The sequence below is a fragment of the Neohoeflea coraliihabitans genome (assembly GCF_019334345.1).
GTDB classification, from domain to species: domain Bacteria; phylum Pseudomonadota; class Alphaproteobacteria; order Rhizobiales; family Rhizobiaceae; genus Pseudohoeflea; species Pseudohoeflea coraliihabitans.
On the sequence record NZ_JAHWQX010000001.1, the window covers coordinates 110,370 to 225,712 of the forward strand.

A 115,343-nucleotide genomic window follows, 5' to 3' on the forward strand; every position below is an offset into this window, starting at 1 on the left:
TGAAGGTCAACACCACCTGCGGCCTGTCCAACATCTCGTTCGGCCTGCCGAACCGCCACGGAATCAATGCCGGTTTCATTCCCATGGTCATTGGCGCCGGGATGACCAGCGCCATCATGAACCCGTGCCGGCCCGCAGAAATGCAGGCGGTGCGCGCCGCAAATGTGCTCAACGGCACCGACCCGGATTGCACCAACTGGATCCGCACCTACCGCGATTACGCACCGACCGCCGCCGGCGAAAGCGCCGCCGCACCGACCGCAGCGGCACCGGCCTCGCGCCGCCGTGGCGGTCGCGCCGCACGGCGCGGCGCCTGAAACCGCGCTTCAACCGCAGGACCGACACCCGATGAACGCTTCCGCATCCGATCCGCTTGTCCTGTTCATGCCGTCCGGCAAGCGCGGCCGCTTCGCCAAAGGCACGCCGGTGCTCGACGCGGCGCGGCAACTCGGCGTGTATGTCGAAAGCGTCTGCGGCGGCCGCGCCACCTGTGGTCGCTGCCAGATCGAGGTGCAGACCGGCCGCTTTGCCAAGCACAACATCACCTCGCTCGACACCAACATTTCACCGAAAGGGCCGAAGGAAGAGCGCTTTGAGCGGGTGCGCACCCTGCCCGAAGGCCGCCGCCTGTCCTGTTCGGCGACCATTGAGGGCGATCTCGTCGTCGACGTGCCGCAGGATGCCATCGTCAACGCCCAGACCGTCCGCAAGGATGCCGATGACCGGCTGATCGAACGCAATCCGGCGGTGCACATGTGCTTTGTCGAGGTTGAACCGCCCGACATGGAGAAACCGCTTGGCGACCTCGACCGGTTGCGTGTGGCACTTGCCGACCAGTGGGGCATGCATGGGGTGCAAATCGACCCCTGGCTGCTTCCCATCGCCCAGCAGGTCCTGCGTGACGGGGCCTGGCAGGTAACCGCCGCCGTGCATCACGATTGCGAGCGCGCCCTGCCCCGCCTGATCGCGCTTTATCCCGGCCTCAAGAACGAGGCGTATGGCATCGCCTGCGACATCGGCTCGACCACCGTCGCCCTGCATCTCTCATCGCTTCTGTCCGGGCGCACCATCGCCTCCGCCGGCGCCTCCAATCCGCAGATCCGCTTTGGCGAGGATCTGATGAGCCGCGTCTCCTATGTGATGATGAACCCGGAAGGCCGCGCCGCCATGACGGATGCGGTGCGCGCTGCCATCAGCAAGCTGATCGACGAGGTTTGCGAAAAGGGCGAGATCGAGCGGCGCGACATCCTCGATTCGGTTTTCGTCGGCAATCCGGTGATGCACCATCTCTTTCTCGGCATCGACCCGACGCCACTGGGGGGCGCACCCTTCGCGCTCGCCGTCTCAGGTGCCCTGACCCTGCCCGCCCGCGACCTTGGCCTCGACCTCAATCCCGGCGCCCGCACCTATATCCTGCCCTGCATTGCCGGCCATGTCGGCGCCGATGCCGCCGCCGCGACCCTGTGCGAGGGCCCGCATCGCCAGGAGGAGATGATGCTGCTGGTCGATGTCGGCACCAATGCTGAGATTGTCCTCGGCAATGCCAGGCGCACCCTCGCCGCCTCCTCGCCGACCGGACCAGCCTTTGAAGGCGCTGAAATCTCCTGTGGTCAGCGCGCCGCCCCCGGCGCGATCGAACGTGTGCGCATCGACCGCCAGACGCTGGAGCCGCGCTTTCGCGTCATCGGTTCCGAGCTCTGGTCGGATGAGCCCGGCTTTGCGGAAGCGGTGGCCAGGACCGGTGTGACCGGCGTGTGCGGCTCGGGCATCATCGAGGTCATCGCCGAGATGTACCTCTCCGGCATCATCACCGAGGACGGCGTCATCGACGGCGCACTGGCGGAGCGCTCGCCGCGCATCGTCGCGGAAAACCGCACATTCTCCTATGTGCTGAAGGACCAGGGACCGCGCCTGACCATCAACCAGACCGACGTGCGCGCCATTCAGCTCGCCAAGGCGGCACTCTATGCCGGCATCAAGCTTTTGATGGACAAGCACCAGATCGATACCGTCGATCGCATCGGACTGGCGGGCGCCTTTGGCAGCTTCATCGACCCGCAATACGCCATGGTCCTCGGGTTGATTCCCGATTGCGATCTCGATGCGGTCAAGGCAGTTGGCAACGCCGCCGGCACCGGAGCGCGCATGGCCTTGCTCAACAGGGGGCACCGGCGCGAGATCGAGGACACGGTGACGCGCATCGAAAAGATCGAAACGGCGGTTGAAGCGAAATTCCAGGAGCACTTCGTCAACGCCATGGCGCTGCCCAACAAGGTCGACGCCTTTCCCCGCCTCGCCGCAACGCTCACCCTGCCGCCACGTCAGGCTGACCAGAGCGACGCGAGCGGCGCATCAACTGCCCCACGCCGCCGCGGCGGGCGGCGCAACCGTCGCTGAACGCGAGGCAGGGAAATTGCCGCTGAACGCGAGGCAGGAAATTTGTCGCTAACGGCGCTGCGCAGCGGCTAGCAACCGAAACTGCCCGTCTCGCGAAAATGCTCGAACACCGAGCGCATATGATCGGCCAGTGCACGCGTCGGCGCCGCAGCGCCATCTGCGACATGCAGCATCAGACCGTAATTGCCGATGTCGGGAAGGCCGCTCTCCGGCCCGAGGATCTGCAGGTCGGCGCCGGTGAATTTGCGCCCCATCGGCGCCACGGCCAGATCCGACAGAATTGCCGCGCGCTGCCCCGACATGTGCGCCGTCATGAAGGCCACCCGATAGTGCCGTCCGACCTTTTCAAGATGGGTCAGGGCCGCCTGCCGCCAGGCGCAGTTCTCATCCCAGAGTGACACCGGCAGCGGATCGCAGAGATAGGCCTGCCCGCCCTTGGCGCCGACCCAGACGATGTCGTCCGTCATCATCAGTTCGCCGCCACTGTTCTCTCCGAGCATACCGCAACTGGTCACCGCGAGATCGATCTGACCGGCGGCAAAGCGGCTGCGCAATTCCGACGACTGGTCGATCACCACATCGACCACCACCTGCGGGTGGCTGGCGGCGAACCGCTTCAGCACTTTCGGCAAAATGACCTCGCCATAGTCGCTTGGCGCCCCGATCTTGACGATACCGCTGACCGACGGGCTGACGAAGCGCGACATGGTCTCGCGGTTGAGCGCCAGCAGGCGTCGCGCATAGCCGAGCAGGACCTCGCCGTCCGGCGTCAACGTCACATTCCGCGCATCCCGCGCGAACACCGCAACACCCAGCACCTCTTCCAGCCGCTTGATCTGCATCGAGACCGCTGACGGCGTGCGATGCACCCGTTCCGCCGCACTGGCAAAGCGCCCGGTTTCGGCAATGGCAACGAAACTGCGCAGGAGCTCCGGATCAAGCGTCGGCACAGTCGGAAGCAGGGGCGCATTCATCATCAATTTCCTTGATCGAACTACTCAATTCATTTCGTTTGATTCATTCTTGTCGCTGTCGCATCTTGTTGTCAACCGCTGGAGCCAAATTCTCGCGGCAGCCCTTGGAAAGGAGAATGTCATGTCTGCACGCAATCTGTTCGGCCAGATCGGGCCCAGAGTCATCACCCACTGGAAGCAGCGTCGCCTCGAGCGGCTGATGGAGGGCCTGAGCCCGGAAATCCGCAAGGATGTCGGCTGGCCCACGGCAGCAGCGACCGACGGTTCCATCGACCCGCGCCACAGCTACGGCTTTCGCCGTTGATCACCACGGCAACGCAACGGCTCGATCCTGCAGGATCAGGACCTTGAAGGCGGCGGCGCCATTCCGGCCCGCCGCCTTGCTTCGGCAGCATTCTTCCGCAGCGGCAGGTTTTTGGCCGCGCCCTCGCCGGCGCAGCGAGAAAAGCGGTGACAACGGCGATGATCTATGTCCTGATTGCGACGTCCCGACTCCACCGGTTTTTGCAGGGTGCGCCATGTTTTCGGCTCGAAGTGTCAAACGCTCGTCATTCGTGTTCTTTCTCGTCCCCGAGTTTTCGATGATCGCCTTTTCTATGGCCATTGAGCCGCTGCGGCTGGCCAACCGCATGCTCGGCGAGGAATTTTACACCTGGCGCCTGGCTTCCGTCGACGGGCAGCCGGTGCAGGCCTCCAACAGTGTCGCAATCGCCGTTGACGGCTCGCTCGCCGATGAACGGCAGAAACTGTCGGGCGCGGCGCGGCCGGACATGGTGCTGGTCTGCTCCGGCATCAATGTCGAGACCTACGACATCAAATCTGTTCTCGGCTGGCTGCGCGAGGAGCACAAGCGCGGCGTCGCCATCGGCGGGCTGTGCACCGGCGCGCATATTCTCGCCCTCGCCGGCTTGCTGGCCAACCGCCGCTGCGCCATTCACTGGGAAAACATCCCCGGCTTTTCCGAGCGCTTCCCGCTCGCCGAAGCCTTTGCCGATCTCTACGAGATTGATGGTGACATCTACACCTGCGCCGGCGGCACCGCGGCCCTCGACATGATGCTGCATCTGATCGGCGAACACCATGATGCCAGCCTCGTCAATCGTATTTGCGAGATGGCCCTGACCGATCGCGTCCGCAATTCGCAGGACCGCCAGCGCCGGCCGCTGCGTGCCCGCCTGGGCATCCAGAATACCAAGGTCCTGGCGATTATCGAGGCGATGGAAGCCAACCTGGCCGAGCCGGTTTCGCTGATTGACATCGCCGCACAGGTCGGCCTGTCACGGCGACAGATCGAGCGGCTGTTCCGGCAGGAAATGGGGCGCTCGCCGGCCCGCTACTATCTCGAGATACGACTGGACCGGGCGCGCCATCTGCTGCTGCAGTCTTCACTTCCGGTGGTCGAGGTGGCGGTGGCCTGCGGCTTTGTTTCCGCCTCGCATTTTTCCAAGTGCTACCGCGAACTCTACCATCGCTCACCGCAGCAGGAACGGGCCAGCCGCAAGCAATTGCTGTCCGCCGCATAGGCCTTCTGACGCCAAGGGCTACGCTCCTCAACCTCAGGCAACCGCGGTGCAACTGTCGTCTTCGCCTTCGCAGATGACCTGGCTTCGTCCCTGGTGTTTGGCGATATACAGCAACCGGTCGGCGGCGTTGAGATTCCGGTCGAACATCGCCACGCCGTCAATCTTCGCCAGACCGATCGACACCGTCACCGTCAGGGCGCCGCACTCGGTGGCGATGGGGATTTCCGCAAAGCTTTGGCAGATCGCGTCGCAAAATGTCCGCGCCTCCTGCAGCGGAAGACCGGAAAGGAGCATGCCGAATTCCTCGCCGCCGAGGCGGGCCACGAGGTGGGTGGTGCCGGCCTGTTGCTTCAGGCGCGATGCCACTTCGCGCAGCACCTGATCGCCCAGATCATGCCCATAGCTGTCATTCAGCCGTTTGAAGTGATCGAGATCGATCAGGGCCAGCGCCAGGGGAATTGGCGGAACTGCCGCATGTGCGGCGGCCACCCGGCGCGGCCCCTCATCGAAGAAATGCCGGCGATTGTACAGACCGGTGAGAAAATCGCGCTCTGCCAGGTCGCGCAGGCAACGCGTCTGCTGTGCCGTCCGCACATGGCGGTTAAGCCGCAGGTCAAATTCCTCCGGCGTGAATGGCTCGACGATGACCTCGTCGGCACCCGCCTTCAACCCGGCTATCGCCTGATCCTTCGTCCCGGCAGCCCCAAGGCCGATTATGCGCAAGGTTTGCAATTTGGAGCGCTCGCGGATCTGCCCCAGCAAGGCCGCACCGCCGTCCTCGCTATGGGCGAGATCGAGGACCATCACGCCGATGCGCGCGTCGGCGTCCAGATGCGCCATGGCTTCGGATGCGCTTTCCGCCGTCGCGATGGGATGCATCTGGTGGCCGAGGCGGATGGCCAGCCGGCTACACGCCGCTGATTTCTCTCCAACGAGCAGGATGCCGACCTCACGATTGTCGAGAAGACGGAGAATGGCTGAAAACACGTCTTCACACGCGTAGGATCCGGCCTTCTCGACAATTCCGGCGAGCGCCTGACAGGCGAGGAAATCGCGCATCTCCTTACGGATGGCATCGGCGACGAAAAGTGTCGGCAACCCATGCGCTGACAACAGTCCGCATACTTCTTCGACAGCGACGCGGGGCTGGTCGAGATCAACCACAGCCAGGACGTAGCGTTTTGCTTCGTCCGACAATACGGCCGCGAGCCCCTCTGCATCGGCACAGTGCGAAACCGAAACGCCTCGCTCCCGTCCCAGGCGGTAAGCCAGAAATGCAGCGCTGCTGTCACACCGGTCCACCAGGACAATGTCGACGCCGGAAGCTCGCCGACTTGGCTTTTCTTTGCGTTTTGTTCGTCGTGCCATCACGGTCGCCGCCCCCCTGTCAAAGTGAATTTTCGCAGGTCAAAAATTATGGGGCAGACGTTTAAATTTTCATAATTCGCACGCCGTCTGGCAAGTATACACAACTAAAGTTGAAAATATCCAAGAAATACCATGGACTGGCGCGACGAAGTTAACTTGCTTTTCCCACAAAGTTTTGGGGGTTACTTGCGTCAATGCCGAACGGGCCTCGGTCTACTGGCCGTCAAACATCCATTGCCGTTGCTGCCAGCGCTTCTCACCCAGCTCGCAATCAACACCATCGCCATCGTCGCGCGCCAGCTGAACCGGCCGCTTCCCGGGGCTTGTCCCGCCGATCTCCTGAACCAGCTTGCGCCGCACGGCCACCGGAAACTGCGTCCAACTGGTCACCGGCACCAGAAAACTGCCCGGACCGCCAATCACGCAGTCATGATAATAGGCATCGAGATTTGCAATGTCGAAACTGGTATAGGGGCCGCCGCGCGTCATCAGCGGCAGGCCATTGATGACGATACCGCGGTCAAGCGCCGCCTGCCGCGCTGAAAGCACCGGATCGCCCTGATTGTTCGGCCCGTCGCCGGATACATCAATCACCTTGCGCAACGCCGGGTGGGGCGAGGCTTCGAGCAGCATCACGCCATGCTGGAGCGCGCCGGAAATCGAGGTCCGGCTGCGCGGGATACTTGCAGAAGCGAGGATCAGATCAGCCAGGCTCTCTGCATCCTCGCGCGTTTCGAGCACACGCCAGGAGAAGATTTCCTGCTGGCTGAAATCCGCTGCCCAGGCAAACATGGCGATCGCAATGCGCTGATGGGCGCCCTGGCGCACTGCCGCCAGCACCTCCGGCGAGCGGATTGCCTCGGCATAGCCCTGGCGCTGCAACCGCAGCTCCTCGTTCGACATTGACCGCGACACATCGACGGCCAGCACCAATGCCACATCCACCGGCTCGGCTGGGTCCTCGGCTGCTGCCATCGGTACCGGCACCAGGGCGGCGGCCAGCACCACCCCCGGCTTGATCAGTCGGCACGCCAGATACCAGAACCAGTTCATGGCACCTACGATAGCACGTCCTGCGCGGCTGCAATATCGGCCAGACCGAAGTTCCGGTCCCTCAGCTGCGCAGCGCCGTGTTTTCCGCATCGAACGGGCTTTCGGCGATGATCTCGGCAGGGTGGTTCTTTCCGAGAATGCGGATGGTCAGACGCGTGCCGAGCGCGGCGAACTGCGGCCTGACCATGGCCAGAGCCAGGGATTTTCCGGTGCGAAAACCATAAGCGCCATGTGTTGCCCGGCCGACCAGTTGCCCTTCGCCATCGTAGATTGGCTCGTTGCCACGTGGATCGGCGTCGCTGACCTCGCCGACCTCAAGGGTCACGAAATTCCAGTTCAATCCCTTCTCGCGCGCCGCCAGCAGCGCGTTGCGCCCGATGAAGTCGCCCTTGTCGAGCTTGACGAAACGGTCGAGACCGGATTCGAACGCATTGTACTCGATCGAAAGTTCGCGCGGGATCAGCCGATAGCTCTTCTCGATCGCCATCGTTGTCATGGCGCGGATGCCGAACGGCTTGATCCCGAACTCGGCGCCGGCCTGCATCAGCGTATCGAACAAAACGGTCTGCTGCTCGATCGGATGGTGCAACTCCCAGCCCAGTTCTCCGACGAAATTCACCCGCAGGGCATGCGCCGTCGTGCGTCCGACCGAGATTTTCTGGCCCGAAAGCCAGGGAAAGCTCTTGTTGTCGAGCGCCGACCGCGTCACCTTTTGCAGGACATCGCGGGCCCGTGGCCCGGCCAGCACCAATACGCCCCATTGCGCCGTGATCGCGTTCATGCGCACCGATCCGTCAGCCGGCAGCAGCTTCTTCAGCACATCGTGGTCATGCGCTTCATACGCGCCCGCCGAGACGAGATAAAATCCGCTCGGCTGGCGGTAGACGGTGAATTCCGAACGCACCCCGCCATGCGGGGTCAGAAGGTGACACAGGCCGATGCGGCCGACCTTCTGCGGCAGGCGGTTGGCAAAAATCCCTTCGAGCCAGTTTTCAGCGCCCGGCCCATCAATCCAGCATTTGGCAAAGGCGCTCATGTCGAGCAATCCGACATTGTCGTGAACGTTGCGCACCTCGTTGCCGACATGCTCGAAATGGTTCGAGCGGCGGAACGACCAGCGCTCGACAATGCGGCCATCCTCAAGCGGCGGCGCGTGATTGTGCCGCGTCAACACGTCAGCCCCCACACCCAGCTCGGCAACCGGCACCTGATAGCCGGCCGGCGCGAACCAGTTCGGCCGCTCCCAGCCATACACAGAGCCGAACACGGCTCCGAGATCCTTCATGCGGCCATAGCACGGCGCCGTTTTCAAGGGTCGACCGGCTGAACGCTCCTCGTCGGGATAGTGCACGGTGAAGACGTTGGCATAGGCCTCCTCGTTCTTCTCGCGCAGATAGCCCTCCGTGGCATACGGCCCGAAGCGGCGCGGATCGACGCCCATCATGTCGATTGTCGGCTCGCCCTCGACAATCCACTCGGCCAGCTGCCAGCCGGCCCCGCCGGCCGCCGTGATCCCGAAGGAATGCCCCTCATTGAGCCAGAAATTCTTCAGCCCCGGCGCCGGCCCGATGATCGGCGAGCCATCGGGCGTGTAGGCAATCGCGCCGTTGTAGATCTTCTTGATGCCCACCTCGCCGAAGGCCGGGACCCGGGCCATGGCCGTTTCGACATGCGGCATCAGCCGTTCCATGTCTTCCTGGAACAGTTCGTATTCACTGTCTTCGGACGGTCCGTCGACATAGCAGCATGGAGCACCATGCTCGTAAGGCCCGAGCAGCAGCCCGCCATTCTCCTCGCGCATGTACCACGAGGAATCGCTCTCGCGCAGCACCCCCATCTCCGGCAGGCCCTGCGCCTTGCGCGCCACGATCGCCGGATGCGGTTCGGTGACGATATACTGGTGTTCGACCGGGATTACCGGCACGTCGAGACCCACCATCCGGCCGGTCTGCCGCGCGAAATTTCCCGTCGCCGAAACAACGTGATCGGCCACCACATCGCCCTTGTCGGTTGACACCAGCCACTTGCCGTCATCGCGCTGGCTGATCGCCGTGACAGCCGTCTTCAAGTGAATGGCGGCGCCCAGCGCGCGGGCGCCCCTGGCCAGGGCCTGGGTCAGATCCGCCGGCTGAATATAGCCATCCTCAGGATGCTGAATGGCGCCGATCAGACCCTCCGTCTCGCACAGGGGCCAGATTTCCTTGACCTGCTCGGGCGTCAGGATGTTGACGGTGATGCCGAGTGTTTCGGCGACGCCGGCGTAATACATGTACTCGTCCCAGCGGTCCTGGGTGCGCGCCAGGCGAATATTGCTGACCTGGGAAAAACCGACATTCTGTCCGGTTTCCGCCTCCAGCTGGCGGTAGAGCTGCACGGAATATTTGTGGATCTGCCCGACCGAGTAGCTCATGTTGAACAGCGGCAGAAGCCCGGCGGCATGCCAGGTCGAGCCGGATGTCAGGTCCTTGCGCTCGATCAGCATGCAATCCGTCCAGCCTTTGCGGGCCAGATGAAACAGGGTGGAAACGCCGACGACACCGCCGCCGATCACCACTGCCCGCGCTTCGCTCCGCATCTCCGCCATATCTTCGTCCCGCATCACCCATCGCCGGCGATTGCCGCCACGCGCACCTTACCGCAAACTATGCATCGCCATGACAGGCCCCTGCCGCCTGTTTGCGACATGACGCTGAAAGAGCGCGACACGGCCGCGCGCCACAATGGCGGCGCCGGGCAAGGTCTATTGTGATCAGCAGACAAAAAACGGCCCGCCGGGTTACGACGGGCCGGCAAATGCCACCGCCCGGCCAGGAGAGAGCGGCCAAGCGATGGTCGAAGCACTGGCGATACGCGAAGCTCAGTCGATGACGGCGACACCGCCGAGAATGTCGACGCTCTCGCTGCCGAGAAAGGTCTCGCGATCTCCCAACGGCATGGTGACGAAACAGCCCGCCGGGCAGATGTCGACGCTCTGGCCGGCATCGATCGTCACTTCGCGTGGCGTGCCGTCCTCGGTGACCACGATCACCTGCGTCTCGCTGTCCTTGTTGGTAAAGGTCGCCGCGAACGCCCCGCCGCCGGAGACGGCGAGAACCATGAGAGAAAGCAATACCCTGATCATAACTGGTCCTTTCACCGCCGACCGGACTGGCTTGGTGTCGCAGCAAGGCCTAGCACCGGCAAACTGAATGCAGACTGAACGAGACCGACGCGCAGCATCACGAATCCGCCTCGCCATCCTCCGGCGCATCGCGCCGCGGCTGACCTCCTGAGCTCTTGGCCGCATCCGGCCCGTCCTGCTCGTCGCTGTCCTTTGCACCCGTGGCGCCGGCAGATTTCGCCAATTGCTGCAGCAACTCGTCCGGGACGTTCTTGAGCGTGAAATTGACGTCGCTCTTGGGGAACGGGATTTCGATGCCCTCGGCCTTGAACCGCTTGTAGATCGCCACGCGCAGATCGTTCTTGACCGCCATCTGCGACAGCACGTCCGCAAGAAACACCTTGACCACAAAATCGAGCGAAGAGGCGCCGAAATCGACAAAATGCACCACCGGCGGCGGATTGCGCAGAACCAGCGGATGCGCCAGAGCAATTTCTTCGAGGATGCGCAATACCTCCTCCGGATCGGCATCATAGCCGGCGCCCACCATCACATCGGCGCGACCAAGGCTGTTGCGGTGGTTCCAGTTGCCCACGGTGCCGTTGATCAGCTCCGAATTCGGCACGATGATCGACTGTTTCTCGAAGGTCTCGATCTCCGTGGCGCGCACCGAGATACGCTTGACGAACCCTTCCGTCGAGCCAGTCTGCACCCAGTCGCCGGCCTTGAACGGACGCTCGGCCAGCAGGATCAGTCCGGAGACGAAATTCGAGACGATATTCTGCAACCCGAAGCCGATGCCGAGCGACAGGGCACCGGCGACAATCGCCAGACTGGACAGGTCGATGCCGGCGGCAAGCACGCCAAACAGGGCCGCAATCACCACACCGAGATAGCCGATGCTGGTCCGGATCGAATTGCGCACGCCCGGATCCATCTGGCTGCGCGCCATCACCGTGCTGTCCAGCCAGCGCTGGAACAGCCGTGTCACGACCACCAGGCCGATGAACAGGACAAGTCCGATCAGGATGCCCGACAGCGAGATCGAGATACCGCCGATCTGGATATTGGTGACGGCTCTGTAGAGCAGCAGCTGAATGTCCTGAATGCGAAAACCCCACTGCAGCAGGATCAGTGGTATCCCGATGATCAGCACCAGCACATCGATGACAAGACCCGCCGCCAGACCGATCTGATCCATGCGCACAGCGCTCGGATTGAAGCGGCGGCTTATTTTCGCCCCCAGCCGGGTTTGCGCGAAATTGCCCGGCTCCATCACCGCATGGCCGGACTGGAAGCCGATATAGATCAGCGCCAGGATCGTGCCGGTCAAAAGGATCTGTTCGGAAATGAACTTCGAAAGACCGACATAACCGCCGAGCGACAGCACCACCATGCCGACGCCGGATACGGTCAGGGCGACCTGCACCCATCGCGGCCATGCGTGACCGGGTGCGGTGATATCGCCGGCCGCGCCGACCATCGGCTTGACCCGCGATGCGCCCACCAGAATGAGGCCGATCAGGATGGTCGCCACCAGGCTGTTGACGACGGTGACGATCACCGGAGACCCGAGAATGCTGCTGATCTTGCCGAGCAGAAAGTCCGCTGCATTGATGAGCGTCATCGCCAGGATGAGGTGATAGATGCGGCGCGCGCCGCGGTTCGTGAACCGGATCAGACGCCAATTCGGCTTGCGTGGCGCCAGGATGCCCTTGGCAACACGCGCGATCAGCACCAGGCCGATGATGGCCGCGGAAAACGCCGACAGCAAAGCCGTGATGTCGTCGCGCAGCACCGAGAAGGCGCTCATCAGGGCAAGGACCGCGAGAAACGCCGCCGCAACGGCAGCCGTGGGCAGGATGGCCGACCAGAAGGCAACCGTCAGGCGCTGCAGGTAGCTCGGCGCCTCATTCGCCGGATCACGGTTGATGAACCGCCCGATAAACCGCGACCCCACCATGCTGATGAAGAGCCCGGTCAGCAGCGACAAGAACACCGAAGCCATCAGGGCTTCGAACTTGAATGTCCAGACAAAGCTGACCCAGCTGCCAACAATGCTCTTGAAGCTGCGCATTTCGCTCGACAGGGCCGATGCCGCCTGGTCGAACAACGCGCCATTGATCGGCGTGCGCTGCGTCAGGGTATCGGCGAACAGAGCCTTGCGCCGCTCGTTGATCATGTCGCCCAGACGGTTGGCGCGTATCGACACCGCTTCTGCCCGCCCGGTCAGCGCATTGATCTGGGCGCGCTCCTTGGCGAGCGCTTCGCGTGCTGCAACGGTCTCGGGCGCTTCCGCCGGCGCGCCTTCCGCCGGCGGGTCGCCGAGGACTGTTGAACGCGCCTTGATCTCGGAAAGGACAGGCCGAAGGCTGACGCCAATCTCCAGCATCTGCTGCGCCAGATCATCAAGTTCGACTTTCAGTTCGACCAGCTGCGCCTCATCCACAGCATCGTCCTCGACCGCCTCGCTCAAGGTCGAAAGACGCGTCTCGGACCGTGCCAGCGCCGTTTCGGCGGCCGCCACAGCGGGCGGCTGGTCGCTTGCCGTGACTGCGTCCTGCGCGATCGCAAGGCCAGGCAATTGCAACAGTGCGAAAAGCAGAAGAAATCCGGCCAGCCGGCGCGCGAAACTGAAAACCATTGTTACCGTCCGTCTTGCTGTTCCGGCCGGGAAAGCCCCGGATGCCGCCGGACAAGATCCATCAGGATGTGCCGCTGCGGCGAACGCGCGGTGGCATCGAACTTAAAATCCTGCACCCGGTTGCGCCAGATAGTCCTCTTCCGCCGGCGTGTTTTCACGCCCCAATATCGCATTGCGATGCGGAAAGCGGCCATGCGTGTCGATCACTTCATAGTGGCTTTTCGCATAGCTGAGATAATTTTCATTGCCGAGCGCCTCGAACAGTTCGACCGAACGCTTCTGATCTTCGATTCGCTCCGAATGTTCGAACGGCATGTAGAAAAATGCGCGGCGGTTGGCATCGACGGATTGGTCGAGCCCGGTCGCCACCGCAACGCGCGCCTCTTTCAGCGCCAGTCCATCCGTGGCGAAGGCGTGCGGACTGTCGCGGAAAAGATTGCGCGGAAACTGGTCGAAGACGAGGATCAGCGCCAGCCTCGCATCGGCATCGGCGCGCCATTCGGCGGAAACCTCGCGCGACAAGGCAAGATGCAGGTCGAGAAATTTGTCACGGATGTCCTGATCGACCGCTTCGTTTTTCATGAACCAGTCCTTCGGCGTCAGCGTCTCGAACCAGTAATCCAGCACCATGCGCGGGGTTTGCGCCATTCCGTCACTCCTTTGCTCCTCGTCCTCAGGGGTGGACCCCTAGCACGAAAGAACGACGTTCAATACCGCCAGCTTCGCCATGACCATTGCCCTGACCATTGCCATGACCACGGCCGGTCACCCCGCATCGGCCGCGCCGGTGAGCATGATCAGAACCGCGCCGTCGCTGACCTGGTCATCGGCCGAGACGAGAACCTCCGCGATCTCCCCGTCGCGCGGTGCCGTGAGTGTCATCTCCATTTTCATCGCTTCCATGATCACCAGCGGCTCGTCCGCAACCACTGCCTGGCCGGCGCTTGCCAGTACCTGCTTGACCACGCCCGGCATCGGAGCCGTGATCTGATCGCCGCCGGCGGCCGCGAGATCGCTGCGCACGGCTTTCGGCAGCATCCGCTCGTGGCTGGCGCCCTCGGCAAAACCGGTCACGCTGCCCGCAAGGCGAATGATCCGCATGCGCCGGCGCACACCATCGATGACCGCGCTCCAGCTCTGCCCGTTGTCGCCGATCTCGAGCTGCGACAGGGTGATGCCATCCGCAAGCCCCTCGCCGCTCACTGTCCACTGGCTGGCGCCGGGCCGGCAGACCACATAGGCACAGATCTCGCCGCCCCGTTCGAGCCGCACCGTGCGCCGTGGCGCTACCCAGTGGGCCCACGGGCCGATGTCTGCCGTCGGAGCATCCTCCGCTGCATCGGTCGGAACCATTCCGGAGGCCGCCAGCGCCATCATCGCCAGCAAGCCCGGCGGTGTCGCCTTCTCGTCGGTCAGGGCAGCCAGGTGCCGGTCGATCAGTCCGGTATCGAGCTGCGCGCAGGCAAAATCGTCCTGCCGCAACAGACGGATGAGAAAACTCAGATTGGTCACCGTGCCGGCAATCTCGGTGCGCGCCAGTGCCCCCGCCAGCCCGTCAAGCGCTTCAGATCGGCTCGGCGCATGCACGATGCCCTTGGCGATCATCGGATCGTAGAACGGCGTGATCGCATCTCCCGCAACCACACCGCTGTCAACGCGCATGCCGCTGCCGAAGGAAAGGTGGCCGATCGTCCCGGTCGCCGGCAGAAATCCGCGCGCCGCGTCCTCGGCATAGATCCGCGCCTCGACCGCATGACCGTTGATCGCCAATTCATCCTGCGCGAGCGGCAGCCGCTCGCCACGCGCAACGCGGATCTGCCACTCGACCAGATCAACGCCGGTGATCAGTTCGGTGACCGGATGCTCGACCTGCAGCCGCGTGTTCATTTCCATGAACCAGAAACGGTCCGGCCTGAGCCCCTCCGAGGCATCGACGATGAATTCCACCGTCCCGGCACCGCGATAGTCGATCGCCTTGGCGGCCGCCACGGCGGCATCGCCCATGGCGGCGCGCATCTCCTCGGTCATGCCCGGCGCCGGTGCTTCCTCGATCACCTTCTGATGCCGGCGCTGCGCCGAGCAGTCGCGTTCGAACAGATGCACGACATTGCCATGGCTGTCGCCGAACACCTGGATCTCGATATGGCGCGGCGTGGCGACATATTTCTCCACCAGCACCCGCTCGTCGCCGAAAGATGCCTTCGCCTCGCGTTTTGCCGACGACAGGGCCGCCGCGAACGCGCCCGGCTCCTCGACCTTGCGCATGCCCTTGCCGCCGCCGCCTGCGCGCGCCTTGATCAGCACCGGAAACCCGATCTCGTTGGCCTTGCCGGCCAGCACCACCAGCTCCTGCGCATCGCCATGATAGCCCGGCACCACCGGCACCTTTGCCTTTTCCATCAGCTGCTTGGCGGCATCCTTTAAACCCATGGCGCGGATCGCGGCGGCCGAAGGACCGATGAAGGTCAGCCCTTCCGCCTCCACCGCCTCGACAAAGGCGGGGTTCTCCGAGAGAAAGCCATAACCCGGATGGATGGCATCCGCCCCCGATGCCTTGGCAGCCCTGAGAACCGACGCCATGTCCAGATAGCTCTGCGCCGCCGGCGCCGGACCGATGCGCACCGCTTCGTCGGCCATGCGCACATGCAGCGCCGCGCAATCGGCGTCGGAATAGACCGCCACTGTCGCAATCCCCATCCTGCGCGCCGTGCGCATGATGCGGCAGGCAATCTCGCCGCGATTGGCAATGAGAATCTTGCTGATCATGATGTCTTCCCTTGCCGGCACCTAATAGCCGGCAACCCAGTACTACATTCTGAACACGCCGAACTTGGTCTCGCCGATCGGGGCATTGAGGGCTGCCGCCAGGCTCAAGGCCAGCACCTCGCGGCTTTTCATCGGATTGACAATGCCATCATCCCACAGCCGCGCCGAGGCATAGAGTGGATGCGCCTGCCGCTCGAACATCTCGATGGTCGGCTGCTTGAATTCGGCCTCTTCCTTCGCCGACCACGATCCGCCCTTGCGCTCGATGGCATCGCGCTTGACGCTGGCCAGCACCCCGGCCGCCTGCTCGCCGCCCATCACCGAGATACGGGAATTCGGCCAGGTCCACAGGAAGCGCGGCGAAAAGGCGCGGCCACACATGCCGTAATTGCCGGCCCCGAACGAGCCGCCGACGATCATCGTGATCTTCGGCACGCTGGTCGTTGCCACCGCCGTCACCAGCTTGGCGCCATCCTTGGCGATGCCGCCGGCTTCATATTTCTGCCCGACCATGAAGCCGGTGATGTTTTGCAGAAACACCAGCGGAATTTTCCGTTGCGAGCACAATTCCACGAAATGCGCCGCCTTCACCGCGCTCTCGGAAAACAGCACGCCATTATTGGCGATCAGCCCGACGGGCATGCCCATCACATGCGCGAACCCGCAGACGATGCTCGTGCCATAGCGCGCCTTGAACTCGTCGAAGCGCGAGCCATCGACCAGACGCGCAATCACCTCGCGGATGTCATAGGGCTGACGCAGATCCTGCGGCACGATGCCGGCGATTTCCGCCGGATCGTAGAGCGGCTCTTCTGCCGCCAGCCAGTCGATCGTTGCGAGCCCGGCCCGGCCCGGCCCGTTGAGATTGCCCACCGCCCGCCGCGCCAGCTCGAGCGCATGCGCATCGTCCTCGGCAAGATGGTCGGCCACGCCCGACAGTCGCGTGTGCACATCGCCGCCGCCGAGATCCTCGGCGCTGACCACTTCGCCGGTGGCCGCCTTGACCAGCGGCGGGCCGGCAAGAAAGATCGTGCCCTGGTTGCGCACGATGATCGTCTCGTCGCTCATCGCCGGCACATAGGCGCCGCCTGCCGTGCACGATCCCATCACCACGGCGATCTGCGCGATGCCCTTGGCGCTCATATTGGCCTGGTTGAAGAAGATGCGTCCGAAATGATCGCGATCGGGAAACACCTCATCCTGGTTGGGCAGATTGGCGCCCCCGGAATCAACCAGGTACACGCATGGCAAATGATTGGCCTCGGCGATCTCCTGGGCGCGCAGGTGCTTCTTCACGGTCATGGGGTAATAGGTGCCGCCCTTCACCGTGGCGTCATTGCACACCACCATGACATCACGGCCCATCACCCGGCCGATCCCGGCAATCACCCCGGCCGCCGCGATCTCGCCGCCATACAGATCATGCGCCGCGAAGGCGCCGATCTCCAGAAACGGTGAGTCCGCGTCAAGCAGCACACGCACCCGTTCGCGCGGCAGCAATTTGCCCCGCTCGAGATGGCGTTGCCGCGCCGCCTCGCCGCCCCCGCGTGCCGTTGTCTCGGCCACTGCGCCGATCTCGGCAACCAGCGCCTGCATCTGCGCCGCATTGGCGCGAAACGCCTCCGAGCTGGTCGAAATCTTTGATGCGATGACGCTCATGCCTGCGCCCGCTCCCGCGGCAGCCAAAGGTACAATTTACGGCTCCCGGATCGATGCTGCGCGTCCGTCACTGCCATTCCTTGCCACTGTTGCCGACTGCCGGAATGCCGCCATTGCTGCGCAGCATCTGCGCCATGTGCATCAGGTTGAAGGACATGAAGGTCAGGTTCTTGCGGGTGAATGTGCTGTCATAGCCGGCATGCTTGCCATCTTCGCCCTCATCGCCATAGGACGGCCCCGGACCGGCCTCGCCGATCCAGCCGCAATCGGCCTGCGGCGGAATGACATACCCGATATGCTGCAGGGCGTAGAGGATGGTCATCGACACATGCTTGATGCCGTCTTCATTGCCGGTCACCATTGCGCCGCCTGTCTTGCCGTAAAAGACATACTGCCCCTCTGCATTGGTCTGGCCGGAATGGGCATACAGACGCTCGATGATCACCCGGCACAGCGAACTTTCCTCGCCGAGCCAGATTGGCGTGCCGATCACCAGAATGTCCGCGGCATCCACCTTCGGCCAGAACTGGTCCGGCCAGTCATCGACCTTGGCGCCTAGTTCGCGCATATCCGGCTGCACGCCGAAGGCAATCTGATGATCGGCAGCGCGCAGATAGCTGACCTCGACCCCGCACCCCTCCATCAGCGCCATGGAATCGCGCATCAGATCTTCCGTGTGCGAGGCGGCCTGGCTGCGCGGCTTCAGCGTTGTGTTGATGAACAACGCCTTCAGACCGCTGAAGCGATCGGCATTGTCGGCCATCAGCTTCTTCTGGATGTCATTCAGGGGCATAAGCAGTCATCCTTTTCTCTCGCAGGGCCCGCCGCAGCGCATCTAGCGTTCCGGCGCCCCTGCTTTCGACAGGGATTCGATTTCCCGTTCCAGGAAAAAACTGATCACCGACCGGATCAAGACAAGCCCCCCGAGGAAAATCAGCCCGTCGAGTTCGAGCGTGATCGCCGTATGGATGACATCGGAGACGATGAGCAATTCCAGCCCGGCAAGAATATAGCTGCCAAGCTCGCGCCGCGCCGTATTCATGATCGAGAGGCGCCGCTCGCCATCGCGTGACGCTTCGCCGCGGATCACGCCGAGGACGAAGCGCAAAGCACCGATCAACAGGACGGCAATGGACAGAAGATCGATGGCGCCGGCCAGCGTTTCCAGCCACACGGTCGCCGCGCCGAACATTTCGCCGCCCTCGACCACCCCGGTCATCGGGTTTCCACCATGATCTCCCGGCCGATCAGCATGCGCCGGATCTCCGAGGTGCCCGCACCGATTTCGTAAAGCTTGGCATCGCGCAGCAGCCGTCCGGTGGCAAAATCATTGACATACCCGTTGCCGCCGAGCGCCTGGATCGCTTCCAGTGCCACCAGAGTGGCCTTCTCCGCCGCATAGAGAATGCAGCCGGCGGCATCCTTGCGCGTCGTCTCACCGCGATCGCACGCCGCCGCCACGGCATAGACATAGGCGCGGCAGGCGTTCATCGTCGTATACATGTCGGCCAGCTTGCCCTGCATCAACTGGAAATCACCGATCGGCCGGTCGAACTGCTTGCGTTCGTGCACATAGGGGACGACCACATCGAGTGCGGCCGCCATGATGCCCAGCGGCCCGCCCGACAGCACCACCCGCTCGTAATCGAGCCCGGACATCAGGATCTCCACCCCCTGCCCTTCCGCGCCGAGCACGTTCTCGAACGGCACCTCGCAATTCTCGAAGATCAATTCGCAGGTGTTGGATCCGCGCATGCCGAGCTTGTCGAGCTTCTGCCCGGTCGAAAACCCGGCCATCTCCTTCTCGATCAGGAAAGCGGTGATGCCGTGCGACTTGGCATCCGGATCGGTCTTGGCATAAACCACCAGCGTGTCGGCGTCCGGCCCGTTGGTGATCCACATCTTGTTGCCGTTCAGCACATAGCGGTCATTGTGCTTTTTCGCCCTGAGCCGCATCGATACCACGTCCGATCCCGCCCCCGGTTCGCTCATCGCCAGCGCGCCGACATTCTCGCCCGAGCACAGTTTCGGCAGATAGCGCTCTTTCTGCTCGCCGGTGCCCCAGCGGTTGATCTGATTGACGCAAAGGTTGGAATGCGCGCCGTAGGACAGGCCGACAGAGGCCGAGGCGCGCGAGATTTCCTCCATCGCCACGCAATGCGCGAGATAGCTCATGCCGGTGCCGCCATGCTCGGGGTCAGCGGTCATCCCGAGCAGGCCAAGCGCACCCATTTCCTGCCACAGCGCGGCGGGAAACTGGTTCGACCGGTCGATTTCGGCCGCCAGCGGCGCGATCTTCTCGCGGGCAAATTTCGACACCGTCTCGCGCAGCGCGTCGACATCCTCGCCAAGTCCGAAATTCATTCCCGTGTCAAACATCAGCAGTTCCTTTCGTCGCGCCGACCATGCGCGTCACCAGCGCGATGTGCAAATCCTCGATGGCGTCGAGCGACAGGCGCCCTTCCTTCTTGTACCAGATGGACATGCCGTTCAACGTGGCAATGATCGCCATGGTCGTCACCTGCGGATCGAGCACCGAGAACGATCCATCGGCCACGCCGCGGTCGATGATGGCGCGCGGGATCGCCTCATAGGCGCGCCGCATCCGGCGGATCTCGCTGAAATTCCCATCATCGAGATTGCGCAGTTCCATATACGAGATGTAGATCTCGCGGTGCCGGTCAAGATGATAGCGCACATGGAACCGGACGAAGGCTTCCAGCGCGGCCCGAGGCGCCTGCGTCCCGGCCTCCGGTTCCGCCTCCCAGGCGGCCAGCAGCGCCTCCATATGCGCCGTCAGGAGATGCTTGAGAATGTCCTGCTTGGTGGCAAAATGATTGTAGATCGCCCCGGCCTGAATTCCCGTCTTGGCGGCGATGGCCCGCATTGACACCGCCGCATATCCATCGCGCGCGAACAGCGTCAGCGCTGATTCCGTCAGTTTCTGCGCCGTTTCGGCACCTGTCGTTCCCGTTCTTCGAGCCATGGCCTGTTCGTTATCCGGTGCCGCATCGCACGCAAACGCCCCATCGTGCCTGCCGTCCCACTTTCCCCAACTTCCCGGTCGTCACGCCAGCCAGCGCTTGCGGCGCTTGTAGTGCTTGACCTCGCGAAACGAGCGCCGCCCCTCGCCGCCGAGGCCGAGATAGAATTCCTTCACATCTTCATTGTTGCGCAGCGCCGCCGCGTCGCCGTCCAGCACGATCCGGCCCGATTCGAGGATGTAGCCGTATTTCGCATAGCGCAGCGCCACATTGGTGTTCTGCTCGGCAAGCAGGAAGGAGACCCCCTGCTCCTCGTTGAGCTTCTTGACGATCTCGAAGATTTCCTCGACCAGTTGCGGCGCCAGCCCCATGGAAGGCTCGTCGAGCAGGATCATCGTCGGGCGGCTCATCAAGGCCCGGCCGATGGCCACCATCTGCTGCTCGCCACCCGACGTATAGCCTGCCTGGCTGCCGCGCCGCTCGCGCAGCCGCGGGAAATAGTCGTAGACCATCTCGATGTCGTCCTTGATGGCCGCGTTGCCGTCGCGCCGGGTGAAGGCGCCGGTCAGCAGGTTTTCCTCGACGGTCAGATGCCCGAAGCAATGCCGCCCTTCCATCACCTGAATGCAGCCGCGCCGCACCAGATCGTTTGGCGACAGGCCCTGAACCTCCTCGCCCTTGAAAATGACCTTGCCCTTCGTCACCTCGCCGCGCTCGGCCTTGAGCAGATTTGAAATGGCTTTCAGGGTAGTCGTCTTGCCGGCCCCGTTGGCGCCGAGGAGTGCCGTGATGCCGCCCAGCGGAACGGACAGCGATACACCCTTGAGAACCAGAATAACGTGGTCGTAGATCACTTCGATATTGTCGACCGAAAGGATCTTTTCGGGCGATGCAATCTCGGGCACGCGTGCTTCCTCGGTCATGTCGATGGTCCGGCCTTGTTGAATGCGGGATGGAACCCGGCCCGCGGCAAAAGCCGCGAGCCGGAATTTTCGAGTGCCTTACTCGGGGCACGGCTCCTCACGCTCCGGCCAGGGCGCGTTGCTGGTGGCATACTCCTTCGAGGCTTCCATCAGGATCGGCGTGACCTTCTCCGTCATCGGCTCGAACCAGTCACTGGCCGGCGTGTATTTCTCGCCATCCCACTCCTGAACGAAGATCGGATTGTGCCCGGAGTGGTTCTTGCAGGTGATCTTCATCGGCGAGATCATGCCCTTGAGACCGATTTCCTCGAGCCGCGCTTCGTCGAGTTCGAGGTTCTCGAGACCAACGCGCATGTCTTCCGCATTGATCACCGTCTTGCCGGTCTCTTCCTGCGCGGTGCGGATCGCCTCGACCATGTAGACGGCGTTGGCGACACCCTTGTTGTACAGGTTCTCGCCAAGCTGGCTCTCGGGCGTTTCGCTGTTGTCCGCATCGATCACCAGCTTCTTGATGTCCTGCAGGGCCGGATAGTCGGCACCGACATTGTTGAAGCTGATCGCCTTGTAACCCTTTGCACCGGCGCCGCCGGCGCGGGCATCATCGTCACCGCCGGCCCACCAAACGCCGATGAATTTCGACATGTCGAAACGATTCTTCACCGCTTCCTTGATCGCCGTCGGGTTCATGGCGCCCCATCCCCACATGATCATGTAGTCGGGCCGGTCGCGGCGCACGCTGAGCCATTGCGACGACTGGTTCTGCATTTCCTTGCCGGCCACCGGGTATTGCTTCACTTCGAAACCGTATTCGGAAGCGAGATCTTCCAACAGCGGGATCGGCTCACGTCCATAGCCGGCATCAAGGAAGATGTAGCCGATCGTCTTGCCGTCGAGATTCTCCATCCCGCCTTCCTGCTCACCGATATATTTGATGATGCCGGAAAGGGCGTCCCAATAGGTGTCCGGCGGGTTGAACACCCACGGGAAGGTCGTGCCGTCTGCCGCCGCCGACAGGCCGTAGGCCATCGACAGGACTGGGATCTTGTCGACCGAGGATTTCGGGATCACCTGCAGCGTGATGCCGGTCGACCAGGGATTGAACACCAGCGTGTTCTTGGCTTTCGCCTGCTCGTAGCACTCGACGCCCTTTTGCGTGTCGTAGCCGGTTTCACATTCGTCGAATTCGATCTTGACGCCGTTGACGCCGCCATCGCGGGCATTGATCATTTTCAGATAGTCCGACATCCCGTTGGCGATGGCGATACCCGAGCCGGCATAGGGGCCGGTGCGATAGGTCGGCAACTGGATATAGACCGAATCGGCCGCCAGCGCCGGTGCGGCAAAGGAAGCCGCAAGCCCGGCGAGCAGCGTGCCTGCCAGCATTGAATTCATGTTCATGTTCTTCCTCCCGTTCATGACCCTTTCGAAGGTCCTGCAACTGAGCCTCGCCATGTCGTCGGGTTCGGCTCCAAAACCCGATGCTATCTCAAGGTCCGGCATTGTTGCCGGCGCAGCCCTCCCGGCCGCTTCCCGTGTTCCCTCAGGCGTAAGGGAACGGCCAGACCCTGAGTTTTTCCTTCCCGATCGCCCACAAACGCGCCAGCCCGTGCGGCTCGACGATCAGAAAGAAGATGATCAGCGCGCCGATGATGATCTGCGCCATCTGGAAAATTGCCTCGGCGCCGATGTCGAACCCCATGGCCGGCAGCCAGACGCGCAACAGGATCGGCAGGATCCAGATGAACGCGGCGCCGAAGAACGATCCGACCAGCGAGCCCAGGCCACCGATGATCGCCATGAACAGGATCTGGAACGACAGGGTGATGGAAAACACCGCCGGTTCCGAGGCGCCGAGATAGAAGAACACGAACATCGCGCCGGCGACGCCGCAGATATAGGACGACACGGCGAAGGCGGAGAGCTTGGCAATCAGCGGCCGCACGCCCATCAGTTCGGCGGCGATGTCCATGTCGCGGATCATCATCCACTGCCGGCCGATGCGCCCGCGGATCAGGTTCTTCATCAAAAGTGTCATGCCGATGACGATTGCCAGCACCACGAAATAGCGCGCCACGCCGCTGGCCGCCGGTCCGGTGATCAGCACGCCGAACAGCGTCTTGCCCGGCACCTCGATTGCCGCCGACGGATTGTAATTGTACAGCCACGGAATGCGGATGAAGCACCATTCGAGGAAGAATTGCGCCGCCAGCGTCGTCACCGCCAGATACAGGCCCTTGATGCGTAGGGACGGCAATCCGAAGACCACACCGACCGCCGCCGCGAAGAAGCCGGACAACAGGATGTGGATGATCACATTCACATCCGGAAAGATCGTCACCAGCTTGTAGCAGGCATAGGCCCCGACCCCCATGAACCCACCGGTGCCCAGCGACAGCTGCCCGGCATAACCGGTCAGGATGTTCAGCCCGATGGTCGCCAGCGCCAGCACCAGAAACGGAATGACGATCGCCGACAGCACGAATTCATTGGCCACGAACGGCACCACCAGCAGCGCCACGGCCAGGATGATCGCCACGCCGATACGATCCTGCCGGATCGGGAAGATCTGCTGATCGGCGGTGTAGCTGGTCTTGAACTGTCCGGTTTCACGATAGAACATGCCGACCCCCTAGATCCGCTCGATGATTTTTTCGCCGAACAGGCCCTGCGGCCGGAACAGCAGGAAGATCAGCGCGATCATGTAGGCCAGCCAGCTCTCGATCCCGCCGCCGACGAGACCGCCCCAGTAAATTTCGCCGATCTTTTCGCCAATGCCGATGATCAGGCCACCGATCACCGCGCCGGGGATCGAGGTGAAGCCGCCAAGAATGAGCACCGGCAGCGCTTTCAGCGCGACGATCTCCAGGGCGAAAGACACGTCCGAGCGGGCGCCCCACATGATGCCGGTGGCCAGCGCCACGATGCCGGCGGCAAACCACACGATCGCCCAGATCTGATTGAGCGAAATGCCCACCGACAAGGCGGCCGTATGATCGTCGGCGACCGCGCGCAAGGCGCGCCCGATGCGCGTGCGATTGAAGAACACCGCCAGTCCGCCGACCATGATCAAGGCAATCACCGCCGCCGCAATGTCGATGTGCTGCAGGATCACCAGGCCGCCATTGTCCATCTCGAAGGCGGTCGAACCGGTGGGCAGACCGAGCTCTTCGGTGATCATCTGCTTCGGCTCGCCGCCGAAGATGAACTCGCCCAGCCCGATCAGGAAATAGGTCATGCCGATCGTCGCCATCAAAAGGATGATGTCCGGCTGGCCGACCAGCGGACGCATGACGAATTTCTCGATGCAGATGGCCAGTATCGCCATCACGCCGATCGCCATGATCAGCGCCAGCAGCGCCGGCACGCCCATTTCATGCAGCCCGACCAGCGAAAGTCCGGCAAACACCACCATGATGCCCTGCGCGAAGTTGAACACGCCCGAGGCCTTGTAGATCAGCACGAAACCGAGCGCGATCAGTGCGTAAAGGATGCCGGCGACGAAACCTTCCCAGACCACCTGCAACAAGAAGTCCGGCGCCTCAGCCATTTGCACGAATGGATCGATGAAGATGGTGTAAAGCACGTCCATCAGTGCGGCACTCCCAGATAGGCGTCGATGACATCGCGGTTGTTCTTCACCTCGTCGGGCGTCCCGTCGCCGATCTTGCGGCCGTAATCGAGCACCACGACACGATCGGAAATATCCATCACCACGCCCATATCGTGTTCGATCAGCGCAATCGTCGTGCCGAACTGATCATTGACGTCGAGAATGAAGCGGCTCATGTCCTCTTTTTCTTCGAGATTCATGCCCGCCATCGGCTCGTCGAGCAAAAGCAGGTCCGGCTCCATCGCCAGCGCCCGTCCCAGTTCGACCCGCTTTTGCAGCCCGTAAGGCAATTTGCCGACCGGCGTCTTGCGGATGTGCTGGATCTCGAGAAAATCGATGATCTCCTCGACCTTGCGGCGGTTGGCGATCTCTTCGTCGCGCGCCGGGCCAACGTGGAGCAGCTGCCAGAAGAAATTCCGGTGCATCTTCAGGGTGCGTCCCGACATGATGTTGTCGAGCGTCGACATGCCCTTGAACAGCGCCACATTCTGGAAGGTGCGCGCAATGCCCGAGGCCGCCGCCGCGTGCGGCTGCATGCGCCGACGCGCCTCGCCGCGAAACGAGATCGTGCCCTGTTGCGGATGATAAAAGCCGTTGATGACGTTGAGCATCGAGGTCTTGCCAGCACCGTTCGGACCGATAATGGCGCGGATTTCGCCCTTGCGGATGTCGAAGGAGATGTCGGTGATGGCCTTGACGCCCCCGAAGGCCAGCGAGACGTTCCTGACATCAAGCAGCACATCGCCCGGGTTCAACCCGTCATCGCGACCGTGCAGCGAGAAATGCGCGGCAGGCGAATTCATTCGGCCGCCTCCCTGACCGGTTGGGCAGTCTCGAAGGTCTCGGCATCGGCGATCTTCACCGTCGCCTTGATCAGACCCTTGCGGCCATCCTCGAAGGTCACCTCGGTCTCGACATATTTCTCGCTCGAACCGTCATAAAGCGCTTCGATCAGCGGCGCATAACGCTCGGCGACGAAGCCGCGCCGCACCTTCTGGGTACGGGTCACTTCGCCATCATCCGCGTCCAGTTCCTTGTGCAGCACGAGAAAACGCCGGATCTGCGCGCCGGCCATGCTCGGTTCCTGCGCCAGATCGCGGTTCACCTGAGTGACATGCTCGCGCATCATCTCATAGACCCGCGGCAGCCCCGCCAGTTCCTGGTAGGAGGCATAGGAGATGTTGTTGCGCTCGGCCCAGTTGCCGACCGCCGTCAGATCGATGTTGAGGAAGACGCACACGGAATCGCGGTCATCGCCGAAAGCCACCACCTCCTTGACGTCGGGAAAGAATTTCAGCTTGTTTTCGATGTATTTCGGCGCAAACAGCGCGCCGTTCCGCAGCTTGCCGACATCCTTGGCGCGGTCGATGATCTTCAGGTGGCCGTCGGCATCGAAGACGCCGGCGTCTCCGGTCTTGATGAAGCCATCCTCGGTCAGCACCTCGCGCGACTTTTCCTCGGCATTGTAGTAGCCGGTGAACATGCCGGGCGACCTGAACTGCACTTCGCCCGAATCCGAAAGCCTGATCTCGACATCCGGTGCCGCCGGACCGACCGTATCGGCACGCACCGCCCCGTCTTCCTGGCAGGTCACGTAGAGAAACGCCTCGGTCTGTCCGTAAAGCTGCTTGAGATTGACCCCGAGCGAGCGAAAGAACGAGAACAGATCCGGACCGATCGCCTCGCCTGCCGTATAGGCGACACGGATCCGGGAGAACCCCAGGATGTTGCGCAAGGGCCCGTAAATCAGAAGATCGCCAAGCGCATAGGCGATCCGCCCGCGCAACGGCACCGACCGTCCCTCGAGAACCGCTTCGCCGTATTTCTTGGCCACCGCAAGATAATGTTTGAACAGGCGTTTCTTGATCGGTCCGGCATCTTCCATGCGGATCATCACGCTGGTCAAAAGGCCTTCGAACACGCGCGGCGGGGCGAAATAGAAGCTCGGTCCGACTTCGCGCAGGTTCTCGGCCACCGTCTCCGGACTTTCCGGACAACTCATGCAGAGCCCGGAAACATAGGCCTGCGCATAGTTGAGATAGTGATCGCCGACCCAGGCGAGCGGCAGATAGGCCAGCACCTCGTCATCGGCCGTCAGCCGGTCGAAATTGGCCGTGCTCTCGGCCGCCCGGACCGATCGCGCCGCAGTCAGCACCACACCCTTTGATTGCCCGGTCGTCCCGGAGGTGTAGAGGATGGCGGAAACTTCGCTGCCGTCCGAGGCGCGCACCCCCTCGGTCCAGCTCTCCAGCACCGCCGCATCGGCAGCAATCGCCTCGCGGCCCAGATGCTGGACATCGGCGAAATGACGCAGGGCCGCATGATCATAGTCGCGCAAACCGCGCGGCTCATCGTAGATCACCTGTTCCAGCCCAGGCAGGCGCTCGGCCATCGAACGCACCTTGTCGACCTGCTCCTGATCCTCGACCACGGCAAAGCGCACACCGGCATTGGCGAGCACGAAGGCCAGTTCCTCCGCCACGGCGTCGGAATAGACCGGCACCGGCACCGCCTTGAGACTTTGCGCCGCCGCAAAGGCCCAGTAGAGGCGCGGCCGGTTGGTGCCGACGATCGCGATGCGCTCGCCTTCCCGTAGCCCCAATGCGCGAAGGCCAAGCGCGAAGTCACGCACCTCGTCGCGCTGCTCGGCCCAGCTCCAGGTCTGCCAGATCCCCAGATCCTTGAAACGCATGGCCGGCCGCCCGGCATAACGCTCGGCGTTCAACAACAGATATTGCGGAAAGGTCACCGGCATGCCGCCGGCGCTGTCAGACGCTGACATCTCCTCCACATCCTCCCCTCTGTGGTCCACGACCCCCGCCGCCGCGCTTGTGCCGGCTGGCGAACGGGTCGGAGACCCCGGTGCGCATGGCGCCCGTTATCCTTCACCGCCTCTCCCAAGACGGCGTGAGCGCATGCGACGGCCCTCCTCAGCGACCTTCGCAGCGACGTTCTGGTAAATGAACGCTCGTTTACTTTATTCACTCCGTGAAACGGCGCAAGTATGACTTTCGGATAAGACGCAGAATTTCGCGCGCCAACGAGGGGCAGCCTGCCGCGCGCGCAGGCACGCGCGCGCAGCGGGCCAGGCGCACGCCGCATTCCCCGGGGCCTTGAAGCCAGAATTTAGTCTCAGATTCGCGCCCTAGATCGAACGCAGCGCGTCGACCAGCTCGCTCACCCCGAAGCGGATTGGATCGGTTGCCGGCAGACCGTGCTCGGCGGCGAGCTGTTTCAGCAGCGCCCGCGCCTCGTCTTCTGCCAGCTTTTGCGTGTTCACCGCAATGCCGGTGCACCGGATGTCGGGATTGGTGCGCGACCCGAGGGCAATCGTCATGTCGATCACCTCACGGATGCTCGGCAGCGCGTGACTGACGCCGCGCATCGTCGTCCGTGTCGGTTCATGACAGACGATGAAGGCATCGGCCTGCGCTCCGTGCAGAAGACCCAGCGATACGCCGGCGAAACTCGGGTGAAACAGCGATCCCTGACCCTCGATCAGATCCCAATGCGAGGCATCGGCCGCCGGCGACACCCATTCGACCGCGCCGGAAATGAAATCGGCGGCCACCGCATCGATCGCCACGCCGCGCCCGGAGATGAACACGCCGGTCTGCCCCGTGGCGCGGAAATCGGCGTCCATGCCGCGCTCGCGCATTTCCTTCTCCAGCGCCAGAACGGTGTATTTCTTCCCCACCGAGCAATCCGTGCCGACGGTCAGGAGGCGCTTGCCAGAGCGTTTGCTGCCCTTGCCGGTGGCAAATTTCTGATCGGAAAAGCGCACATCATGCAGTTTGCTGCCGCTGCGTTGCGCCGCTTCGGCGATCTCCGGCACCGAGGCCAATCGGATATGCAGCCCCGTGGCCACATCAAGACCGGCGTCGAGCGCCGCCACGATCGGCTGTATCCAGTGATCGGGAAGAACGCCGCCGGCATTCACCGCGCCGACAACCATGGTTTTCACACCGCGCGCCTTGGCCTCATCGATGCTCAGATCGGGGATGCCGGCGTCGGCCTGGCAACCCTCCAGACGCAGCTGGCCGATGCACCATTCCGGTCGCCAGTCGACGATTCCGATACCGGATTTGGCGGCCAGCGCATCCGGCACGTCGCCGAGAAAGATCAGGTAGGGCGGATCAATGACCATCGAACTCTCCAAATCCACAGGAAGTAAGGGTGAAACGAGGCGCCGGCAGATCGATCCGGGTTCGCAAACCGGGGCCGGACAGACCACCGTCTGGCCGGCGGCAGTCCTCTCCCGTTTGCCTCTTCGAGGAGGTCAAAGCAAGTGAAATTCGTTGTCAAAGGCCGCGCGGGGCGCGTGTTGTCCTGGCTTGCGGGCCAGTCGCGGCACGGCGGCTCCCTCGATCTGTCGGCGCTTAGACCGGGCCGCGCTTGAGAACCTTCAGCACGCATTCGGTCTCGATTTCCTCGATCCCGCCGAAAGCAACGATGAGATCGCGGATATGGGCGACCTCCTCCATGTTCGCAGCGCGGACCTCGAGAATACAGTCCCAGCTGCCGGCGACCGCCCATGCGGAAACAACGCCGCGCTGCCCGCCGATATTGCCGATGAAGCGCGTGCCATCCATGCCCTTGGCAAAACGGATGCGCACGAAGATCGTCAGCGGCCGCTGCTCGCTGGCAATGTCGCGCGTCAGCACCGTGAACCCGGTGATGATTCCCTTCTTCTTCAGTGCTTCGACACGATTTTGCACGGCCACGCGCGACACCCCGATCTGCTCGGCCATGCGGGTCCATGTCATGCGCCCGTCTTCCCGCAGAAGCGCCAGAAGTTTCAGGTCTTTCTCACCCAATTGTGTATTCTTCATCACCTGCCCCACGGCGATATTGCGTTCAAGAAATTCTGCGGATGCAAGCGGCAGACATTGGTCCGCGACATCATGAGATGACAATGCGTCCGCATTTTTTAAGATCACGCGCCTGTTTTATATGACGCCAAACTAATATTGATAGAGTATCTCAAAGTTGAATGGCCGGATTTAAGCAGTTTTACCGAGCAAAACAAGTCTGAACTCGCATGCAGGTTTAAGGGCGCGCGAATTCCGCGGTGACAAATGACCGCAATAAGCAGCAGGAAATGTGCCAGCGACCGTGGAGCGCCACCCTGCGGCGACCGGTAAAAGCTAACCCTGTGATGGCAGGACAAAGCTTATGACCGAAAAGAAAGGGATAAAGATTGCGCCGCGGGTGCGGCAGGCGCGGTGGCTGCAGATTAATTCCGGGCGCTGCCGGAGATCCGCATCGCCCGGGATTCCTCTCAATCGTGCAAATCTGCACCTTTACTCGGCGTGGCTTCGCCGCTGGTCACCGACTAAATAAGAATCGCCTCAAGCGTCGATGCGCGCCACAACATCGCCTTCGGAAACCATGTCGCCTTCACCGACCAGCACTTCGGCAACTGTTCCGGAGGTGGCTGCCACGACGGGAATTTCCATCTTCATCGACTCGATGACGATAACAGGATCGGACTGCCCTACCGATGCGCCAACACCGGATTCGATCTTCCAGACCGTGCCAGTGACTTCCGACTTCACATCAACTCTTGCCATCTGCTCTCTTTCAATGAACCCACCTTGCCCATGCGCCGTATAGCTTCAGTCTGCGGCTTGCACCGTCGCCTGCCCCGCAAACACCTGCCGGTCGCCAACATGGCCGACGAGGGTGAGATTGCATAACCCATCCGCAGCCACTGCGTCGACGCGCCCGGTCATCTCGACAACATCGCCCGGCCGCACCGGCGACAGAAACCGCCCGCCGACCTCAACGATAGTCGTTGCCGGACCAGCCCAGTCCGTCACGCATTGGGCGGCAAAACCCATCGTCAGCATTCCATGCGCAATGACACCGCCGAGCCCGGCCTGCTGCGCATGCGGAAGATCATAGTGAATCGGATTGTAGTCGCCCGAAGCACCCGCATACATCACCAGTTGCCGGGTCGTGACCGGATCCTTGCGCAGCGAAAAGCTGTCGCCTTCACAAAAGTTTCCCGTGTGGAGAGGGCTCTCGCTCATCCCGGTTTCCGTCAACGCTGCAAGGTCGAATCAAATTCCTGCGACAATTCCGCCTGTCCGATGATCTGCGCCGTCTTGTCATGACCAGCATGCAAGACGTGCGTCTCCAGATCGCGAATATAGCGGCTGAGCGGGAATTCATCGAACAGCGCGGTCGATCCGGCCGCGTGAATGATCTTGTGCGACAGGTCGAAAGCGACGTCCGCGGCAATGCTCTTGGCACTCATGGCAAGCAGTTCCGCCTCGACGATGGGCCGGTCATGATAGGCCCGAATCGCGTCGTGAAAGACCGATTGCGCCGCCTCAAGACGAATTTTCATCTCGCCGGTCCGCATCTGGATCAATTCGGCGCTGCCTTTGCCGCGTCCCACCACATATTCCCGGAACCAGTTGTACATACCCTCTGTGGTGCCGAGATAGTTGGCGGCAAACCCGAGATGAAACTTGCCCTGCCAGCGCTTGCGGGGATAGTCGCCAGGCTGGCCGAGGACATTGGCATCCGGGACGAAGACATCGTTGAGAGTGATCACCGGGCTGTCGGCCGTGCGCATGCCGGACGGGCGGTACCAGCTGGTATCGATCGACACGCCTTCCATGTCCGGCTCAATGATCACCATCAAATGATTGTCGAGGAAATTGTCGACGCCTTCGATCGCGGCGAAGATGATCGCAAAACCCAGATCACTGCCATTCGTCGCGTAGTTCTTCTCGCCGCGCACGATGTAGCCGCCATCCACCTTCTTGGCAGTGGTATTCATCATGTACATGTGCTTGCGCTTGGCTTCCGAGCCGACAAACGAACCGAGAAATGGCTTCTTGAACATCGGCTTCAGGTAGCGTTCATGCTGATCTTCGGTGCCCATGGCCTCGACCGCCCAAGCGGAATGATTGGTCACCTGATAACAATGCGCCGTGCCGCTGCAGCCGCGCGCGATCATCCGCAGGCCCTGCAGGAAGGTCGAGGGATCATCGCTGTCGACATTGCTGCCACGACCGCCCATCTCCTTGGAAAGGGTCGTGGTCAGCCAGCCGTGATCATGCAGTTCCTGAATGTTTTCCTTCGGCATGACGCTGGCTGCATCGTAGGCGCGGCCGCGCGGCCGGAAGTTTTCGATGGCGAGCTTCTCGAGGGCTCGCATGTCATCGCTCTCAAGCGCATCTACAGGATCAATCAACGCATCATTCCTTCTCTGAAGCATAGTCTTTGTCTCCTGCGGCCCGGGGTCAGATCCCTAGCGCCGCGTTTCGGGGCCGCCGCTGAGGTAGATCACCTGGCCATTGACGTAGGATGCCTCGTCGTCGCACAGGAAGCGCGCCAGATTGGCCACATCTTCCGGCACACCGACGCGGCGGATGGCGATGGTTTCGGCACGCTTGGCTTTGTACTCTTCGGGCGTGAAGCCCAAGCGCTTGGCCGTCGCCTGCGTCATCTCTGTGTCGATGAACCCGGGCGCGATGCAATTGACATTGATGTTGAAGCGGCCGAGCTCCAGCGCCAGCGTGCGCGTAAATCCTTGCAGGCCCGCTTTGGCGGTCGAGTAGTTGAGCTGTCCGCGATTGCCCAGCGACGAGGTCGACGAAATGTTGACGATCTTGCCGTAGCGCTGCTCGACCATGTAGCGCTGCGCCGTCGAGGTGCACACGAAGGTGCCGCGCAGATGCACCCCCATCACAAGGTCCCAGTCGTCATCCGACATCTTGTGAATGAGGTTGTCGCGCGTCACACCGGCATTGTTGACCAGAATGTCGATCGAACCGAAGCGCCCATGCGCCTTCGCCATGGCAGCCTCGACGGAGGCGCGGTCACTGACATCGCAGCCCATGCCGAGCGCCTCACCGCCATGCGCCGCCGCGATTTCGCTGGCGCAGACCTCCGATGCCGCGCCGTCCAGATCGAGAATGACAACCCGGGCCCCTTCCCGCGCGAAACGTTCTGCGATCGCACGCCCGATGCCGCGCGCAGCTCCTGTCACCACCGCTGTGCGCACCGAATTGCTGTCGCTCATATTGCCTCCCATATCCCCGAACAGACGGTCGTTTCGAAACAGCCGCCCCTCTTTGCTCCCTAAATAGATAGCACTATCGAACAATATTGTCACCATAAAAATGGTAGCATTTGAGCGCAAGTTTTTCACCTTATCCACTCAGCACGCGCAGCCCATATCCTTCAAGCGTGACAATCGAGCGGTTCGATTCATTGAGCAGGATCATGTCTTTCCCACCGAGTTCGCTCAGAATCTGGGCGCCGGTGCCATAGTCGCGGATCTGGCTGCCGCTCAAGACCGGGGCACGGCTGCGCACCGCCACCACTTCCGAAGGAGTGGTTCGATGGGTTTCGCGCAGGAAAACGATGACGCCGCGGCCAGCCGCCTCGATTCGCTTCATCGCGTTGTAGGTCGCGGCGCCCTTGCTGTAGGCGCGATCGCCGATAATGTCGTCGAACAGATTGATCGCATGCACACGCACCAACACCGGCTCACCACTGGCCACATCACCCTTGACCAGCGCCACATGCTCGACATCGTCCACCTGGTCGCGGAACACGATGGCCCGGAACTGCCCGCCATGCGCGCTGTCGACATCGGCCTCCGTCACCCGCGCCACAAGGCGTTCGGTGCGGCGTCTGAAGGCGATCAGATCGGCAATCGTTGCAATGTTCAGTCCCTCGCGCTGCGCGAAGTTGCGCAACTGCGGAAGCCGCGTCATTGTCCCGTCAAGGTTCATGATTTCGCAAATGACGCCGGCGTCGCCAACTCCCGCCAAACGACTGATATCGGTGGCCGCTTCGGTATGCCCGGCCCGCACCAGCACGCCGCCATCCCGAGCCACGAGGGGAAAGACATGCCCCGGCGAGACGATATCGGCAGCCTGCGCCCCTTCAGCCGCCGCCGCCGCAATGGTGCGCGCGCGGTCCGCAGCTGACAGGCCGGTCGTCACCCCTCGCGCGCCTCGATCGAAACGGTGAACGCCGTCCCGGTGCGGCTGCTGTTGTCGCGCGTCATAGGCGGCCGGTTGAGGAACTCCGCCCGCTTCCGCGGCAGGGTCATGCAGAACAGGCCGCGGCCATGAAATTGACCGCCGCCGCATTGGCAAACGCCGCCGGAACGAACAGGTCCCCTTCATCCTCCTCGTATTCATCATCAACCAGGATCGACATCCGACCGGCGCGCGCATCATCCAGTATGGTTTCGATCGGCGCCAGTCCATTGCCCGGATGCGGCATCTCCATCCCCATCATTTACCCTCCGGAAGCCATCCTCTCTAAGGGTACAATTTGCACAATTCGGACAAACAATATACCAATTTTTCGGAACAATAAGTTGGTTTTGTAGCCCTTAAATCAGGCGAGCCGTGTTTCGCGCCCGCGCAGTTGGTGCCTTAGTGACAACCAAAGAGCCTTCCCCGCAGAATGCCGCACCTACCGAACCCACGCGGCAATCGCCCTCCGATGCCGGCGGCGCAACGCCGCCTTTGCCCGGCGCCCGTTCGGGATTTCTGATCGGCTTTGCGCTGCTGGTCGTACTATTTTCCATCGGTCAGCTGCACCGCTCCTCGGGGGGTGTGATGTCGATCGTCTTCGTCGATGAATTCGCCCTGTCGCCGGCGCTGATCGGCCCGCTGATCGGTGCCATGTTCATTGCCCAGGGACTGGGCCAGGTGCCCGGTGGCATCGTGCTTGATCGCTTCGGCACGCGGCGCACACTGGCCGGATTCGGCCTGCTGGCAGCGCTCGGAAGCCTGATGGTAGCGCTCGCTGGCACCTGGCAAGGCGTCATGGTCGGGCGAGTGCTGATCGGCATCGGCTTCGCTCCGGCGCTCAATGGCAGCATCAGCTTTTTCGTGCGCTGGGCCGGCAATGCCCGCCTTTCCACCCTGACCGGACGTTTTCTTTTTGTTGGCATGCTCGGAGGCATCGTTGGCACTGGCCCCCTGTCCCTTGCCATTGAATCCTATGGCTGGCGCCCGGTTTACGCCGCGCTCGGCGTCCTGACCTTGATGGCCGCCGCCAGCCTGCCGCTGCTGGTACGCGACGGCCCACCACGCCGCGCCACCGACACCGACAACCCCGCATACCCGCGACTCGCCGATATCATGCGCGGCATGCGCCAGGTCTTTCGCAACCGTGAAATCCGACCGCTGCTGCTGATTTCTCCCTTTCTCTACACGCCGACACAGCTTCTCGTCGGCCTCTGGGCCGGCCCCTATCTCGCCGACATCCACCGGCTCAATGCCGTCGACCGCGGATATGCGCTGACCATCATGATGGTCGGAATGAGCATTGGTGTGCTGGCTTACGGACCGATCGAAGCAAAGATCGGCCGCCGCCGCCCGGTCGTCATCGGCGGCGCGCTGACCGTCGCCGCTTCCTTTCTCGCTTTGGCGTTCTGGGGCCAGCAGTCACCGCTGATCGCCATCGCCGCCTGTAGCGCCTCCATCACCTTCTCGACCTATTTCGTCGTGGTCATTGCCCATGCCCAGAGCCTCTTTCCGCGCGAATTCTCCGGCCGGTCGGTGGCCGTCATTGGCCTGATTGCCATCACCGGCGTCTTCGTCAATCAAAGCCTGTCAGCCGCGCTGGTCGCAGCCTTTCCGGCGCCACCCGGTGCCACCGCCTCGCTGACCGGCTACCGCACGCTGTTCATCGTGGTGGCGATCGTCTTCGCCGGCATCGCTGCAGTCTATTCACGCGTGCGCGAACAGCGCGTCCGAAGCTAGGATGCCGACCGGACGAGACCAAGACCTGCGATGGCAAACAAGCCCGCCGCGAGCCCCGAAATCCATCGACGCCAGCGCCGATAGCCGGCCATCGCGCCCCGTAGTGAGAACACCAACGCATAGCCGGCATAGATCCAGCCCCCGAGCACCATGCAGGCGAGCGTTGTCACCATCAACTCTTCCAGGCCACCGCGGCTGCCAAGACCCATTGCCAATGCGGCCATCCAGGCGATGACCGCCTTCGGGTTGGACAGATTGAGAATGAGGCCGCGGGTAAACAGCGCCCCGACGGGCACGGCGCCCAGCTGCTCCACCGCAGGCGCAAGCGAGCTGCGTGCGGCCTGCAGCGCCAGCCAGAAAAGATACAGACTGCCAAAGATCTTCAGGGCAATGAGCGCGCCGCTCGAGGCTTGCAACACCGCTCCGAGACCGGTCGCCGCAACGACGCCCCAGAACCACAGGCCGGCCGCAAGGCCGGCGCCATAGATCAGCCCGCGCCGCCGACCATCCGCCATCGCAACGGTGGCCAGCGCCAGCGTGGCGGGCCCGGGCGATGCCGCAGCGACAGAAAAAGCCGCCAGCACCGAAAACAGGGAAAGAATATCTAGCATGACGCCTCCGCACATTCGCCGCTGAGGCTAGCGCGAATGGTTTGGCGGCGCGAGCCAAGTGTCCGACATTTAGAGATTGGCAAAATTCGCGCGGCGCTTTTGCAGAAAAGCATCCGATCCCTCGCGAAAGGCAGGCCCGACGATGCTCAGCGCCTGTTGCGCGATTTCGCAGTCAAACGCGGCCTGCATTGCAAGCGCCTCGCTCTTGCTGAATTGGGCCTTGATCAGACCCAGAGTCGCGGCCGGTAGGGCGAGGAACTCGCTGCCGATTTCCACGGCCCGCTCCGCCACTTGACCATCCTCGGCCAGCTCATCGGCGAGTCCATACGCCATCGCCGCTGCACCACCGACAGCTTCGCCGCGCATCAGCAGACGCTGCGCCCGCGCCGCGCCCACCCGGCGAGGCAGGAAGTGGCTGACTCCGAAGTCGGGGCCGAGTCCAACTTTGACGAAAGGAAACCCTATTCTCGCGCCGGCGCCCATGAGGATGACATCGGCGGCCAGAGCGAGCCCGGCGCCCGCGCCCATTGCATAGCCTTCAACGGCAGCAACGACCGGCTTGCCGCAGGTGGCGATGGCCCGCACGACGGCGTGCCCGGCAGCGATACGCTGGCGCATTTCGCCCGCCTCCACACCCGACAGGGAGGCAAGGTCACCGCCAGCGCAGAAGTGACCATTGCTTCCAGACAGAATGATCACCCGCACATCGGCGTCGCGCCCCGCCTCATGCAACGCAGCGAGCAGGGCTTCGCGCAGATCCGGGCTCAGCGCATTGCGCTTTGCCGGTTGGTTGAGGACAATGCGTCGCAGACGCGGCCGCGGCTCATCGCACATCACCAGTCCGGCCTCTGCCGTGGCCGCTTCGCCAGTCTGCGTGTCCGGCCCTTCTGCCAGATCCGTGCGAGGAGCACTCATGATCCCGCACGCGCCGCCGCAACCGGCGGAACGTCTACGCCCAGGCGGACCAGGGCGTCCTCCTTCAGCTTGAATTTCTGGATCTTGCCGGTCCCCGAGGTCATGGGCAATTCATCCACCAGGAACAGGTGATGAGGCAGCTTGTAGCTCGCCAACTGCCCGCGCAGACGGTCGAGCAGCGCAGCACTGTCCACCTCGCAGCCCTCCTTGAGCACCACATAGGCGATACCGATGTCATTCTCTCCCGGCCACGGAATGCCGACCACGGCGCTGATCGCCACTTCCGGGTGGCTGTTGATGGCGTATTCAATTTCCGCCGGCGAGACATTGAAGCCGCGCGACTTGTAGCCGTCGCCCAGCCGGCCGATGTAGACCAGTCGTCCATCCGCGCGCATGTGGCCAACATCACCGGTGCGCAGCCAGCCGTCCTTGGTCAGCGCGCGCGCCGTCTCCTCAGGTTTCTTGTAGTAGCCGAGCATGTTGCAATAGCCCCGCGCCCAGATCTCTCCCGGCTGATCAACAGGCATCTCCCGTCGGCTCTCGGGATCGATGATCCGCACCTCGATGTCCGGCAGCGGCTTGCCTTGTGTGGTATGCCGCACATCGCGCGGATCATCCCAGCGATTGCGCGTCAGAACCGTCGTCGTCTCGGTCATGCCATAGCCGGTCATCATGCCGGGTATGCCGAGCCCGTCACTGACCGCGTTGAGAACATCCGGATCGACGCTCAGCACGTAGCCGACGCGCAGCGACGATCGATCGTGGCGATCAAACGCAGCGTCATCCAGCAGAGCCCGCACTATGGGCGGCAGCAGATGGATCACCGTCACCTTTTCGCGCTCGATCGCCGCCAGACAAGCCGCCGCATCGAATTGCTCGCCGAGTACGACCTTGCCGCCCCGGACCCAGATCGGTAGCGCCCCGTTCATCGTCGCCATCGACCCGAACAGCGGGATCGCCATGTACAGGCAGTCGTTTTCGGTAAAGTCGACCGGCGTGCCGATATCCCACGCTTTGCGCCATACCTGGTGGCTGATCAGAGCGCCTTTCGGCAAGGCCGTCGTGCCGGACGAATAGCCGATGATGCCGGGCGTTTCGACATCCTCGACCATAGCCGGCGCTTCGTGCCGTTCGGTCGGCGGCCGAGACCAGTCGGTGGCGCCGCGATAGTCTTCTGGTACCGTGTCAAGCGCGATGACCCAGCGCAGTTCCGGCAGCCGCTCGCTCTGCAGCGTCCCGGCTGTTCCGCTGCGCAGAGCCGGTGCCAGTTCCGACAATTCGCCGAGAAAATCGCGGAACGCCCCGGCGCCGGGCACGATTACCGCCTTGCTGTCCGATTGCGCCAGCTGATAGGCAATTTCATCGCGCTTCAGCCGGGTGTTGATCATCACCACGACCAGCCCCATCTGCGCCGCGCCCAGCCAGGCCCAGAGAAATTCCGGCCGGTTCGGCAACAGGATCGAAACATGGTCGCCTTGCCGCAACCCCAGTGCCGCAAGGCGCGCCGAATAGGCATCGGCCTCCCGCTTCATGTGCCGATACGAATACCGCGTGTCGCGAAACACCAGGGCGTCCCGATGCGCATATTTCGTTGCCAGCTCGGCGATGCTCTCGCCATAGGTTTTGCCTAGAAACGGATTGGACATATGTCCGTCGACCTCCTGTCGCGACCACGGGTTCCGCAACCGGAGGCTACCGCCAGGCGTGTTGCGCGGCTGGCGCCTTGGCCCTCACCCTGATATTGTACCAATTGCACCCAGCGACTCTGATGGTGTGCGGAGAATGACAATGGCCTAAACTCCCGCCTCACAGCACGCCGTGGGAGAAAACCGACACAATTTTGAGAATGCCTCATAATGTTACCCTATTATACCCACTCAATTAACACAATTAGCAGCGGCGAAAAAGCGCCCAATAATCCCGGAGGCTTCACAAATGTGGGTTCCTGATCTCTCCCGCCTTGATGGCCCGCGTTATCTCGCTTTAGCGCGCGCAATCAACGAGGCGATCGATAGCGGTGCGCTGCCGCCCGGTGCGCAATTGCCGCCGCAACGCAACCTGGCGCGTGAACTGAATGTCACGGTCGGCACCGTCGGCCGCGCCTACAAGATTGTCCGCGAGCGCCGCCTGGTCAGCGGCGAGGTTGGCCGCGGCACCTTCGTGCGCGGTAATTCCGAAGGCGACGGCCAGCCGAGCTATCTGCCGTCTCTGCAGCCGGGAACAATCGATTTTGCGCTGTTCGCTGCCAACGCCCAGGGGCTGTCCGGTGCACTGTCGACAGCCTTGCAGGAGGTGGCCAACTGCACCGCCCTGATGCCGATGAATCGCTACCCGCCAGCCGCCGGTTTCCCGACCCATTGCGCCGCCGGCGCCACTTGGATCAGCCGCTCCGGCTTTGACGCCTCGGCCGACCGGGTTCTGATCTGCAACGGCACCCAGCAAGGACTGATGGCGGTGCTACTGGCACTTCTCGACGGCGATGATGACGAGGTCCTGTGTGAGAAGATCACCTATTCGGGGATGAAGGCGCTCAGCGTTGTCCTGCGCAAGAAACTGCGCGGCATTGAGGTTGATGAATCCGGACTCGTTCCGGAAGCTTTGGAACGCGCAATTGCCGACAGTCCGTCACGGCTTCTCTACCTGCAACCGACGGTGCACAACCCGACCGGTGCCAGCATGCCCCCGGCGCGTCGCCGGCGGATCGCGGACCTGGCGATCAGGTATGACCTGACCGTTATCGAGGATGATTCTTGCGTTGGCGGTCTGACCAAGCGTCCGGCGCCGATCGCCACATTGGCGCCGTCCCACACTATTTACATGACCGGCTTGTCAAAGAGCGTCAGCCCGGCGGTGCGCGCCGCCTATATCGCCTGCCCCGGTCAGTTTTACGATCGTATCGTCAATACCATGCATGCCATGACCCTCGCCAATTCGCCGCTAGTCGGCGAGGTCGCGGCGAGCCTGATCAATTCCGGCGCCGCCGACAAGCTGGCCACCCTGCATTTCGAAAAGCTCGAGCACGCGCATGCCATCGCTCGCAAGGCGCTCGGCGACGTGCCGCATCGCAGCAATCCGGCGGCTTCCTTCATATGGATTGAATTGCCCTCGCACTGGACATCGCGTGAGTTCTGCGATGCCGCAAGGCAGATCGGAATCTCCGTCGTACCGTCGGAAAACCATACGGCCAGCGGCACACCACCCCAGGCGATCCGCATCGCGATCAATCATCTGCGGCGGCCCGAACTCGTCAATGACGGCATCGATAAGCTCAAGCGCCTGTTCAGCCAGCGTTTGTCGCCGTCCCTGACGGTCTAATATCCGGGACCCAAGAGGTGGCCGACGATGGCCACCGAACAGACATTCTGATGCGGGGCGCCGCCGAGATTGTGCGTGAGCCCGAGCGACGGGTCTTTGACCTGGCGTGCGCCGGCCCGGCCATGCAATTGCAGATACATCTCATAGATCATCCGTAGTCCGGACGCGCCGATCGGATGACCGAAGCATTTGAGCCCCCCATCGATCTGGCACGGCAGGCCGCCATCCGCGTCGTAAAAGCCGTCGAGCACGTCGCGCCAAGCCTTGCCTTCTTCCGACAGAAACAAATCCTCCATGGTCACCAGTTCGGTAATCGAGAAACAGTCATGCACCTCGGCGAGACTGATTTGCCGGCGCGGATCGCTGACGCCAGCCTCCTCATAGGCGCGGCGGCTGGCGATGCGTGCCGTATGAAAATGGCTGCCGTCCCAATCGCTGAACCCCGATTCCGTGCCGTTGGACACCGAAAGCTGCATCGCCTTGATCGACACCAGATCGGTTTTGCCCAGGCTTTTGGCAATTTCCGGTGTCGTTACGATGGCGCAGGCGGCCCCGTCACTGACGCCGCAACAATCAAATACGCCAAGCGGCTCGGCGATCATGTTGGCATTGATGACCCGCTCCTCTGTGATCCGGTTGCGCAAGTGCGCCTTCTCGTTCAAGGCGCCATTCTCATGGCTCTTCACTGACACATGCGCCATGGCGCGTTTAAGCTCATCCGTGTCGATGCCATGTTTGACGCGATAGGCCGACGCCAGTTGCGCAAAGGCGCCGGGAGCTGAATAATTCGCCCACCACATCATGTTGAGAACGCCGCGGCTGGCCTCAGGCAGGCCGCCATAGCCGGTGTCCTTCAGTTTCTCGACGCCCAGCGCCAGGGCGATGTCGCAGGCGCCGGAGGCCACCGCATAGGCCGCCCCGCGCAACGCTTCCGAGCCGCTGGCGCAGAAATTCTCGACCCGCGTGACCGGAATGTTCGGCAGCCGCAATGCAAATGACAGCGGCAACCCGCCCTTGCCCGAATGCAGTTCCTCCTTGGCGGTCGCCAGCCAGGCCGCATCGATCTGCGCCGTCGCGATACCGGCATCGGCGATGCATTCGCTGTAGGCCTCGACCATCAGGTCTTCGGCGTCGCAATCCCAGCGTTCGCCGAACTTCGAACAGCCCATGCCGAGGATGACGACCTTGTCCTTGATCCCGCGCGCCATGCTACTGCTCCTTGCCCTGCGAACCGCCATCGGGGACCGCTTTCCAGAAATACCGCCGGAAATTGCGCTTCCGGTCATGCTCCTTGACCCGGAACGCCATGCGCATCACCGATCCGACATCCACAGCTCCCGCATCCACCTCGGCAAAATTGGCGAACATCCGCCCGCCGCCCTCGAAGGCGATCAGGCCGTAATAGGACGGTGGATCGGGCGTGAACGACAGATGGTCCGCCGACCATGTCAGAACGCGCGCCGGCACATCGGCAAAGGCAAACGGTTTCTGCGTGTCCAGCGCGTTGCACTTCGGATTGACGCAATAGCGGCTGCGCGGCAACTGCCGCGTGCCGCATTTTTCGCATTCGCCGCCGACCAGCCCGAGAATGAGGTCACGCCGCCGGTAAAGCTGCGTCAGCGCCGTCTTGTTGTCGCCCTCCGCCCGCATGCCCAGCTCGCGATCGATCAGACCGGCGAACGACAGATATTTGGCGTAATCGCTGATCGGCCGCCGCTGCGCCAGAGCACCGGTAACACCAAGCCGCGGCTGGCGCGTGCCGATCGCCGCCGTCGTCTCAAGGATCAGCACATCGGTGCCCTGCCCGAACGCAGCCAGCAGGATCTTCTCGCCCGCCCTGGCGCGCGACAATACGGCGGCCAGACGCAGCAGAGGATGCGCAGCGCCTGTGTCGCCGATTGTCTTGTCGAAAGTCTCCGCCAGTGCCGCTTCCTGAAATTCGAGCTGCGCCGCCAGCCTGGCGCCGACCCCTGGAACCGGCGATGGCAGGATCACATGGTCGATATCGCCCGCCGCCATGTCCGCCTGTGCCAGCGCCGCTTCGACAACCGGCGGCACGATTTTCATCACGCCTTCATCGCGAATCCAGCGCTCCTCCCAATAGTAATCCTGGGCGGCATCCGCCGCCCGGAAATGGTCGACAAAGTCGACCGTGCGCGTTTCCGCCGCCCGCAATTCTGCGATGACATCCGTTGCTCCGATGGACAGGGCCGCTGCCCCATCGCCAAAACGGACCTCATGCGGCGCGCCGGCACGCGTCACCCGGTGCTCGCTGGCAACCACCAGCCGCTCGCCGCCCTCGCACCCCGAGCGCAGGGCAGTGATCAGCGCCGTCGTTCCGGCGCGCTGCGCGCCGCCGACATCCATCGATTGCAGGTCCTCATCGAGGTCAAGCGCCGCCGCGACGATGCCGGCATTCTGGCGGTCGGCAAATGGTGCCGTTGTCGATGCGAGTGTGATCCCGGTAAGGCAATTGCGCTCCTGCAGGCAGTCACGCGCCGCCTCGACCGCCAGAGTGATGGCGTCCTCATCCCAGTTGCAGATCGCGCGCTCGCCCGCAATCGTCTTGCCGCGCGCGCCGCCCGGCTGGCCATCGGCGATCTGCTGACGTGTCAGGCGCAGCCGCGGCACATAGGCGCCAAACCCGGTAATTCCGATCATGCCGATCTCCCTGCTCCGCCCGAATACCAATGTAGTTGCATAAATTGATACAATTTACGTGTCAATCTCCGCAAATTTGGGTTACAATTCATGCAGCTTGATTTCCCAGTCGAGATAGTCGCGCATTTCCGCCAGCCCCTTGGAATAGGGCGGTTCGACCACATCGGGCAAGAATGGCGACGGCGCCGGCCCACCGGTTTCCACCGGCAGCCCGGCAGCCGCCCAGCATTTGGCCTGCCCCGAAAGCACGGCAACATTCTGCGCCCCGTTCACCTGCAACTGCCGCGCTGCGAGAAGCGCCTGCTCCTCATCCCGCGCAACGAGACAAATGCTCCGGCGCGCGCTGATATCGGCGGTCTGCAGATAGGTTTCGAGCCATCCGCGCGGCACCCAACTGGCGCCGGCCAGATGCGCCTTGGCATATTCGCGGCTGGTGCGCGTGTCGAGGATCGCAATCTCAGCGGTGTCGCTCTCGAACCTGCCAAGCAGCTCTTCCGGTGTCAGGCGTGCAACGCTGTCACGGAGCTCTTCGAGATCAATGCGGCTTCGTTTTGGGCGGCCGCAGGCCGACGGTCGCGCGTCCCGCGCCCAGGCAGGGTAACCGCCAGCCAGCCAGGCGACATCGGTAAAACCCATGCGCCGCAGCCAGTAACCGCCGAGCGCCGCCTGCCCGCGACCGTCATCGACCAGCACCACCGGGTGCCCCGGAACGGCGAGAAAATCGTCGGTGCGCTGGATCGCCTGTCCGCCGGGCAGAGCGATGGCGCCAGGGATATGCCCGGCGCGATAAGCCTCAAGCGCCCGCATGTCGAGAATGTAAGGCTGTTCCTCGCGGGAGCACAGCAGCACCGCCAGCTGCGCCACATCGACCGGTCTAGCCCCGGCCTCGCGCGCCAGATCTTCAGCCCGCGCGACAATGGTGTGGCCGCCCTGCACCTCGCTCGTCTTTTGTCCGGATACGGCTTCATCAGCGGTTTCAGACAATGACGCCCCGGCTTCGGTGCCATACCCGGCCAGCCGCCAGCCCATGGTGCCGTTTTCCAGCGCCAGCACGTTCTCAAATCCCAACTGCCGCGCCGTCGCCGTCGCAATGATCGAGCGTGTTCGCCCGGCGCAACTGAGAACGAGGCGCGCATGCTGACGCGTCAGATCGTCAAGCAGCGGCGCCAGGTCGAAACCCGGCGTCGAGCGCGCCCGCGGCAGATGGTGATCGACAAATTCCGGCGCCGTTCGCACGTCGCAAATGCCGATCGCCTTGCCGTCGCTGAGCGCTTCGGCGAGCTCTGGGGCCGACAGAGACGGGACCGCATCCTCTTCGAGGACCCGTTCGCCGAATAGCTTGCTCGGCACATTCGAGCCGGTCGCAACGCTGCCACCGGCCGCCACCCATGCTGAAAACCCGCCTTCGAGCACGCTGACATTCACATAGCCGCAGTCAATCAGGGTCTGCCGCGCCAGCTCTGCCCTGAGGTCCGCGCCGAAAACCGGGTGCTCGCCGCTGTCATAGATGACGATCTGCAAGGTGCGGCGCGGCACCGTCTCGGCGATGCGAAACTCGATGAGCCGGCGTGGCAGGAACGTGGCGCTGTAAATATGCCCGGCATGCGCCTCGCCCTGCTCGCGAATATCGAGAAGCGCCCAATCGCGCCGCGGCCATTGCCCCTCAGGCGCCGCCAGCAAGGACTGCAGTCGCTCAGCTTTCATGCCGGCCGGCTCACTGCTGCGCCATCTTGTGATCGAGACCGCGATACACTGCAACACGGCGATGCGTGAATACCGCTTCGCCGCTATCCGCATCGTTGCCGCGGTTCTCCTGGACGATCAGTTGCATCGAGCCGGACCGTCCCTTCTTCTCGATGACCTCCACAAAGTGGATCTGGCAAGCAATGACATCGCCGGCAACGATCGGCCGGGTATAGCGAAACGATTGCTCACCGGCGAGAATGCGCTTGCGGTCGATCGACGTCCACCACGCCGGCTCTTCCGGCGGCAAAAAGCTGACCGGAAAGGTGGGCGGCGCCACCACATCGGCGTGACCGTGCTGTTGCGCGAAGGCCGCATCGCTGAACAACGGATTGGAGTCCCCGATGGCACGCGCGAATTTGACGATCGCGCCACGTTCTACAGTCACCAGGAAGGGAGCGCTGGCACTGCCGATCAACGACCGGTCGATGGGGTTTGGATCTTCGCGCATCAATCCCGTTTCCACTGGCTGATGCGGCGCTCGAGCAGCGCCGCGGCGATCATGTTCTTGTGGATCTGCATGCTGCCGCCGTAGATCGAGCCACCACGCACCTCCGCATAGCGGTGCGCCAGCGGATATTCCTTGGTGTAGCCATTGGCGCCGAGGATCTGGATGGCATCATCACAGATTTCCTTGGCTGCCTTGGCAGTAAACACCTTGGCAATCGACGTCTCCGTCGGGTTCGGCAATCCCGTCGCCCCGGCATTGCCCGCGGCGCGATAGCAGAGCATCTTGGCCGCATCGAGCTTGACGCGCATATCCGCCAGCATCCACTGGATTCCCTGAAAATCGCTGATCTCGCGGTTGAACTGCTTGCGCTGCTTGGAATAACCCAGCGCATAATCGAATGCGGCTTCCGCCGAACCGATCATCCGCGCAATGCTGCCCAGCCGCTCGGCATTGTAGACGCTGATCAGTTTGCCGAAGGCGCCACCGTCGATCAGCACATTTTCAACCGGCACGCGGCAATCGTCGAAATAGAGCTCGAACAGCAATTCATCCGCCATGTTCAGCGTGCCCGAGGAATGGCTGAAGCCGGGTGCGTCATGCGGCACGATGACGGCGCCAATATCCGCGCCGCGGCCGGTCGTGCCGAAGCGGCAGTAGACCAGCGTGTATTGGTTGTAATTGACAAATGAGACGAACTGCTTGCGGCCATTGAGCACAACCTCGTCGCCCTCGACCACCGCCCGCGTCGTCATCGCCGTCGCCGCCGATCCCGCTTCCGGTTCGGTGATGCCGATCGAGATGCCGATCTCGCCAGCGCAGGACGGGCGCACGAATCGTTCTCGCTGATCGTCGGTGCCGTATTCCGCAATCGCCCCGACAGCACCGGTCGAACTACGATGCGCGATGCCGCCAAGGATCGGCGCGACGATCTGCAAGGCCTGGGTGACCAGCAAGGTGTCGAGCAGCGGCAGGCCGAGACCGCCATAGGCTTCCGGCAGATTGAGCCCTAAAAGCCCCTGTTCGGCCATCAGGCCGCGCAAATGCGCCAGCTTCTCGACCGACATCGTCTCTTCAACACGCGGCAGGAGCTTTTTTTCGCCGACCTCACGCGCGGCTGCAACCAGCTCCTGCTGTCGTTCGGTGAACTGGAAATCCATGCGGCGCGATCCTCCCTGCAGCCCGTCCTGCGCCACATTGATGCCAATTTTTGGTTGAATTGCAACTCTTATTGTGTCAATAAATATTATATCAATGCCAAACGCCGGCGCACGGCGATCCGGTGGGGAGGAACGGCGCGATCATGGTGGATCCAGACGATTTCAGGTTCGGAATGCGGCACTTGGCGGCCGCCGTGAATATCGTTTCGAGCCTTAACGGTGACAAACCATGCGGCCTGCTCGCCACGGCGGTCTGCTCGGTCAGTGCCGAGCCTCCGATGCTTCTTGCCTGTATCAACAGGAATGCCAATTCGTTCGCGGCTATCAACGATTCCGGACATTTCTGCATCAATGTTCTGCGCGGCGGCCAATATGATCTCGCCCAGCAATTCATGAAGCAGAACGGCCATCGCCGTTTTGAGGGACTTGATTGGCGCACCCTCTCGACTGGCGCGCCTTCGATCAATAATGCGCTTGTGAATTTCGACTGTGAAGTGGTCAATACCATCGAAGCCGGCTCGCACATGGTCTTCATCGGCCGTGTCGTCGCGGTGAAATGCCACGGCGAAGGCGATCCCCTTCTTTACTTCAATGGCGGCTATGCGGCTGTGCGCGATCTGCCGTCGGACATCGTGCCGATGGGCGCCGGCTGAACCCTCTACCGCATGCCCTCCCCCAGTCTCGCGCAGCAGGCCGCATATGGACAACGACAAGATCAATGATCTCGAACAACGCCGCAACGCCGCGCGCGCCATGGGTTCACAAGCTGCGCGGCAGCGGCTGGCGGAGGCCGGCAAGCTCGATGCGCGCGCCCGCCTCGACATTCTCCTCGATCCCGGCACCTTCACCGAACTCGGCCTGCTCGGTCGCAGCCAGCGCGAGGAGCTGCGCGAACGCACCCCCGCCGATGGCCTGATCGCCGGCAGCGGTGAAATTGATGGCCGCAAGGTCTATGTCACATCCGAGGATGCCAGCGTTCTGGGCGGCACGCGCGGACGGGTTGCCGAGGCAAAGACCGCCCGGCTGCGCGAACTCGCCTTGCGCCACAAGCGACCTTTCATCGCCTTGATGGAAGCCGGTGCCGGCCGCTTTCAGGAAAACAATGGGGCCTTCGCCGCCGGTATCGGCCAGCGCTTTCGCGAGCATTTCCTGCTCTCGGGCAAGGTACCGCAGATTGCCGCGATCCTCGGCGGATGTTTCGGCGGCCCCTCATTCACCGCCGCGCAATCGGACTTCGTCACCATCGCCGCCGGCAACGGTTTCATGGGCATGTCCGGACCCAAGGTGGTCAAGGTCGGCATCGGCCAGACGGTGACCCCCGAGGAGATCGGCGGCGCCACGATGTCGGCGGAAGTCACCGGCCAGGCGCATCATGTCGGCCAGGACGACCGCGAATGCCTGCGCGCCATCCGCCAGTTCCTCTCGTTTCTGCCTGACAATTGCGACGCGCCGCCGCCCCGCTTCGCCCCCGAGGCGGCGCCGGTCGAGACCGAGGCGGGCCAGCGCGAAATCAGCGCGCTGGTGTCGGAGAACGGACGCCGCGCCTATCCGATGCGGCGCCTGGTTGACCTGATCTGCGATAGTGGCACGGCCTTTCCATTTGCAGAAACTTATGGGCCGAATATTCTCACCGTGCTGGCGCGAATTGAAGGCCGCTGCGTCGGCATCATCGCCAACAACCCGATGAAATGGGCCGGTGCGCTCGATGACAAGGCCGCCAACAAGGCGCGCCGCTTCGTCGATCTGTGCAACGCCTTCCATATTCCGTTGGTCTTTCTCACCGATTGTCCCGGTTTCATCGTCGGTCCCGACATCGAGCGCCAGCGCATGGTCTCGCTTGCCAGCCGTCTGCTCAACAGCGTCATCGCCGCTGACGTACCGATCGTCACCATCGTAATCCGCAAGGCCATAGGCCTCGCCTATCTCGCTTTGGGCGGAAAGGCGATGCAGCCTGACACCATCGTCGGCTGGCCGACCGCGCAGTTCGACGTGATGGGCACGGCCGCCGGCGTCGAACTGGTGCATGGCAAGGCCATCGCCGCCGCTGAAGACCCCGCCGCCCTGCGCCGCTCTTTGCTTGAGCAGGCCGAAAGCGAAGCGGAAGGCTATCGCGCCGCCGAAGCCGGACTGATCGATGACATCATCCAGCCGGCCGAGACGCGCCGGGTGATTTGCGACACGCTTGACCGCGCCTGTCCGGCGCAGCGCTTCGGCTTCAAGCAGAGAATCGACCCGTGACCGCTCTCGATCAGGCCGATGAGGTCGGCTTGTTCGACCGCGAGGTCGATGTCATCGTCGTTGGCTATGGCGCCGCCGGCGCTGTCGCCGCTGCTGAAGCCGCCAGTACCGGGGCCCACACTCTGCTTTTGGAAAAGATGCCGTTCCCCGGCGGCTTGTCGATCGCCTCAGCTGGCGGCATTCGTATTGCAACCGACGCCGATGCCGCCTTTGCCTATCTACAGGCAACCTGCGGCGGCCGCACCCCCGACGATCTGTTGCGCGTGCTGGCCGACGGCATGACAACAATCGCCGGTCACCTCCAGCAACTGGCAGAAAAGAGCGGCGCCACGGCATCCGTCTCGCCGGCCCTCGGCAATTACCCGCTTCCTGGCTTTGAGAGCCTTGGCTATTGCGAGATCACGCATGTCCCATCGCTCGAGGGAGCCGAGGCCTATCACGCGATGAGCCCGGTCAAGAACGGCGTCCGCCTGTTCAAGGTGCTTGAGGACGATGTCATCCGCTCCGGTGCCGAGGTGCAACTTGAGGCGCCGGTCGAGCGCCTGCTGCGTGACCGAAACGGCCGTGTCATCGGCGTTCGCGCCCTCATCGCGGGGCGGCAAACCGCCATTCGGGCCACCGCCGGCGTCATACTGACCTGCGGCGGCTTTGAGGCCGACCGCGCCATGCAGCGGCAATTTCTGCAGGCTGATCCAGTGATGCCCGGCGCGTTTCTCGGCAATACCGGCGATGGCATTCGCATGGCCCAGGCGGTGGGCGCCGATTTGTGGCACATGTGGCACTATCACGGCCCCTACGGTCTGCATCACAGCGATCCGGATTATCCGTTCGGGCTGTTTCTCAAAGCGGTGCCGATGTGGACCCCGGGACATACGGACAGTCTCTCGACGCTCGGTGTCGAGGCACCTGCGTCCGGCAGATCCGCTGCAGCCGAGAGCAAGAAACTGCCACGCCTGGCCTGGATCGTCGTCGACCAGAAGGGTCGGCGCTTCATGAACGAGTACCCGCCCTATCCCGGTGACGCCGGCGTCCGCCCCTTCGACCACTACGATTTTGAACAGCAGGGTTTTCCGCGCAATCCGGCCTTCATGATCTTCGATGAGGCGGGGCGGAAAATGTACCCCCTGGGGCGTGCTGTGCACAACGACTGCCACCCGCGCTACCAATGGAGTGCCGACAACCTGCAGGAAGTCGAGAACGGCATATTCGAACCCGCCGGATCCCTCGATGAACTGGCCAGGAAGATGGCGGTGCCGGCCGATGAGCTGCGCCAGACCGTGGCGCGCTGGAATGACGCCGTTTCCGCCGGGATTGACGCCGATCACGGACGCCTGCCCTCAACCATGATGCCGATTGCCGAACCGCCCTATTATTTCGGCCGCGTCGGCCCGATCGTCATCAACACCCAGGGCGGCCCGGTGCATGACGTGCATCAGCGGGTGCTCGATCCCTTTGGCGACTCCATCCCCGGCCTTTACGCCGCCGGGGAACTGGGCAGCCTCTTTGGTCATCTCTACATGAGCGGCGGCAACCTTGCCGAATGTCTTATCGGCGGACGGACCGCCGCCCGCCACTGTCTTGCTCAGCCGGAAATGAATGCCGGAACGACCGATCTGCAACCGGCGAAGGCAATCTCATGACAGCGACCCTGTACCAGTCGGACGGAGCCATCCGCCGCGTGACCCTGAACCGGCCGGACAAGCTCAATGCCCTGACCATCGCCATGCTCACCGAGCTCAAGGACGCAATCGACACAGCCAATGCCGACCCGCAGGCGCGGGCCATTGTGCTGACCGGTGCCGGTCGCGCCTTCTGTGCCGGCGCCGACCGCACGGCGCTTGCGACGCTGCGCGATGAGGCACACATCCGCGGCCATGCAATGGCCATGCACGACGCTTTCCTGAGCATCCGCAAGTCGCGTCTGCCCGTCGTCGCCGGCGTCCAGGGCTATGCCCTCGGTGCCGGCTGCGGGCTGGTCACGGTCGCCCATCTCGCTGTTGCCGCCGAAGACGCAGTCTTCGGTTATCCGGAAATTGGCCAAGGCATCATGCCCGCGCTCGTCGCTCCCGGTCTGGTCGATCGGGTCGGGACGCGCCGGGCCTACGGGCTGCTGGCGACGGCGCGGCGGCTCGACGCGGCGGCTGCCTTTGCTATGGGCCTTGTCGCCGACACGACGAGCAAAGATGCGGATGCCGCGGCAAGCGAATTGGCGCAGCGTCTGGCCAAGGACCCGGAGCATCTGCTCGCCGACATTGCCCGGCTGACGACGCGCTGCGTTGAGGTCGATTTCGAGATCGCCATGAGCGAAGCGGCCGAGCAGAACATTCGAGCCCGCCTCGCACGCCTGAACGCCAGCCAGGCGTGACGGCTTTGGCCTGCCAACAAGCGGAAGCTCAAAAATTGCACCACTTATTTTTGCGACAATTTCGTAAAAGTATCCCAAAAATTCTTGACACAGAGGTCGACCTGTCGAATGGTCCGATTGGCCTGCTGCGGGGGTTACGAAACATGCAGCCGCAGGTCGGGGAGGACTAAATGGCAATTGCGAGACGTCTCGCGGGCCTTCTCAGCGTCGTCATCACCCTGGTCGGGGCGGTGGCAATGGTGCTGATGATGGTTCACATCATAGTCGATGCGGTTTTGAGAACCTTTTTTGCCTCCTCGGCGCCGGGCACGACCGAGTTTGTCTCCTTCTATTACATGGTCGCCGTCACCTTTCTGCCGCTGGCCTACATCCAGTGCCTGCGCGGTCACGTCATCATCGAACTGTTCACTGGCGGTCTGCCGCCGCGGGTCGTGCATGCCATTGATGGGGTGGTCGCCCTCGTGATTGCCGGTGCCGCCGGTTACTTCGCCTTTGCCGCCGGCTGGAAGGCCATTGCCATGACGCGCGCCGGTGAATTCGTCATCGGTGCGATCCTCGTCGAGACATGGCCGACGCGCTGGTTCGTCGTCTCCGGCGTCGGCCTGCTTGCCGTCGTCGCACTGCTGCAGGCACTCGACGACCTTTACACCGCCGCCGGCGGCCAGACCCCAGAGCAAGCCGCCGAACGTCGCGGAAGCGAAGCACGGCGGCTCGAAAGCATCTTCGGCCTCACGCCAGGGAAACACTGACATGACACCAGTCGCGGTTGGCGCGGTCGGCCTCCTCATCCTGCTTATCCTGCTTGCGCTGCGGGTCCCGATCGCCATTGCCCTTGCCGGTGTCTCGGTGGTTGGTGTCGGTGTCATCCGTGGCCCCCACGCCGCATTTGCCGTGTTGGCCGAACAGCCTTACAATTTCATCGCCCACTGGACTCTGTCTGCAATTCCGATGTTCCTGCTGATGGGCAGCATCGCCTATCATGCCGGCCTGACCGAAAGCCTGTACAAGGCGGCGCGTTTGTGGCTGCTTCGCTTGCCCGGCGGCCTTGCGGTGGCCAGCACCATGGCCTGCGCCGGTTTCGCCGCGGCCTCCGGATCTAGCATCGCCACATCGGCCGCCATGGGCCGCATCGCCATCCCGGAGATGCTGAAATACCGCTATGATCCGGGCATCGCCACCGGTTCTGTCGCGGTGGCCGGTACGCTCGGTTCGCTGATCCCGCCAAGCATCCTGATGGTGCTTTATGCCATTTTCGCCGAAGTCTCGGTCAGTCGGGCGCTGCTCGCCGGCATCCTGCCCGGCCTGCTCTCGGCGCTGATGTTCACCCTGCTTATTGTCGCCCGCTGCTGGCTCAATCCGAAACTGGCGCCGGTCGCCGCTGACGAACGCGTCAGCTGGCGTGACCGTTTTAGCTCGCTCCTGGAGATCTGGCCGCTGCCCGTTCTCGTTCTTGCCGTCATCGGGACCATGTATTCCGGCGTCTTTACCGCCACGGAGGCTGCCGCCGGCGGCGCCTTCATGATCACGCTGATCGCCGCCCTGCGCCGGCAATTGACCCCGCATATTTTCCTGCAGTCGGTCTTTGACGCCCTGAAAGGAACGGCAACCATCCTGTTCATCGCCATGGGCGGCTTCCTGCTGTCGCGCTTCATGGCCTTCAGCGGCCTGCCTTTCTACCTCTCCGAACTGGTCGAGGCGATGTCGGTCAACTGGATCGTCTTCATGCTCGGCATCTCGCTAATTTACATCGTGCTCGGCATGTTCCTCGATTCCATCGGCATCATGCTGCTGACCATTCCGATCCTGTTGCCGGTGATGGCATCGATGAACATGGATCTGATCTGGTTCGGCGTCATCCTCATCAAGTATCTCGAGATCGGGCTCGTCACGCCGCCGGTGGGGCTCAACTGCTTCATCATCAAATCGGTCGTCGGCGACACGGTTCCACTCGAGAAGATCTTCAAGGGCGTCATGTGGTTCATCGCCGCCGATCTGGTGACGCTGGCCTTGCTCATCGCCTTCCCCGACATCGCGCTCTTCATTCCAAATCTGCTCAAGTAAGAGGCAGTTCAACGCACTGATTGATCACCAAAGGAGGAGACTATGAAGACCAAACTGATCGGGGCCGCTCTCGGCCTGACCACGCTTGCGGCCACCCACGCTCTGGCGCAGAACACCAAGAAGATCGTCTATGCCAGCTATCTCAGCCCGCAGCACATCACCAACCCCGTCCTCACGGAATTTTTCAAGGCCATCGAAGAGGACACCAATGGCAGTCTGACGGTCGAAAGCCATGTCGGCGGCTCCCTGCTGTCAGGCCGAGACATTCCCGGCGGCGTGCGCGACGGCGTTGCCGACGCCGGCTATTTCGTCGGTGCCTACATCCCGTCCGAAATGCCGGTCGACAATTATCTGGCGCAGTTCAGCCTGTGGAACAGCGAGCCGCTTGTCATGACCGCTGCGCTCAACGAACTCGTTCTCTTCAACTGCCCTGAGTGCACCGAGGAATACGCCAAGTTCAACACCCGTTACCTGGCATCCTACGCCCTGACCCCTTACGTCTATCATTGCCGTTCGGAGCTGACCAAGCTCGAGGACTTCAAGGGCAAGAGAGTGCGCGGCATCGCCGCCTATGGCGACCTCGCCCGTGCCTTGGAAGCCGTTCCGGTCAATGTCAGCCCCGATGAGGCCTATGAAGCGCTCGATCGCGGCATTCTCGAATGTGCGCTGCATTCCGTTGCCGCACAGAAGGCGCGCTCCTATGGCGAAGCCGCGAAATTTGTCATTCTCGACCCCCTCGGCGGCTATCTCGGCGCCTCGACCTTCAACCTGCGCATTCCCAAGTGGAACGATCTGACGCCGGACGAACGCAAGGCGATCACCGATAATCTGCCAGCCATGGTGACCGGAGCGATCTTCAACTACATCGAAGAGGACAAGAAGATCATCGAGGAGTACACCAAGACCGGCACCAAGTTCTATAATGCCGATCCTGAATTTGCTGCCTTCGTTGAAGACTTCAAGAAAGATTACCGTCCGAACATCATCGACAAGGGCACCGAAATGGGCATCAAGGACCCGCAGGCCATCTCCGACGAACTCGACCGGCTGGCTGAAAAATGGCGCGGTCTGCTCGCCGAAAACGGGACCGACAAGGAGACCTACGAGCGTCTCCTGCACGAGGAAATCTTCTCGAAGATCGACACGCAATCGCCGATCGGAGAGTAAGCGACATCGCCTCTGACAGAAGGGTCGCCATCAGGCGGCCCTTCTTTCTGCGGGCGGAAATAGAGCTCAGGCCGTATCGGTCTCGTCGATATCCTCGCCGAAATGATTCCGCAGCAGCGCGACATTGCGCCGGTTGGCCTTGAAACCGATGTCGAAGAGATCGCCGATCAAAGGCACCGTGCCAATCGCCGTGTCGACGGCAACATTCACGCCCATGCGCGTCAGCAGACGCGCCGGCGCGCCGATCCGGTGAGCGCGCCACAGGATCCACGCCGAGGGCGCCAGCGAGGCGGCGTCGCCGATACCGGGAATGAGACCGAGCAAGCCGTCCCAGCCGAACCGGAACCCGGTGCCGGGCACGCGAAATGCCGTGTCCATGCTGTTGGCCAGGCGTTGCAGCCGGGCAATCTCAGCGTTTCGCGATGATCCAGACAGCATGGACGATTCCCGGAATGTAACCAAGCAGGGTGAGAAGGATGTTCAGCCAGAAATGTTTGCCGAACCCTTCCTGCAGAAAGACGCCGAGCGGCGGCAGGAAAATGGCGATGATGATGCGGATGAGATCCATGCGATGCTCTTGCTTGTGCTGACGACCAAAAGGCCCGAACGGCTCCGGCATACGATTTCCGGGGCGCTGTGCGAGCAGGATCAACGGCGCAAAGGGGGTTTCGGTTCCGCTTGGCGCTTCGGCAACAGCGTGGCTCATGCCCCTGCCCTTACGGTAGCAGCACGAGCAGTGTCAGGCCGAGCGCTGCAATGAACAGGGATGCGAGGGCGCCGAGCACCATCGGCCGCACGCCCTTGGCGCGCAGCTTGCCGAAATCGGTCACCAGACCCATGGCTGCGAGGGCCACGGTCAGCCCGAAGGTCGTCACGGTACGCAGCACCGCGTGTGTCTCGTCGGAAAAATCGATCACGCTGTTGAGGACGACCACGGCGAGGAACGCGAACACGAAATAAGGCAACGGCGCGGATGCCTTGCCGCCCTGATCTGCCGCCGCGGCGCGACGCGCCCGGCGGGACGCCAGCATGCCGAGCACGATCACCAGCGGGCCGAGCAGGATAACCCGGCTCAGTTTCGCCACGGTGCCCGCCTCGCCGGCGCTGTCGCCGCCCTGGAACGCCGCGGCGACAACCTGCGCAACTTCATGGATCACGGCGCCGCTCCACAGCCCGTAGGTTTCCGGGGCCATGGCAAGCGCTGTCCCGGCCAACGGCAGCACCACCATCATGATCGAGCCGAACACCGTCACGCAGGCAATGGCGTAAGCGACCTCCTCATCCTTGCCGCGCGTCACCGTGTTGGTGGCAATGACCGCCGAGGCGCCGCACACCGCGGTGCCGGCGGCAATCAGCTCGGACAATTCACGGCTCACCCCGAGGCAACGGCCGGCCCATTTGGTGAACACGAAGGTGGCGGCAAGACACACGACAACGAGCAGCACACCCTGCCAGCCGATGGCGGCGATCTGGCTCAATGTCAGCTGGAAACCCAGCAAAATGATTGCGCCGCGCAAGATGCGTTTGAGCGAAAAATCGATTCCCGGCCGCACCTGCGGTCCGGGACGCAACCCGTTGCCGATCAGCATTCCGGCAATGATTGCCAGGAACAGCGGGCTGAGCGCCGCAACCCCGATCAGGCGCTGCGCCAGCGTTGCAAGCACGGCCAGACCCACCGCCAACGCCAGACCGGGCAGCAGCGCACCCAGCCATGCAAGGACGCCGGTGCTCCCGCCACTTTCGCGGCCTGCCGGCTGCTCAAGGGCGGATGCCACAACGCTCGCAGCGTCGCCGTCGGTTTGCGATCGGGTCATCAAGTGTCCTCCTGATCGCATTATCTGCTGTCTACAAATGATCAGTCCATCATAATATAATTGTTGAAATGATCGATTTGATTTATGAATTAGCGCATGACACTCGATCAGATCCGCATCTTCATCGCCGTCGCCGAGCGCCTGCACGTCACCCGCGCCTCCGAGGCGCTGCATCTCACTCAATCGGCGGTCAGCGCGTCGATCGCCAGCCTTGAACGGCAGTACAATGTGCAATTGTTCCGCCGCGTCGGACGTGGCATCCACCTGACCGAGGCCGGCAGCATTTTTCTTGAGGAAGCGCGCGCTCTGGTGGCGCACGCCGATTCCACGCGGCTGTCGCTGAGCGACCTCGGCGCCGAGACCCGCGGACGGATCCGCATCCATGCAAGTCAGACCGTCGCCAATTACTGGCTGCCGCCCTTTCTCGTGCAACTGCATGAGCGCCATCCCGGCATCGAGATCAAGCTCAAGGTCGGCAACACTTCCGAGGTGGCGAAAGCCGTGCATGACCTCAGCGCCGACATCGGATTTGTCGAAGGCGAAATCACCGAAGGCGGACTGGACCGGCATCAGGTGGCCTCCGACGATCTCGTCATGTTCATGCGCAAGGAGCATCCGCTCAGCCAGCGCAGCTGGATCGGCCCACGCGATTATCGCGGTCAGAAATGGATCCTGCGCGAGGTCGGATCGGGCACCCGGTCCGCCTTCATCGCGCATCTTGAGCGGCTCGGCATGTCGGCCGACGAACTCGACATCATCTTTGACCTGCCATCCAACGAGGCGGTGCTCGCCGCCGTCGCCTCCAGCGAGTGCGTGACCGTGCTCTCGCGCCGCGCCGCCTCGGGCGCGACAGCCTTCGGTCGGTTGAAAATGGTGCCGCTGCAAAAGGCCCACCGCGCCTTCGCCATGCTGCTGCACCCGGAAAAACGCCGCACCCGCGCAGTCGCCGCGCTTGTCGATTTCATCAAGGCAAGCTGAACCGAGATCTGCCTCCAGGCATCACTCGTCAAGGCACCGCGCCGGACGTGAAAAGTCGCGCCGGTGCCACTCAGTCGGACTGCGGCCACGGCACACCTCGCCGCGTCATACCAGCTCGCCAGCGCTCCGCGCCACATCTCACCCTTCGCTCGAACAGGGCGAGCAACAAAAAATTCGCCCTCCCATATTGACATTCCATAGTTTGGCATACCAACATACAATCCATAGTGATGAGAGGCCTGCCAGACCATGTCGATCCGCATTCGCAAGACCGTTCTGCAAATCGAGACAACCCATATCGAAGGCGGTCGCGAAGTCGCTGAGCCGCTGCGCCTGGTCACCGCCGCCGCGGTCCTGACCAACCCCTGGGCCGGTCGCGGCTTTGTCGAGGATCTGCGACCGGAGATTCACGCCATCGCCTCGCCGCTGGGCGAACAGCTGACCGCGATGATCATCGATGCCATCGGCTCCGGCGAGGCCGTCGAGGCCTATGGCAAGTCCGCCATCGTCGGCCTTTCCGGCGAGATCGAACACGCCTCGGCGCTGATCCACACGCTGCGTTTCGGCAATCATTTCCGCACGGCGGTCGGGGCCAAGTCCTATCTGGCTTTCTGCAACTCGCGCGGTCCGGCGAATGCGCCGCTGATGATTCCGCTGATGGACAAGAACGATGCCGGGCGCCGCTCCCATTACCTGACCATCCAGACCGCCATTGCCGATGCGCCGGCGGCCGACGAGATCGTCGTCGCGCTCGGTGCCTCCGTCGGCGGCCGCCCGCATCACCGGATCGGCGATCGCTATCAGGACCTTCAGGAGCTCGGCCACGATGTTGACAACCCTGCATCGCTCTAAGACAGCCTCGGGCGTCGCCTATCGCGATGTCGGCGCCGGCGAGCCGCTTGTCCTGATTCACGGCGTCGGTCTGCGTCTTGAAGCCTGGGCGCCGCAGATCGAGACTTTTTCGGCCACCCATCGCGTCATTGCCGTCGACATGCCGGGTCATGGCGGCAGCGCGCACCTTGAGAACGGGGCGCGGCTGGAAGCCTTTGTCGACTGGTGCGGACAGCTGCTTGACGATCTCGACCTTGACGCGGTCAACCTTGCCGGCCACTCAATGGGCGCCCTGATTGCCGGCGGTGCCGCTGCCCGCCTTGCCGGTCGCATCCGGCGTGTCGCTCTGGTCAATGCGGTTTACTGCCGCGATGCCGCAGCGCGCCAGGCCGTCGAGGCGCGTGCCGGCGAGATTGCCCTCGGCGGGCCGATCGATGTCGAGGGGCCGCTGCACCGCTGGTTCGGGTCTGATGACGACACGCGCGACGCCTCTCACCTGGTCCGGCACTGGCTCGGCGAAATGGACCCCGACGGCTACGCCACGGCCTATGCCGCCTTTGCCGGCGGCGACCGGACTTATGCCGGCGCCTGGCCGGATATCGCCTGTCCCGCACTGTTCATCACCGGCCGCGGTGATCCCAATTCCACCCCGGCAATGGCCGAGGCAATGGCGCGCGCCGCGCCACGCGGCCGTGCCGTGATCATCGAGGGACGTCACATGATCAATCTCACCGCGCCGCAACAGGTCAACGCCGCTTTTGCTGACTGGCTGGCCGAGGAGGTAACGCCATGACCTCATCATTCGATCCGCGCGCGCTGCGCGATGCCTTCGGCGCCTTCATCACCGGCGTCACCATCGTCACCGCCTATGGACCTGACGGGCAGCCGCTTGGGTTCACTGCCAATTCCTTCTCCTCGGTGTCGCTCGATCCACCGCTGCTGCTGATCTGCCTCGCCAAGACCTCGAGCAACTTCGAGGCCATCACCACGGCCAGCGGCTTTGCCGTCAACATTCTCGCCGAAACGCAGCAGGCCCTGTCCAACACCTTCGCCCGGCGGGTCCCTGACCGCTTCGCCGATGTGGCTTGGCAGGATGGCCCCAACGGCTCGCCGATCTTCCCCGAGGCAGCCGCCTGGTTCGACTGCGAAAGGCATCAATGTGTCGATGCCGGCGATCATGTCATCCTGATCGGCCGCGTCGCAGCCTTCGAGAACAACGGGCACAACGGTCTGGGCTATGCCCGCGGCAGCTATTTCACCCCGGCGCTGGCCACCGAGGCGATCGCCGCAGCCGCTTCCGCCACGACCGGCAAGGATGCAACCCGGATTGCCGCCATCGTCGAGCGCGACGGCGCCATCCTGCTCGTCGAGCGCGGCAATTCCGTCTGGGGTCTGCCGGGCTGCGCTGCAGCCGGCGGCGACCCGGTCGGCGCGCTGTCGCGGCAGATCACCGAGGACACCGGCTTGAACGTCGAAATCGGCTTTCTCTTCTCGGTGTATGAGGAACGCCCGCGCGGTTGCCAGCACATCGTCTACCGCGCGCACGCGTTACCCGGCACGCCGAAGAGCGGCGCATTCCACACCCTGGCCGACCTGCCCTTCGACCAGCTCGACACGCCGCAAACGGCCGACATGCTGCGCCGCTTTCGCGCCGAGAGCGCCCTGGGCCAGTTCGCCATTTATTTCGGAAACGAGACCGCCGGGCGCGTGCACCGCCTGTCGAAGGAGGCCTGATCGATGAAATTCTCGCTCTTCGTTCACATGGAACGACTGAACGCCAGTCAGAAGCAGGAGCAGCTCTACGAGGATTTCCTGCGCCTGTGCGAGATCGCCGATCGCGGCGGCATCGAGACCATCTGGACCGGCGAGCACCATGCGATGGATTTCACCATTGCCCCCAACCCGTTTCTCACCATCGCCGCCCTCGCCGACCGGGTGAAGAACGCCCGCCTCGGCACCGGCACCGTCGTCGCGCCCTTCTGGCATCCGGTCAAGCTGGCCGGTGAAGCTGCGATGACCGACCTGATCACCCACGGCCGCCTCGAAATCGGCATCGCCCGCGGCGCCTACAGTTACGAATATGAACGCCTGTCCCCCGGCCTCGACGCCTGGGGCGCCGGCCAGAAGATGCGCGAATTGATCCCGGCGATGAAAAAGCTCTGGCAGGGCGACTATGCCCACAAGGGCGAGTTCTGGTCGTTTCCCGAAACCACCTCGGCGCCGCGTCCCGTGCAACAGCCGGGCCCGCCGATCTGGGTCGCGGCGCGTGATCCCAACAGTCATGAATTCGCCGTCGCCAATGATTGCAACGTCCAGGTCACCCCCCTCTGGCAGGGCGATGACGAGGTGGCGACACTGATGCAGCGCTTCGAGGCGGCCTGCGCCCTGCATCCCGACAAGCCGCGCCCGAAAATCATGCTCTTGCGCCACACCTATGTCGGCTCCGATGAAGCCGACATCGCCGATGCCTCGGAAAAATTGTCGGTCTACTACAATTACTTCTTTGCCTGGTTCAAGAACGAGCGTCCGGTCAGCCAGGGTCTGCTGGCGCCCCTCAGTGACGAGGAACTGGCGGCCAATCCGATGATCTCGCCGGCCGCGATGCGCGCCAACAACGTCGTGGGCAATGCCGCCACCGTCATCGAGCGCCTGCGCCACTACGAGGCCCTGGGCTACGACGAATATTCCTTCTGGATCGATACCGGCATGTCGTTCGAGCGCAAGAAAGCCTCACTCGAACGGTTCATTTCCGACGTCATGCCGGAGTTCGCCTCATGACCGGGCTGCCGCGCTTCCAATCCTATATCGATGGCGCCTTCACCGATGGCGAGGCCACATTCGAAAGCCTTGATCCGGCAACCGGCACGGCCTGGGCGATCATGCCCGAAGCCCGCGAAAACGATGTCGAACGTGCGGTTCGAAGCGCAAGCCGTGCCCTGCGTGAGGGACCATGGTCGGCCACGACCGCCACCGCCCGCGGCAAGCTGCTCACCGCTCTCGCCGGCCTCATCTCGGAAAATGCCCCGCGCCTGGCGGAACTCGAGACCCGGGACACCGGCAAGATCATCCGCGAAACCAGTGCGCAGATCGCCTATGTCGCCGATTACTACCGCTATTACGCCGGGCTGGCCGACAAGATCGAGGGCGCCGTCCTGCCGATCGACAAGCCGGACATGAATGTCTGGACCAGGCGCGAACCGGTCGGCGTCGTTGCCGCCATCGTGCCGTGGAACAGCCAGCTCTTCCTCGCCGCCGTCAAGCTCGGCCCCGCGCTCGCGGCCGGCTGCACGGTGGTGCTGAAGGCCTCGGAGGACGGCCCGGCGCCGCTTCTGGAATTTGCCCGGCTGATCGATCAGGCCGGCTTCCCGCCGGGCGTTGTCAATGTCATCACCGGCTTTGGCGAGACCTGCGGCAGCGCCCTGACCCGCCACCCTCTGGTCGACCACATCGCCTTCACCGGCGGCCCGGCCACGGCCCGGCACATCGTCCGCAACTCGGCGGACAATCTGGCATCGACCTCGCTCGAACTTGGCGGAAAATCGCCCTTCATCGTCTTTTCCGATGCCGATCTGGAAAGCGCCTGCAACGCCCAGGTGGCCGGGATTTTCGCCGCCACGGGTCAGAGCTGCGTTGCCGGCTCGCGGTTGCTGGTCGAAGCCAGCATCAAGGACGAGTTCATCGCCCGTCTGAAGGACAAGGCGGAGACCGCGAAAATTGGCGCGCCACTCACCATGGACACCGAGATCGGACCCTTGTGTACCGAGCGCCAGCGCGCCCATGTCCAGGCGCTGGTCGACCGCTCGCTGCAGGCGGGCGCCGCGCTGGTGACCGGCGGCGTCATCCCTGACGGCGCGGGCTATTACTACCCGCCGACCATCATCGACTGCGATCAGGTCAACTCGCCCTCGATGAGCGAGGAGTTCTTCGGCCCGGTTCTCTCCGTCGTCTCCTTTGCCGATGAAGCCGAAGCGCTGCGCATCGCCAATGACACGGCCTATGGGCTGGCCGCTGGCGTGTTCACGCGCAATCTTTCGCGCGCTCATCGCATGGTCGAGGGTCTGCGCAGCGGCATTGTCTGGATCAACACCTATCGCGCCGTCTCGCCGATGGCGCCCTTCGGTGGCTCCGGCCTGTCCGGGCATGGCCGCGAAGGCGGTATGGCCGCGGCGCTCGATTTCACGCGCACCAAGACCGTCTGGTTGCGCACCTCCGACGACCCGATCCCCGATCCCTTCGTGATGCGGTGATGGCGATGTCGTGCACCACAGACCTCCTAGCTTTGGCGACCTCGGTGAGCGCGCCCGGAACAGGATCATGAAGCGCGCCCCGGCCGGATCGCGGGGCGTCACGGAGGATCATGATCTCATGCACTGCGATCCCAACCGAACGAATGGAGAATTGCGATGAACACTTTCAAGATGACCGCTTTATCCCTGATCACCCTGCTCGCGGCCACCGGCGTTAACGCCCAGGAGCAGATGGTTTTCACCAGCTGGGGCGGCACCACCCAGGATGCCCAGGCCGAAGCATGGGCGACGCCGTTCTCCGAGGAGAGCGGCATCGATGTGCTGCAGGACGGTCCGACCGACTACGGCAAGCTCAAGGCGATGGTCGAAGCGGATGGCGTCAGCTGGGACGTGGTCGATGTCGAGGGCGACTACGCCATTCAGGCGGGCGCCCAGGGCCTTCTCGAGCCGCTCGATTTCACCGTCATCGACAAGTCCAGTCTTGACCCGCGTTTCGTCACCGATCATTCGGTGGGCAGCTTCTATTATTCCTTCGTCATCGGCTGCAATGAGGGCGCCGTCTCCGACTGTCCTGAGACCTGGGCCGAGCTGTTTGACACCGAGGCCTTCCCCGGCAAGCGCACCTTCTACAAATGGTCGGCACCCGGCGTCATCGAGGCGGCGCTGCTCGCCGACGGTGTCGCGCCGGACGCGCTTTACCCGCTCGATCTCGACCGCGCCTTTGCCAAGCTCGACACCATCAAGGACAGCATCATCTGGTGGTCCGGCGGCGCCCAGTCGCAACAGCTTCTCGCCTCTGCCGAAGCCGCTTTCGGCAGCTTCTGGAACGGCCGTCTGACCGCCCTCGCCGACACCGGCGTGCCGGTGAAGACCTCGTGGGAGCAGAACATCACCGCAGCCGATTCCCTCGTCGTGCCGAAGGGCGCCAAGAACAAGGAGGCGGCCATGCGCTTCATCGCCCGCGCCACCTCGCCGGAAGGCCAGGCCCAGATGGCCGCCGCGACAGGCTACGCGCCGATCAATCTGAAATCGCCGGAGCTGATGGATGCCGGCGTCGCCGCCACCCTGCCAGACCAGCAGACGGCGACCCAGGTCAACGCCGACATGGCCTATTGGGCGGAGCATCGCGACGAGATCGCGTCCCGCTGGTACGCCTGGCAGGCGGAATAAGCGGCGGACCTGTCTGTCGTCGGCCGATGCCGCTTCCTGCAAAGGATGTAGCCCGGCTGACGGCACACAGCCCTGCCCTTGCTTGCCGCCCCGGTTTCACTGACTGCGGAAAGAACATCACATGTCGAGCCATGCCGTTCACAGCATCACCGCTGCCAAACTGCCCCGCCGCCGCAAGGCTGGCGGCTTGCGGGGCTTTGGCGGCGCCATGCCGGCCACGTTTCTGGTCATCCTGTTTTTCGTCGTGCCGGTTCTCGCCTTGTTGCTGCGCAGCGTTCTCGAACCGGCTCCCGGCCTGCAGAATTACGAAACCCTGCTCGGCTCGACCACCTATCTGAAGGTCTTTGCCAACACTTTCATCGTCTCGACGCTCGTCACCATCTGCGCCCTGGTGATCGGTTTTCCGGTCGCCTGGGCGCTGGTCATCATGCCGTCGACGCTGACCCGCATCGTCTTCGCCATCCTGCTTTTATCGATGTGGACCAATCTGCTCGCCCGCACCTATGCCTGGATGGTGCTCCTGCAGCGCACCGGCATCATCAACAAGACGCTGATGCAGCTTGGCGTGATCGATCAGCCGCTGGCTCTGGTCAACAATCTCACCGGGGTGACCATCGGTATGACCTATATCATGTTGCCCTTCGTCATATTGCCGCTCTACGGCGTCATCCGCACCATCGACCGCGCCGTCCTGCGCGCCGCCGCCCTGTGTGGCGCCACCCGCTGGCAGGCGCTGACGCGCGTGCTGCTGCCGCTCGCCGCGCCCGGCATGGCCGCCGGCGGGCTGATGGTGTTCGTCATGTCGCTTGGTTACTTCGTCACCCCGGCGCTGCTCGGCGGCACATCGAACATGATGCTCGCCGAACTGATCGCCCAACTGGTGCAGTCGCTTGTCGACTGGGGTCTCGGCAGCGCCGCCGCCTTCCTGCTGCTGGTCGTCACCCTGGCCCTTTACGCCGTGCAGCTGAAGATCTTCGGCACCCGGCAGATGGGAGGGCGCTGAGATGCTGCTCGATTTTCACCGTCTCGGCTGGTGGCGCTGGGTTTTGCTGGCAATTGTGATTGCCGTCAGCGCCTTCCTTCTGCTGCCGATCATCTTCATCGCCACGCTCTCCTTCGGCTCCTCACAATGGCTGATCTTTCCGCCACCCTCCTGGACCACGCGCTGGTATGGCGAATTGTTCGCCGATCCGCGCTGGCTCGCCGCTGCCTTTAACAGCCTGAAAATCGGCCTGATCGTTACCGTCCTGTCCGTGCTGATCGGACTTGCCGCCTCCTTTTCGCTGGTGCGCGGCAAGTTTCGCGGTCGCGAGACGTTGAAGGCGCTGTTTCTCACGCCGATGATCCTGCCGGTGGTCGTGTTAGCCGTGGCGCTCTATGCCTTTTTCCTGCGCCTCGGCATCAATGGCACGGTCACCGGCTTCGTCATCGCGCATTTGCTCGTCGCCCTGCCCTTCTCGATCCTGGCGCTGACCAACGCCCTTGAAGGCTTCGACAAGTCGGTCGAGGATGCCGCCGTGCTGTGCGGCGCCCATCCCCTCGAAGCCAAGCTGCGCGTCACCCTTCCGGCCATCGCGCCGGGCCTGTTCTCGGCGGCAATCTTTTCCTTTCTCACCTCCTGGGACGAGGTGGTGCTGGCAATCTTCATGGCCAGCCCGACATTGCAGACCCTCCCCGTGCGCATCTGGTCAACCCTGCGGCAGGACCTGACGCCGGTGATCGCCAGCGCCTCGACGGTGCTCGTCGCCGTCACCATCATCCTCATGCTGCTCGTCGCGCTTGTTCGCAAAGGTATGAAATCATGACCACACCCTTTCTCGAAATTCGCGGCATCCGCAAGGAATACGGCCCGGTGGTCGCCGTCCACGACGTCAATCTCGAAGTCGACCGTGGCGAACTGATTACCTTTCTCGGCCCGTCCGGTTCCGGCAAGAGCACCACCCTGTACATCCTCGCAGGCTTCGAGGAGCCGACCCGCGGCGACATCCTGCTCGACGGTGAAACCCTGCTTGCAACGCCCTCGCACCGGCGCAACATCGGCATGGTGTTTCAGCGCTACACGCTGTTTCCGCATCTCTCCGTCGGTGAGAATATCGCCTTCCCGTTGCGCGTCCGGCGCTGGTCGAAGGCCGATATCGACGCCCGCGTCCGGCGCATGCTCGAACTGGTGCGGCTGAACGGCTACGAGGACCGCAAGCCGGCGATGATGTCCGGCGGACAACAGCAGCGCGTGGCCCTGGCGCGCGCCCTGGCCTATGACCCGCCCATTCTCCTGATGGATGAGCCGCTCTCGGCCCTCGACAAGAAATTGCGCGAGGAAATACAGCATGAGATCCGCCGCATCCATCACGAGACCGAGGTGACGATCCTCTACGTCACCCACGACCAGGACGAAGCCCTGCGCCTGTCCGACCGCATCGCCGTGTTCTCGCAGGGCTGCATCGACCAGGTTGGCACCGGTCCGCAACTGTATGCCGAGCCGGCCACACGCTTTGTCGCGGAATTCATCGGCGACAGCGATTTCCTCTCCTGCGACCTGGTCGGCTCAAACGGCACGACTGCCGATATCCGCCTTGGCGATGACCTGGTGGTGTCCGGCGTCCCGCTGCACGGGCGCCCTGGCGAGAGGGCCCGCGGCGCGTTGTTGTTGCGGCCTGAACGCATGGATCTCAGCCGCCAGGCGGGACCCGACAAGACCGGTCTGCCTGTGCAGATCAGCGACATCACCTTCCTTGGCAGCAACATTCATGTCGCCGCCGCGACCGGCTGGGGCGAGACGGTCTCCGTGCGTCTGCCGTTCGGCCACCAGAGCATTTCCGGCCTGTCGCGCGGCGACACCGTCTGGCTGCGTTTCGATCCCGGGGCAGCCCATGTTTTCACTTAGGGCACTTGCGCCCGGGGCAGAGATGCGCATGCCCCGCGTTGCCGCCGAAGATGCAAAACGGTAAGGCTTCGGATCAGGACGCGTGGGGCGACAAGGGGGGAGCCGGGACACAAGGCACGGACATTGAAATGAAGCAGGATAACGGCATGCAACCAACCGGACGGGACAGGGGCGACGGACTGCGCGTCGAACGCGCCACCAAGACGCTGCGAGAACTCACTCTCGACAAGATGCGTGAGGCGATCCTCACCTCGCATTTCAAACCCGGCGAACGGCTTGTCGAACGCGACCTTTGTGCGCAGCTCGGCGTCAGCCGCACGATCGTGCGCGAAGTCCTGCGTCATCTCGAATCCGAAGGTCTGGTGACCAGTCTCGCCAACCGCGGCCCGATCGTCGCCCGCACCTCGCGCGAGGAAGCCTGGCAGATCTATGAGATTCGCGCCTCGCTGGAGGCGATGGCGGCAGCCGCCTGTGCCGCTGACCCAGACGATGCCGCGATCAGCGAACTGCAGCGGCACCTCAAGTCGATCGAACAGGCCTACGCCAGAAAGACGCCGTCGGCCGTGCTCGAGGCGACCAGCGAATTCTACCGGGTGCTGTTTGAAGCCGCCGGCCACACCATTGCCTGGGGCATCGTCAGCTCGCTGATGCTGCGCATCAACCAGTTGCGTTCACTGACCATTGCCGACAGCAACCGCGACCAGGATGGGCCGCGCGAAATGCGCGCCGTTGTTGATGCCATCGCGGCCAGGGACCCTGCTGCCGCCGCAACCGCCGCCCGGACCCATGTCATGCAGGCTGCCGCCATTGCCCGCCGCATTATCGAGGTGCGCGACCGCACGGCGCCGCCCGAATGACAGCTGCCACAGGGCTCAGGAGCGGCCGAACAACCGTTTGATTTTCGACTTCAGCACCGCCCAGAACAGATCGAGCGCATTCAGCTCGTTGGAAGGCTCCGCCGCGCGCTGCTTCGGCGCCTCGGCCGGCTTGGCAGCCGTCCCACCTGGCGCAGCGGGAGCCGTCGCCGCGGCTTGAGGCTGCGCTGCACCCGCAGGCGTCTCGCCGGCTTGCGCCACTGGCGCAGCATCCGCATTCGCAGAGGCATTCAACTCTTTCTCGAGATTTCTGGCGAAGCTCAGCGTGATCTGCTCGGCCACCGCCTCGACAATGCCGCCCCGCGCGAACTGCGCAAGCGAGCCCGACAGCGTGTAGTCGACATCGACCTTCACGCCCGTCTTGCCGGCCGACAGCTCTTCGAGATGATAGACGACATCGCCCTTGGCCCGCGAGGCATGGCTCTTGTCGATGCCTTTGCCCTTGATCGTGCCCGTATAGGTCGTGGCATCGGCGTCGATTTCCGCCTCGCCGGCAAAATCGGCCTTGACCGGTCCGAGCTTGACCGTCATCCGGCCTTTCGCGACGTTGTCCTTGGGTTCCTCGTCCAGCGAGGCGCCCGGCAGGCAGCGCACCACGAGCGGCAGATCCTGGAACGTGGCCCAGACCTGTTCACGGGGATGGTCGACGGTAAAATTCTGGCTGAGGACCGGCATTGCCCACTCCTTGTTGCTGCGTTGTCACGGCCCCGCGCCGGATGCCGGCGCGGGCACGTCGCGGCTCAGTTCTCCGAGCCGCACCAATCATAGATCGACAGCGCCATGACCTTGATCGAGGTGATATAGTCCTCGATCGACACATATTCATCGTTCGAGTGCATGACCGCCGTCGAGCCGGGTCCGAAAATCACCGTCGGCGTGTCGGCATATTTGTTGAGGAACCGCGTGTCGGCAGCGCCCTGGCGCCCCGAAATCGTCGGTTCCTTGCCGGTGACTTCGGTGTAGGCCTTGGCCACCACATCGACGACCGGGTGATCGCCGGGGATCTCGGAGGCCTCGGCATCGTAGCCGACGAACCGCACCACCGGAGGATGATCCTTCATCCAGGGATCGTCCTTGGCAACCGCGGCGATCTTGTCGACCAGGCTTTGCTTGACGCCCTCGTGATCTTCGCCCGGCACCGTGCCGATGGATCCCTTGAGCAGCGCCGTCGCCGGAAAGGCACTCGGATAGGTGCCGGCCTGGAAGCTGCCGATCAGGCAGGGCAGCGAATCGATGGCGCTCGGGTAGAGCGGATGCGTCACCGTCGCCACGCGCTCGTCCTCGAGCTCCTGCACCGCCTTGCAGATCTTGTAGCCGAGCTCGATGCCGCTGATCCCGAGATAGCGCTGCTGAACACCCGCCGGCTTGCCCTGGATTTCGATTTCGAACCAGATGCGGCCGATACAGGCCGGCTGAACGTGCAGATCGCTGGTCTCGCCGGAAATGCCGGCATCCGCCTTGTAGCCGCGGATCACCGTGTCGAGCGTGCCGTGGCCGCTGACTTCCTCGTCGATGACGACATTGATCAGCACATCGCCCTTCAGCTTGACGCCGGCGGCCTTGAGATACTCGACCGCCAGAATGTGACTGGCGACACCGCTCTTCATGTCGCAGGAGCCGCGGCCATAGATGCGCCCATCCTTGATCGACGCCGACCAGGGATCATCGCTCCAGCCTTCGCCGTCGCCGACCGGAATGACATCGGTGTGGCCATTGAGCAGAAGTGACCTGCCGCCACCGGTGCCCTTATGCGTCGCCACGATGTTCGGACGGTTCTCGTAACCGCGCGCCACCGGCCGGTACCCGGGATGCTTCTTCAACTCTTCCCAGTCGGTCTCCCACATGTCGACGTCGAGACCGATGTCGGTCATGTACTCGCTGACGAATTTCTGGATCGCCGCCTCGTCGCCCGTCACGCTCGGAATCGTGACCATCTTGCGCAGCAGTTCCACCGCTTTTTCGCTGTTCTGATCGATCGTATCGAGAATTTTCTGACGTGTCTCAGTGCTCATGCAGTACCTCTTTTTCAGTGTGCCGCATTCACCGCGGCATCGCGTCCCGTCCGTTTCGAAGCGATGATCACATCATGCCCGGCAGCCAGAGGACGATTTGCGGAAAGGCGATCATCATTCCCATCAGGAACAGGTTGATCATGATGAAGGGCACGGCCGCCTTGTAGATGTCGACGATGGTGTAATCGGGAGGCACGATGCCTTTCATGACGAACAGCGACAGACCGAATGGCGGCGTGATGGTCGCCATTTCGAGATTGAGCATCATGATCGTGCCGAACCAGATCGGATCCCAGCCCATCGATGCGATGATCGGCAGGAAGATCGGGATGGTCACCAGGACGATCGACGTCTGTTCAAGGAACATGCCGAGAAACACCACGACCAGTTGCATCAGAACCATCAGGATCAGCGGATGCACCGGCAGTTCTGTGGCGAAATTGGTGATCGCCGTCGTCACCCCGGAAAAGCTCAGCAACTGGCTGAAAGCGGCCGATCCGGTCAGAATGATCAGCACCATCACCGACAAGGCGGTTGCCGAGCCGACACCTTCGCGGATCACCTTCCAGCTCAGCCGGCGGTACAGCGCCGCCAGGATGAACGTCAGGAAGGTCCCGACCGCCGCCGCTTCGGTTGGCGTCGCAATTCCGAGAAAGATCGCCACGATCACCAGAACGATGATCGACACCGGCGGGATCATGTAAAACAGCGTATCCTTCAGCCGCTGCCGCATCGGCACATGCGGCACCTCGTAGGGCGGCGCAATTTCCGGCTGCAGGACGCAGCGCAGGATGATGTAGGTGGCGTAAAGGATGGCCAGCAGCAGGCCGGGCACGACGATCGCCACAAGGATCTGGGCGACGGAAATGCCGGCCAGGCTGGCCAGCACGATGGCCAGCGTGCTCGGCGGGATCAGGATCGCCAGGCTGCCGCTTGCCAGAATCGGCCCGATCGAGATCGACTTGGCATAGGCGCGCTGCTGCATTTCCGGGATCAGTGTCGAGCCGAGAATGGCAACGCTGCCCATGGCAACGCCGGTAAGCGCCCCGAGCAGCGCCCCGGTCATGATGGCCAGCACCGCCAGGCGCCCGGCCACGAAACCGATCCATTGATCGAGCACCTCGATCATGCGCTGGGCGATGCCGGCATGAAACATGATCGCGCCCATCAGGACGAACATCGGCACCGGCACCAGGACGAAGGTGCCGATCGAGCTCTCGATGCTCAAAATAAGCTGGTTCAGCCCGCGCGTTCCGCCCCAGAGGTAGAAAACCCCTACCATGTTGACGGCGGCAAAGGCCAGGGCGACGGGCAAACCGATGAGCAGCAGTACACCGAGGCCGGAAAAGAACGCCAGCAGGAACATCCACCATTCCATAAGTATCAGGCCTCCATCCGGATGCTGGTGTCGATCGCCCCGGCACGGGCCCGGGCGGCACGCCGGAGAAATTCAACCCCCAGCAGGAAGAACCCCAGCGGGATCGGAGCGATCACGTAGGCGCGCAAGATTTCAAGCTCGGCGGCGACGACGATGCCGCGCTGCCAGGAGGACCAGGTCGCGGTGATGCCGAAATAGGTTCCGAGAAAGCACACCAGCGCGCCGATCAGAGAATTGAGAATGACCAGATTGCGGCCGGAGCGGCCGCCGGTCGAGGAAACGAGGAGATCAATGGTCACGTGGCCGTTGTTGCGCAGCACCCACGCCGCGCCAAAGAAGGTCATGTAGACCATCGCGGTGCCGCTCAACTGATCGACGCCGATAATGCCCTGCCCGGTCAGTTCGCGCAGGCCAACCTTGTAGACCGTCGCCAGCATAAGACCGACGAGGATCGTGCAGGCGAGAACCGCCATCACGTTCAAGATGAAATCGAATATCCTGTTTGCTTTTGACAAGCCCGGCCTCCCCTCGTTGCCTCGCCCCAAAAGGCGTCAAGCGGCCGCAATCCATAAGAGTTGCGGCCGCTGATGTCAGTCTGGCTTAGTCGAGATCGTCGAGATCAAGCAGTTCCTTGGCCTTGTCGGCATCTTCGGCCGACATCACGCCCTTGTAGTAGTCCCACAGCGCGGCGCGCGCGACCTGGGTCCATTCGGCAGCTGCCTCATCCGAAAGCTTCAGCACTTCCATGCCGGCTGCTTCCATCTTCTCGATTTCACCGGCTTCGGTGCCCGCGAAGAACTCACCGCCCCAGGCCTGGACTTCCTCGACAGCCTTCAGGAGGATTTCCTGCGCCTCCGGCGACAGGTTGTTCCAGGATTCAAGGTTCATCGCGACGCTGCCGCCACTGCGATACATCGCCTGACCGACGAGATATTTGGTCACGTCCTGCCAGCCATTGCGGGTGTAGGCGTCGGCCACCGGCCAGGTGAAACCGTCAACCGTGCCGCGGTCGATGGCGAGGAAGATGTCGGACGGCGGCAGCGTGATCGGCTCGGCTTCGGAAGCCTGCACGAAGTGACGCAGCAGCGGCGCGACGCGCAACTGACGACCCTTCAGATCGGCAACCGATTCGACTTCGAAATTGGTGCTCAGATAATGCGCGCCCGTGCCGACGTCGCCGGTCGAGTGACCGAGATAGCGCACGCCCTTTTCTTCGAACAGGCCGACGAGAAACTCGTAGAAGTCGCTGCCCGGTCCGTTATCCGGAATGGCGAACGGCGAAAGCTCGGCCACATCACCGCCCGGCACGATGCCCGACCAGTAATTGGGAGCGCCATACCAGACATCAAAGACGCCGTTGACCAGCGCTTCAGGCTGGTCGAAAATCGGAATGACATCGGAAGCGCCGATGTACTGGATCTGCACGACGCCCTTGCCGAGCTCGTTGACCCGCTCCATGAACTGATTGCCGACTTCCGCGGTCGGCGACGGACCGATCGGGAAGGATCCGACCATCCGCAAGGTCGTTTCGGCGGCGACATGTCCCGCCCCCATCAAAAGGGTCAGCGCCGCCCCGAGAAAGGCTGCTTTTATCTTGTTCCCTGTTATAGTCATTTTGAACTCCCAGTTTACGTTTCCCGGCGCACACTGAAACCAGCGCACCGGGCATCCAAATGCGATGAACACGCTATTCGAATATACGATAGCCGTATTTTTGTCTACAAACTTTTTCCTATTGCATACAACGCTAATCGCCCATAGGCTTGCGAGGCTGGCTGGATACCCGTGCCATTCACAGGGCGTCCGCCCACAGGCTTCGCGCATCATATTGGAGGACCCCGATGAGGCCCGCAGCATTCGAATATCACAAGGCGACCTCGCTTGAGCATGCCCTGACTCTGCTTCAGGAGTTCGGCGAGGACGGTCGGCCGCTGGCCGGCGGACAGAGCCTCGTGCCGATGATGAACCTGCGCCTCGCCCGGCCCGGCCACCTGGTTGATATCAACGGTCTCGGCCTCGACAGCATCGAGGAGCGCGGCGACGTTCTGCATATCGGCGCCCTGGTGCGGCATCAGCGCTATTTTGACGACCCGATCATCGCCCGGCGCCTGCCGGCATTCCTTGAAGCCGTGCATTGGATCGGCCACCCGACGATCCGGCGTCACGGCACGCTCGGTGGCAGCATCTCGCATGCGGATCCGACCGCCGAGCTTCCGGCCATCTGCGTTCTGTACGACGCCCAGATCCTGGTCGCTTCGACGGCGGGCGAGCGGCGCATCGCGGCAGCCGATTTCTTCGCCAACGCCTATGTCACCACGCTCGAGCCGGGCGAAATGGTGACCGGCGTGGAATTTCCCTTCCCGCCGGAGAACAACAGCGGCGCCTTCCTCGAACAGGCCGAACGGCGCGGTGATTTTGCCCTCGCCGCCATTGGCGTTTCGATCAATCACGACACCAGCACGATCACCAGCGCCAGCATTGTCTGCGCCGGCGCCCGGCTGGTCCCCACCCGTGCTCCTGAGGTCGAGGCAGCACTGGTCGGGCGCGCCCTTTCTGCCCCCGAAGCGCGGGCCGCCGGAACGCAGTTCTCCGAAAACATCAATCCGGTCGGCGATCATGCGGCCAGCGCCGACTATCGTCGCGGCCTGATCGCCGAGCTGACGACGCGCGCCATCGAGCGTGCCTGTGAGAAGGCCCGAGAACACTCATGAGCGACATTACCCTTACAGTGAACGGGACAAAGCGCACCGTCTCCGTGGAATCACGACGGCTGCTCGCCGATGTGCTGCGCACCGAATTCGATCTCGCCGGCGTTCATATCGGCTGCGCGCATGGCGCCTGCGGCTGCTGCACCGTCGATCTTGACGGCCAGCCGCGCCTGTCCTGCCTGACCTTTGCCGTCCAGTGCGACGGCGCCACCATCAACACCGTTGAAAGCCTCGGCGGCAAGCAGGCTGAACATCCCTTGCAGCAGGCCTTCAAGAGCGAGCATGGCCTGCAATGTGGCTACTGCACGCCGGGCTTCATCATGACCCTGGCGCCTTATGTCGACGAGATGGTCGGGCGTGGCGAGATGCCGTCCGACGCTGACATTCGTGAGGCGATGAGCGGCAACATCTGCCGCTGCACCGGCTATCAGGGGATCGTGGCAGCGGTGCGCAAGGCGATCAGCGATCAGATCGGCAAGGAGACCACGCCATGAACGGCGAAAACCCGCGCCAGATCGGCGCCCGCGTCCAGCGTTTCGAAGACACGCGCCTCTTGACCGGCTCGGCGCGCTATATCGACGACATCCGCCTGCCCAACATGCTGCATCTGACCATTGCCCGCTCGCAGATGGCGCATGGCAAGATTGTCGAGATCGACACATCGATGCTCGAGGACAGCGACTTTCCGACCTGGGTCTTCACCGGCGAGGATACCAGGGGGCTGGCCCTGCGGGCCCACCAGGATTATCCGGAAATGCAATATTCCGAGCAGCCGCTGCTGGCGCTCGACACGGTGCGTTTCGTCGGCGACCCGGTGGCCGCCGTCCTTGCCGAGGATCCCTATCTCGCCGAGGACGCCGCCGAATTGGTGTTCGTCGACATCGACCCGCTGCCGGTGGTCGCCACGATGGACCAGGCGCGGGACAGCACGGTGCCGCCAATCTTTGAAGGCTGGAAGAACAACACCTTCATCGAACGGCAGATGAAGGGCGGCGATCTCGAGGCCGCCCGCCAGGCGGCAGCGCATGTCATCAAGCGCACCTACCGCAACCAGCGCCAGACCGGGGTCCCCATGGAATGCCGCGGTGTCGTGGCGCATTTCAATGATGCCGACCGCGTTCTGACCGTCTGGTCATCGACCCAGATGCCGCATCTGGTGCGCACCTATATCGCCGAGGAACTCGATCTGCCGGAATCGCGCATCCGCGTCATCGCACCCGATGTCGGCGGAGGATTCGGCATCAAGGGTCAGGTGTTCGGCGAGGAAGTGCTCGTCGCCTGGCTGGCGCTCAAGACCGGCCGCCCCGTCAAGTGGATCGAGGATCGCCGCGAGCATCTGATCGCATCGATCCATGCGCGCGACCACGAGCACACGCTGGAGGCCTATGTCGCTGCCGACGGCACGGTGCTCGGCCTGAAAGCCGATATCAGCGTCGATGTCGGGGCCTATTCGACCTATCCCTTCACCGCCGCCGGCGATCCCGGCATGGCCGCCAAGGTGCTGCCCGGCCCCTATACGATCGGCGCCTATGAGGCGACTTTCCGCGCTCTGGCCAGCAACAAGTGCCCGCTGGGCACCTATCGCGGCGTCGCCCGTCCCTCCGCGGTGTTCTCGCAGGAGCGGCTGATGGACGAGATCGCCCGCGAGATCGGCATGGATCCCTTTGAATTCCGCCTGAAGAACATCATCCGCGACTTCCCCTACAAGAATGTCCTCGGCTTCACCTATGATCCAGGCTCCTACGCGGAATCGCTGGAAAAGATGCAGGCGCTGCTGGCCGATGATATCGCCGCCGCCAGCGCATCGAAGCAATCGAAAGACAAACGCATCGGCGTCGGCTTTGCCTGCTTCATCGAACAGACCGCGCACGGCACCCCCGATTTCACCCGGCGCCGGGTGCCGATCGAGACCGGCTATGTCGCCGCCCGGGTCGAGATGAACCCCGATGGCGAGGTGGTCATCGGACTTGGCTTGCAAAGCCACGGCCAGGGCCACGAAACAGTGATGGCGCAGGTCGCTGCCGACGCTTTGGGAATTGATCCGGCGAATGTCTTCGTTCGCCATGGCGACACCCTCACCTCACCCTATTCGGTGGGCACCTGGGGCAGTCGCGGCGGTCCGCTCGGCGGCGGTGCCGTGCACATGGCCTCACTGCAGATTGCCGACAAGTTGAAGGCGATTGCCGGGCACCTCCTGCAGGCCGAGGCCGGCGATATCATCCTGGCTGATGGCAAGGCTGCGCTCGCCAATGATCCAAGCCGCTCGATCGAGATCCGCAAGCTCGCGCGCGCCGCGCTGCGCAATCTCGATCAGGTGCCGGAAGGCATGACACCCGGCCTCGTCGCCGAATTCAGCCTCGATGGGCCGAAGGACGGCACCTATGCCAACGCCGTGCACGCGGCGGTCGTCGAGATCGACGTGCCGACCTCGAAGCTGACCCTGAAGCGTTTCGTGGTTGTCGAGGATTGCGGCACGATCCTCAACCCGATGATCGTCGACGGCCAGGTGCGCGGCGGCGTCGTGCAGGGCATCGGCTCGGCCCTGCTCGAGCATTTCGTCTACGATTCCGAAGGGCAGCCGCTGACCACCAGCTTTGCCGATTATCTGATGCCGCTGGCGCCGGAAATCCCCGACGTTGAAGTCCACCACATCGAGACCCCCACCCCGCTGACGCCCCTCGGCGCCAAGGGGCTCGGCGAAGGTGGAGCCATTGGACCGGCGGCGGCAATCGCCAATGCCGTGTCCGATGCGCTCGGGACCGAAGTGGCTTCGACACCGCTCAATGCCAGCGCCATCTGGGATCTGAGCGCGCATCTGCGGAGCGCATGAAAAAGGCACCCGCAGGCGCCTTTTCCGTCCCCGATGCGGATCGCCGCTTTAAAATCCGGCCTTCGGATTGACCTGATGCAGCGGGGCTTCCCCCTGTTCGACGCGCCGGATGTTGGCGGCCACATCGCGCGCTGCGGCATCGGGAACCGTGATGCTCGCCAGATGCGGGGTGATGTAGACGTTCTCCATTTTCCAGAACGGGTGATCGCTGCGCAACGGCTCCGAAACAAAGACATCAAGCGTTGCGGCACCCACCTGTCCCGACCGCAGCGCTGCGAGCAGATCATCCTCGTTGACCACCTCGCCGCGCGACGCGTTGACGAATTTCGTCCCCGGCTTCAGCGCATCGAACACCGACTTGTCCAGCATGCCGCGTGTGCCCGTCGTCAGGGGCATCATATTGACCAGAATGTCGACATCGCCGAGGAAATTCTCCCACTCGCCCGGATCGGAAAAGCATGCCACGCCGTCGATCTGCTTGGGCGCGAGATCCCAGCCGCGCACATCGAATGTCAGATCGGCCAGGCTGCGCGCCGCAGCCGAACCGAGCGCTCCGAGACCGAGAACCCCGACACGGATACGATCGAGCGGGGTTGGATGGATATAGCGCCATTCCGACTGGCGTTGCGCCTTTTCGAAATCCGGCATGTCGCGCGCATAGCGGATGACGGCGAACAGAACGTAGGAGCGCATCAGCGCCATCATGCCCGAATCCGACAGCCGGCAGATCGGCACCTCGGGCAGGTCGGCCCGTCCGGTCAGGGAATCCACCCCGGCGCCGAGATTGACCACCAGCTTGATGTTCTTGTACGGCGCGAAAAAGCCCTCCGGCGGCCGCCATGCCAGCACATAGGTAATGTCATCGGCATTGCCGACATCCGGATAGATGCGGATATCCAGGCCCGGATAGGCCGCCTGCAAAGCGTCAGCCCACTCGGTCGGATCGTCGAACTGCGAATAAAACAGCAAGGCCCCGCGCGATGTCTCCCCTTGCGGCGCATGCTCCTTGAGCGTGATATCGGTCTTCATCTTACCACCTGGTCGGTTGTCTGGCCGGACATTGCGTCTGTCCATCCGGCAATTCGGTCCATCTGCACGGCCGTGAAACGCACCTTTCGGGCACCTCTCGCGGCCTGTTCGGGTCAAGTCGGTCCGGACGGCCGATGAATGGATCGGCTGCCTGGGGCCACCGCCCGAAGGCGATGACGAGCTGGTCAGGGGCCACTACATCAGGGCATAGGGCAGCCAGGTCGAAAGGCTTGGCACACACACCAGCAGCAACAGGAACAGGATCATCGCCACCAGAAACGGCGTGTTGGCGCGTATGGTCGCCACCACGTCCTCCTGGCCGATCCGGGCCGCCACGATCAGGGCCAGCGCCACCGGCGGTGTCACCTGTCCGATCACCACGGTGACAATCATCAGAATGCCGAAGTGAACGAGATCGATGTCGAGCGTGAGAAGGGTCGGCAGCAGCACCGGCATGATCATCGGGATCAGCGGATCAAGCACCATGCCGGCGACCATCGCGATCAACAACAACAGGATGATCTGCGGAATGACCGTCTCGAAGGGAAACAGCGACTGCAAGCCCTCGGCCAGCATGATCGGCACCCGTGCCTCCGACAGCGCCCAACCGAGCGCCACCGAAAATCCGACCACCAGCAGCACTTCGCCAGTCAGGATCGTGGCCTCCACGAGGACGCGCCCGAGGTCCTTGAGGCGCATCGTGCGATACACCCCCATGGCCAGGAAAAGCGCATAGGCGACCGCGAAAGCCCCCGCTTCGGTCGGTGTGAACAGCCCGAAGATGATACCGCCCAGGATCAGCGCCGGCAGTCCCATCGGCAAGATGGCGCGCCGCCCGGTGCGCAAAAGCTGCAGCCAGGCAAACCCTTCCATCGGTTGCCATCCATGCCTGCGCGCCAGCACCCCGACCGTCAGCATCAGCGTGGCGGCGAGCAACAGGCCGGGCACGACGCCAGCGAGGAACATGGCCCCGAGCGAGGTCCCGGTCACCGCCGAATACAGGATCATCGGCGAACTGGGCGGCAACAGCACTCCGATGCCCGAGGATGTTGCCGTCAGCGCCGCCGACAACGGGCCCGGATAGCCATTCGCCTTCATCTTCGGGATCAGGATCGATCCCGAGCCGGCCAGATCCGCCACCGATGTGCCGATCATGCCGCCAAACATCAGGCTGACCGCCACATTCACATGCGCCAGTCCGCCGCGCAGCCAGCCGAACAGGGCGGTGGCGAAGGCAAACAGCCGGTCGGCAATGCCGCTGGCATTCATGATCCCCCCGGCCAGAATGAACAGCGGCAAGGTGATCAGGATGTAATCGTTGATCCCCGTCAGCATCTGCTGCGGCAACGCCAGCTGCCAGCCGCCGCTGATCAGCAGGAAAACGACGACCGAACTGGCCAGCGCGACAATGATCGGCATGCCGATGACGGCCAGGCCACACAATGTCACGATCGTCACGAAAGCGACCCACAGCATCAGCGCGGCTCCCGCTTGAACACCGACGCCAGCACCGTGACAGCCAGCCCGGCAAGGGCGAAGAACACGCCGCCGATCATCACGCCTTTGGGAATGCGCAGGATCGGCGAGACATCACGCCCGAACAGAGCCAGATATTGCCATGTGAGATAGGCGCAGTAGAACAGCACCGCCGAGCCCGCCAGGCCGCACACGATCGAAAGAACCCGGCGCACGCCAGGGCTGATGCGCCCGATCAGAATGTCGCAGCAGATCAGCGACTGGCGCAGCCCCGCCAGCACCATGCCGGTGGCAACGATCCAGACGAGGATGTTGCGGATCAGTTCCTCCGACCACGGCAGCGGCGAGGAGAAGGCGTAGCGGCCAACCGCATTGGCCAGCACCAGGGCCGCCAGCGCCGACATCAACACCATCGCCGCCGCCTCGAGCAGGCGCGTGAGCACCAGCACCGATTTCGCGCGCCAGCCGCTTGCCGCCGATGCCCCGGTTTCGGCATCGAGAAGCGGCATCATGACGGTGATCCCGCAGCGCTGCTCTTCGCCACGCGGCCCTCAAACAACATGCCGTAGCCCGGCTTGGCGCCATCGACGCCGAGGGTCTCCAGGCAATGCCAGAATGACGCCTGCACAGCCGAGATCACCGGCTTGCCGAGTTCTTTCTCGAGGGCGTCAATGACGGCCACGGACCAGAAATTGGTGCAGGAAATGAAGATCGCGCTGGCATCCGGCCGGTCCACCGATTTGACCAGCTCGTAGATGTCCTTCAGCGGCACCTCGGCAAGCGCCTGGTCCGTATCGATGCCGAGATTGGCCGAGGCCACCACCGGATGATCATTTTCTTCCAGGAAACGGATTGCCCGCTGGTGAATTTCGTCAAGATACGGTGTCGCCAGCGCGATCTTGCCGGCTCCGACCTTTTTCAGAGCCGCCAGCGTCGCGGTCGAAGCCGTCGTGATCTTCGGTCCCGGCACCCAGCTTTTCAGCTTCTTGGTCAGTCCCTCATCATAGGCCGTTCCGTGCAGGAACGAGGCGCTGGTGCCGCCAAAGCACAGGATATCGACCGGCGCCGACCCGAGAAGCTTGGCGGCCTGTTCAAGTTCAGGTGCCGTCATCATCGCTTCAATGCCGGCCAGCGTGACCTTCGGCAGCTTGATGCGCGTCGTGTGGATCGCCACGCCTTCCGCCGCCATGGCCCACATTTCCGATTCCATGACAATCGATGAGGCCATGAAGATCAGGCCGATCCGCGCCTTGGTGCCGTTGCCGTCATAGCGGAAGATGGGGGTGGCAGGACTTTCGTCCTGCCGGTTTGTTGCGCCCCTATTCATTGATGCTGCTCTTCACGTCAGCCATGAAATCCTCACCGACAACCTTGCCGATTTCCTCATGGATTTCAGCCGAGGCCTCCTGGAAAGGAGCCAGATCCGGAGCATTCACCGTAACGCCGGCCTCTTCGAAGATCGCCACGAGTTCGGCGTCCTGCTTGTCCGAATTCTCGTGCGTGACAGTCGCTGCCGCCTTCGCCGCATCCTTGACCGCGGTTTTCATCTCGTCGGACAGAGCGTCATAGGCGTCGCCATTCATCGCCAGCGTCACCGGGGTGTACACATGGTTGGTCAGCGAGATGTACTTCTGCACTTCGTGCAGCGAGAACTCCTTGATCACCGACATCGGGTTTTCCTGACCATCGATCGTGCCCTGGCGCAGCGCCAGATACACATCTCCGAGGTCGATCTGCACCGGTGACGCGCCGAGCTTGGTGAACGCCATGATGCGCGTCGGGCTGCCCGGCGTACGCAGTTTCAGACCCTTCAGATCCTCCGGGGTCTCGACCGGGCGTGTATTGTTCGACACGACGCGCACGCCGATTTCGCCAAACGCCAGCACTTCCAGATTGGCCGATTCGCGCAGCACTTCGGTCAGCTTCGCGCCAAGATCGCCGGCGAGCGCATCACGCGCCTGCTGCTTCGAGGTGAACAGGTACGGCGCATCGAAAATGGCGAATTGCGGTGCCAGCTGCACCACGCCGTCCGATCCGAGCGGCACCACCTGTGCCTGGTTGACGCGCAGCATCTCGACCAGGGCAAACTCGTCGCCGAGCGAGCCGCCATCGAAAAATTCGATCTCGACTTCGTCGCCGGCTGCCTCGGCAAGATTGTCACGGAATTCCGCCAGCATCACATTGGTTGGATCGCCGGAGGTGGTTTCCACGGCAAGGCGAAGTTTGACTTCGGCCATTGCGGTGCTCGCATAAAGCGCTGCCGCCATGAGGGCGGCGGACGCAAATGCTGTGTTCTTGAAGATGCGCATGAGTGACTGTTCCTTTTTTGGTTTCGATGTGGTGACCAGCGTGTTCATCGATTTTTGCTGAGGTCCCCCGGGCTTGCCGGCCATACTGCCTTCGTCGCCGAAGCCGCGTCGCCACACGTGAGGTGACGGTCTGACGGTGCGCTGAGACAGCCTGGTTCAGACGTATGCAAGCGTTGCTCCCTGTTTTCGAGAAAATGCAACAAGGGGAGTGTGCAGCCTTTCCCGATATCGGTAAAATACGAAATCAGAGGGTTTTGCATCGGAAAAAATTATGCAATTTTCACTTCGTCTGTTGCGCTATGTCGTCACGGTGGCCGAACTGGGCAGCGTCACCCAGGCGTCGCGGAAATTGCGGATCTCGCAACCGGCCATCTCCGGCGCCATCGCTGACGCGGAAGCGCATCTGGGCACGCAGATATTCATCCGCCACCACGCGCGCGGCGTCTCGACCACCGCTGTCGGCGCCCGTTTCGTGCATGAAGCCCGCCTGCTGCTGCGCCACGCCGAAGATTTCGAGCGCTCGGCAGCGACCCTCGGCACGGGCATTGCCGGTGAGATCACGGTCGGCTGCTTCGGGACCCTCGCCACCCGCTACATGCCGGCGCTGCTTTCCGAATTTGCCCAGCGCATGCCCTCGATCACCGTTCAGCTGGAAGAGGGAAACCAGCAGGAAATCGTCGATGGCCTCGTGTCGGGGCGCATGGAGATCGCCATTGCCTATGCCTACGCCTTGCCGCGCGAGATCACCGGCGAGCCGCTGGTCGAGTTGCCGCCCTATCTGCTGGTCGGCGCCGACCATCCGCTCGCCCACCAGGACGAGATCAGTCTCAAGCAGGTGGCCAACGAGCCGTTCATCCTGCTCGATCTGCCGCATTCACGCGAATATTTCATGAACCTGTTCAGCCTCTGCCACGTCATGCCGCAGATCGTGTACCGCTCGAAATCCTACGAGCTGATCCGCGGTCTGGTCGGCCATGGCCGTGGCTACACCATTCACAATGCCCTGCCGGGCACGTCGGTGACATACGATGGCAGTGAGGTGACGGCGCGCCCGATCGTCGAAAAACTGCCACCGGTGCGGGTGACCAGCCTGCGTCTGCGCGACCAGACGATGCGCCCGGCAGTCAAGGCCTTTGCCGAGTTCCTGCCGGGGGCGTTCTCACCGGGCGGCCTGTTCTAGCCGCCCCTTCAAGATCGAACGCCGGGGCTATGCGGTGCTGGCGTTGAACTCTTCGATCATCCTGTCCCAGACCGGAACGATGTCCATCAGCCCGTCCCAGAAGGCCTGGTCGCGCCGCGCTTCGAACAATTCGAGCGGCGTGCCCTGCTGCTCGACCCAGGTGTAATAGCCGAGATTGAAGATACGATCCTTCTCGGCGCGGGTCAGTTCCAGCATGTTGTCGGTGGCGATTCCGCCGATCTCCCGCCCGAACACTTCCGCAGCATCGAGTTCGGTGAACCCGTCAGGGAACCGGGTCGAGAGGGTCTTGGTGAACTGCGAGCCGTACATTTCCGCCGAATCCGTCGCCACCGTGACCAGCGCATCATCCGATTTCAGGTCAAGGAAGCGCGCCAGCTTGATGGCTGCCACCACATTGGCAAGACCCGAAAGACCCAGATGCGACAGGGATTTCAGCGTGTCCGCATCAACCCCCTTGTGGGCGCGCAGATAGTCTTGTCCGGCATCGCTGTTGAACAGCACATTCAGCGTATCGGAGCTGCGGTCAGACACGCCGATCACATAATCGCTTCCGAAAACATTGTGGATCAGCGGCACATGTTTATCGCCGATCCCCTGGATGTTGTGTTCGCCATAGCCATTGCGCAGCAGGGTCGGGCACTCGACCGCTTCGACCGCCGCAACCTCCATGCCGAGGCTCGCCTTCAGATGATCGCCGGCGGCAATCGTTCCGGCCGAACCGGAGGCGCAGACGAAAGCGCGCGGGCGTATGCCGCTCTCCTCGCTCAGCGAGCGTGCCACCGCCTCGAGCGCCTTGCCCGTCACCGCCCGGTGAATGACGTAGTTGCCGAACTCGCTGAACTGGTTGAGGATGACATTGCGCTCATCCTGCGCCAGTTCGTGGCAAGCGTCGTAGATTTCCTTGAGATTGCTCTCGCTGCCGGGGGTGCGGACAATGTCATCGGGATCCTTCACCCATTTCGCCAGCCAGTCGAAGCGTTCGGCGCTCATGCCTTCCGGCAGCACGGCAACGCTGCGGCATCCGAGAATCGTTGAAATGGCCACACCGCCGCGGCAGTAATTGCCGGTGGACGGCCATACCGCGCGCTGCGATAGCGGATCGAACTGGCCGGTCAGAAGGCGCGGCAACAGGCAGCCATAGGCCGCCAGAACCTTGTGCGCGGCGATCATCGGGAAACCGGCGCCGAGCACGACGACGATCTTCGCCTTGACCCCGGTCAGTGCCTCGGGAAGCACCATGTGCCGCGGCATCTCCGCCTGCCCCTTGCGGTCCGCCCCGTTGTGCCAGTGCACCCGATAAAGGTTCAGCGGATCGGCACTATCGGGATCGACGTCGCTCAGCGCCTGCCGCGTCTCGCTGGAGATCTTGTCCGGCTTGGCGAGTTCGGCGATCGTCGGCAGACGCACGCCCTGATCCTTGAGATGATCGCGGGCGCGCTGCAGGCGAGCCTTGTCTACGGTTGTCTTGGCAAAGACCTCATGCATGGTTGTAAATCCCATCAAGTGCAGTTTTCGTGTCGCCGCTGACCAGAGCCTCGTACAAGCCCGGATCAGTGGCACCTTCGGTGCCGAATAGCAGAACTCGCGAGTCCGCGCCCAGCCCCAGTTTTTCGCGCAGCGTTGCGTCCGACAATGCCGTCTGCAGGCCGGCGAGGCCCGCTCCGCCGGATTCGCCGATCACCAGCGCCGGGTCGCCGCCGACCGGATCCGCCAGCACCCGCATCGCCTTGATCGCGGAACCATCGCCGATGGTCAGGTAATCATCGGCGGTCTTTTCGAGAATCTGCCAGGCGACAAGCGAAGGCTCGTAGCATTCGAGCATCGCCATGACCGTCGGCTGCTCCGCCGCCATTGCCACCAATTGACCGGCCGTGGCGCTGCGCTGCAGGCAGTTGGCCCGGTCCGGTTCGACGACGATGATGCGTGGACCGTTCTCGCCGAGCCGGTCGTGGAAATAGCCCGCGACGACCGCCGCCAGACCGCCGACGCCGCCCTGCACGAAGACATGGGTATAGGGCGCGCTGGCCTGCTGGAAGATTTCCTCGAGCATCAGCGTGTAACCCTGCATCACCAGGCCGGGAATTTCCTCATAGCCAGGCCAGGAGAAGTCCGACACCGTCGTCCAGCCTTCCTTGGCGGCGGTTTCCGTAGCTTCGGCAACCGACTGGTCGTAATTGCCGGCGGTTCTGCGAATCTCGGCGCCGAACTGCGCGATGGCACGCTCGCGGCCCCTGCTGACACCGCGATGCAGGAAGATGACGCATCGGCAGCCGAACTTCTGTGCCCCGGCAGCCACCGAGCGGCCGTGATTGCCATCCGTGGCGCAGGCCACCGTCATTTGCGCCGCGACCGCCTTGCTCTCGTCGCTGAGCATTTCCGCCGGTTCGACCTTGCGGCCAAGGCGTGCCTCGAGAAAACGGTGCACCAACCGCGCCACCGCGTAGGACCCGCCAAGCGCCTTGAAGCTGAACAGCCCGTAGCGCTGGCCCTCGTCCTTGAGATCCAGGCTGGCGACGCCGAGCGAGGCGGCAAGACCGGGCAGGCAGACGAGCGGCGTCGCCTCGTAATCGGGAAAGGCATCGAGATATTCGCGCACGATGGCCGGCGCCTGCTGCCCGGCGATTTCCGCTTCCGCGGCCGACAGCGCCGAACCCTTGTGTGCCGACGAATTGGCAACCAGGGTGCCTTGTGAGGGTGGTAACGTCATCGATCTCTGTCCTTTGCGCAAAGGTCTCCCCGCCGCCCGGCCGCGGCGGCAGGGCTTCAGAAAGGCGTTGGCAGATGCCGGAGCAAACCGGCGGTGGTTCAGCTTGGGTTGGGCGCGATCCGCCAGGGTCAGGACCCTAGTCCCGGTTTTTCACTTCCAGCGCGATCAGCACGTCCGTTGCTGACCCCGCAAGCAGATCGACATGCTCACGCATCAACTGGTGGGCGGTTTCGCCCTCCCCTTCCTCGATCGCCTCGACAATGCGGTAATGCTCTTGCACCGAGCGTTCCATGCGCCGCGGCTGGAAGGTGATGTGCCGGCGATAGACATTCAGCCGCTTTTCAAGTTTCTCGCATTCCTCCAGCAGAAACTGGCTTTGAGCTCCCTTGTCGATAAAGGCGTGAAACTGTGTATTGGCCGCATAGAATCCATCCGCATCATCCGCCTCGGCACGCTGGTTGCAAATATCGTTGAGGCCGCGCAGCGTCTTCAGCTCGGAGCGGTTGAGGCGTCGGGCGCACAGCCGTGCCGCCAGACCGTTGAGTTCAGCAAGCACCTGGAACATCTCGACCAGTTCCGCGGTCGTCAACGTGCGAACAGCCGCGCCCTGGTTGCGCCGGATCTCGACCAGACCACTTGAAGCCAGATGCCGCAGCGCTTCACGCACCGGCGTGCGCGACACTTCGAAACGGCGCGCCAGCGCCTGTTCATCCAGTCTGTCGCCCGGCTTGAGCTGCCCGACCAGGATATCGTCCTCGAGTATCCGGATCAGATTTGCTGCCGATGCTCCCTGTTCACTCCCCACCGAAAGCCACCTCCCGCTTGATGCCGCACTTTCACGTCCCAGACAGATGCAACGCGCGACTTGCAGATGCAAGAGTGGACGCTGCCCGGTCCTATTGCACGACCGTTATAACCAGGGAAACGCACTCTTCCTCTTGCTCATTGATCGTGTAATGCGGGTCCTTCGGCTCGAACAGCACCGCTTCGCCGGCCTGCAGCGTGAACCGCTCATTGCCGGTATCGAACGTCAGGGCGCCGCTGAGTACATAGAACACCTGCGACCAGTCGTCATGATGATGCAGCTCGCCACCGCCGCCCTTCGGCGCCTTGGAAACCTGCACGCTGAAATTGCTGCCAGCAAAAGGCACGATATCGAGCACATTGAGGCCGCCGAAATGGTTTGGCGGGGTGATCCCGGTCTTGTCACCGTCTTTCCAGATCTTCACCTGCATTCTCCGAGTTTGGTTGCGCTTGTTTCGGTTGAACCTACGAAATATAGGCCATGTAAGGGCTGATCACGCTGCGGACCGGCACCTGGATGATCGCCGGCTTGCCGGACTTGATGGCTTCCTGCACCGCGTCTGAAATCTCTTCCGGCGAACGCGCCAGATAGCCTTTTCCGCCCAGACCCTCGGCGACTTTCGCCCAGTCGCGGCGCGGCAGATCCATCTCATAGGTCTTGCCGAAGCTCTGCTCCTGCGGCAGGGCGATGGCTCCCCACAGTTCATCGTCGAGCACGACGACGATGAAGGCGTGGCCATAGCGTTCGGCGGTATCGAGTTCCGTGACGTGATATCCGACCCCGCCATCGCCGACAAAGACGATCACCGGCACATCCGGGTCGGCAAATGCAGCCCCCGCGCCGTAAGGCACTTCGGCGCCCAGCGTTCCGGACTGGCCCGCCCTGAGATAGCGCCCCGGCGCCTTGATCTGCAGCCGCGCATCGGCCCAGAAATCGATATTGCCATGCGAGGTGACGAAGATGGTCTCATCCGGGGCCGCGCCCGAGACCGCATCGACAGCTGCGACCGGATGCAGGCCCTTATCATTGCCCTCGCCAAGCTGGCTCTCGCGCTCGGCCTGCCAGGCAGCAACCACCTTCTCCACCCAGCTCTTGTCAACCGGCATTGGATCGAGGTCGGCAAGCTGCTCGACAAAGGATGACGGAGCCGCCGCGATTGCCACATCCGCCTTGCGGTTGCGATGCAGGAGTTCCGGGTCGGAGGCGACCTGGATGACCTTCACCCCCTCGCCCAGCTTGTCGCCAAATTCGAGATCGAACTCGAAATGATGACCGAGAACGAGGACGCAGTCGCTGTCCTTCAGAGCCTGCCGCAGGGTCGCATTGCACGGCGCATAGCCGGGCCCGGCGCACTGCGCATGCCGCTCGTCGATGATGCCGCGCGCCAGCCGCAGGGGCGCAAAGGGCAGACCGTGCTTTTCCACCGCCTCCTGCAGGCGTTCGCTTCGATCGTAAAAGGCCTCGTCGCCGATCAGCACCAGCGGCCGCTTGGCCCCAGACAGCAATGACTTCGCCTGCTGCCAGTCGCCGCCGTCCAGTCCGGCCCGGCCCGGCATCACCGGGGCCTTGTCGGACAGCGCCTCGGGCTTTTGCAGCGGCGCATGCAGCACATCGGTCGGCACTTCGATGAACACCGGACCCGGACGGCCCGCCCACATCTTGCGCCAGGCGATATCGAGATATTCCTGCAGCCGGTCGGGATCGGTGCAGCGCGCCGCCCATTTGGTCACGGCCCGCATGGCCGGTAGCGTTTCAAACGACATGCCGGCGCCGCGCTCGGACACCGCCGTGCCCGACTGGGCGCCGACGATCAGCAGCGGCGTGCCGCCCAGATTGGACACGAGCGCCGGGGTGATCGCATTGGTCACGCCCGGTCCGAGCGTTACAACCAGGGCCGCCGGTCGACCGGTCACCCGGCCCGCCGCCTCGGCCATGTAGCCTGCCGCCGCCTCGTGGCGCGTATGCACCAGCTGCACGCCCTGCGCCGCACAGGCCTGATAGATCGAATTGATGGGGCCGCCGGAAACCGAATAGACGTGCCGGATGCCGGCATTCTTGAACCAGCTTATGATCGCGGAGCCGCCATCGGCAGTCCTGGTCATCGTCGAATCAATCTTGGTCATGTGTCAGTAAGCCCTTGATTTGCCGCCATCGAGCGCGATGGCTGTGCCGGTGATGAAGCCGCCGCGTTCGGAGCTGAGCATGGCGACCATGGCTCCGAAATCGGACGGGTCGCCAAATTTCTGCGCCGGCACCTCATTCAGCCACAGCGCCTCCGCATCGGCGCGGCTGAGATTGTCCCGCTCCATTGATGACGTGACGAGATATTCCATGCGATCGGTCGCGAACGGTCCCGGGCACAGGCAATTGACCATGATGCCCTCATGCGCGAACTCGATCGACAGCGACTTGGCCATGCCGACCATCGCCAGCCGGATGGAATCCGACAACACCATGTTCGGCTGCACGATCTTCACGCCGACCGTGGTGACGAAAAGGATGCGGCCCCATTTCTGCTGACGCATGTGCGGCAAGACCAGATGGCACAGGTCGACCACCGGCAGCAGGCTCTCGTTCAGCGCCAGTTCCCAGTCCTTGCGCTCGATATCGAGAAACGGCCCCGAAGCCGGCCCGCCCGTGTTGGCGACAAAGATATCAATGCCGCCCAGGTGCTCGACAGCTTCCGCCACGCCGGCAGCAAGCGTATCGCGTTCCGACAGATCGATGCGCACCGCAACCGCCTTGCCGGCACCGGCTTCGCGCAGCGCGTCGAGCAATTCCGACATTTTTGAAAGATCGCGCCCGGCGACTGCAATGTCAGCCCCTTCCGCGGCCAAAGCCAGGGCCGACGCACGTCCCAATCCGCGTGATCCCGCGGTCACCAGAACACGTTTGCCCTTCAAGCCAAGGTCCATTTCGCTCCTCCATTTACTTTCGAGATCGCTACCAGACCGCACACAACCTGTCAATTTATGTCGACAATATTTTTTTATATGTATACAATGCTGGACGTAAACCGAATGAAGAACACCAAGCAGGAGCCAATTTCATGGGCATCACCACGATCCCCCTGGTCATCGGAGGCCAGACACTCTCGGAGGGGTCCGAGGGCGTCGGAGAATCGATCAATCCGGCCACCGGCGCGGTGCTGGCAAACTATGCCAAAGCCGGCGAGCGCGAGGTGAATGCCGCCGTCAGCGCAGCGCGTCAAGCATTCGATACGGGACCCTGGGGCCGCATGCGCCCGCATGAGCGTGGCCGCATCCTGCACCGCATCGGCGAGTTGATGCTCGAGCGCCGCGACGAGATTGCCCGGCTGGAAAGCCAGGACAGCGGCAAGCCGATGCGCGATGCCTACTGGGAGGTCGATTGTTCCGCCCGTTTCTTTGAGTACTATGCCGGCGCCGCCGACAAATTGCACGGCACATCGATCCCGATCGGCCCCGGCTGGACCGACTGGACGGTGCAGGAGGGCATCGGCGTCAGTCTGCACATCATTCCCTGGAACTACCCGTTCCAGCTGATTGCGCGCGGTGTCGCTCCCGCCCTTGCCGCAGGATGCTCGGTGATCATCAAGCCGGCCAGCGAAACGCCGGTCACCGCCTATGAGTTTGTCAAGATCTGTCAGGAAGCCGGTCTGCCGGATGGCCAGGTCAATCTCGTCAACGGACGCGGCTCGACGGTCGGCGACATGCTGGCGCGCCACCCCGGCGTCGATCAGATCACCTTCACCGGCTCCGTGCCCACCGGCCGCCGCGTTCAGGAGGCCGCTGCCTCGCACGCCATCCCGACCAATATGGAACTGGGCGGAAAATCGCCGCAGATCCTGTTCTCCGATGCCGACATGGACAGCGCCATTCCGATCGTCGCCGGTGGCGTCTTTTTGCATTGCGGCCAGGTCTGTAACGCAGGCACCCGTCTGCTGGTCGAACGCTCGAGCCATGATGCGGTGGTCGACAAGCTGCACGCCCACATCAAGAACATGCAGCTTGGCGCCGGCATTGATGACCCGGACATGGGACCGCTGGTCAGCAAGGCGCACAAGGAGGATGTGACGGGTTACTATGAAGTGGCCGGACAGGACGGCGAGTTGCTTCTCGGCGCCGAACTGCCGACCGATCCGTCGCTCTCCGATGGCGCTTTCGTCCGTCCGGCTTTGGTGGTCGGTGCCAGCAACGAGACGCGCATCGCCCGCGAGGAGATTTTCGGCCCGATCCTGACGGTGATCCCGTTTGATACGGCGGAAGAAGCAGCGCAGATCGCCAACGACTCGCCCTTCGGGCTGGTGGCCGGCGTGCATACCACCAATCTCGACAAGGCGATGAACATGAGCCAGCAGCTGCGCGTTGGCCAGGTGTGGATCAACTCGTTCGGTGTCGGGCTCGACGTCGAGTTTCCCTTCGGCGGCTACAAGCTCTCCGGCTTCGGCCGCGAAAAGGGGCTCGAGGCCATCGGCGCCTATCAGCAGACCAAGAATGTCTGCATCCGCCACACCCGGTAAGAGGGCCGGCAAGACCCTGCGTCGCGGGAGAGGCGGGACCGCCCCTCGCGGCGCCTATCAGATGACCGGTGGCCGGCGGCGCGCATTGCCGGCGGCCATTGGCCCCGACACGGATGACCCGCAACCTGTGCGGTAAGCATTGAATCCAAACGAGAGCTCCGGCAGATTCGTCTGGTCCATGAGCTTTGATGCGAGTGTCGCCTTGTCGCGCGGCTTCGCTGCCACGGAGAACCTCGCATGCTGGCCATTCTTCACAACCGCACCTACCGGCACCTGTTTTCGGCGCAGATCATCGCACTCATCGGCACCGGTCTCGCCACCGTCGCCCTCGGCCTGCTGGCCTTCGAACTGGCCGGCAACGAGGCCGGCGTGGTTCTCGGAACGGCACTCGCCATCAAGATGATCGCCTATGTCGGCGTCGCCCCCATCGCCTCCGCCTTTGCCGAAAGCATTCCGCGCCGCGCCATGCTCGTCTCGCTGGATCTCGTGCGCGCCGCGATTGCCGCCTGCCTGCCCTTCGTCACCGAAATCTGGCAGATCTACGTCCTGATCTTCCTGCTGCAATCGGCCTCCGCCGGATTTACCCCCACCTTCCAGGCGACGATCCCCGACGTGCTGCCCGATGAGCGCGACTATACCCGCGCCCTGTCGCTCTCGCGCCTCGCCTATGATCTCGAAAGCCTGGTCAGTCCCCTGCTCGCGGCCGCGCTGATCACCATCGTCTCGTTCAACAGCCTGTTTGCTGGAACGGCGATCGGCTTTCTCGCCTCCGCCCTGCTGGTTCTGTCCGTGCGCCTGCCCAGCCCGACACCCGAGGAGCCGCGCGGCATCTATGATCGCATCACGCGCGGCATCCGCATATATCTGTCGACCCCGCGCCTGCGCGGCCTGCTGGCGATCAATCTGGCGGCGGCGGCAGCCGGTGCCATGGTTATTGTCAACACCGTGGTGGTCGTCCAGGGCGCCTTCGCGCTCGGCCAGCAGGAAACCGCCCTGGCGCTCGCCGCCTTTGGCGGCGGTTCGATGCTCGCCGCCTTTGCCCTGCCATCGCTGCTCGATCGTCTACCGGAGCGGCCCCTGATGATCGGTGCCGCAGCCGCAGCGGCCCTCGGCATGGCCATCGGCAGCCTGATCAGCACATTCGCTGTCCTGCTTGTCCTATGGGCCGTGGTTGGCGCCGCCTATTCCGCGGCGCTGACCCCGTCGGGACGGCTCCTGCGCCGCTCGGCGCATCCCGAGGATCGGCCGGCTGTGTTTGCGGCGCAATTCGCGCTATCGCATGCGGGCTGGCTGATCACCTACCCGCTGGTCGGCTGGCTCGGCGCCACCGCCGGGCTCGATACCGCCTTCCTCGCCATGGCGGCTCTCGGGGCCGTCGGCATTCTCGCCGCGCTGCGCTTCTGGCCGGCCGATGACAGCGAAGTCATCCCCCACACCCACGACAATCTCGACCCGGATCATCCGCATCTCGCCGATGCCAGGCCGGGACGCGCGGGCTATCGCCACGCCCATGCCTATGTCATCGACTCCTATCACCCGACCTGGCCGACGCAGTAGGTGCGGCAAAGCGGTAAGCAGCGCCGGCCGTGGTGATGATCAAGTCAGAGGCGGGAGGCTAATTGGACGATCGTGCGTTAACCCCTTTGAAGACAAGCACGCCTCAAGCCTCTTTTATCCGGCATCCAAGCTCATGGCGAGTTCAGAACGAGACATGAAGAAAATGTGTGTTTGGGGGGGGGGGCGAACGAAGCGACCCGGCCAGGCTCATGCGCGTCAAGCTGTGCAGTTAGTTTGCGGTGACACAAAGTTTGCAAAGTTAACGCTGGCGTGGATAGGTATGCGCAATATCAAATATTTGCTGTGCAACCGATGTAGGGGCTCCCCTTGCAATATCATCAATTTGCAGTTCCGCCGGCGCATGTCCAAACTTCTCATGGCTAGTGTTTCGAACGGGAAGCTTATTAATTGCAACGCCAAGAGCCGAAAGGTCTGGAATTTCAATGTAAATAGGCGGGCTCATCGCGATATCTTGGCATATTCTGTTCCAATATATATATGATGAAGCGGCAGCGCCGACTGGGCCCATTTCAGCAATATCCACCCCAAAATATTTTTTTATCGTTCCCCGGCGATGCTTAAAGGAAATGTTATTTCTTTGGCTCGCTTCATTCTCAAGGATGATGGACGGAATAGCTTGGATCGGATTACGCATATAATGTAATATTTTCTCGGCCTTCAAGGTTTGAACCTTGTCGTCAAGCATGCCTTTGAAGAAGCCGTTCTGATGAAACCCCGCGTGCCACCAAGACACCAAACCGTCCGCTTTTAGCGTTTCATGGCCAACTTGTACTCCCACCTCTCGTAATCCAGATGCGAGGGCTGCTGACCCGCACCTTGGATGGCCGATAACGAGGAACCTAGTGTGGACGACATTCGTATTGATGGTAGAGTGGATCACAATAATTCCATCGTGCCGGAGTACAGGTTTGATCTTCACTTACTGGACACATCCGCTCAAGGACGCACCCGATTCCGAAAAAGAGTGGAAGACGCTTACCAGCGCTTTCCGGTCTTTTGGCGATGAGGACGTTCTACCTCTTCTGGACCAACACCGGGCGGGGCTTCAAGACCTCTTTCAGCGCATATCTCTTCCAGCATGCAAGTCCGATATTGCGAGATTGGCTCTACTCTATCAATTTGGCGGACTTTACGTGGACGCACATGCTGCCCCAACCACCGGCGGCCCACTTATCCGCACTCTTGGGCGACTGGCAAGGCTGGAGTGTGTGCTATTCGGAAAATCGGTTGAGGATAACACACACAGGATTGATCTTGTTAACAGCGCGATCTGCGCACGAAGTCGCAGTCCGATCATAGGCAAGGCCCTTAATCTCATCCTTGACAACCTTTACGCGCACTTTGAAAGGGAACAAGAAACTTCGGAATATATCCCCTATAATTTAGCTGTAGTTTCAGGTGCATGGCCGATTGGAACAGTCGTTCTTGATAGAAGTCGGAAACCGTTCGTCGTAAAAGATGAATTACGTGATAGGGTGGATATATTACACCTTTCTGAACAGTCGGATCACGGATTCCGACTGTATCGTCATTATAAATACAGGGGAAAAGGACAACACTGGAGAGAACTACAAAATCATAATCGTCTGTTTATTGATAAATGAAAATATTTCACTAAAAACACATTACTATATACAGATTTCCATCGATTTTTTTGAGTAATCGATTTAAATAGAAGCGATCCAAATTTGATCCAATACCCGCATCACGCGAGGCAAATGCGCCCGCCTGGAATCGGACAAATTATCTGAAGAAAAAATGGTGGGTGAGCACGGGCTCGAACCGTGGACCCGCTGATTAAGAGTCAGCTGCTCTACCAACTGAGCTACACACCCATTCCGAAAACAAGCGGAACGAGGCGGCATATAGGACGAACGCGCCGCACTGTCCAGACCTTTTCTGCATCAACGCCGCATTCCGCGCCGCCAGCCGCAACACCGGCCGCAAACCCGCATGGCAAGCTCTAGAACATCAACCCGAAGCTCGCCCTCGCCCGCACCTCGGCGAAACTGTCACTGCCGCCACGCCCTTCCAGCGAGGCATCCAGCGACCAGTTGCCGCGATCGGGCCGGTGTTTCAGTCCGACACCGGCAAATCCGCTCACCCGGCTCTCGCCGAACGAGCCGGCCACCGCAAAGGGCATGCCGGCCAGGGTCACATTGACATCGTCATCTCCGAGATTGAAGACGCCGTCGATGCCGGCCCAGGTCTCGACCGACAGCGTGCCGCCGGCAGTGTGCTGCTCGGCGGCGCGATAATTGACCTGCGAGCGGATCGTCGCGGCGTGCAGGTCGCGGCTGCTCACACGCATATTCGCGGCCGAGCCGGTTTCCGTGTATCCGTCGAGAAACAGCGAGGCGAAGTGCCCGCCGACGCTGACCGCGACCTTTTCATTGAGCGCCCGCGAGACGGTCAGCGCGGGCGAAAAGAAATAGCCGTCATAATCGCCGGACGCCGTTTCGACGCCGCCGGCAACCGTGTTGTTGGCAACCGTCCGCTCGGAACTGAAGCGGCCCAGCCCGCCGACAAGACTGGCGCTGACGCGGTTGCGGCCCATGTCACCGGCGCCATACAGCCCGCCAAACAGCGTATCAGCATCGATCCGCTGCGCATCATAATGGCTTTTCAGCTCGGAATGCGAGGCGCCGAGAAAACCGCCAAAACTGTGCGCGCCGGAGGCATATCCGCCGCCGGCGATGAAACCGCCATAGCTCTGGGCGCCGCCTGTCGTAATGCCCGATCCGTCCTGCTGCTGGTACCCGGCAAACCCGCTGGCCCAGACATGGCCGTTGCCATCGGCATCGCCCTGCGCATATCCGCCGGCGGGGAATGGCCCGCCATCCGAAGCGTCGCGCACCGCCGCGTGCACCGCCCCGCTCAGCGTCTCGATGAAGGACTGGGACAGCGCAAAGCCCGACGGATCGATCGCATAGACCATCGTGCTGCCCGCATCATGGTAAAACGGCACGGGCGAAGTCACGCCTTCCAGTGTCCCGTCATAGGTGAGATGCAGATTGAGCCCGGGGGCAATCATCAGCACATCATCGGGGCTGTCGAATACCACCCCGCCATCGAGCACGGACCCCCCGCCCAGGGTCACGCGCGATCCCGCCATATCGCTCGCCATGTGAATGGCGTCATAACCGGTGGCTGCGATGATCGTGCCGAAATTGCTCAATTCTTCCGTGCGGTCCGAACTGCGGAAAAGGACGCCGTGCTCGACTGTGCTTTCGATCAGCCCGAAATTGAACAGAGCATTTTCTTCAGGCACGAACTCGCTCACGAATGGATTGTCGGCGATGAGCTGCGATTCAATCGTCGCCGGATCCACGTAACTGTTGGAGAAATCAACCCCAGGTCCGCCGCTGCTGCGGATGATGCCATTATTGATCAGCGTGTTGCCGTGACCGCCGGTCATGTTGAATTCAACGCCAGCGTCTCCGCTGCTCCAGATCACGCCATCATTGATGAGGGAATTTCTGTAGCCATATGTCGAACTGAAATAGGCGCCCCGGCTGAACGCGCTGCCGATCTCACCGCCACTGTGGTTGTGGAAAACATAGGCGTAGCCATAGGTGCTGCCGAGCGTTACGCCGGGCCGGATGCCTTCGCTGGTGATGGTGCCGAAATTGTCGAGCCGGCCGAACGATCCGTAGGTCTCGCTGAAATAGACACCCCGATTGGCGCCCGGAGCGGATGAAATCATCCCGTAATTGACCACCGTGTTGTGGTGCCCTTCCAACTCCGAAAAGTAAATGCCATCCCTGTCCGCCGCGAAGATCGTGCCGTGATTGATCACGACCGTGTTGTCACCGTCGATATCGATGCCCGAGCGTCCTCCGAAAATCTCGCCAAAATTCACAATGCGCTGATTGTCGGCATTGGCCTCGACGGCGTGATCGGTTCCGGCTGTCGTGTCGATTGACGCCCCGCGCTCGACCGTCAGACTGTCCCCGTCATCGCTGAGCACCAGCGTCGTGCTGCGGTCCGAGGACACCACGTAATCCGTGGCTGCCGCCTGGGCCGCCATCAGGGCCAGCGCGGTGCTGCCGGAGAGAATGCAGAGAAGCGAACGGTTCGGAAGCATCATGGCGCGCCTTCACGATCAGCGACACAGGTGAGCGAAAATCCAATTCACCCCCTGAATCAGATTGGTTTGGGATGATTGCACAGAAGTGAATAAATCCCAAGCGCACCCGCCCTCCGGGCCGGCCCAGCTTTTCCAAGGGCTGCTGGTGCGGGTCAGAGCAGCAGTTTTCCCTCTGCAACCTTCACTGCCTGGCCACCGATGCGCCCGGCCTTGATCTTGCCGCCGGCAAGATCGAGATGCAGGTGAATGTGGCTCGGCCGCCCCATCTCCACCCCCTGCTCGATCATTTCCGTGCAATGCCCGTCAAGCAGCCCGTCGAACCGATGAATGGCCCCGGCCAGCGCCGCCACCGCCGCGCCCGTCGCCGGATCCTCGGCGATCCCCATGCTCGGCGCGAACATTCGCGCGTGAAACGACGCATCGTGATGCTCGCCGCCGCGGCAATAGAGATAGCAATCGGCCGGCACCCCGCCGACCAGCGGTGCAAATTTCAACCAGTGGTGCATATCCATGCGCGCCTTTGCCGCCGCAGCCATGTCATGCACCGGCACGAGCACGAACGGCACCCCGGCACTTGAGACGGAAACGACATGGTTTTCAAAACCGATCTCGTGCACGCCGAGCCCGAGCGCCGCGGCGACATCCGCCGGCTCCACCGACGCTGCGATCGGCGCCGGCAGCCGCGGCAGGTCGAATTCGGCAAATCCAGGCCGCCCCTTCTCGAGCTGCACCGCGCAGCGCACCGGTCCGACCTCCTCTTCCAGGACTTCGACGAGATCGATGCCATCCTCCTGCAGGTCGGTGCGCACCCGGCGTTCGGCCAGTGCGATCGCCGCGCCAACGGTCGGATGACCGGCAAAAGGCAGTTCCCGGCTCGGGGTGAAAATGCGCAGCCGCGCCGTGTGCACCTCATGCTCGGCCGGTCCGACGAAACAGGTTTCCGAGAGATTGAACTCGCCGGCGATGCGCTGCATCAATGCCGCGTCGAAATCACCGGCGCCAAACACCACCGCCAGCGGATTGCCGCCAAAGGGCCGGTCGGTGAAAACGTCGTAGATCGCATATTCGCTCATGCGTTGTCCTGTCATGCTCCTGGGATGTCGGCTTTTCGGTTGCGCACGCCGATATCTTTGCATGCACTCACGAGCGGACGAAATGAAATTCGATGTAACGCCGGATATAGCTCGGCATCGCGGCGCTGATCTCCTCCGCCGCGCCGATCATCACCACATCATCGATCTCCGCATCATCCTGCTGCGCGATAAATGCGCGAACCCGCCGCTCCAGCGCCGCGGCGCTTTCCGGCATGTGATACCGCCGCACCAGCGTGCAGATGGCGCCGTCGCGAAACAGCAGAAAGCCCGGCTCGGCCCGCGCCTGCTTAAGGTCGAGGCCGGTTTCCTCAAACACTTCGCGCTGCATGTTGGCGTTCAGATCGGCGCGCCCGGCCACCACGTCGCTGTCATCGAGCGAGCCGCTCGGCGCATAGATGCGGCCGGCATTGGCGGTTCGCGCCGCCATGCGCACGAGCAGCAGCGCACCATCGCTGCTCGAGAGCGCCGGGGCGCCGAACAGATGACATACCCCTGCCGCCTTGGCGCCTTCAGTCCGGGCGCCTTCAGCGAGAAAATAAAGCAGCCCGGCATAGGGCGTGACATAGCCCTTGGCTGTCAGCCGGCCGGCGGCCATGTGCGGCGGCTCGAACAGGACGACAAAGCCGTTGTAGAGAAACGGACGGCGGCACACCTCTTCGGCCCAGAACCTCTCGATGGCCACGCGGTTGTCGGCGTACCATGGATGCACCCCGGCAAGCACGCGCAGATCGACGCCGGTCAGTTGCAAGGGTTCGCTCTGGGCGCGCGCATCCCTCAAATCACCGGCACCTCGACGACGACCGGACAATGGTCGGAAGCCTTCGGCCGGTCCCAGCCGGTGCGCGGATAGCGCTCGAGCGCCTGCCCGGGCGGAAAGATCGTCCGGTATGGCTGCCCCGCGCGAATGATCTCCGGCACCGCCTTGCCGCTCGTCTGCGCCAGGCGGGGCGACAGCAGGACATAATCCAGCTGACACAGATGCCGCTCCTCCGGCCCGCGTGTGTGATACAGCGTCCAGCGGTCGAGTACGGCACGCCGCTCCACCGGATTGACCACGAAGCCGTCATCGAGCAGCAGATCGAGCGCCGAGACCTCTTCGCGCCGCGGCTCGAAGGTGAAGCCGTTGCGCCGGTCGCCTTCGATCACCACCTTCTCCCGGTAGTCGTTGAGATCACCGCAGATCGCAAATCTCTTATTGGCGGTCTTGCCGCCAAAGCGCTCGCTTATGATATGCCGGACGGCGCGTGCTTCCGCCTGGCGCACCGGCATCGTCCATTCCCTTCCCGGCGTCCCGTTACGCCCCGGGCCCATCGACTTGAAATGCACCAGAAAGAAGGTGAACGGCTTGCCGCCGACGCGCACATCCACCTCGAGGCAGTCGCGCTTGAAGATGCGGTCGCCTGGACGGGCGCGATCGGCAAGGACCGGATCCCACAGATCGAGCATTTCATAGGTCAGATGCGCATGACTCTGCAGGCGTTCGAAGACGATCGGCTCGCCCTGCGCCGTTTCCTCGCGCATCAGGATCGCGACATCGATGCCGCGCCCGTCATTGCCCTCGACCAGGTATTTTTGCCGGTAGCCGGCCCCGGCCATCTTGAACAGATAACCGTATTCGAACGCATGCAGCGTATCGAGGCTCTCGACCTCCTGCAGGCAGAGAATATCCGCAAAGCAGTCGGCAATCGCCAGCGCTGTCAATTGCCGCGTGTCGTCGGTCAGCGAGATGGTGCGCGCCATCTCGACCTGCTGGTACACCGCTTCCTTGCCGATATCATACAGCTGCACCGCGCGGTCGCGTCGCAGATCGTTGCGAAAACCCGAAAAATCGAAACGGCTCAACAGGTTTTCGGCATTGAAACTGGCTATTCTGAGCGCCATCAGCGACCTTCCCGGCATGCGTCTGTCGCGGTTCCGCCCGGCAGTGCGGCCCACAGCTTGGGGAAGCATAGGCGCTCGCAATCAACCGCGAAAGGCCGCCCGCAGCTCGCTCACAGGCTTCTCGCACACGGCTCGGAAGTTTTCCAAGCAGCCGGCGTTGCCGCATCCATGGCCCTGCGAATGGACCGACCAAGGCGCGCGATCCCCTCTGCGATCGGTCCCTCGTCGGCGCAGGAAAACGACAGCCGGATGGCGTTGCCACGCCCTGCATCCGGATAGAACGCCCGGCCCGGAACGAAGGCGACCTGTTCGCGCTGCAGGCTTTGCGCCAGAAGCTCGGCGCCATCGATGGCTTCGGGCAGAGTGAGCCAGATGAACATGCCGCCTGCCGGCCGCGTCCAGTGAACACCTTGCGGCATGTGCGCGCTGAGCGCCTTCAGCATGGCATCGCGGCGCGCACCATAGGTGGCCACGATCCGGCTGATCTGCGCATCAAACACCGTCCGCGCGACATGATCGACCGCCATCTGGTTGAGCGTCGCCGAGTGCAGGTCGGACGCCTGCTTCATCAGCACCAGCCGTCCGATCACCGCTTTCGGCGCACACACCCAGCCGACCCGCAGGCCCGGCGCCAGCGTCTTGGAAAAGCTGCCGCAATAGATCGTGCGCGCCTTTTCGATCGACCCGCAGCGCGCGATATCCAACGCCAGCAGCGGCGCGATCTCCTCGCCCTCGTAACGCAGCGACTGGTAGGCCGCATCCTCGATGACCGCGCAGTCGAGCGCATCGGCAAGCGCCAGAATCCGCTGCCGCTCGCTCAGATCGAGCGTCTCGCCAGACGGATTGGCGAAATCGGCGGAGACATAGATGAATTTGGCGCGCCCGCCCTTCGCTTCCGCTGCATCGCGGAATGCGCTGGCCGAGCGGTTATCACCCGGCACCAGCCGGTCGTAGTTCGCCTCATAGGCATTGAAGGCCTGCAAGGCGCCGAGATAGGTTGGCCAGCCCGTGAGCGCCGTGTCGCCCGGCGACAGCAGCAATTTGCCCAGATAGTCGAGCGCCTGCTGCGAGCCTGAGGTGATCATGATGTTGTCGACGTCGCACACGATGCCGAGCGACGCCATCCGCCCGACAATCCATTCGCGCAACGGGCGATAGCCTTCGCTGAGCGAATATTGCAGAGCCTGGCCGCGATCCGCGCCGCTGAGTGCCGCCTGCAGGCCGTCGCGAAAAGCTGCATCGGGAAACAGTGCCGGGTCGGGAATGCCGCCGGCAAAGGAAATGACCTCGGGCCGGTCGAGCAGTTTCAGAAGCTCGCGAATTTCCGAGGCCTTCATGCGCGCTATACGGCCGGCGAACAGGCTGTCCCAGTCAAGACGGGTCTCGCCCGCTGCGAGGGAAGACAAAGGGCCCATGCGTTCGCTCCTGCCAATGTGCAGCCAACTCAAAGCAGAAAGCAAAATTTATGTCAATATTGCTGACCTATTTTGCGAAACATTGCGGAGATTAGAGACCCTGCGCAAGGTTATGTCCCCTCAGACGCCATCTTGGCGGCCTGTGCGCCGGCGCAATGGAACAGCGGCTGCCGCCCTGCGTTTACTTGACGGTTCCCGCTTCCCACCCTTCGGCGTTCGTCCTCCCCGCGCCGATAAACGGAAGCTGCAGATATTCAGAAAGGGATCACCATGCCCCGCACCCGTCCCACACTCGCTCTTCTGTCGGCCTCGGCCCTCGCTGCGACGTTGTTCACCGCGCCCGTAAGCGCACAGGTCGATACCGTCGAAGTCGGAGCCCTCAATTGTGTCGTCGAAGGTGGCGGCAGCTTCATCTTCGGCTCCAGCCGTGATCTGGCCTGCACCTTCACCTCGGCCGCCGATCCGGACATGGAAGAGGTCTATGTCGGCCAGATCGACAAGTTCGGCATCGACCTTGGCGTCACCGGCACCACCCTGATGAGCTGGGCTGTTGTCGCCCCGGCGAACAGTGATTTCGTCACCGGCGCCCTTGCCGGTCAGTATGTCGGCGCCACCGCTTCCGCCTCCTTTGCCGCCGGCCTCGGCGCCAATGTCCTGGTCAGCAGCGGCGGCGGGTCGATCGCCCTGCAGCCGGTTTCCGTGCAGGCCCAGGAAGGCGTCAATGTCGCCGCCGGCATTGCGCAGCTGACGCTTGTCGGCACCCAGGGCTGAGTTCGCCTCGAGCGACAGCACTGAACAAACGAGACAGGCCGCACGCGAGTGCGGCCTGTTTGCTTGAGACCGATATCTAGCAGCAGGAAACCCTGTTCATCGCTCCGGCGAGACCAGGACGCCGGCCACCGGCAGGCGCGGGCCGTCAGTTGCCCGCTTCATCCGGATGCCGTTGTAGAGCAGCGCCGTCACCCGGTTGCTGGCAACCAGCAGATGGCAGCCATAGGACGCAATCGCAGCAACCGGAACGACGATCAGAAACTCGGCGACCGGCGGCCAGTCTGTCAGCGCGAAGACGGTTGCGAGCGCCATGATGATCGGGTGGTGAAACAGGTAGATGGAAAATGACGCATCCGCCAGCTGGCGCACCCGCAGGCTTGGCCGGTCGCAATAGCGGCGCGCCATTGCAGCGATGAAACCGGTGATCAGCACGGCGCCGATCAGCCCGGCGAGAATCACCACGCCGTGCGCCCAGATCCGCGCCGGCGTCGCCATGGCGACCACCAGCAGCACGGCGCCGCCGATCAGCGCCGCCGCTCCGAGACCCGTATACCGCGCTTTCAGGACCGGGCTGGCAAACAGCGCCGCCCCGAGGAAGAAAAACGGAAAATACTGGATGTAGCCGATCAGCGCCGGCATCTTGTCGCCGCCAAGGGCATACACAAGCGGCAGCACCACGGCGCAGCCAACCGAGATCAAAGCCAGCCCGGCCAGCGACAGCCATCGATGCGCAAAGGCGAATTCGAAGGCCTGGCGGTACCATCGCACAAAGCGCGCCTGCCCGATCACTGCTGCGCCAAACGCCAATGCGGCAGAAAAGGCAAGCAGGCTGTACAGGAACCATAAATGCGAGATCCACGGCTCGTCGAAACGCGTCAGCCGCGCGATGAAAGTCGTCCAGAACGCCCCCGCCGGCAGGCTGCCGGTCAGGCTTTCGAACCAGACCTGAATGAGCATCTGCACCGGAAGAATGGTCAGTGTTGCGGTCAGCAGCGGCAGGCCGAGGCGCACCAGTCGTGACATCGCCCAGTCGCGCGCCTCCTGCCGCATCAGCAGCATCAGAGAAAAATACCCGGCGATCACGAAAAAGCCGGGCATGCGGAAGGTGTGCAGCGTGTCGGCGACGGCAGACATCAGCGGGTCGCGCACCGGCGACGGGATCGCCCAGTCATGATGCAGCGAATAGGTCACGGCTGCATGAAACGGGATGCCGAGCAGCAAATAGAAGGCTCGTGTGAAATCCCAGAAATGCTCGCGCTGGGCATCTTTCATGGCATCCGCTCCTCTTCAATCCGCCAGACTTAAGAGAAACAGGTTAGGATTTGGCCAAGGAAACCGGAACAATTCGAAACAATCCCGCAATCGGGCATATCCCGCGCCGCCGCAGGCGCGCAAAACAGACAACCCGCCGCCGCAGGCGTGCAAAAAAAAGACCGCGGAGTCGCCCCCGCGGCCTTGGATCATTCCAATGTCGCCGTGGCGATCAAAGCCTAGTTGCGATCCTTGTCGACCAGCGCGTTCGACTTGATCCACGGCATCATGCCGCGCAGCTTCTCGCCGACTTCCTCGATCGGATGGCTGTCATTGACGCGGCGGATCGCCTTGAAGCGGGCAGCGCCGGCGTGCCATTCCTGCATCCATTCGGAGGTGAACCGGCCGGTCTGGATGTCTTTCAGAACGCGCTTCATCTCGGCCTTGGTATCTTCGGTGATGATACGCGGGCCCGACATGTACTCGCCCCATTCGGCGGTGTTGGAGATCGAGTAGTTCATGTTGGCGATACCGCCCTCATAGATCAGGTCAACGATCAGCTTGACCTCGTGCAGGCACTCGAAATAGGCCATTTCCGGCGCGTAGCCGGCTTCCGTCAGCACTTCGAAACCGGCCCGGATCAGTTCGACGAGGCCACCGCACAGAACAACCTGTTCACCGAACAGGTCGGTTTCGCATTCCTCGCGGAAATTGGTCTCGATGACGCCCGACCGGCCGCCGCCGACGCCGCAGGCATAGGACAGGGCGAGGTCATGCGCATTACCGGAAGCATCCTGATGCACCGCAATCAGGCACGGAACGCCGCCGCCCTTCTGATATTCGCCGCGCACCGTGTGGCCCGGACCCTTCGGCGCGATCATCACCACATCGACCGACTTCTTCGGCTCGATCAGCCCGAAATGCACGTTCAGCCCATGCGCGAAGGCGATCGCCGCGCCATCGCGGATATTGTCGGCAATGTCGGCCTTGTAGATGCCGGCCTGCAATTCGTCGGGCGTTGCCATCATCATCAGGTCAGCCCATTTTGCAGCTTCCGCCACGCTCATCACCTTGAAGCCGTCGGCCTCGGCCTTCTTGGCGGTCGCCGAACCCTCGCGCAGCGCCACGGCAATCTCCTTGCCGCCCGAATCCTTCAGGTTCAGCGCATGCGCCCGGCCCTGCGAACCATAGCCGATGATCGCCACCTTTTTTGATTTGATCAGGTTCAGGTCAGCATCGGAATCGTAATAAACGCGCATGTCGGTTCCTTCCTTTTTGGCGTTACAATTGGGTGAGGCTTGGCCCCGTTTCCGCCCGGTCCGCTAATGCGGATCCGGAATGAGAGGTGACGCCGTAGAGCGTCAGGAATTGTTGTGTCGCCAGCGCTGCATCCGCCGCGATCCTGTCTGGTGGCAGGCTGACCGTCTCGCCGAGCAGCAGCCGGATCTGCACATCACGCCCGACGAGGCCGAAAAAGGTCCGGAACGCGGCTTCCGTATCGCCGAAATCGAGAAGCCCGGCATCCCGCCCTGCCTCGAGCAGCGGTTTCAGGCGCTCGCCGATTGCCAGCCGGCCATTGGCCAGGACAATGGCGCCGAGCCGGCTCTTGCCCGATCCCGCATGGCTGACCGCCACCCGGTTCAGCGCGATCGAGGTCGGCGACGAAATCACCGTCAGCCAGTTGGCCGCAAAATCGGCAAGGCTTTTGCGCAACTGCCCCTCGTCGAGGCGCTGTCTGTCATAGGACCCGGCCCGCACCCGTGCCGCCTGCCAGCGCACCGTCGCCGTCAGGATGCCGTCGCGGTCACCGAACCACTTGTAGAGCGTTTCCTTTGAGCAGCTTGCCGCCTGCGCAATGCGCGCCACGGAGAAGCCGTCCCCCTCCTCGACCATCAGTTGCAAGACGACGTCGAGCACCTCGCGCTGGCGCGGCGTGAAATCGGCCTCGCCGGCCGCCGGCGTGTCAGATGAGGTAAGCGTCCCGCTGATCATGACGATGCTGTACTGTACCGTACGGTACGGCGTCAAGAGCGGACTTTGGCTCTCTGCGAAGCGCGTTGTTTTTGATAGGAAGGCCTGCGCAAGTGCAAGCGCTCAGCGCGGCTCGACCAGCGCCACCCTGTTGCCGTCGGGATCGGACAGCATGCACAATTGACCGACATCGCCCGTCGAAAGAGGTCCGGGCGCCAGGTGCGCTTTCGTCAGGCGCTGACGCAACGCGGCCAGAGCTTCGACGATCAGCGTCAGCGTCCCGCCGCCCGCCCTCTGCGCATCCTCGAACAGCTGCAGGCCGGCGCTTTCATCGAGATGCCATTCGACAAGACCGGCCATCGGCCGCCGATCCGGCGCACGCTCGAACAGCTGAGCATACCAGGCTTCGCTGCGCTGAAGATCCGAGCAGTCGAGATGCGCGATCACCTGTTTCAGCTGCATCACGTTTCGCCTATCTGCCGCATTGTGCCAACTGGGTGGCATAGCTTTGTGCCAGACTTTCCGCCTTGCGCGCCGCGCGCTGCGCCGTGGCGCTCGGATTGCCGCGCCGGAAGCCGCCATGCCCGTGATAATAGTTGAGATACATATTGTAGGTGTCGTTGAGCGCCACGCCGTTGGTCGTATGGCTCAACCGGTGATACCACCCGACGAAATCGATGGCATCGTCGAAATTGGTGCGCCGCGCCCGCCAGTTGCCGGTCTCGCGCTGGTAGCGCTCCCAGGTGCCGTTCAGCGCCTGCGAATAGCCGAGCGCCGTCGATTTGCGCTTCCACGGCACGATGCCGAGCAACTTGCGCCGCGGCGGCCGGGCATCGCCGTCAAAACCGGATTCAACGCGGATGGTCGCCAGGAGCACCGCGCGCGGCACACCGTACCGCCGCTCCGCCTTCTGCGCCGAACGCGACCAATTGGTCAAGAAACCGTCGCGCTGGTCAAGAACCGCGCAGACATTGTTGATTTTGCTCGGCGGCGACGCGCAGCTGGCCAGAACCAGCGCCAGCACCGCCAGGAGAATGATACGCATGACTAAACCTCTTGCTCCGCAGCAGAGACAATCATGAAAGCTTTAATTTTCGATAAGTCGGCGCGTTAACCCTGGGTGCCCGGAAACATCAGCTGCCGCAGGCGGCGATGAACCGCCGGACCGTGGCCGCCATGCCGAATTCCAGCGCATCGGCCGTCAGCCCGTGGCCGATCGAGACTTCGCGCAGATCCGGCAGCGCTTCGGCGAGCGGCGCCAGATTGGCAACCGTCAGGTCATGACCGGCATTGATGCCGAGTCCGATTTGCGTGGCGATTTGCGCCGAGGTCTCGAGTTTCTGCAATTCGCGGCGCGCCGCGGCGCGGTCATCATGGGTGGCGCCATAGGGCCCGGTATAGAACTCGACCCGGTCGGCGCCCGTCGCCTTCGCCGCCGCCAGCGTGACATGGTCGGCATGCGGATCGCAGAACAGCGACACCCGGCAGCCGCCCTTTTTCAAGCGTGCCACGCTTGTCTCGAGCAGGTCCGAATGCGCGGCAAAATTCCAGCCGTGATCGGAGGTCGCCTGCGCCGGATCATCGGGCACCAGCGTCACCTGCTCGGGCTGATGGGTTTCGCAGAGCTCAAGAAAATCCTCGTTCGGATAGCCTTCCATGTTGAACTCGGCCTGCGGAAATTCATCATCGATCAAGGCGCGGATCTCCGGCAGATCGGAAAACCGGATATGGCGCTGATCCGGGCGCGGATGCACCGTCAGCCCGTGCGCCCCGGCCGCAAGGGCAATGCGCCCCAACCCGGTGACGCTCGGCCATGGCAGGTCGCGGCGGTTGCGCAGCATGGCGACGGCATTCAGATTGACGGACAGCGCGGCAGGCATGGCGAAAAATCCTTCGATGTGCCCGGAGACTGCATCATCTGACAGGGCGTGCCGGGGACGTGCACCGGTCCTGGTCTGCAGCCGGGCTGTTGATGCTCAAGATCAGAAACGTGAGCGTTTCGGCCCTGCACCGCGGCGGATGCGGCTTGAAAATTCCGCCAGTTCCGCATCATAGGCTTTGATCCGCCGGCGGCGCCGGCGACGACCGATCGCGGCGGCCCACCATAGCACGATTGCCGCCAGCACTGTACCCGCAAGGATCAGGGGCATCGCCCATTTCTCGAGCGTGTCGCCCGTCAAATGGCGAAACATCCTCTCGAGATCAACGGCATGTGCCGGACCGTGCATCGCCATCAGAATGATCGGGCTCATTGCGGCCGTGGCCAGGGTTTTCATATCGTCTCCCGAAACATTGTCCTGTTCTAGGATCTCGACCCTAGCAGCGGCCCGTTAATGTCCGGTTGCTGCCAGAGCGTTGCCGCAACCGCCTTGCCAGCCGCAACCACGCGAGTAATCTGGCCCGATGACCGCTGATGCTCTTACCAGGGACCGCCGCCCCGTCCATCTACGCCGCTCCTGGCTCTTCCTGCCTGGAGCCGACCGGCAGGATCTGTCCGCCGCTGCCACCTGCGGCGCCGACGTGCTGATTCAGGAATTCGAGGACTTCACCGTTCCCGAACGGCGCCGCGAAGCGCGTCAGCTTTGCGAGGAGATTTTTACCGCCTGGCGAAGCGCCGGCCGGCTCGCTGCGGCCCGCATCAACCCCCTCGAAAGCGCGGATGGCCCCCAGGATCTCCGCGCCGTCATGGCCGGACGCCCGGACATCGTGCTCTTGCCGAAATGCGACCGCGCCGCGCAGGTCGCGCGTCTCGATGGCGCCATCGAGGCGCTGGAGAAACAGCTCGATCTGCCGCGCGGCCGCATCGAGATCGTGCCCAATATCGAGAGTGCCCGCGGCCTGGTGGCGGCCGCGGACATCGCCACCGCCAGCCCGCGTGTGACGGCCCTCTTGCTCGCCTCCGAAGACATGGCCGCCGATCTCGATGCCGAGCGCAACCCGGGCGGATCCGAGCTCGACTATGTGCGCCAGCGTTTTCGCCTCGAATGCGCCGCCGCCGGGGTCACCGCGATTGACTGTCCCTACACATTCGCCGACATCGAAGGTCTGCGCCGTGAAACCCGCCAGGCCCGGCAATGGGGTTTCAAGGCAAAAAGCCTGGTGACGCCGGCGCATGCCAGTGTCATCAACGAGGAACTGACGCCTGACCGGCGCAGCATCGAAAAGGCGCGCCGGGTTCTGACGGCCTTTGACGCCGCCCGCATTGGCGGTGCCGAGCGCGCCAGCGTTGACGGTCACGCCGTCGAATTGCCCACCGCCAATGCCGCCCGCAGGCTGATTGCCCGCGCCAACGCGTTCGATGCCTGGGACAGCCGCTTCAGCGCACCACCGTCAGACGCTCCGAAGCGCGGGTGATCGCCGTATACAGCCAGCGTTCGCGGTTGTCGCGAAACGCCCAGCTTTCGTCAAAGACCACGACATTGTTCCACTGCGAGCCCTGCGCCTTGTGCACGGTCAGCGCATAGCCGAAATCGAAGTCGTCATAGCGCTTCTTGGTCGTCCAGGGCACTTCCGCCTCCGGTGTCTCGAAGGCCGCCTTGAGCAATTTGATCTTGGCGGCGCCGCGATCCATATCGTCATCCTCGGGCTTGACCAGGAGATTGATGCCCGGTTTGACCGTCTCCTTCGAAGAGGTCATCACCTGCCACAGCGACCCGTTGAGCAGCCCCTTCGCCGGATCATTGCGCAGGCACACCAGCTTGTCCCCCGACTGCGGGAACATCTGCGAAAAACCCTTCAACTCGCGCAGGCGCTGATTGTAGCGCCGCCGCGTCCGGTTGGTGCCCACCAGCACCTGATCCGCATCGAGCACCAGCTCCTGCGTCACCGCGCGCTTGTCGATCACCTGGGCGCTGCCATAGTCGCCATGCGCGATCTGCCGGCCTTCGCGTACCTGCATCGCCAGATCGATGATCGGATTGTCACGCGCTTGCCGGTGGATCTCGGTCAACAGACAATCCGGCTCATGCTCGGTGAAAAAACCGCCGCCGGAAATCGGCGGCAACTGGCCGGGGTCGCCAAGCACCAGCACCGGCGTTCCAAAACTCAAGAGATCGCGCCCAAGCGCCTCGTCAACCATCGAGCACTCGTCGATGACGATCAGCGCCGCCTTGGCGAGCGGGCTTTGCCGGTTGATCGAAAACATCGGCGACACGGTCGTGCGTCCGGTTTCCTCGTCCTCCACGGCCTCCTCGCCGCGCGGCCGGTAGATCAGCGAATGAATGGTCTTGGCGTTCGACGCCCCGCGCGCTCTGAGCACCTGCGCCGCCTTGCCGGTGAACGCGGCAAACAGCACGTCGCCATCGACATGTTCGGCGAAATGGCGCGCCAGCGTCGTCTTGCCGGTGCCGGCATAGCCGAACAGCCGGAACAGCGGACTGCGCCCTTCCTTCAGCCAGCGCGACACCGCCTTCAGCGCTTCATCCTGTTGCGGAGAGAACTTCATCCGCCTCCCCTGCCAGCATTCGCTGATTCCCGCAACGCTCCGCCGCCAAGCTGCCGCAGTTTTCCCGCCGCGATCACGCCTGCGGCTATATCCCTTCCGGGCCGCGATTCATTGCCGCCACGCCGGTGCGGCAGATCTCGACCAGCCCGAGAGGCCGCATGATGGCGATGAACTGCTCGATTTTCGAGACGCGACCGGTGATCTCGAAGATGAAATGCTCGGTGTTGGCGTCGATCACCTGGGCGCGGAACGCATCGGCCAGGCGCAAGGCCTCGACCCGGTCGTCGCCATTGCCGCGCACCTTGACCAGCGCCAGTTCGCGCTCGATCGCCTTTTCATGCCCCAGAGCCCGTGCGCGCTGCGACAGATCGACGACACTGCGCACCGGCACGATGCGTTCGAGCTGCGATTTGATCTGCTCAAGCACATGCGGCGTGCCCTTGGTGACGATGGTGATGCGCGACAGATGCGCCTCGTGCTCGGTTTCCGAGACCGTCAGGCTCTCGATATTGTAACCGCGCCCGGAAAACAGGCCGATCACCCGGGCCAAAACCCCCGGCTCGTTGTCGACAAGCACCGACAGGGTTCGCGTTTCAGGATGTTCGGTTTCCTTGGCGATGAAATAGGCCGAACCGGTGGGCTGGTGCTGGGCGTTCATGATCGTGTTCCTGTCAGTTGCAGCTCAGACGAGCTGGCGGCCTTTCGCGTCGATGGCGGTGGCGACGACCTCGTCGGTGGCTTCGTCGGGCAGCAGCATTTCATTGTGCGCCTTGCCGGACGGGATCATCGGGAAGCAGTTGGCCAGCGCCGCCACGCGGCAGTCAAAGACGAACGGCTTGTCGCTTTCGATCATCCGCGCGATCGACGCATCAAGATCACCAGGCTTGTCGCAGCGCAATCCCTCGGCGCCATAAGCTTCCGCCAGCTTCACGAAATCAGGCAGGGATTCCGTGTAGGAATGCGACAGGCGGTTGCCGTGCAGCAATTGCTGCCACTGGCGCACCATCCCCATATACTGGTTGTTGAGGATGAAGATCTTCACCGGCAGCTCATACTGGACGGCACAGGACAGTTCCTGGATGCACATCTGGATCGAGGCATCGCCGGCGATATCGATGACAAGACTGTCACGATGCGCCGCCTGCACGCCGATCGCCGCCGGGAACCCGTAGCCCATGGTGCCGAGACCGCCGGATGTCATCCAGCGGTTCGGTTCCTCGAAGCCGTAGAACTGCGCCGCCCACATCTGATGCTGACCGACCTCGGTGGTGATGTAGGTGTCACGGTCTTTCGTCGCCTCGTACAGCCGCTGGATGGCATGTTGCGGCATGATGACATCGGCATTGGCCGTATAGGCCAGCGAGTTGCGCGAGCGCCAGCCGGAGATCGCCTTCCACCACGGATCGAGCCGCGCCCGATCGGTGTGCGAGGAGGCGCGCCACAAGCGCACCATGTCTTCCAGCACATGCCCGACATCGCCGAGGATGGGGATATCGACGCGCACATTCTTGTTGATCGACGAGGGATCGATATCGATGTGGATCTTCTTGGAATTTGGCGAGAAGGCATCGATCCGGCCGGTGATGCGGTCATCGAAACGGGCGCCGATACACACCATGACGTCGCAATCATGCATCGCCATATTGGCTTCATAGGTCCCGTGCATGCCGAGCATGCCCAGCCAGTTCTTGCCGGAAGCCGGATAGGCGCCCAGCCCCATCAGTGTCGAGGTGATCGGGAAACCCGACAACTCGACCAGTTCGCGCAACAGGTGGCTGGCCTCGGTGCCGGAATTGATCACGCCGCCGCCCGAATAGATCACCGGCCGTTCCGCCGTCGCCATCAATTCGATGGCGGCACGGATCTTGTCGAGATCGCCCTGCACCTTCGGCGCGTAGCCGCTGTGCCGTCCGACAGGTGGCGGCGGCGTGTAAAGGCCCGTCGCGAACTGGACGTCCTTCGGAATATCGACAACCACCGGGCCAGGACGCCCGGACGTCGCGATCTTGAAAGCTTCGTGAATCACAGCTGACAGCTGATTGACATCGCGCACCAGCCAGTTGTGCTTTGTACAGGGCCGCGTGATGCCGACCGTATCGCATTCCTGGAACGCATCCGAGCCGATCAGGCTGGTCGGCACCTGGCCGGTGATGCACACCAGCGGAATGGAATCCATCAGCGCATCCTGCAGCGCGGTGACGACATTTGTCGCCCCCGGCCCCGACGTGACAAGCACGACGCCGGCCTTGCCGGTCGAACGGGCATAACCCTCAGCCATGTGGCCGGCACCCTGCTCGTGGCGCACGAGAATATGCTCCACCTCGTCCTGCTGGTGCAATTCGTCGTAGATCGGCAGAACCGCTCCGCCCGGATATCCGAAAATGTGCTCAACGCCATTGTCCACCAATGCGCGCAGAACCATCTCGGCGCCTGTCATCTCCATGCTTGTGCCAGCCATTGTCTTCGTCCCGTCTTTCGCTGTCCCGACCCTGCGGCCGCCTTGGTCCCGTCATCCGGCACCTGATAAACCATAAAAAAAGGCCCCTTTCGGAGCCTGTATTCGCGCATGGGTGCTTCCGCCGGGCCGCTACGCCGCCCTGCCCATGCGCGTTCCTACTACGAGAATGGTGTTGCCAGTCATCATATGCCTGTCCTAGCGGCAGATCGGCGCGCGGTCAATCCGCAAATATCGCCAACAGGCCGTCACGCCGGGTTGCCTCTGCATGGCCTGCGGCGGATGGACGCCGGCGCGCCCCGCCTGTATGCCGGACCAATGCAGACGCTTCCCCTCTATCTTGCCGCCGCGCTCGCCGAAATCAGCGGATGCTTCGCCTTCTGGGCGTGGCTGCGCCTTGACCGCAGTATCCTCTGGCTGGTCCCGGGTCTGGCCGCTCTCGCCGCCTTCGCCTGGATCCTGACGCTGACGCCGCTGGACCACGCCGGCCGCGCCTATGCGCTCTATGGCGGCATCTATATCGCCACCAGCCTCCTCTGGCTGCGCCTTGTCGAGGGTCAGATGCCCGATCGATGGGACCTGCTAGGCGCCGGCCTCTGCCTTCTAGGCGCCATGATCATCCTGTTCGGCCCCCGCGACGCGCCTTTGAGCTGAGGGTCTGTGGCCCGGCGGCAACGAGCTGTTAACCGGCCGGATGCTAGGGTGGAGTTTACGTTGGGGGACGGATAGGTCATTGAGTACCGAGCCACACATGCAGCATGGCGCATATCAGGACGAGGCGGACCGCCGCGACGCGGACCTCGCTGGCAACCGCTGTCTCGGTCATGTCGTCGCCTGTTCCGGCGCCCGCGCAACGGTCAGCGCCACGGCGGAAAAGGGCTCCACCGAACTTGCCGAACTGTGGTCCGTTGGCCGCCTGATTTCCATCCGTGTCGGTGAGAACCGGGTCGTGGCGCTGGTTTGCGCCATGCACACCGACGTTCCCGGCTGGAAGGACGGCGAAGACAATATCATGCAGATCGAGGTCGAGCTGGTTGGGGAAATTCACCCCGACGAGCAGGGCACCTTCATGTTCTCGGCCGGTATCAGCAAATACCCCTATCTGGGTGCGATCGTGCACCGCATGCGCACCTCCGACCTGAAAATGATCTATGATCAGGGATCGACCAACACCGCGACGATCGGCTGTCTGACCCAGGATCGCTCGCTCCCCGCCCATATCAACGTCCCAGCCCTCCTGTCGCGCCATTTCGCCGTTGTCGGCACCACCGGTGTCGGCAAGACCACCGCCGTTGCGCTTCTGATGCACAAGGCGTTGCAGGCCGACCCCTCGCTGCGTGTCCTTATCCTCGACCCGCATAACGAATTCGCCGCCGCCTTTCCCGATCACGCCGTGGTCATCGACACCGATACGCTTGATCTGCCCTTCTGGCTGTTTCGCCTCGAGGAATTCACCGAGGTCCTGTTTCGCGGCCGCCCGGCCATCCCGGAGGAAGTCGATGCGCTGCGCGATCTCATCCCGGAAGCCAAACGGGCCTTCAAGGGCAGCGCCGATACGGCATTGCTGCGCAAGAGCACCGAAAAATCATCCCTGACCGCCGACACACCGGTTCCCTACCGGGTCGCCGATCTGCTTGCCCTGATCGACGAGCGCATCGGCCGCCTCGAGGGCCGGTCTGAAAAGCCGCATCTGCGTTCGCTGAAAGTGCGCATCCAGAGCGCCATCAACGATCCGCGCTACGAGTTCATGTTCTCGTCCAACACCATTCACGACACCATTGCGCAGACGATCAGCCATATCTTCCGCATCCCCGGCGACGGCAAGCCGGTGACCACCTTCCAGCTCTCGGGCATTCCCTCGGAAGTGGTCAATTCCGTGGCCTCGATCCTGTGCCGCATGGCCTTCGAGATCGCCTTGTGGAGCTCCGGCGCCGTGCGCCTGCTGGTCATCTGCGAGGAGGCGCACCGTTACGTGCCCGCCGATCCCACTCTCGGCTTCTTTCCGACCCGCCAGGCCATATCGCGCATTGCCAAGGAAGGCCGCAAATACGGCGTCTGCCTCGGCGTTGTCACCCAGCGGCCGGGCGAACTTGATCCGACCATCCTGTCGCAGTGTTCGACGGTGTTTGCCATGCGCCTGGCCAATGACAATGACCAGGAGATCATCCGCTCGGCGATCCCCGATTCCTCGACCTCGACCATTTCCTTTCTGTCTTCGATCGGCAACGGCGAAGCCATCGCCTTTGGCGAAGCCGTCGCCGTTCCGATGCGCATGGTCTTCGAGCGGGTGGCCAAGCGGGTCCTGCCGCGCGCCAATTCCGGCCTCGCGCCGACGATCGACAGCGCCGCCGCCGGCGTTGACCTCAAGGCCATTGTCCAGCGCATGCGTCATATCGATCCCGCCGAGCAGCCGCAGATGGCCGATCTGCCGCAACCGGCCCCGGCCCCGGCACAGGCACAGGCACCGGCTCCGGCTCCGGCTCCGCCGATGCAGCCGGATTATGACGAAGCTCCGGCTTCGAACCATCTGGACACCGCCGCCGATTTTCCGGCAGCAAGGCCCGAGCCGGAACCGCAGCGCCCCGACCCGGCCCTCGAGCCGGCTGCGCCAATCCCTCAGGAGCGTGCTTCCGAGTCGCGTGCCGGCGATCGCGATCAGCCGGCCCCGACCTTCAGCCCGAAACCGCAATTGACGCGGCGCTTTGGCGGCGGCGACGAGCCGCGCCGCGAGATGTCGTCCCTGCGCTCGGGACTTCTCAAGCGGCCGCTCAGTTCGCTGATCGACAAATAGACCTTCGCCAGCCGTAGACGCGCACCAGCCGGCACCGAATGGCAAGCCCAGGAGGCGGTTCGGCACGGAGAAATCAGTTCTAAAGTGAAATCAGGTGGCGCAGACGCGGTTGCGGCCGGCGCGCTTGGCTTTGTAAAGCTGCTTGTCGGTCCGCCGGTAAAGTTGCTCCCCGCTTTCCTGCCCGTCCCAGACCGCGATGCCGGCACTGACCGTGACCTTCAAATGCAAGTCGCCATCGATGATTGTCAACGCTTCGACGGCGCGGCGGATGCGTTCGGCCAGATCGAAAAGCTGCCGCTGCGGCGTGTTCGGCGACAGAATGGCGAATTCCTCGCCGCCGATCCGTGCCACCACGTCGTGATAGCGGGTGAATTCACGCAGGCACAAGGCCACCTGCCGCAGCACCGCATCGCCGACATCATGCCCATGCGTGTCGTTGACCACCTTGAAGTGATCGAGATCGAGGATGATCATGCCGACCGGCTTGTCGATCTTCGTGAACGCTGCCAGATACTCTCGCATCGCGTCATCGAAATAGCGCCGATTGTGCATCCCGGTCAGCGCATCGGTCACCGCCGCGTGCTCGAGGGTTTCCGAGCGCTCCGACAGGGATTCGGTCATCCGCCGCAATTTGCCCTGTTCGGCGACCCCCACCTTGAGCGCCGGATAGATCAGAAGCACCCCGCAGGCGACGCTGAGGCCGCTGATCACCATGCTGAAATAGGAAAAACGCAGAATCGGATCCAACCGCGGGTCGACGCGCACGAGATCGGCGGCTGTGGCCCATGCGGAATAGGCCGATACGCCGGCCAGGCCGATCAGCAACAGCAAGAGAAAGAAATAGATCTCGGACTTGTGAAAATGCATCGGCCCCAACAGCACAGAATGACTTGGCCGCAACAGTAACCGGCGGGGAGTTAGGGTTGACTTAACGGCAGCGCAAGCAACCAAAGCGCCGACACGTCATTGTCCACTCAGCCGGCGCCAGCCCGGATCGAGTTGGTTGCGCAGCCAGGTCATTTGCCGCTTTGCATAGCGCCGGCTGTGCATTGCCGCCCGCGATTGAGCCTCCTCAAGGCTCACCGCGCCGGCAAGATAGGCCGCCAGTTCCGGCACGCCGATCGCTTTCATGAGCGGCTTTTCCGGCGCGATGCGCCGTTTGACGAGCGCCTCGACCTCGATCAGGGCGCCCTCCGCGATCATTAGTTCCAGACGCTGATTGATGCGCTGGTAGAGCAGCTCGCGCGGCGGCAGCACGAGGAGCCGGGCGGCCTTGTCTTCGCTCACAACGACGCGTCCCGTCGGTGTCTGGAACGAGGCAATGGACTGGCCCGTCGCCGCATGCACTTCCACGGCCCGCAGCACCCGCTGGCGATCGCCCGGCGCCAGCCGCCGCGCCATCTCGGGATCA

General features: G+C 63.0%; 106 protein-coding genes, 1 tRNA gene and 1 pseudogene (2 of these 108 cut by a window edge). 35 read left to right on the forward strand and 73 right to left on the reverse strand.

The genetic code is table 11. The features are described 5' to 3' along the window. A protein-coding gene (locus KY465_RS00615) for a methyltetrahydrofolate cobalamin methyltransferase (protein ID WP_219157330.1) crosses the window boundary here: on the forward strand, positions 1-317 show its 3' portion. The gene continues 634 nt to the left of window position 1, outside the view; 317 of the gene's 951 nt are visible here — the last part of the coding sequence; the start codon falls outside the window, past its left edge; its stop codon occupies positions 315-317. A gap of 31 nt (positions 318-348) precedes the next feature. Beyond that, positions 349-2,397 carry an ASKHA domain-containing protein gene (locus KY465_RS00620; protein WP_219157333.1) on the forward strand — a complete coding sequence of 683 codons (2,049 nt, stop codon included), beginning with the start codon at positions 349-351 and terminating at the stop codon, positions 2,395-2,397. Positions 2,398-2,465: 68 nt separating this feature from the next. On the opposite strand, the gene KY465_RS00625 is transcribed toward KY465_RS00620, so the two are convergent. Next, positions 2,466-3,371 (reverse strand): LysR family transcriptional regulator, encoded by a 906-nt coding sequence (locus tag KY465_RS00625; protein WP_219157336.1) that lies wholly within the window; start codon positions 3,369-3,371, stop codon positions 2,466-2,468. A gap of 121 nt (positions 3,372-3,492) precedes the next feature. Between KY465_RS00625 and KY465_RS00630 the strand changes: the two genes are divergently transcribed. After that, positions 3,493-3,675 carry a hypothetical protein gene (locus KY465_RS00630; protein ID WP_219157339.1) on the forward strand — a complete coding sequence of 61 codons (183 nt, stop codon included), beginning with the start codon at positions 3,493-3,495 and terminating at the stop codon, positions 3,673-3,675. A gap of 214 nt (positions 3,676-3,889) precedes the next feature. After that, the gene (locus KY465_RS00635) at positions 3,890-4,894 is read left to right on the forward strand and encodes a GlxA family transcriptional regulator (protein ID WP_219157342.1); all 1,005 of its coding nucleotides are present in this window, start codon (positions 3,890-3,892) and stop codon (positions 4,892-4,894) included. A gap of 33 nt (positions 4,895-4,927) precedes the next feature. Here the strand turns inward: KY465_RS00635 and KY465_RS00640 are convergent, their stop codons facing one another. The 26 genes and pseudogenes from KY465_RS00640 to KY465_RS18825 form a co-directional block, all read right to left on the reverse strand. After that, entirely contained in the window at positions 4,928-6,262 is a 1,335-nt protein-coding gene (locus tag KY465_RS00640; RefSeq protein ID WP_219157345.1) for a GGDEF domain-containing protein, read from the reverse strand. A 213-nt stretch (positions 6,263-6,475) separates the two neighbouring features. Continuing rightward, entirely contained in the window at positions 6,476-7,315 is an 840-nt protein-coding gene (locus KY465_RS00645) for a DUF1194 domain-containing protein (RefSeq protein WP_219157348.1), read from the reverse strand. A 61-nt stretch (positions 7,316-7,376) separates the two neighbouring features. After that, on the reverse strand, positions 7,377-9,890 hold the full coding sequence (locus tag KY465_RS00650; RefSeq protein ID WP_219200701.1) for a GcvT family protein: 2,514 nt from the start codon (positions 9,888-9,890) through the stop codon (positions 7,377-7,379). A 282-nt stretch (positions 9,891-10,172) separates the two neighbouring features. Then, positions 10,173-10,436 (reverse strand): hypothetical protein, encoded by a 264-nt coding sequence (locus KY465_RS00655; protein WP_219157351.1) that lies wholly within the window; start codon positions 10,434-10,436, stop codon positions 10,173-10,175. Positions 10,437-10,533: 97 nt separating this feature from the next. Further along, positions 10,534-13,059, reverse strand: a complete 2,526-nt coding sequence (locus KY465_RS00660; protein WP_219157354.1) for a mechanosensitive ion channel family protein — start codon at positions 13,057-13,059, stop codon at positions 10,534-10,536. A gap of 102 nt (positions 13,060-13,161) precedes the next feature. Further along, positions 13,162-13,707, reverse strand: a complete 546-nt coding sequence (locus tag KY465_RS00665; RefSeq protein ID WP_219157357.1) for a DUF924 family protein — start codon at positions 13,705-13,707, stop codon at positions 13,162-13,164. A gap of 117 nt (positions 13,708-13,824) precedes the next feature. After that, a complete protein-coding gene (locus KY465_RS00670; protein WP_219157361.1) occupies positions 13,825-15,825 on the reverse strand; it encodes an acetyl/propionyl/methylcrotonyl-CoA carboxylase subunit alpha in 2,001 nt (666 codons plus the stop codon). A 42-nt stretch (positions 15,826-15,867) separates the two neighbouring features. Continuing rightward, positions 15,868-17,484 carry a carboxyl transferase domain-containing protein gene (locus tag KY465_RS00675; RefSeq protein WP_219157364.1) on the reverse strand — a complete coding sequence of 539 codons (1,617 nt, stop codon included), beginning with the start codon at positions 17,482-17,484 and terminating at the stop codon, positions 15,868-15,870. Between the two features lie 67 nt (positions 17,485-17,551). Then, positions 17,552-18,277 carry a flavodoxin family protein gene (locus KY465_RS00680; protein WP_219157367.1) on the reverse strand — a complete coding sequence of 242 codons (726 nt, stop codon included), beginning with the start codon at positions 18,275-18,277 and terminating at the stop codon, positions 17,552-17,554. Between the two features lie 42 nt (positions 18,278-18,319). After that, positions 18,320-18,703: a DUF1622 domain-containing protein gene (locus KY465_RS00685; RefSeq protein WP_219157369.1), complete on the reverse strand. Its 384-nt coding sequence runs from the start codon at positions 18,701-18,703 to the stop codon at positions 18,320-18,322. Beyond that, positions 18,700-19,863, reverse strand: coding sequence for an isovaleryl-CoA dehydrogenase (locus KY465_RS00690; RefSeq protein WP_219157371.1), 1,164 nt, complete (start codon positions 19,861-19,863; stop codon positions 18,700-18,702). The genes KY465_RS00685 and KY465_RS00690 overlap by 4 nt, the downstream gene beginning before the upstream one ends. Further along, on the reverse strand, positions 19,856-20,470 hold the full coding sequence (locus KY465_RS00695) for a TetR/AcrR family transcriptional regulator (RefSeq protein ID WP_219157374.1): 615 nt from the start codon (positions 20,468-20,470) through the stop codon (positions 19,856-19,858). The genes KY465_RS00690 and KY465_RS00695 overlap by 8 nt, the downstream gene beginning before the upstream one ends. Positions 20,471-20,551: 81 nt before the next feature. Beyond that, positions 20,552-21,391: an ABC transporter ATP-binding protein gene (locus tag KY465_RS00700; protein WP_219157377.1), complete on the reverse strand. Its 840-nt coding sequence runs from the start codon at positions 21,389-21,391 to the stop codon at positions 20,552-20,554. A gap of 78 nt (positions 21,392-21,469) precedes the next feature. Further along, complete coding sequence (locus KY465_RS00705; RefSeq protein WP_219157380.1) at positions 21,470-22,789, reverse strand: ABC transporter substrate-binding protein; 1,320 nt, start codon at positions 22,787-22,789, stop codon at positions 21,470-21,472. A gap of 142 nt (positions 22,790-22,931) precedes the next feature. Continuing rightward, positions 22,932-24,011, reverse strand: a complete 1,080-nt coding sequence (locus tag KY465_RS00710; protein ID WP_219157383.1) for a branched-chain amino acid ABC transporter permease — start codon at positions 24,009-24,011, stop codon at positions 22,932-22,934. Between the two features lie 9 nt (positions 24,012-24,020). Next, positions 24,021-24,980 (reverse strand): branched-chain amino acid ABC transporter permease, encoded by a 960-nt coding sequence (locus tag KY465_RS00715; protein ID WP_219157385.1) that lies wholly within the window; start codon positions 24,978-24,980, stop codon positions 24,021-24,023. Next, the gene (locus KY465_RS00720; protein ID WP_219157388.1) at positions 24,980-25,804 is read right to left on the reverse strand and encodes an ABC transporter ATP-binding protein; all 825 of its coding nucleotides are present in this window, start codon (positions 25,802-25,804) and stop codon (positions 24,980-24,982) included. The genes KY465_RS00715 and KY465_RS00720 overlap by 1 nt, the downstream gene beginning before the upstream one ends. Further along, a complete protein-coding gene (locus tag KY465_RS00725) occupies positions 25,801-27,783 on the reverse strand; it encodes an AMP-binding protein (protein ID WP_219157390.1) in 1,983 nt (660 codons plus the stop codon). Before KY465_RS00725 ends, KY465_RS00720 begins: the two co-directional genes overlap by 4 nt. Positions 27,784-28,146: 363 nt before the next feature. Beyond that, positions 28,147-29,148: an N-acetyltransferase DgcN gene (dgcN, locus tag KY465_RS00730; RefSeq protein ID WP_219157393.1), complete on the reverse strand. Its 1,002-nt coding sequence runs from the start codon at positions 29,146-29,148 to the stop codon at positions 28,147-28,149. 232 nt (positions 29,149-29,380) lie between these two features. After that, positions 29,381-29,833 carry an Lrp/AsnC family transcriptional regulator gene (locus KY465_RS00735; RefSeq protein ID WP_219157396.1) on the reverse strand — a complete coding sequence of 151 codons (453 nt, stop codon included), beginning with the start codon at positions 29,831-29,833 and terminating at the stop codon, positions 29,381-29,383. 519 nt (positions 29,834-30,352) lie between these two features. Next, on the reverse strand, positions 30,353-30,574 hold the full coding sequence (locus KY465_RS00740) for an acyl-CoA carboxylase biotin carboxyl carrier protein subunit (protein WP_219157399.1): 222 nt from the start codon (positions 30,572-30,574) through the stop codon (positions 30,353-30,355). A gap of 45 nt (positions 30,575-30,619) precedes the next feature. Beyond that, the gene (locus KY465_RS00745) at positions 30,620-31,036 is read right to left on the reverse strand and encodes a MaoC/PaaZ C-terminal domain-containing protein (RefSeq protein ID WP_219157402.1); all 417 of its coding nucleotides are present in this window, start codon (positions 31,034-31,036) and stop codon (positions 30,620-30,622) included. An 11-nt stretch (positions 31,037-31,047) separates the two neighbouring features. After that, positions 31,048-32,211 carry an acyl-CoA dehydrogenase family protein gene (locus tag KY465_RS00750; protein WP_219157405.1) on the reverse strand — a complete coding sequence of 388 codons (1,164 nt, stop codon included), beginning with the start codon at positions 32,209-32,211 and terminating at the stop codon, positions 31,048-31,050. A gap of 57 nt (positions 32,212-32,268) precedes the next feature. Further along, positions 32,269-33,042, reverse strand: coding sequence for a 3-oxoacyl-ACP reductase FabG (gene fabG / locus KY465_RS00755; protein WP_219157408.1), 774 nt, complete (start codon positions 33,040-33,042; stop codon positions 32,269-32,271). A 130-nt stretch (positions 33,043-33,172) separates the two neighbouring features. Continuing rightward, a complete protein-coding gene (locus KY465_RS00760) occupies positions 33,173-33,973 on the reverse strand; it encodes a 3,4-dihydroxy-2-butanone-4-phosphate synthase (protein ID WP_346432579.1) in 801 nt (266 codons plus the stop codon). Then, positions 33,970-34,274 (reverse strand): annotated as a pseudogene (locus KY465_RS18825) (3,4-dihydroxy-2-butanone-4-phosphate synthase). Before KY465_RS18825 ends, KY465_RS00760 begins: the two are co-directional and overlap by 4 nt. Positions 34,275-34,417: 143 nt before the next feature. On the opposite strand from KY465_RS18825, the gene KY465_RS00765 reads away from it, so the two are divergent. Next, a complete protein-coding gene (locus tag KY465_RS00765; RefSeq protein WP_219157411.1) occupies positions 34,418-35,752 on the forward strand; it encodes an MFS transporter in 1,335 nt (444 codons plus the stop codon). On the opposite strand, the gene KY465_RS00770 is transcribed toward KY465_RS00765, so the two are convergent. The 3 genes from KY465_RS00770 to KY465_RS00780 all read right to left on the reverse strand — a co-directional run bounded on the left by KY465_RS00770 (position 35,749) and on the right by KY465_RS00780 (position 38,924). Continuing rightward, a complete protein-coding gene (locus KY465_RS00770) occupies positions 35,749-36,363 on the reverse strand; it encodes a LysE family translocator (protein ID WP_219157413.1) in 615 nt (204 codons plus the stop codon). The genes KY465_RS00765 and KY465_RS00770 overlap by 4 nt on opposite strands. Positions 36,364-36,432: 69 nt before the next feature. Further along, the gene (locus tag KY465_RS00775) at positions 36,433-37,278 is read right to left on the reverse strand and encodes an enoyl-CoA hydratase/isomerase family protein (RefSeq protein WP_219157416.1); all 846 of its coding nucleotides are present in this window, start codon (positions 37,276-37,278) and stop codon (positions 36,433-36,435) included. Then, on the reverse strand, positions 37,275-38,924 hold the full coding sequence (locus tag KY465_RS00780) for a class I adenylate-forming enzyme family protein (protein ID WP_219157419.1): 1,650 nt from the start codon (positions 38,922-38,924) through the stop codon (positions 37,275-37,277). Before KY465_RS00780 ends, KY465_RS00775 begins: the two co-directional genes overlap by 4 nt. A 289-nt stretch (positions 38,925-39,213) precedes the next feature. Here KY465_RS00780 and KY465_RS00785 point away from each other — a divergent pair, with 289 nt between their 5' ends. Beyond that, entirely contained in the window at positions 39,214-40,593 is a 1,380-nt protein-coding gene (locus tag KY465_RS00785) for an aminotransferase-like domain-containing protein (protein WP_219157422.1), read from the forward strand. On the opposite strand, the gene KY465_RS00790 is transcribed toward KY465_RS00785, so the two are convergent. The 5 genes from KY465_RS00790 to KY465_RS00810 all read right to left on the reverse strand — a co-directional run bounded on the left by KY465_RS00790 (position 40,590) and on the right by KY465_RS00810 (position 46,605). Beyond that, positions 40,590-41,801, reverse strand: a complete 1,212-nt coding sequence (locus KY465_RS00790; RefSeq protein ID WP_219157425.1) for an acetyl-CoA acetyltransferase — start codon at positions 41,799-41,801, stop codon at positions 40,590-40,592. The two genes, KY465_RS00785 and KY465_RS00790, sit on opposite strands and share 4 nt — an antisense overlap. A 1-nt stretch (position 41,802) precedes the next feature. Then, on the reverse strand, positions 41,803-43,254 hold the full coding sequence (locus KY465_RS00795) for an OB-fold domain-containing protein (RefSeq protein ID WP_219157429.1): 1,452 nt from the start codon (positions 43,252-43,254) through the stop codon (positions 41,803-41,805). 81 nt (positions 43,255-43,335) lie between these two features. Next, a complete protein-coding gene (locus KY465_RS00800) occupies positions 43,336-44,958 on the reverse strand; it encodes a rhodanese-like domain-containing protein (RefSeq protein ID WP_219157432.1) in 1,623 nt (540 codons plus the stop codon). Between the two features lie 10 nt (positions 44,959-44,968). Further along, positions 44,969-45,448, reverse strand: a complete 480-nt coding sequence (locus KY465_RS00805) for an FAS1-like dehydratase domain-containing protein (RefSeq protein ID WP_219157435.1) — start codon at positions 45,446-45,448, stop codon at positions 44,969-44,971. Beyond that, complete coding sequence (locus tag KY465_RS00810) at positions 45,448-46,605, reverse strand: acyl-CoA dehydrogenase family protein (RefSeq protein WP_219157438.1); 1,158 nt, start codon at positions 46,603-46,605, stop codon at positions 45,448-45,450. Before KY465_RS00810 ends, KY465_RS00805 begins: the two co-directional genes overlap by 1 nt. 173 nt (positions 46,606-46,778) lie before the next feature. On the opposite strand from KY465_RS00810, the gene KY465_RS00815 reads away from it, so the two are divergent. From KY465_RS00815 to KY465_RS00845, 7 genes are all read left to right on the forward strand, one after another. After that, positions 46,779-47,258: a flavin reductase family protein gene (locus KY465_RS00815; protein ID WP_255561451.1), complete on the forward strand. Its 480-nt coding sequence runs from the start codon at positions 46,779-46,781 to the stop codon at positions 47,256-47,258. 46 nt (positions 47,259-47,304) lie between these two features. After that, entirely contained in the window at positions 47,305-48,843 is a 1,539-nt protein-coding gene (locus tag KY465_RS00820; RefSeq protein ID WP_219157444.1) for an acyl-CoA carboxylase subunit beta, read from the forward strand. Next, entirely contained in the window at positions 48,840-50,483 is a 1,644-nt protein-coding gene (locus KY465_RS00825) for an FAD-dependent oxidoreductase (RefSeq protein ID WP_219157447.1), read from the forward strand. The genes KY465_RS00820 and KY465_RS00825 overlap by 4 nt, the downstream gene beginning before the upstream one ends. Then, entirely contained in the window at positions 50,480-51,208 is a 729-nt protein-coding gene (locus KY465_RS00830; protein ID WP_219157450.1) for an enoyl-CoA hydratase/isomerase family protein, read from the forward strand. Before KY465_RS00825 ends, KY465_RS00830 begins: the two co-directional genes overlap by 4 nt. Before the next feature lie 170 nt (positions 51,209-51,378). After that, positions 51,379-51,957, forward strand: coding sequence for a TRAP transporter small permease subunit (locus tag KY465_RS00835; RefSeq protein ID WP_219157453.1), 579 nt, complete (start codon positions 51,379-51,381; stop codon positions 51,955-51,957). 1 nt (position 51,958) lies between these two features. Next, positions 51,959-53,269, forward strand: a complete 1,311-nt coding sequence (locus tag KY465_RS00840) for a TRAP transporter large permease (RefSeq protein ID WP_219157456.1) — start codon at positions 51,959-51,961, stop codon at positions 53,267-53,269. A 42-nt stretch (positions 53,270-53,311) separates the two neighbouring features. After that, on the forward strand, positions 53,312-54,436 hold the full coding sequence (locus KY465_RS00845; protein ID WP_219157459.1) for a C4-dicarboxylate TRAP transporter substrate-binding protein: 1,125 nt from the start codon (positions 53,312-53,314) through the stop codon (positions 54,434-54,436). Positions 54,437-54,502: 66 nt separating this feature from the next. Here KY465_RS00845 and KY465_RS00850 read toward each other — a convergent pair whose 3' ends face one another. The 3 genes from KY465_RS00850 to KY465_RS00860 all read right to left on the reverse strand — a co-directional run bounded on the left by KY465_RS00850 (position 54,503) and on the right by KY465_RS00860 (position 56,250). After that, a complete protein-coding gene (locus tag KY465_RS00850; protein WP_219157462.1) occupies positions 54,503-54,874 on the reverse strand; it encodes a DUF4112 domain-containing protein in 372 nt (123 codons plus the stop codon). After that, entirely contained in the window at positions 54,846-55,004 is a 159-nt protein-coding gene (locus KY465_RS00855; RefSeq protein ID WP_219200702.1) for a YqaE/Pmp3 family membrane protein, read from the reverse strand. The genes KY465_RS00850 and KY465_RS00855 overlap by 29 nt, the downstream gene beginning before the upstream one ends. Before the next feature lie 148 nt (positions 55,005-55,152). After that, on the reverse strand, positions 55,153-56,250 hold the full coding sequence (locus KY465_RS00860) for a YeiH family protein (protein WP_219157465.1): 1,098 nt from the start codon (positions 56,248-56,250) through the stop codon (positions 55,153-55,155). Positions 56,251-56,346: 96 nt separating this feature from the next. Between KY465_RS00860 and KY465_RS00865 the strand changes: the two genes are divergently transcribed. From KY465_RS00865 to KY465_RS00915, 11 genes are all read left to right on the forward strand, one after another. Then, complete coding sequence (locus KY465_RS00865; RefSeq protein WP_219157468.1) at positions 56,347-57,228, forward strand: LysR substrate-binding domain-containing protein; 882 nt, start codon at positions 56,347-56,349, stop codon at positions 57,226-57,228. 249 nt (positions 57,229-57,477) lie between these two features. Next, complete coding sequence (locus KY465_RS00870) at positions 57,478-58,080, forward strand: amino acid synthesis family protein (RefSeq protein WP_219157470.1); 603 nt, start codon at positions 57,478-57,480, stop codon at positions 58,078-58,080. Next, complete coding sequence (locus KY465_RS00875) at positions 58,055-58,852, forward strand: alpha/beta fold hydrolase (RefSeq protein ID WP_219157472.1); 798 nt, start codon at positions 58,055-58,057, stop codon at positions 58,850-58,852. The genes KY465_RS00870 and KY465_RS00875 overlap by 26 nt, the downstream gene beginning before the upstream one ends. After that, positions 58,849-59,793: a flavin reductase gene (locus KY465_RS00880; RefSeq protein WP_219157474.1), complete on the forward strand. Its 945-nt coding sequence runs from the start codon at positions 58,849-58,851 to the stop codon at positions 59,791-59,793. Before KY465_RS00875 ends, KY465_RS00880 begins: the two co-directional genes overlap by 4 nt. A gap of 3 nt (positions 59,794-59,796) precedes the next feature. Further along, positions 59,797-60,837: an LLM class flavin-dependent oxidoreductase gene (locus tag KY465_RS00885; protein ID WP_219157477.1), complete on the forward strand. Its 1,041-nt coding sequence runs from the start codon at positions 59,797-59,799 to the stop codon at positions 60,835-60,837. Positions 60,838-60,842: 5 nt separating this feature from the next. Further along, positions 60,843-62,306, forward strand: a complete 1,464-nt coding sequence (locus tag KY465_RS00890; protein WP_219200703.1) for an aldehyde dehydrogenase — start codon at positions 60,843-60,845, stop codon at positions 62,304-62,306. A gap of 231 nt (positions 62,307-62,537) precedes the next feature. Next, complete coding sequence (locus KY465_RS00895) at positions 62,538-63,476, forward strand: ABC transporter substrate-binding protein (protein WP_428982932.1); 939 nt, start codon at positions 62,538-62,540, stop codon at positions 63,474-63,476. 121 nt (positions 63,477-63,597) lie between these two features. Then, positions 63,598-64,479: an ABC transporter permease gene (locus KY465_RS00900; RefSeq protein ID WP_219157480.1), complete on the forward strand. Its 882-nt coding sequence runs from the start codon at positions 63,598-63,600 to the stop codon at positions 64,477-64,479. Position 64,480: 1 nt separating this feature from the next. Then, positions 64,481-65,281 (forward strand): ABC transporter permease, encoded by an 801-nt coding sequence (locus KY465_RS00905; RefSeq protein ID WP_219157482.1) that lies wholly within the window; start codon positions 64,481-64,483, stop codon positions 65,279-65,281. After that, positions 65,278-66,360, forward strand: coding sequence for an ABC transporter ATP-binding protein (locus KY465_RS00910; RefSeq protein WP_219157485.1), 1,083 nt, complete (start codon positions 65,278-65,280; stop codon positions 66,358-66,360). The genes KY465_RS00905 and KY465_RS00910 overlap by 4 nt, the downstream gene beginning before the upstream one ends. A 146-nt stretch (positions 66,361-66,506) precedes the next feature. Further along, entirely contained in the window at positions 66,507-67,217 is a 711-nt protein-coding gene (locus tag KY465_RS00915; RefSeq protein ID WP_219157488.1) for a GntR family transcriptional regulator, read from the forward strand. Positions 67,218-67,232: 15 nt separating this feature from the next. Here the strand turns inward: KY465_RS00915 and KY465_RS00920 are convergent, their stop codons facing one another. The 5 genes from KY465_RS00920 to dctP form a co-directional block, all read right to left on the reverse strand. Next, positions 67,233-67,910, reverse strand: coding sequence for an SRPBCC family protein (locus KY465_RS00920; protein WP_219157491.1), 678 nt, complete (start codon positions 67,908-67,910; stop codon positions 67,233-67,235). Positions 67,911-67,975: 65 nt separating this feature from the next. Further along, a complete protein-coding gene (locus KY465_RS00925; protein ID WP_219157494.1) occupies positions 67,976-69,247 on the reverse strand; it encodes an ArgE/DapE family deacylase in 1,272 nt (423 codons plus the stop codon). Positions 69,248-69,314: 67 nt separating this feature from the next. After that, positions 69,315-70,625 carry a TRAP transporter large permease gene (locus KY465_RS00930; RefSeq protein WP_219157497.1) on the reverse strand — a complete coding sequence of 437 codons (1,311 nt, stop codon included), beginning with the start codon at positions 70,623-70,625 and terminating at the stop codon, positions 69,315-69,317. A 5-nt stretch (positions 70,626-70,630) separates the two neighbouring features. Further along, the gene (locus tag KY465_RS00935) at positions 70,631-71,140 is read right to left on the reverse strand and encodes a TRAP transporter small permease (RefSeq protein WP_219157500.1); all 510 of its coding nucleotides are present in this window, start codon (positions 71,138-71,140) and stop codon (positions 70,631-70,633) included. A gap of 85 nt (positions 71,141-71,225) precedes the next feature. Next, entirely contained in the window at positions 71,226-72,239 is a 1,014-nt protein-coding gene (dctP, locus tag KY465_RS00940) for a TRAP transporter substrate-binding protein DctP (protein WP_219157503.1), read from the reverse strand. A 227-nt stretch (positions 72,240-72,466) separates the two neighbouring features. Between dctP and KY465_RS00945 the strand changes: the two genes are divergently transcribed. Genes KY465_RS00945 through KY465_RS00955 form a run of 3 tightly spaced genes read left to right on the forward strand, consistent with a single transcriptional unit; the run spans position 72,467 to position 76,163 of the window. Next, entirely contained in the window at positions 72,467-73,336 is an 870-nt protein-coding gene (locus KY465_RS00945) for an FAD binding domain-containing protein (protein ID WP_219157507.1), read from the forward strand. After that, on the forward strand, positions 73,333-73,827 hold the full coding sequence (locus KY465_RS00950; RefSeq protein WP_219157509.1) for a (2Fe-2S)-binding protein: 495 nt from the start codon (positions 73,333-73,335) through the stop codon (positions 73,825-73,827). Before KY465_RS00945 ends, KY465_RS00950 begins: the two co-directional genes overlap by 4 nt. After that, on the forward strand, positions 73,824-76,163 hold the full coding sequence (locus KY465_RS00955) for a xanthine dehydrogenase family protein molybdopterin-binding subunit (RefSeq protein ID WP_219157512.1): 2,340 nt from the start codon (positions 73,824-73,826) through the stop codon (positions 76,161-76,163). The genes KY465_RS00950 and KY465_RS00955 overlap by 4 nt, the downstream gene beginning before the upstream one ends. A 48-nt stretch (positions 76,164-76,211) precedes the next feature. Here KY465_RS00955 and KY465_RS00960 read toward each other — a convergent pair whose 3' ends face one another. The 5 genes from KY465_RS00960 to KY465_RS00980 form a co-directional block, all read right to left on the reverse strand. Then, positions 76,212-77,192 (reverse strand): 2-hydroxyacid dehydrogenase, encoded by a 981-nt coding sequence (locus KY465_RS00960; RefSeq protein ID WP_219157515.1) that lies wholly within the window; start codon positions 77,190-77,192, stop codon positions 76,212-76,214. Positions 77,193-77,387: 195 nt separating this feature from the next. Further along, a complete protein-coding gene (locus KY465_RS00965) occupies positions 77,388-78,668 on the reverse strand; it encodes a TRAP transporter large permease (RefSeq protein ID WP_219157518.1) in 1,281 nt (426 codons plus the stop codon). Beyond that, on the reverse strand, positions 78,668-79,180 hold the full coding sequence (locus tag KY465_RS00970) for a TRAP transporter small permease (RefSeq protein ID WP_219157521.1): 513 nt from the start codon (positions 79,178-79,180) through the stop codon (positions 78,668-78,670). The genes KY465_RS00965 and KY465_RS00970 overlap by 1 nt, the downstream gene beginning before the upstream one ends. Then, a complete protein-coding gene (locus KY465_RS00975) occupies positions 79,177-79,995 on the reverse strand; it encodes a maleate cis-trans isomerase family protein (protein WP_219157523.1) in 819 nt (272 codons plus the stop codon). The genes KY465_RS00970 and KY465_RS00975 overlap by 4 nt, the downstream gene beginning before the upstream one ends. Further along, entirely contained in the window at positions 79,988-80,977 is a 990-nt protein-coding gene (locus KY465_RS00980; protein ID WP_219157526.1) for a TRAP transporter substrate-binding protein, read from the reverse strand. Before KY465_RS00980 ends, KY465_RS00975 begins: the two co-directional genes overlap by 8 nt. A gap of 271 nt (positions 80,978-81,248) precedes the next feature. On the opposite strand from KY465_RS00980, the gene KY465_RS00985 reads away from it, so the two are divergent. After that, complete coding sequence (locus KY465_RS00985; protein WP_219157529.1) at positions 81,249-82,157, forward strand: LysR family transcriptional regulator; 909 nt, start codon at positions 81,249-81,251, stop codon at positions 82,155-82,157. A gap of 27 nt (positions 82,158-82,184) precedes the next feature. Here the strand turns inward: KY465_RS00985 and KY465_RS00990 are convergent, their stop codons facing one another. The 6 genes from KY465_RS00990 to KY465_RS01015 all read right to left on the reverse strand — a co-directional run bounded on the left by KY465_RS00990 (position 82,185) and on the right by KY465_RS01015 (position 88,605). Then, positions 82,185-83,663, reverse strand: a complete 1,479-nt coding sequence (locus KY465_RS00990) for a pyridoxal-phosphate dependent enzyme (RefSeq protein ID WP_219157532.1) — start codon at positions 83,661-83,663, stop codon at positions 82,185-82,187. Then, entirely contained in the window at positions 83,656-84,885 is a 1,230-nt protein-coding gene (locus KY465_RS00995) for a diaminopropionate ammonia-lyase (RefSeq protein ID WP_219157535.1), read from the reverse strand. Before KY465_RS00995 ends, KY465_RS00990 begins: the two co-directional genes overlap by 8 nt. A 136-nt stretch (positions 84,886-85,021) precedes the next feature. Continuing rightward, positions 85,022-85,690 carry a GntR family transcriptional regulator gene (locus tag KY465_RS01000; RefSeq protein ID WP_219157538.1) on the reverse strand — a complete coding sequence of 223 codons (669 nt, stop codon included), beginning with the start codon at positions 85,688-85,690 and terminating at the stop codon, positions 85,022-85,024. Between the two features lie 91 nt (positions 85,691-85,781). After that, a complete protein-coding gene (locus KY465_RS01005) occupies positions 85,782-86,114 on the reverse strand; it encodes a cupin domain-containing protein (RefSeq protein ID WP_219157540.1) in 333 nt (110 codons plus the stop codon). Between the two features lie 40 nt (positions 86,115-86,154). Next, a complete protein-coding gene (locus tag KY465_RS01010; protein WP_219157544.1) occupies positions 86,155-87,813 on the reverse strand; it encodes a thiamine pyrophosphate-binding protein in 1,659 nt (552 codons plus the stop codon). 3 nt (positions 87,814-87,816) lie between these two features. Further along, positions 87,817-88,605, reverse strand: coding sequence for an SDR family oxidoreductase (locus KY465_RS01015; protein ID WP_219157547.1), 789 nt, complete (start codon positions 88,603-88,605; stop codon positions 87,817-87,819). Positions 88,606-88,739: 134 nt separating this feature from the next. Between KY465_RS01015 and KY465_RS01020 the strand changes: the two genes are divergently transcribed. Together KY465_RS01020 and KY465_RS01025 are read left to right on the forward strand one after the other, a co-directional pair. After that, the gene (locus KY465_RS01020; protein ID WP_219157549.1) at positions 88,740-90,191 is read left to right on the forward strand and encodes an aldehyde dehydrogenase family protein; all 1,452 of its coding nucleotides are present in this window, start codon (positions 88,740-88,742) and stop codon (positions 90,189-90,191) included. A 237-nt stretch (positions 90,192-90,428) separates the two neighbouring features. Beyond that, a complete protein-coding gene (locus tag KY465_RS01025; protein ID WP_219157552.1) occupies positions 90,429-91,748 on the forward strand; it encodes an MFS transporter in 1,320 nt (439 codons plus the stop codon). A gap of 259 nt (positions 91,749-92,007) precedes the next feature. Here the strand turns inward: KY465_RS01025 and KY465_RS01030 are convergent, their stop codons facing one another. Further along, positions 92,008-92,547, reverse strand: a complete 540-nt coding sequence (locus KY465_RS01030; RefSeq protein ID WP_219157555.1) for a hypothetical protein — start codon at positions 92,545-92,547, stop codon at positions 92,008-92,010. Between the two features lie 130 nt (positions 92,548-92,677). Between KY465_RS01030 and KY465_RS01035 the strand changes: the two genes are divergently transcribed. After that, the gene (locus KY465_RS01035; RefSeq protein WP_219157558.1) at positions 92,678-93,373 is read left to right on the forward strand and encodes a glycosyltransferase; all 696 of its coding nucleotides are present in this window, start codon (positions 92,678-92,680) and stop codon (positions 93,371-93,373) included. Between the two features lie 155 nt (positions 93,374-93,528). Here the strand turns inward: KY465_RS01035 and KY465_RS01040 are convergent. The 6 genes from KY465_RS01040 to KY465_RS01065 all read right to left on the reverse strand — a co-directional run bounded on the left by KY465_RS01040 (position 93,529) and on the right by KY465_RS01065 (position 100,249). After that, a tRNA-Lys gene (locus KY465_RS01040) sits at positions 93,529-93,604 on the reverse strand. Between the two features lie 128 nt (positions 93,605-93,732). Further along, complete coding sequence (locus KY465_RS01045; RefSeq protein WP_219157560.1) at positions 93,733-95,859, reverse strand: autotransporter family protein; 2,127 nt, start codon at positions 95,857-95,859, stop codon at positions 93,733-93,735. A gap of 152 nt (positions 95,860-96,011) precedes the next feature. After that, positions 96,012-96,932 (reverse strand): PhzF family phenazine biosynthesis protein, encoded by a 921-nt coding sequence (locus KY465_RS01050; protein ID WP_219157561.1) that lies wholly within the window; start codon positions 96,930-96,932, stop codon positions 96,012-96,014. A gap of 67 nt (positions 96,933-96,999) precedes the next feature. Next, complete coding sequence (locus KY465_RS01055; RefSeq protein ID WP_219157563.1) at positions 97,000-97,731, reverse strand: NUDIX hydrolase; 732 nt, start codon at positions 97,729-97,731, stop codon at positions 97,000-97,002. Beyond that, positions 97,728-98,834, reverse strand: coding sequence for an endonuclease/exonuclease/phosphatase family protein (locus KY465_RS01060; protein WP_219157566.1), 1,107 nt, complete (start codon positions 98,832-98,834; stop codon positions 97,728-97,730). Before KY465_RS01060 ends, KY465_RS01055 begins: the two co-directional genes overlap by 4 nt. Positions 98,835-98,944: 110 nt before the next feature. Then, complete coding sequence (locus KY465_RS01065; protein ID WP_219157570.1) at positions 98,945-100,249, reverse strand: aminotransferase-like domain-containing protein; 1,305 nt, start codon at positions 100,247-100,249, stop codon at positions 98,945-98,947. Between the two features lie 270 nt (positions 100,250-100,519). On the opposite strand from KY465_RS01065, the gene KY465_RS01070 reads away from it, so the two are divergent. Beyond that, positions 100,520-101,020: a DUF992 domain-containing protein gene (locus tag KY465_RS01070; RefSeq protein ID WP_219157573.1), complete on the forward strand. Its 501-nt coding sequence runs from the start codon at positions 100,520-100,522 to the stop codon at positions 101,018-101,020. Between the two features lie 96 nt (positions 101,021-101,116). Here the strand turns inward: KY465_RS01070 and KY465_RS01075 are convergent, their stop codons facing one another. From KY465_RS01075 to KY465_RS01105, 7 genes are all read right to left on the reverse strand, one after another. After that, positions 101,117-102,292: an acyltransferase family protein gene (locus tag KY465_RS01075; RefSeq protein WP_219157575.1), complete on the reverse strand. Its 1,176-nt coding sequence runs from the start codon at positions 102,290-102,292 to the stop codon at positions 101,117-101,119. A gap of 218 nt (positions 102,293-102,510) precedes the next feature. Next, entirely contained in the window at positions 102,511-103,530 is a 1,020-nt protein-coding gene (gene ilvC, locus KY465_RS01080) for a ketol-acid reductoisomerase (RefSeq protein WP_219157577.1), read from the reverse strand. A gap of 22 nt (positions 103,531-103,552) precedes the next feature. Beyond that, positions 103,553-104,263: a TetR/AcrR family transcriptional regulator C-terminal domain-containing protein gene (locus KY465_RS01085; RefSeq protein ID WP_219200705.1), complete on the reverse strand. Its 711-nt coding sequence runs from the start codon at positions 104,261-104,263 to the stop codon at positions 103,553-103,555. Positions 104,264-104,365: 102 nt separating this feature from the next. Next, the gene (locus tag KY465_RS01090) at positions 104,366-104,704 is read right to left on the reverse strand and encodes a VOC family protein (RefSeq protein WP_219157579.1); all 339 of its coding nucleotides are present in this window, start codon (positions 104,702-104,704) and stop codon (positions 104,366-104,368) included. Between the two features lie 10 nt (positions 104,705-104,714). After that, complete coding sequence (locus KY465_RS01095) at positions 104,715-105,287, reverse strand: transglycosylase SLT domain-containing protein (RefSeq protein WP_219157581.1); 573 nt, start codon at positions 105,285-105,287, stop codon at positions 104,715-104,717. Positions 105,288-105,375: 88 nt separating this feature from the next. Then, positions 105,376-106,122, reverse strand: coding sequence for a pyridoxine 5'-phosphate synthase (locus KY465_RS01100; RefSeq protein WP_219157583.1), 747 nt, complete (start codon positions 106,120-106,122; stop codon positions 105,376-105,378). A gap of 102 nt (positions 106,123-106,224) precedes the next feature. Further along, a complete protein-coding gene (locus KY465_RS01105; RefSeq protein WP_219157585.1) occupies positions 106,225-106,518 on the reverse strand; it encodes a hypothetical protein in 294 nt (97 codons plus the stop codon). A gap of 127 nt (positions 106,519-106,645) precedes the next feature. Between KY465_RS01105 and KY465_RS01110 the strand changes: the two genes are divergently transcribed. Further along, positions 106,646-107,596 carry an HpcH/HpaI aldolase/citrate lyase family protein gene (locus tag KY465_RS01110; protein WP_219157587.1) on the forward strand — a complete coding sequence of 317 codons (951 nt, stop codon included), beginning with the start codon at positions 106,646-106,648 and terminating at the stop codon, positions 107,594-107,596. On the opposite strand, the gene KY465_RS01115 is transcribed toward KY465_RS01110, so the two are convergent. The 3 genes from KY465_RS01115 to KY465_RS01125 all read right to left on the reverse strand — a co-directional run bounded on the left by KY465_RS01115 (position 107,559) and on the right by KY465_RS01125 (position 111,144). Beyond that, positions 107,559-108,686 (reverse strand): ATP-dependent DNA helicase, encoded by a 1,128-nt coding sequence (locus KY465_RS01115; protein ID WP_219157589.1) that lies wholly within the window; start codon positions 108,684-108,686, stop codon positions 107,559-107,561. The two genes, KY465_RS01110 and KY465_RS01115, sit on opposite strands and share 38 nt — an antisense overlap. 85 nt (positions 108,687-108,771) lie before the next feature. Beyond that, the gene (ilvN, locus tag KY465_RS01120) at positions 108,772-109,344 is read right to left on the reverse strand and encodes an acetolactate synthase small subunit (protein WP_219157591.1); all 573 of its coding nucleotides are present in this window, start codon (positions 109,342-109,344) and stop codon (positions 108,772-108,774) included. Between the two features lie 24 nt (positions 109,345-109,368). Continuing rightward, positions 109,369-111,144 carry an acetolactate synthase 3 large subunit gene (locus KY465_RS01125; protein ID WP_219157593.1) on the reverse strand — a complete coding sequence of 592 codons (1,776 nt, stop codon included), beginning with the start codon at positions 111,142-111,144 and terminating at the stop codon, positions 109,369-109,371. A gap of 315 nt (positions 111,145-111,459) precedes the next feature. On the opposite strand from KY465_RS01125, the gene KY465_RS01130 reads away from it, so the two are divergent. Then, a complete protein-coding gene (locus tag KY465_RS01130) occupies positions 111,460-111,795 on the forward strand; it encodes a YnfA family protein (RefSeq protein WP_219157595.1) in 336 nt (111 codons plus the stop codon). 97 nt (positions 111,796-111,892) lie between these two features. Continuing rightward, positions 111,893-113,932 (forward strand): ATP-binding protein, encoded by a 2,040-nt coding sequence (locus KY465_RS01135; RefSeq protein ID WP_219200706.1) that lies wholly within the window; start codon positions 111,893-111,895, stop codon positions 113,930-113,932. A gap of 90 nt (positions 113,933-114,022) precedes the next feature. On the opposite strand, the gene KY465_RS01140 is transcribed toward KY465_RS01135, so the two are convergent. After that, the gene (locus KY465_RS01140) at positions 114,023-114,799 is read right to left on the reverse strand and encodes a GGDEF domain-containing protein (protein WP_219157597.1); all 777 of its coding nucleotides are present in this window, start codon (positions 114,797-114,799) and stop codon (positions 114,023-114,025) included. Between the two features lie 96 nt (positions 114,800-114,895). After that, on the reverse strand, positions 114,896-115,343 hold the 3' portion of the coding sequence (gene miaA / locus KY465_RS01145; protein ID WP_219157599.1) for a tRNA (adenosine(37)-N6)-dimethylallyltransferase MiaA. The gene runs 455 nt beyond the window's last position; only the last 448 of its 903 coding nucleotides appear in the window; the start codon falls outside the window, past its right edge — the gene reads right to left on this strand; its stop codon occupies positions 114,896-114,898.

Excerpts from the sequence above, each read along its gene's own strand:
- dgcN (WP_219157393.1), bottom strand. The coding sequence starts at position 29,148 with ATGGTCATTGATCCGCCCTACCTGATCTTTCTCGGCGACGTGCCGGAT.
- KY465_RS00810 (WP_219157438.1), bottom strand. The coding sequence starts at position 46,605 with ATGGATTTCCAGTTCACCGAACGACAGCAGGAGCTGGTTGCAGCCGCG.
- KY465_RS00695 (WP_219157374.1), bottom strand. The coding sequence starts at position 20,470 with ATGGCTCGAAGAACGGGAACGACAGGTGCCGAAACGGCGCAGAAACTG.
- KY465_RS00805 (WP_219157435.1), bottom strand. The coding sequence starts at position 45,448 with ATGCGCGAAGATCCAAACCCCATCGACCGGTCGTTGATCGGCAGTGCC.
- KY465_RS01025 (WP_219157552.1), top strand. The coding sequence starts at position 90,429 with ATGCTGGCCATTCTTCACAACCGCACCTACCGGCACCTGTTTTCGGCG.
- KY465_RS00705 (WP_219157380.1), bottom strand. The coding sequence starts at position 22,789 with ATGAACATGAATTCAATGCTGGCAGGCACGCTGCTCGCCGGGCTTGCG.
- KY465_RS01070 (WP_219157573.1), top strand. The coding sequence starts at position 100,520 with ATGCCCCGCACCCGTCCCACACTCGCTCTTCTGTCGGCCTCGGCCCTC.
- KY465_RS00905 (WP_219157482.1), top strand. The coding sequence starts at position 64,481 with ATGCTGCTCGATTTTCACCGTCTCGGCTGGTGGCGCTGGGTTTTGCTG.
- KY465_RS00650 (WP_219200701.1), bottom strand. The coding sequence starts at position 9,890 with ATGCGGAGCGAAGCGCGGGCAGTGGTGATCGGCGGCGGTGTCGTCGGC.
- KY465_RS00840 (WP_219157456.1), top strand. The coding sequence starts at position 51,959 with ATGACACCAGTCGCGGTTGGCGCGGTCGGCCTCCTCATCCTGCTTATC.
- KY465_RS00670 (WP_219157361.1), bottom strand. The coding sequence starts at position 15,825 with ATGATCAGCAAGATTCTCATTGCCAATCGCGGCGAGATTGCCTGCCGC.
- dctP (WP_219157503.1), bottom strand. The coding sequence starts at position 72,239 with ATGACTATAACAGGGAACAAGATAAAAGCAGCCTTTCTCGGGGCGGCG.
- KY465_RS00960 (WP_219157515.1), bottom strand. The coding sequence starts at position 77,192 with ATGAAGACCGATATCACGCTCAAGGAGCATGCGCCGCAAGGGGAGACA.
- KY465_RS00865 (WP_219157468.1), top strand. The coding sequence starts at position 56,347 with ATGACACTCGATCAGATCCGCATCTTCATCGCCGTCGCCGAGCGCCTG.
- KY465_RS00920 (WP_219157491.1), bottom strand. The coding sequence starts at position 67,910 with ATGCCGGTCCTCAGCCAGAATTTTACCGTCGACCATCCCCGTGAACAG.
- KY465_RS00710 (WP_219157383.1), bottom strand. The coding sequence starts at position 24,011 with ATGTTCTATCGTGAAACCGGACAGTTCAAGACCAGCTACACCGCCGAT.
- KY465_RS01115 (WP_219157589.1), bottom strand. The coding sequence starts at position 108,686 with ATGAAGTTCTCTCCGCAACAGGATGAAGCGCTGAAGGCGGTGTCGCGC.
- KY465_RS00860 (WP_219157465.1), bottom strand. The coding sequence starts at position 56,250 with ATGACCCGATCGCAAACCGACGGCGACGCTGCGAGCGTTGTGGCATCC.
- KY465_RS01050 (WP_219157561.1), bottom strand. The coding sequence starts at position 96,932 with ATGAGCGAATATGCGATCTACGACGTTTTCACCGACCGGCCCTTTGGC.
- KY465_RS00970 (WP_219157521.1), bottom strand. The coding sequence starts at position 79,180 with ATGATGCCGCTTCTCGATGCCGAAACCGGGGCATCGGCGGCAAGCGGC.
- KY465_RS00620 (WP_219157333.1), top strand. The coding sequence starts at position 349 with ATGAACGCTTCCGCATCCGATCCGCTTGTCCTGTTCATGCCGTCCGGC.
- KY465_RS00645 (WP_219157348.1), bottom strand. The coding sequence starts at position 7,315 with ATGAACTGGTTCTGGTATCTGGCGTGCCGACTGATCAAGCCGGGGGTG.
- KY465_RS00965 (WP_219157518.1), bottom strand. The coding sequence starts at position 78,668 with ATGCTGTGGGTCGCTTTCGTGACGATCGTGACATTGTGTGGCCTGGCC.
- KY465_RS01130 (WP_219157595.1), top strand. The coding sequence starts at position 111,460 with ATGCAGACGCTTCCCCTCTATCTTGCCGCCGCGCTCGCCGAAATCAGC.
- KY465_RS01100 (WP_219157583.1), bottom strand. The coding sequence starts at position 106,122 with ATGCCTGCCGCGCTGTCCGTCAATCTGAATGCCGTCGCCATGCTGCGC.
- KY465_RS01095 (WP_219157581.1), bottom strand. The coding sequence starts at position 105,287 with ATGCGTATCATTCTCCTGGCGGTGCTGGCGCTGGTTCTGGCCAGCTGC.
- KY465_RS01060 (WP_219157566.1), bottom strand. The coding sequence starts at position 98,834 with ATGGCGCTCAGAATAGCCAGTTTCAATGCCGAAAACCTGTTGAGCCGT.
- KY465_RS01045 (WP_219157560.1), bottom strand. The coding sequence starts at position 95,859 with ATGATGCTTCCGAACCGTTCGCTTCTCTGCATTCTCTCCGGCAGCACC.
- KY465_RS01065 (WP_219157570.1), bottom strand. The coding sequence starts at position 100,249 with ATGGGCCCTTTGTCTTCCCTCGCAGCGGGCGAGACCCGTCTTGACTGG.
- KY465_RS00815 (WP_255561451.1), top strand. The coding sequence starts at position 46,779 with ATGCGGCACTTGGCGGCCGCCGTGAATATCGTTTCGAGCCTTAACGGT.
- KY465_RS00790 (WP_219157425.1), bottom strand. The coding sequence starts at position 41,801 with ATGGCGCGCGGGATCAAGGACAAGGTCGTCATCCTCGGCATGGGCTGT.
- KY465_RS00745 (WP_219157402.1), bottom strand. The coding sequence starts at position 31,036 with ATGAGCGAGAGCCCTCTCCACACGGGAAACTTTTGTGAAGGCGACAGC.
- ilvC (WP_219157577.1), bottom strand. The coding sequence starts at position 103,530 with ATGCGCGTTTATTACGATTCCGATGCTGACCTGAACCTGATCAAATCA.
- KY465_RS01085 (WP_219200705.1), bottom strand. The coding sequence starts at position 104,263 with ATGATCAGCGGGACGCTTACCTCATCTGACACGCCGGCGGCCGGCGAG.
- KY465_RS00660 (WP_219157354.1), bottom strand. The coding sequence starts at position 13,059 with ATGGTTTTCAGTTTCGCGCGCCGGCTGGCCGGATTTCTTCTGCTTTTC.
- KY465_RS00885 (WP_219157477.1), top strand. The coding sequence starts at position 59,797 with ATGAAATTCTCGCTCTTCGTTCACATGGAACGACTGAACGCCAGTCAG.
- KY465_RS00770 (WP_219157413.1), bottom strand. The coding sequence starts at position 36,363 with ATGCTAGATATTCTTTCCCTGTTTTCGGTGCTGGCGGCTTTTTCTGTC.
- KY465_RS00895 (WP_428982932.1), top strand. The coding sequence starts at position 62,538 with ATGGTTTTCACCAGCTGGGGCGGCACCACCCAGGATGCCCAGGCCGAA.
- KY465_RS01110 (WP_219157587.1), top strand. The coding sequence starts at position 106,646 with ATGACCGCTGATGCTCTTACCAGGGACCGCCGCCCCGTCCATCTACGC.
- KY465_RS00915 (WP_219157488.1), top strand. The coding sequence starts at position 66,507 with ATGCAACCAACCGGACGGGACAGGGGCGACGGACTGCGCGTCGAACGC.
- KY465_RS00655 (WP_219157351.1), bottom strand. The coding sequence starts at position 10,436 with ATGATCAGGGTATTGCTTTCTCTCATGGTTCTCGCCGTCTCCGGCGGC.
- KY465_RS00855 (WP_219200702.1), bottom strand. The coding sequence starts at position 55,004 with ATGGATCTCATCCGCATCATCATCGCCATTTTCCTGCCGCCGCTCGGC.
- KY465_RS01135 (WP_219200706.1), top strand. The coding sequence starts at position 111,893 with ATGCAGCATGGCGCATATCAGGACGAGGCGGACCGCCGCGACGCGGAC.
- KY465_RS00870 (WP_219157470.1), top strand. The coding sequence starts at position 57,478 with ATGTCGATCCGCATTCGCAAGACCGTTCTGCAAATCGAGACAACCCAT.
- KY465_RS00795 (WP_219157429.1), bottom strand. The coding sequence starts at position 43,254 with ATGATCGGAATTACCGGGTTTGGCGCCTATGTGCCGCGGCTGCGCCTG.
- KY465_RS00635 (WP_219157342.1), top strand. The coding sequence starts at position 3,890 with ATGTTTTCGGCTCGAAGTGTCAAACGCTCGTCATTCGTGTTCTTTCTC.
- KY465_RS00835 (WP_219157453.1), top strand. The coding sequence starts at position 51,379 with ATGGCAATTGCGAGACGTCTCGCGGGCCTTCTCAGCGTCGTCATCACC.
- KY465_RS01125 (WP_219157593.1), bottom strand. The coding sequence starts at position 111,144 with ATGGCTGGCACAAGCATGGAGATGACAGGCGCCGAGATGGTTCTGCGC.
- KY465_RS00925 (WP_219157494.1), bottom strand. The coding sequence starts at position 69,247 with ATGAGCACTGAGACACGTCAGAAAATTCTCGATACGATCGATCAGAAC.
- KY465_RS00845 (WP_219157459.1), top strand. The coding sequence starts at position 53,312 with ATGAAGACCAAACTGATCGGGGCCGCTCTCGGCCTGACCACGCTTGCG.
- KY465_RS00995 (WP_219157535.1), bottom strand. The coding sequence starts at position 84,885 with ATGACGTTACCACCCTCACAAGGCACCCTGGTTGCCAATTCGTCGGCA.
- KY465_RS00680 (WP_219157367.1), bottom strand. The coding sequence starts at position 18,277 with ATGCCCCTGAATGACATCCAGAAGAAGCTGATGGCCGACAATGCCGAT.
- KY465_RS00685 (WP_219157369.1), bottom strand. The coding sequence starts at position 18,703 with ATGACCGGGGTGGTCGAGGGCGGCGAAATGTTCGGCGCGGCGACCGTG.
- KY465_RS01090 (WP_219157579.1), bottom strand. The coding sequence starts at position 104,704 with ATGCAGCTGAAACAGGTGATCGCGCATCTCGACTGCTCGGATCTTCAG.
- KY465_RS00955 (WP_219157512.1), top strand. The coding sequence starts at position 73,824 with ATGAACGGCGAAAACCCGCGCCAGATCGGCGCCCGCGTCCAGCGTTTC.
- KY465_RS00900 (WP_219157480.1), top strand. The coding sequence starts at position 63,598 with ATGTCGAGCCATGCCGTTCACAGCATCACCGCTGCCAAACTGCCCCGC.
- KY465_RS00725 (WP_219157390.1), bottom strand. The coding sequence starts at position 27,783 with ATGTCAGCGTCTGACAGCGCCGGCGGCATGCCGGTGACCTTTCCGCAA.
- KY465_RS01140 (WP_219157597.1), bottom strand. The coding sequence starts at position 114,799 with ATGCATTTTCACAAGTCCGAGATCTATTTCTTTCTCTTGCTGTTGCTG.
- KY465_RS00980 (WP_219157526.1), bottom strand. The coding sequence starts at position 80,977 with ATGCGCATCTTCAAGAACACAGCATTTGCGTCCGCCGCCCTCATGGCG.
- fabG (WP_219157408.1), bottom strand. The coding sequence starts at position 33,042 with ATGAGCGACAGCAATTCGGTGCGCACAGCGGTGGTGACAGGAGCTGCG.
- KY465_RS00975 (WP_219157523.1), bottom strand. The coding sequence starts at position 79,995 with ATGAATAGGGGCGCAACAAACCGGCAGGACGAAAGTCCTGCCACCCCC.
- KY465_RS00880 (WP_219157474.1), top strand. The coding sequence starts at position 58,849 with ATGACCTCATCATTCGATCCGCGCGCGCTGCGCGATGCCTTCGGCGCC.
- KY465_RS00785 (WP_219157422.1), top strand. The coding sequence starts at position 39,214 with ATGTGGGTTCCTGATCTCTCCCGCCTTGATGGCCCGCGTTATCTCGCT.
- ilvN (WP_219157591.1), bottom strand. The coding sequence starts at position 109,344 with ATGAACGCCCAGCACCAGCCCACCGGTTCGGCCTATTTCATCGCCAAG.
- KY465_RS00780 (WP_219157419.1), bottom strand. The coding sequence starts at position 38,924 with ATGTCCAATCCGTTTCTAGGCAAAACCTATGGCGAGAGCATCGCCGAG.
- KY465_RS00690 (WP_219157371.1), bottom strand. The coding sequence starts at position 19,863 with ATGTTTGACACGGGAATGAATTTCGGACTTGGCGAGGATGTCGACGCG.
- KY465_RS01015 (WP_219157547.1), bottom strand. The coding sequence starts at position 88,605 with ATGGACCTTGGCTTGAAGGGCAAACGTGTTCTGGTGACCGCGGGATCA.
- KY465_RS00910 (WP_219157485.1), top strand. The coding sequence starts at position 65,278 with ATGACCACACCCTTTCTCGAAATTCGCGGCATCCGCAAGGAATACGGC.
- KY465_RS00985 (WP_219157529.1), top strand. The coding sequence starts at position 81,249 with ATGCAATTTTCACTTCGTCTGTTGCGCTATGTCGTCACGGTGGCCGAA.
- KY465_RS00625 (WP_219157336.1), bottom strand. The coding sequence starts at position 3,371 with ATGAATGCGCCCCTGCTTCCGACTGTGCCGACGCTTGATCCGGAGCTC.
- KY465_RS00740 (WP_219157399.1), bottom strand. The coding sequence starts at position 30,574 with ATGGCAAGAGTTGATGTGAAGTCGGAAGTCACTGGCACGGTCTGGAAG.
- KY465_RS00945 (WP_219157507.1), top strand. The coding sequence starts at position 72,467 with ATGAGGCCCGCAGCATTCGAATATCACAAGGCGACCTCGCTTGAGCAT.
- KY465_RS00720 (WP_219157388.1), bottom strand. The coding sequence starts at position 25,804 with ATGAATTCGCCTGCCGCGCATTTCTCGCTGCACGGTCGCGATGACGGG.
- KY465_RS01010 (WP_219157544.1), bottom strand. The coding sequence starts at position 87,813 with ATGACCAAGATTGATTCGACGATGACCAGGACTGCCGATGGCGGCTCC.
- KY465_RS01075 (WP_219157575.1), bottom strand. The coding sequence starts at position 102,292 with ATGAAAGATGCCCAGCGCGAGCATTTCTGGGATTTCACACGAGCCTTC.
- KY465_RS00630 (WP_219157339.1), top strand. The coding sequence starts at position 3,493 with ATGTCTGCACGCAATCTGTTCGGCCAGATCGGGCCCAGAGTCATCACC.
- KY465_RS00640 (WP_219157345.1), bottom strand. The coding sequence starts at position 6,262 with ATGGCACGACGAACAAAACGCAAAGAAAAGCCAAGTCGGCGAGCTTCC.
- KY465_RS00715 (WP_219157385.1), bottom strand. The coding sequence starts at position 24,980 with ATGGACGTGCTTTACACCATCTTCATCGATCCATTCGTGCAAATGGCT.
- KY465_RS00820 (WP_219157444.1), top strand. The coding sequence starts at position 47,305 with ATGGACAACGACAAGATCAATGATCTCGAACAACGCCGCAACGCCGCG.
- KY465_RS00875 (WP_219157472.1), top strand. The coding sequence starts at position 58,055 with ATGTTGACAACCCTGCATCGCTCTAAGACAGCCTCGGGCGTCGCCTAT.
- KY465_RS00735 (WP_219157396.1), bottom strand. The coding sequence starts at position 29,833 with ATGAAGAATACACAATTGGGTGAGAAAGACCTGAAACTTCTGGCGCTT.
- KY465_RS00950 (WP_219157509.1), top strand. The coding sequence starts at position 73,333 with ATGAGCGACATTACCCTTACAGTGAACGGGACAAAGCGCACCGTCTCC.
- KY465_RS01020 (WP_219157549.1), top strand. The coding sequence starts at position 88,740 with ATGGGCATCACCACGATCCCCCTGGTCATCGGAGGCCAGACACTCTCG.
- KY465_RS00990 (WP_219157532.1), bottom strand. The coding sequence starts at position 83,663 with ATGCATGAGGTCTTTGCCAAGACAACCGTAGACAAGGCTCGCCTGCAG.
- KY465_RS00800 (WP_219157432.1), bottom strand. The coding sequence starts at position 44,958 with ATGAAAGCTGAGCGACTGCAGTCCTTGCTGGCGGCGCCTGAGGGGCAA.
- KY465_RS01105 (WP_219157585.1), bottom strand. The coding sequence starts at position 106,518 with ATGAAAACCCTGGCCACGGCCGCAATGAGCCCGATCATTCTGATGGCG.
- KY465_RS00700 (WP_219157377.1), bottom strand. The coding sequence starts at position 21,391 with ATGACCGAGGAAGCACGCGTGCCCGAGATTGCATCGCCCGAAAAGATC.
- KY465_RS00930 (WP_219157497.1), bottom strand. The coding sequence starts at position 70,625 with ATGGAATGGTGGATGTTCCTGCTGGCGTTCTTTTCCGGCCTCGGTGTA.
- KY465_RS00665 (WP_219157357.1), bottom strand. The coding sequence starts at position 13,707 with ATGGCGCAAACCCCGCGCATGGTGCTGGATTACTGGTTCGAGACGCTG.
- KY465_RS00675 (WP_219157364.1), bottom strand. The coding sequence starts at position 17,484 with ATGAGCGTCATCGCATCAAAGATTTCGACCAGCTCGGAGGCGTTTCGC.
- KY465_RS00775 (WP_219157416.1), bottom strand. The coding sequence starts at position 37,278 with ATGAGTGCTCCTCGCACGGATCTGGCAGAAGGGCCGGACACGCAGACT.
- KY465_RS00830 (WP_219157450.1), top strand. The coding sequence starts at position 50,480 with ATGACAGCGACCCTGTACCAGTCGGACGGAGCCATCCGCCGCGTGACC.
- KY465_RS00850 (WP_219157462.1), bottom strand. The coding sequence starts at position 54,874 with ATGCTGTCTGGATCATCGCGAAACGCTGAGATTGCCCGGCTGCAACGC.